The 110290-nt window shown below is 69.1% G+C and carries 110 protein-coding genes, 1 tRNA gene and 1 pseudogene (2 of these 112 running past the window's edge); 59 read left to right on the plus strand and 53 right to left on the minus strand.

What is annotated here, in order from left to right; all coding sequences use genetic code 11:
* The 6 genes from DVR07_RS08830 to DVR07_RS08855 form a co-directional block, all read left to right on the plus strand.
* Positions 1 to 859: the 3' portion of a prephenate dehydrogenase/arogenate dehydrogenase family protein gene (locus DVR07_RS08830; RefSeq protein WP_115796467.1), read on the plus strand. Its footprint begins 11 nt before the window's first position; the window shows 859 of its 870 coding nt (coding positions 12–870); the start codon falls outside the window, past its left edge; the stop codon is at positions 857 to 859.
* Positions 856 to 2262, plus strand: coding sequence for a small ribosomal subunit Rsm22 family protein (locus DVR07_RS08835; RefSeq protein WP_115796469.1), 1407 nt, complete (start codon positions 856 to 858; stop codon positions 2260 to 2262). The genes DVR07_RS08830 and DVR07_RS08835 overlap by 4 nt, the downstream gene beginning before the upstream one ends.
* Positions 2263 to 2278: 16 nt before the next feature.
* Entirely contained in the window at positions 2279 to 2494 is a 216-nt protein-coding gene (locus tag DVR07_RS08840) for a hypothetical protein (RefSeq protein ID WP_115796472.1), read from the plus strand.
* A 156-nt stretch (positions 2495 to 2650) separates the two neighbouring features.
* Complete coding sequence (locus DVR07_RS08845; protein ID WP_115796474.1) at positions 2651 to 3943, plus strand: carboxylate--amine ligase; 1293 nt, start codon at positions 2651 to 2653, stop codon at positions 3941 to 3943.
* An 8-nt stretch (positions 3944 to 3951) separates the two neighbouring features.
* On the plus strand, positions 3952 to 4878 hold the full coding sequence (locus DVR07_RS08850) for a DMT family transporter (RefSeq protein ID WP_115796475.1): 927 nt from the start codon (positions 3952 to 3954) through the stop codon (positions 4876 to 4878).
* A gap of 77 nt (positions 4879 to 4955) precedes the next feature.
* Positions 4956 to 6320, plus strand: coding sequence for an LLM class flavin-dependent oxidoreductase (locus DVR07_RS08855; RefSeq protein ID WP_115796477.1), 1365 nt, complete (start codon positions 4956 to 4958; stop codon positions 6318 to 6320).
* Between the two features lie 42 nt (positions 6321 to 6362).
* Here the strand turns inward: DVR07_RS08855 and DVR07_RS08860 are convergent, their stop codons facing one another.
* A complete protein-coding gene (locus DVR07_RS08860; RefSeq protein WP_115796479.1) occupies positions 6363 to 6767 on the minus strand; it encodes a YccF domain-containing protein in 405 nt (134 codons plus the stop codon).
* Between the two features lie 213 nt (positions 6768 to 6980).
* Here DVR07_RS08860 and DVR07_RS08865 point away from each other — a divergent pair, with 213 nt between their 5' ends.
* The 3 genes from DVR07_RS08865 (at position 6981) to surE (ending at position 10061) form a co-directional block, all read left to right on the plus strand.
* On the plus strand, positions 6981 to 7688 hold the full coding sequence (locus tag DVR07_RS08865; RefSeq protein ID WP_115798302.1) for a hypothetical protein: 708 nt from the start codon (positions 6981 to 6983) through the stop codon (positions 7686 to 7688).
* Positions 7689 to 7796: 108 nt separating this feature from the next.
* Entirely contained in the window at positions 7797 to 9182 is a 1386-nt protein-coding gene (locus DVR07_RS08870) for a serpin family protein (protein ID WP_115796481.1), read from the plus strand.
* Positions 9183 to 9290: 108 nt separating this feature from the next.
* Positions 9291 to 10061, plus strand: a complete 771-nt coding sequence (gene surE, locus DVR07_RS08875; RefSeq protein WP_115796482.1) for a 5'/3'-nucleotidase SurE — start codon at positions 9291 to 9293, stop codon at positions 10059 to 10061.
* A 77-nt stretch (positions 10062 to 10138) separates the two neighbouring features.
* On the opposite strand, the gene DVR07_RS08880 is transcribed toward surE, so the two are convergent.
* The 4 genes from DVR07_RS08880 to DVR07_RS08895 form a co-directional block, all read right to left on the minus strand.
* Positions 10139 to 10606, minus strand: a complete 468-nt coding sequence (locus DVR07_RS08880) for an arsenate reductase/protein-tyrosine-phosphatase family protein (protein WP_115796484.1) — start codon at positions 10604 to 10606, stop codon at positions 10139 to 10141.
* A 24-nt stretch (positions 10607 to 10630) separates the two neighbouring features.
* Positions 10631 to 11683, minus strand: coding sequence for an ACR3 family arsenite efflux transporter (arsB, locus tag DVR07_RS08885; protein WP_115796486.1), 1053 nt, complete (start codon positions 11681 to 11683; stop codon positions 10631 to 10633).
* Positions 11680 to 12072, minus strand: a complete 393-nt coding sequence (locus DVR07_RS08890) for a metalloregulator ArsR/SmtB family transcription factor (RefSeq protein ID WP_115796488.1) — start codon at positions 12070 to 12072, stop codon at positions 11680 to 11682. The genes arsB and DVR07_RS08890 overlap by 4 nt, the downstream gene beginning before the upstream one ends.
* Before the next feature lie 360 nt (positions 12073 to 12432).
* Positions 12433 to 12861 carry a universal stress protein gene (locus tag DVR07_RS08895; RefSeq protein WP_115796490.1) on the minus strand — a complete coding sequence of 143 codons (429 nt, stop codon included), beginning with the start codon at positions 12859 to 12861 and terminating at the stop codon, positions 12433 to 12435.
* A gap of 101 nt (positions 12862 to 12962) precedes the next feature.
* Here DVR07_RS08895 and DVR07_RS08900 point away from each other — a divergent pair, with 101 nt between their 5' ends.
* From DVR07_RS08900 to DVR07_RS08935, 8 genes are all read left to right on the plus strand, one after another.
* Positions 12963 to 13514 carry a VIT1/CCC1 transporter family protein gene (locus tag DVR07_RS08900; RefSeq protein ID WP_115796492.1) on the plus strand — a complete coding sequence of 184 codons (552 nt, stop codon included), beginning with the start codon at positions 12963 to 12965 and terminating at the stop codon, positions 13512 to 13514.
* Between the two features lie 415 nt (positions 13515 to 13929).
* Positions 13930 to 14901: a formate/nitrite transporter family protein gene (locus DVR07_RS08905; protein ID WP_115796493.1), complete on the plus strand. Its 972-nt coding sequence runs from the start codon at positions 13930 to 13932 to the stop codon at positions 14899 to 14901.
* Positions 14902 to 15213: 312 nt separating this feature from the next.
* A complete protein-coding gene (locus DVR07_RS08910; protein ID WP_115796495.1) occupies positions 15214 to 15864 on the plus strand; it encodes a helix-turn-helix domain-containing protein in 651 nt (216 codons plus the stop codon).
* 78 nt (positions 15865 to 15942) lie between these two features.
* A complete protein-coding gene (locus DVR07_RS08915) occupies positions 15943 to 16311 on the plus strand; it encodes a HalOD1 output domain-containing protein (RefSeq protein WP_115796497.1) in 369 nt (122 codons plus the stop codon).
* A complete protein-coding gene (locus DVR07_RS08920; RefSeq protein WP_162829487.1) occupies positions 16298 to 16603 on the plus strand; it encodes a DUF7344 domain-containing protein in 306 nt (101 codons plus the stop codon). Before DVR07_RS08915 ends, DVR07_RS08920 begins: the two co-directional genes overlap by 14 nt.
* Positions 16604 to 16727: 124 nt before the next feature.
* Positions 16728 to 17384, plus strand: coding sequence for a helix-turn-helix domain-containing protein (locus tag DVR07_RS08925; RefSeq protein WP_115796501.1), 657 nt, complete (start codon positions 16728 to 16730; stop codon positions 17382 to 17384).
* A 66-nt stretch (positions 17385 to 17450) separates the two neighbouring features.
* Positions 17451 to 17810, plus strand: coding sequence for a DUF7344 domain-containing protein (locus DVR07_RS08930; protein WP_115796503.1), 360 nt, complete (start codon positions 17451 to 17453; stop codon positions 17808 to 17810).
* 511 nt (positions 17811 to 18321) lie between these two features.
* Complete coding sequence (locus DVR07_RS08935) at positions 18322 to 18573, plus strand: hypothetical protein (protein WP_115796505.1); 252 nt, start codon at positions 18322 to 18324, stop codon at positions 18571 to 18573.
* Between the two features lie 31 nt (positions 18574 to 18604).
* Here DVR07_RS08935 and DVR07_RS08940 read toward each other — a convergent pair whose 3' ends face one another.
* Both DVR07_RS08940 and DVR07_RS08945 read right to left on the minus strand, forming a co-directional pair.
* On the minus strand, positions 18605 to 18910 hold the full coding sequence (locus tag DVR07_RS08940; RefSeq protein ID WP_115796507.1) for a chorismate mutase: 306 nt from the start codon (positions 18908 to 18910) through the stop codon (positions 18605 to 18607).
* A complete protein-coding gene (locus tag DVR07_RS08945; protein WP_115796509.1) occupies positions 18868 to 19758 on the minus strand; it encodes a shikimate kinase in 891 nt (296 codons plus the stop codon). The genes DVR07_RS08940 and DVR07_RS08945 overlap by 43 nt, the downstream gene beginning before the upstream one ends.
* A gap of 138 nt (positions 19759 to 19896) precedes the next feature.
* Between DVR07_RS08945 and DVR07_RS08950 the strand changes: the two genes are divergently transcribed.
* Entirely contained in the window at positions 19897 to 20325 is a 429-nt protein-coding gene (locus DVR07_RS08950; RefSeq protein ID WP_115796512.1) for a DUF5796 family protein, read from the plus strand.
* A gap of 14 nt (positions 20326 to 20339) precedes the next feature.
* Positions 20340 to 20585 carry a DUF7508 domain-containing protein gene (locus DVR07_RS08955; protein ID WP_115796514.1) on the plus strand — a complete coding sequence of 82 codons (246 nt, stop codon included), beginning with the start codon at positions 20340 to 20342 and terminating at the stop codon, positions 20583 to 20585.
* A 175-nt stretch (positions 20586 to 20760) separates the two neighbouring features.
* On the opposite strand, the gene DVR07_RS22495 is transcribed toward DVR07_RS08955, so the two are convergent.
* On the minus strand, positions 20761 to 20895 hold the full coding sequence (locus DVR07_RS22495; RefSeq protein WP_255457510.1) for a DUF7128 family protein: 135 nt from the start codon (positions 20893 to 20895) through the stop codon (positions 20761 to 20763).
* A gap of 176 nt (positions 20896 to 21071) precedes the next feature.
* Between DVR07_RS22495 and DVR07_RS08960 the strand changes: the two genes are divergently transcribed.
* The 3 genes from DVR07_RS08960 (at position 21072) to DVR07_RS08970 (ending at position 25220) form a co-directional block, all read left to right on the plus strand.
* Entirely contained in the window at positions 21072 to 23297 is a 2226-nt protein-coding gene (locus DVR07_RS08960; protein ID WP_115796516.1) for an AAA family ATPase, read from the plus strand.
* Positions 23298 to 23381: 84 nt separating this feature from the next.
* Entirely contained in the window at positions 23382 to 24638 is a 1257-nt protein-coding gene (locus DVR07_RS08965; RefSeq protein WP_115796518.1) for a CBS domain-containing protein, read from the plus strand.
* A gap of 108 nt (positions 24639 to 24746) precedes the next feature.
* Positions 24747 to 25220 carry a hypothetical protein gene (locus DVR07_RS08970; protein ID WP_115796520.1) on the plus strand — a complete coding sequence of 158 codons (474 nt, stop codon included), beginning with the start codon at positions 24747 to 24749 and terminating at the stop codon, positions 25218 to 25220.
* 24 nt (positions 25221 to 25244) lie between these two features.
* Here the strand turns inward: DVR07_RS08970 and DVR07_RS08975 are convergent, their stop codons facing one another.
* Together DVR07_RS08975 and DVR07_RS08980 are read right to left on the minus strand one after the other, a co-directional pair.
* A complete protein-coding gene (locus DVR07_RS08975; RefSeq protein ID WP_115796522.1) occupies positions 25245 to 26039 on the minus strand; it encodes a YihY/virulence factor BrkB family protein in 795 nt (264 codons plus the stop codon).
* A 330-nt stretch (positions 26040 to 26369) separates the two neighbouring features.
* Entirely contained in the window at positions 26370 to 29240 is a 2871-nt protein-coding gene (locus DVR07_RS08980) for a DEAD/DEAH box helicase (RefSeq protein ID WP_115796524.1), read from the minus strand.
* Positions 29241 to 29359: 119 nt separating this feature from the next.
* Here DVR07_RS08980 and DVR07_RS08985 point away from each other — a divergent pair, with 119 nt between their 5' ends.
* Both DVR07_RS08985 and DVR07_RS08990 read left to right on the plus strand, forming a co-directional pair.
* Entirely contained in the window at positions 29360 to 29833 is a 474-nt protein-coding gene (locus DVR07_RS08985; protein ID WP_115796526.1) for a hypothetical protein, read from the plus strand.
* Positions 29834 to 30023: 190 nt separating this feature from the next.
* The gene (locus DVR07_RS08990; protein WP_115796528.1) at positions 30024 to 30731 is read left to right on the plus strand and encodes a methyltransferase; all 708 of its coding nucleotides are present in this window, start codon (positions 30024 to 30026) and stop codon (positions 30729 to 30731) included.
* A 4-nt stretch (positions 30732 to 30735) separates the two neighbouring features.
* Here DVR07_RS08990 and DVR07_RS08995 read toward each other — a convergent pair whose 3' ends face one another.
* From DVR07_RS08995 to DVR07_RS09010, 4 genes are all read right to left on the minus strand, one after another.
* Positions 30736 to 31479, minus strand: coding sequence for a metallophosphoesterase (locus DVR07_RS08995; protein ID WP_115796530.1), 744 nt, complete (start codon positions 31477 to 31479; stop codon positions 30736 to 30738).
* On the minus strand, positions 31479 to 33356 hold the full coding sequence (locus DVR07_RS09000) for a hypothetical protein (protein ID WP_115796532.1): 1878 nt from the start codon (positions 33354 to 33356) through the stop codon (positions 31479 to 31481). The genes DVR07_RS08995 and DVR07_RS09000 overlap by 1 nt, the downstream gene beginning before the upstream one ends.
* Entirely contained in the window at positions 33353 to 34624 is a 1272-nt protein-coding gene (locus DVR07_RS09005; RefSeq protein ID WP_115796535.1) for a Single-stranded DNA binding protein, read from the minus strand. Before DVR07_RS09005 ends, DVR07_RS09000 begins: the two co-directional genes overlap by 4 nt.
* A 226-nt stretch (positions 34625 to 34850) precedes the next feature.
* Positions 34851 to 36227, minus strand: a complete 1377-nt coding sequence (locus tag DVR07_RS09010) for an arylsulfotransferase family protein (RefSeq protein ID WP_115796537.1) — start codon at positions 36225 to 36227, stop codon at positions 34851 to 34853.
* Between the two features lie 71 nt (positions 36228 to 36298).
* Here DVR07_RS09010 and DVR07_RS09015 point away from each other — a divergent pair, with 71 nt between their 5' ends.
* Positions 36299 to 36961 carry a 2,5-diamino-6-(ribosylamino)-4(3H)-pyrimidinone 5'-phosphate reductase gene (locus DVR07_RS09015; protein WP_115796539.1) on the plus strand — a complete coding sequence of 221 codons (663 nt, stop codon included), beginning with the start codon at positions 36299 to 36301 and terminating at the stop codon, positions 36959 to 36961.
* A 127-nt stretch (positions 36962 to 37088) separates the two neighbouring features.
* Here the strand turns inward: DVR07_RS09015 and DVR07_RS21475 are convergent, their stop codons facing one another.
* Together DVR07_RS21475 and DVR07_RS09020 are read right to left on the minus strand one after the other, a co-directional pair.
* On the minus strand, positions 37089 to 37244 hold the full coding sequence (locus DVR07_RS21475) for a hypothetical protein (protein ID WP_162829492.1): 156 nt from the start codon (positions 37242 to 37244) through the stop codon (positions 37089 to 37091).
* Positions 37245 to 37442: 198 nt separating this feature from the next.
* The gene (locus DVR07_RS09020; protein ID WP_115796542.1) at positions 37443 to 37742 is read right to left on the minus strand and encodes a DUF7545 family protein; all 300 of its coding nucleotides are present in this window, start codon (positions 37740 to 37742) and stop codon (positions 37443 to 37445) included.
* Between the two features lie 104 nt (positions 37743 to 37846).
* Between DVR07_RS09020 and DVR07_RS09025 the strand changes: the two genes are divergently transcribed.
* Entirely contained in the window at positions 37847 to 38422 is a 576-nt protein-coding gene (locus DVR07_RS09025; RefSeq protein WP_115796544.1) for a TetR/AcrR family transcriptional regulator, read from the plus strand.
* Positions 38419 to 39909, plus strand: a complete 1491-nt coding sequence (locus DVR07_RS09030; RefSeq protein WP_115796545.1) for an MATE family efflux transporter — start codon at positions 38419 to 38421, stop codon at positions 39907 to 39909. Before DVR07_RS09025 ends, DVR07_RS09030 begins: the two co-directional genes overlap by 4 nt.
* 110 nt (positions 39910 to 40019) lie before the next feature.
* Here DVR07_RS09030 and trxB read toward each other — a convergent pair whose 3' ends face one another.
* Positions 40020 to 41351: a thioredoxin-disulfide reductase gene (gene trxB / locus DVR07_RS09035; RefSeq protein WP_115796547.1), complete on the minus strand. Its 1332-nt coding sequence runs from the start codon at positions 41349 to 41351 to the stop codon at positions 40020 to 40022.
* Between the two features lie 165 nt (positions 41352 to 41516).
* Here trxB and DVR07_RS09040 point away from each other — a divergent pair, with 165 nt between their 5' ends.
* The 4 genes from DVR07_RS09040 to DVR07_RS09055 all read left to right on the plus strand — a co-directional run bounded on the left by DVR07_RS09040 (position 41517) and on the right by DVR07_RS09055 (position 43198).
* Positions 41517 to 41801 (plus strand): DUF357 domain-containing protein, encoded by a 285-nt coding sequence (locus tag DVR07_RS09040; protein WP_115796549.1) that lies wholly within the window; start codon positions 41517 to 41519, stop codon positions 41799 to 41801.
* 108 nt (positions 41802 to 41909) lie between these two features.
* A complete protein-coding gene (locus DVR07_RS09045; RefSeq protein WP_115796551.1) occupies positions 41910 to 42185 on the plus strand; it encodes an ArsR/SmtB family transcription factor in 276 nt (91 codons plus the stop codon).
* Between the two features lie 54 nt (positions 42186 to 42239).
* Complete coding sequence (locus DVR07_RS09050; RefSeq protein ID WP_115796553.1) at positions 42240 to 42542, plus strand: hypothetical protein; 303 nt, start codon at positions 42240 to 42242, stop codon at positions 42540 to 42542.
* Positions 42543 to 42640: 98 nt separating this feature from the next.
* Positions 42641 to 43198, plus strand: coding sequence for a COG4315 family predicted lipoprotein (locus DVR07_RS09055; protein WP_115796554.1), 558 nt, complete (start codon positions 42641 to 42643; stop codon positions 43196 to 43198).
* Positions 43199 to 43303: 105 nt separating this feature from the next.
* On the opposite strand, the gene DVR07_RS09060 is transcribed toward DVR07_RS09055, so the two are convergent.
* Positions 43304 to 44053 carry a hypothetical protein gene (locus DVR07_RS09060; protein WP_115796556.1) on the minus strand — a complete coding sequence of 250 codons (750 nt, stop codon included), beginning with the start codon at positions 44051 to 44053 and terminating at the stop codon, positions 43304 to 43306.
* Positions 44054 to 44128: 75 nt separating this feature from the next.
* Positions 44129 to 45334, minus strand: coding sequence for a putative manganese transporter (locus tag DVR07_RS09065; RefSeq protein WP_115796558.1), 1206 nt, complete (start codon positions 45332 to 45334; stop codon positions 44129 to 44131).
* Positions 45335 to 45496: 162 nt separating this feature from the next.
* Between DVR07_RS09065 and DVR07_RS09070 the strand changes: the two genes are divergently transcribed.
* Positions 45497 to 45676 carry a DUF7836 family putative zinc-binding protein gene (locus DVR07_RS09070; protein ID WP_115796560.1) on the plus strand — a complete coding sequence of 60 codons (180 nt, stop codon included), beginning with the start codon at positions 45497 to 45499 and terminating at the stop codon, positions 45674 to 45676.
* 45 nt (positions 45677 to 45721) lie between these two features.
* Here the strand turns inward: DVR07_RS09070 and DVR07_RS09075 are convergent, their stop codons facing one another.
* Positions 45722 to 46129: a translation initiation factor IF-2 subunit beta gene (locus DVR07_RS09075; RefSeq protein WP_115796562.1), complete on the minus strand. Its 408-nt coding sequence runs from the start codon at positions 46127 to 46129 to the stop codon at positions 45722 to 45724.
* A gap of 239 nt (positions 46130 to 46368) precedes the next feature.
* Between DVR07_RS09075 and DVR07_RS09080 the strand changes: the two genes are divergently transcribed.
* Complete coding sequence (locus DVR07_RS09080; protein WP_115796564.1) at positions 46369 to 46608, plus strand: UPF0058 family protein; 240 nt, start codon at positions 46369 to 46371, stop codon at positions 46606 to 46608.
* Between the two features lie 278 nt (positions 46609 to 46886).
* Here DVR07_RS09080 and DVR07_RS09085 read toward each other — a convergent pair whose 3' ends face one another.
* On the minus strand, positions 46887 to 47342 hold the full coding sequence (locus tag DVR07_RS09085) for a DUF555 domain-containing protein (RefSeq protein ID WP_115796566.1): 456 nt from the start codon (positions 47340 to 47342) through the stop codon (positions 46887 to 46889).
* A gap of 87 nt (positions 47343 to 47429) precedes the next feature.
* Between DVR07_RS09085 and DVR07_RS09090 the strand changes: the two genes are divergently transcribed.
* Positions 47430 to 48335, plus strand: coding sequence for a DNA-3-methyladenine glycosylase family protein (locus tag DVR07_RS09090; protein WP_115796568.1), 906 nt, complete (start codon positions 47430 to 47432; stop codon positions 48333 to 48335).
* Between the two features lie 76 nt (positions 48336 to 48411).
* Here DVR07_RS09090 and DVR07_RS09095 read toward each other — a convergent pair whose 3' ends face one another.
* Both DVR07_RS09095 and DVR07_RS09100 read right to left on the minus strand, forming a co-directional pair.
* The gene (locus DVR07_RS09095; RefSeq protein WP_115796570.1) at positions 48412 to 49581 is read right to left on the minus strand and encodes a zinc-dependent alcohol dehydrogenase; all 1170 of its coding nucleotides are present in this window, start codon (positions 49579 to 49581) and stop codon (positions 48412 to 48414) included.
* Positions 49578 to 50249, minus strand: a complete 672-nt coding sequence (locus DVR07_RS09100) for an SRPBCC family protein (RefSeq protein ID WP_115796572.1) — start codon at positions 50247 to 50249, stop codon at positions 49578 to 49580. The genes DVR07_RS09095 and DVR07_RS09100 overlap by 4 nt, the downstream gene beginning before the upstream one ends.
* 247 nt (positions 50250 to 50496) lie before the next feature.
* Between DVR07_RS09100 and DVR07_RS09105 the strand changes: the two genes are divergently transcribed.
* The gene (locus DVR07_RS09105; protein WP_115796575.1) at positions 50497 to 50793 is read left to right on the plus strand and encodes an acylphosphatase; all 297 of its coding nucleotides are present in this window, start codon (positions 50497 to 50499) and stop codon (positions 50791 to 50793) included.
* 93 nt (positions 50794 to 50886) lie between these two features.
* Positions 50887 to 51315: a hypothetical protein gene (locus DVR07_RS09110; RefSeq protein ID WP_115796577.1), complete on the plus strand. Its 429-nt coding sequence runs from the start codon at positions 50887 to 50889 to the stop codon at positions 51313 to 51315.
* Between the two features lie 20 nt (positions 51316 to 51335).
* Here the strand turns inward: DVR07_RS09110 and DVR07_RS09115 are convergent, their stop codons facing one another.
* Positions 51336 to 52667 (minus strand): hypothetical protein, encoded by a 1332-nt coding sequence (locus DVR07_RS09115; protein WP_115796579.1) that lies wholly within the window; start codon positions 52665 to 52667, stop codon positions 51336 to 51338.
* Between the two features lie 203 nt (positions 52668 to 52870).
* Between DVR07_RS09115 and DVR07_RS09120 the strand changes: the two genes are divergently transcribed.
* On the plus strand, positions 52871 to 54313 hold the full coding sequence (locus DVR07_RS09120) for an NAD(P)H-hydrate epimerase (protein ID WP_115796581.1): 1443 nt from the start codon (positions 52871 to 52873) through the stop codon (positions 54311 to 54313).
* Entirely contained in the window at positions 54306 to 54869 is a 564-nt protein-coding gene (gene moaC, locus DVR07_RS09125) for a cyclic pyranopterin monophosphate synthase MoaC (protein ID WP_115796583.1), read from the plus strand. Before DVR07_RS09120 ends, moaC begins: the two co-directional genes overlap by 8 nt.
* A 57-nt stretch (positions 54870 to 54926) precedes the next feature.
* Here moaC and DVR07_RS09130 read toward each other — a convergent pair whose 3' ends face one another.
* The 3 genes from DVR07_RS09130 to DVR07_RS09140 form a co-directional block, all read right to left on the minus strand.
* Entirely contained in the window at positions 54927 to 55277 is a 351-nt protein-coding gene (locus DVR07_RS09130) for a hypothetical protein (RefSeq protein WP_162829493.1), read from the minus strand.
* 296 nt (positions 55278 to 55573) lie between these two features.
* Positions 55574 to 56869, minus strand: a complete 1296-nt coding sequence (hflX, locus tag DVR07_RS09135) for a GTPase HflX (protein ID WP_115796587.1) — start codon at positions 56867 to 56869, stop codon at positions 55574 to 55576.
* The gene (locus tag DVR07_RS09140; protein WP_115796589.1) at positions 56866 to 57222 is read right to left on the minus strand and encodes a DUF2209 family protein; all 357 of its coding nucleotides are present in this window, start codon (positions 57220 to 57222) and stop codon (positions 56866 to 56868) included. Before DVR07_RS09140 ends, hflX begins: the two co-directional genes overlap by 4 nt.
* A gap of 262 nt (positions 57223 to 57484) precedes the next feature.
* Here DVR07_RS09140 and DVR07_RS09145 point away from each other — a divergent pair, with 262 nt between their 5' ends.
* Positions 57485 to 57805 (plus strand): FUN14 domain-containing protein, encoded by a 321-nt coding sequence (locus DVR07_RS09145; protein WP_115796591.1) that lies wholly within the window; start codon positions 57485 to 57487, stop codon positions 57803 to 57805.
* 77 nt (positions 57806 to 57882) lie between these two features.
* Here DVR07_RS09145 and DVR07_RS09150 read toward each other — a convergent pair whose 3' ends face one another.
* Positions 57883 to 58608 (minus strand): ribosome assembly factor SBDS, encoded by a 726-nt coding sequence (locus DVR07_RS09150; protein WP_115796592.1) that lies wholly within the window; start codon positions 58606 to 58608, stop codon positions 57883 to 57885.
* Positions 58609 to 58870: 262 nt separating this feature from the next.
* On the opposite strand from DVR07_RS09150, the gene DVR07_RS09155 reads away from it, so the two are divergent.
* Positions 58871 to 60652, plus strand: a complete 1782-nt coding sequence (locus DVR07_RS09155) for a M3 family oligoendopeptidase (RefSeq protein WP_115796594.1) — start codon at positions 58871 to 58873, stop codon at positions 60650 to 60652.
* A 260-nt stretch (positions 60653 to 60912) separates the two neighbouring features.
* On the opposite strand, the gene DVR07_RS09160 is transcribed toward DVR07_RS09155, so the two are convergent.
* A complete protein-coding gene (locus tag DVR07_RS09160; protein ID WP_115796595.1) occupies positions 60913 to 61362 on the minus strand; it encodes a UPF0179 family protein in 450 nt (149 codons plus the stop codon).
* A 236-nt stretch (positions 61363 to 61598) separates the two neighbouring features.
* Positions 61599 to 62015, minus strand: a complete 417-nt coding sequence (locus tag DVR07_RS09165; protein WP_115796597.1) for a DUF5820 family protein — start codon at positions 62013 to 62015, stop codon at positions 61599 to 61601.
* 584 nt (positions 62016 to 62599) lie between these two features.
* Between DVR07_RS09165 and DVR07_RS09170 the strand changes: the two genes are divergently transcribed.
* From DVR07_RS09170 to DVR07_RS09185, 4 genes are read left to right on the plus strand one after another with little or no spacing between them, the layout of a single operon-like run.
* Positions 62600 to 64663 carry a PrkA family serine protein kinase gene (locus DVR07_RS09170; protein WP_115796600.1) on the plus strand — a complete coding sequence of 688 codons (2064 nt, stop codon included), beginning with the start codon at positions 62600 to 62602 and terminating at the stop codon, positions 64661 to 64663.
* Between the two features lie 2 nt (positions 64664 to 64665).
* Positions 64666 to 67032, plus strand: coding sequence for a PrkA family serine protein kinase (locus DVR07_RS09175; protein ID WP_115796602.1), 2367 nt, complete (start codon positions 64666 to 64668; stop codon positions 67030 to 67032).
* A 43-nt stretch (positions 67033 to 67075) separates the two neighbouring features.
* Entirely contained in the window at positions 67076 to 68386 is a 1311-nt protein-coding gene (locus DVR07_RS09180; RefSeq protein WP_115796604.1) for a YeaH/YhbH family protein, read from the plus strand.
* Entirely contained in the window at positions 68383 to 70416 is a 2034-nt protein-coding gene (locus tag DVR07_RS09185) for a SpoVR family protein (RefSeq protein ID WP_115796606.1), read from the plus strand. The genes DVR07_RS09180 and DVR07_RS09185 overlap by 4 nt, the downstream gene beginning before the upstream one ends.
* A gap of 75 nt (positions 70417 to 70491) precedes the next feature.
* On the opposite strand, the gene DVR07_RS09190 is transcribed toward DVR07_RS09185, so the two are convergent.
* The 4 genes from DVR07_RS09190 to DVR07_RS09205 form a co-directional block, all read right to left on the minus strand.
* A complete protein-coding gene (locus DVR07_RS09190; RefSeq protein WP_115796608.1) occupies positions 70492 to 71064 on the minus strand; it encodes a hypothetical protein in 573 nt (190 codons plus the stop codon).
* 101 nt (positions 71065 to 71165) lie between these two features.
* Positions 71166 to 71432 (minus strand): hypothetical protein, encoded by a 267-nt coding sequence (locus DVR07_RS09195; protein ID WP_115796610.1) that lies wholly within the window; start codon positions 71430 to 71432, stop codon positions 71166 to 71168.
* A gap of 167 nt (positions 71433 to 71599) precedes the next feature.
* Positions 71600 to 72802 (minus strand): amidohydrolase, encoded by a 1203-nt coding sequence (locus DVR07_RS09200; protein WP_115796613.1) that lies wholly within the window; start codon positions 72800 to 72802, stop codon positions 71600 to 71602.
* 116 nt (positions 72803 to 72918) lie between these two features.
* The gene (locus DVR07_RS09205) at positions 72919 to 74943 is read right to left on the minus strand and encodes a serine hydrolase domain-containing protein (RefSeq protein WP_115796615.1); all 2025 of its coding nucleotides are present in this window, start codon (positions 74941 to 74943) and stop codon (positions 72919 to 72921) included.
* 224 nt (positions 74944 to 75167) lie between these two features.
* Here DVR07_RS09205 and DVR07_RS09210 point away from each other — a divergent pair, with 224 nt between their 5' ends.
* Positions 75168 to 76541, plus strand: a complete 1374-nt coding sequence (locus DVR07_RS09210; RefSeq protein ID WP_115796617.1) for an NAD(P)/FAD-dependent oxidoreductase — start codon at positions 75168 to 75170, stop codon at positions 76539 to 76541.
* Between the two features lie 93 nt (positions 76542 to 76634).
* A complete protein-coding gene (locus DVR07_RS09215; protein WP_115796618.1) occupies positions 76635 to 77063 on the plus strand; it encodes a GtrA family protein in 429 nt (142 codons plus the stop codon).
* A 161-nt stretch (positions 77064 to 77224) separates the two neighbouring features.
* Here DVR07_RS09215 and DVR07_RS09220 read toward each other — a convergent pair whose 3' ends face one another.
* Complete coding sequence (locus DVR07_RS09220; RefSeq protein ID WP_115796621.1) at positions 77225 to 78841, minus strand: S8 family serine peptidase; 1617 nt, start codon at positions 78839 to 78841, stop codon at positions 77225 to 77227.
* Between the two features lie 252 nt (positions 78842 to 79093).
* Positions 79094 to 80245, minus strand: coding sequence for an acyl-CoA dehydrogenase family protein (locus tag DVR07_RS09225; protein WP_115796623.1), 1152 nt, complete (start codon positions 80243 to 80245; stop codon positions 79094 to 79096).
* Positions 80246 to 80360: 115 nt separating this feature from the next.
* Here DVR07_RS09225 and DVR07_RS09230 point away from each other — a divergent pair, with 115 nt between their 5' ends.
* The 3 genes from DVR07_RS09230 to DVR07_RS09240 all read left to right on the plus strand — a co-directional run bounded on the left by DVR07_RS09230 (position 80361) and on the right by DVR07_RS09240 (position 83421).
* Positions 80361 to 82337, plus strand: coding sequence for a 3-hydroxyacyl-CoA dehydrogenase/enoyl-CoA hydratase family protein (locus DVR07_RS09230; RefSeq protein WP_115796625.1), 1977 nt, complete (start codon positions 80361 to 80363; stop codon positions 82335 to 82337).
* Between the two features lie 202 nt (positions 82338 to 82539).
* Complete coding sequence (locus DVR07_RS09235; RefSeq protein ID WP_115796626.1) at positions 82540 to 83280, plus strand: NUMOD3 domain-containing DNA-binding protein; 741 nt, start codon at positions 82540 to 82542, stop codon at positions 83278 to 83280.
* A 66-nt stretch (positions 83281 to 83346) separates the two neighbouring features.
* Positions 83347 to 83421, plus strand: a tRNA-Glu gene (locus tag DVR07_RS09240).
* 86 nt (positions 83422 to 83507) lie between these two features.
* On the opposite strand, the gene DVR07_RS09245 is transcribed toward DVR07_RS09240, so the two are convergent.
* The 7 genes from DVR07_RS09245 to DVR07_RS09275 all read right to left on the minus strand — a co-directional run bounded on the left by DVR07_RS09245 (position 83508) and on the right by DVR07_RS09275 (position 93612).
* A complete protein-coding gene (locus tag DVR07_RS09245) occupies positions 83508 to 85856 on the minus strand; it encodes a PAS domain-containing protein (RefSeq protein WP_115796628.1) in 2349 nt (782 codons plus the stop codon).
* 115 nt (positions 85857 to 85971) lie between these two features.
* Entirely contained in the window at positions 85972 to 86829 is an 858-nt protein-coding gene (locus DVR07_RS09250; RefSeq protein WP_115796630.1) for a DUF58 domain-containing protein, read from the minus strand.
* Positions 86826 to 87779, minus strand: coding sequence for an AAA family ATPase (locus DVR07_RS09255; protein ID WP_115796632.1), 954 nt, complete (start codon positions 87777 to 87779; stop codon positions 86826 to 86828). The genes DVR07_RS09250 and DVR07_RS09255 overlap by 4 nt, the downstream gene beginning before the upstream one ends.
* Positions 87772 to 88728, minus strand: a complete 957-nt coding sequence (locus tag DVR07_RS09260) for a DUF7502 family protein (RefSeq protein ID WP_115796634.1) — start codon at positions 88726 to 88728, stop codon at positions 87772 to 87774. Before DVR07_RS09260 ends, DVR07_RS09255 begins: the two co-directional genes overlap by 8 nt.
* Positions 88725 to 89435, minus strand: a complete 711-nt coding sequence (locus DVR07_RS09265; protein ID WP_115796636.1) for a hypothetical protein — start codon at positions 89433 to 89435, stop codon at positions 88725 to 88727. Before DVR07_RS09265 ends, DVR07_RS09260 begins: the two co-directional genes overlap by 4 nt.
* Positions 89432 to 91801, minus strand: a complete 2370-nt coding sequence (locus tag DVR07_RS09270) for a VWA domain-containing protein (protein WP_115796638.1) — start codon at positions 91799 to 91801, stop codon at positions 89432 to 89434. The genes DVR07_RS09265 and DVR07_RS09270 overlap by 4 nt, the downstream gene beginning before the upstream one ends.
* The gene (locus tag DVR07_RS09275) at positions 91801 to 93612 is read right to left on the minus strand and encodes a vWA domain-containing protein (protein WP_115796640.1); all 1812 of its coding nucleotides are present in this window, start codon (positions 93610 to 93612) and stop codon (positions 91801 to 91803) included. The genes DVR07_RS09270 and DVR07_RS09275 overlap by 1 nt, the downstream gene beginning before the upstream one ends.
* Positions 93613 to 93740: 128 nt before the next feature.
* Here DVR07_RS09275 and DVR07_RS21480 point away from each other — a divergent pair, with 128 nt between their 5' ends.
* Positions 93741 to 93890 (plus strand): hypothetical protein, encoded by a 150-nt coding sequence (locus DVR07_RS21480; protein ID WP_162829494.1) that lies wholly within the window; start codon positions 93741 to 93743, stop codon positions 93888 to 93890.
* Between the two features lie 169 nt (positions 93891 to 94059).
* On the opposite strand, the gene DVR07_RS09280 is transcribed toward DVR07_RS21480, so the two are convergent.
* Both DVR07_RS09280 and DVR07_RS09285 read right to left on the minus strand, forming a co-directional pair.
* A complete protein-coding gene (locus DVR07_RS09280) occupies positions 94060 to 95319 on the minus strand; it encodes a hypothetical protein (protein WP_115796642.1) in 1260 nt (419 codons plus the stop codon).
* Positions 95320 to 95400: 81 nt separating this feature from the next.
* Positions 95401 to 95783 (minus strand): annotated as a pseudogene (locus DVR07_RS09285) (secondary thiamine-phosphate synthase enzyme YjbQ).
* A 438-nt stretch (positions 95784 to 96221) separates the two neighbouring features.
* Between DVR07_RS09285 and DVR07_RS09290 the strand changes: the two are divergent.
* Positions 96222 to 97178, plus strand: coding sequence for a D-2-hydroxyacid dehydrogenase (locus tag DVR07_RS09290; protein WP_115796643.1), 957 nt, complete (start codon positions 96222 to 96224; stop codon positions 97176 to 97178).
* Positions 97179 to 97214: 36 nt separating this feature from the next.
* On the opposite strand, the gene DVR07_RS09295 is transcribed toward DVR07_RS09290, so the two are convergent.
* Positions 97215 to 98114 (minus strand): hypothetical protein, encoded by a 900-nt coding sequence (locus tag DVR07_RS09295; RefSeq protein ID WP_115796645.1) that lies wholly within the window; start codon positions 98112 to 98114, stop codon positions 97215 to 97217.
* A gap of 213 nt (positions 98115 to 98327) precedes the next feature.
* On the opposite strand from DVR07_RS09295, the gene DVR07_RS09300 reads away from it, so the two are divergent.
* Both DVR07_RS09300 and DVR07_RS09305 read left to right on the plus strand, forming a co-directional pair.
* Positions 98328 to 98642: an ArsR/SmtB family transcription factor gene (locus DVR07_RS09300; RefSeq protein WP_115796647.1), complete on the plus strand. Its 315-nt coding sequence runs from the start codon at positions 98328 to 98330 to the stop codon at positions 98640 to 98642.
* Between the two features lie 60 nt (positions 98643 to 98702).
* Positions 98703 to 98933: a glycine zipper 2TM domain-containing protein gene (locus tag DVR07_RS09305; RefSeq protein WP_115796649.1), complete on the plus strand. Its 231-nt coding sequence runs from the start codon at positions 98703 to 98705 to the stop codon at positions 98931 to 98933.
* Positions 98934 to 98974: 41 nt separating this feature from the next.
* Here the strand turns inward: DVR07_RS09305 and asd are convergent, their stop codons facing one another.
* Entirely contained in the window at positions 98975 to 100009 is a 1035-nt protein-coding gene (gene asd, locus DVR07_RS09310) for an aspartate-semialdehyde dehydrogenase (RefSeq protein WP_115796651.1), read from the minus strand.
* Between the two features lie 129 nt (positions 100010 to 100138).
* Positions 100139 to 100312: a 30S ribosomal protein S17e gene (locus tag DVR07_RS09315; protein WP_115796653.1), complete on the minus strand. Its 174-nt coding sequence runs from the start codon at positions 100310 to 100312 to the stop codon at positions 100139 to 100141.
* Positions 100313 to 100564: 252 nt separating this feature from the next.
* Here DVR07_RS09315 and DVR07_RS09320 point away from each other — a divergent pair, with 252 nt between their 5' ends.
* Both DVR07_RS09320 and DVR07_RS09325 read left to right on the plus strand, forming a co-directional pair.
* Positions 100565 to 101431, plus strand: coding sequence for a polysaccharide lyase (locus DVR07_RS09320; RefSeq protein WP_162829495.1), 867 nt, complete (start codon positions 100565 to 100567; stop codon positions 101429 to 101431).
* Between the two features lie 137 nt (positions 101432 to 101568).
* Positions 101569 to 101769 (plus strand): hypothetical protein, encoded by a 201-nt coding sequence (locus tag DVR07_RS09325; protein WP_115796657.1) that lies wholly within the window; start codon positions 101569 to 101571, stop codon positions 101767 to 101769.
* Between the two features lie 16 nt (positions 101770 to 101785).
* Here the strand turns inward: DVR07_RS09325 and DVR07_RS09330 are convergent, their stop codons facing one another.
* Genes DVR07_RS09330 through cofD form a run of 4 tightly spaced genes read right to left on the minus strand, consistent with a single transcriptional unit; the run spans position 101786 to position 105110 of the window.
* Positions 101786 to 102442 carry a DUF447 domain-containing protein gene (locus tag DVR07_RS09330; RefSeq protein ID WP_115796659.1) on the minus strand — a complete coding sequence of 219 codons (657 nt, stop codon included), beginning with the start codon at positions 102440 to 102442 and terminating at the stop codon, positions 101786 to 101788.
* On the minus strand, positions 102439 to 103287 hold the full coding sequence (locus tag DVR07_RS09335; RefSeq protein WP_115796661.1) for a triphosphoribosyl-dephospho-CoA synthase: 849 nt from the start codon (positions 103285 to 103287) through the stop codon (positions 102439 to 102441). Before DVR07_RS09335 ends, DVR07_RS09330 begins: the two co-directional genes overlap by 4 nt.
* Positions 103284 to 104099 (minus strand): tRNA-dihydrouridine synthase, encoded by an 816-nt coding sequence (locus DVR07_RS09340; protein WP_115796663.1) that lies wholly within the window; start codon positions 104097 to 104099, stop codon positions 103284 to 103286. Before DVR07_RS09340 ends, DVR07_RS09335 begins: the two co-directional genes overlap by 4 nt.
* Positions 104100 to 105110, minus strand: a complete 1011-nt coding sequence (gene cofD, locus DVR07_RS09345; protein ID WP_115796664.1) for a 2-phospho-L-lactate transferase — start codon at positions 105108 to 105110, stop codon at positions 104100 to 104102.
* 497 nt (positions 105111 to 105607) lie between these two features.
* Between cofD and DVR07_RS09350 the strand changes: the two genes are divergently transcribed.
* The 3 genes from DVR07_RS09350 to DVR07_RS09360 all read left to right on the plus strand — a co-directional run bounded on the left by DVR07_RS09350 (position 105608) and on the right by DVR07_RS09360 (position 108770).
* Positions 105608 to 106834, plus strand: coding sequence for an HD domain-containing protein (locus DVR07_RS09350; protein ID WP_115796666.1), 1227 nt, complete (start codon positions 105608 to 105610; stop codon positions 106832 to 106834).
* Positions 106835 to 106870: 36 nt separating this feature from the next.
* A complete protein-coding gene (locus DVR07_RS09355) occupies positions 106871 to 107629 on the plus strand; it encodes an HpcH/HpaI aldolase family protein (protein WP_115796668.1) in 759 nt (252 codons plus the stop codon).
* An 82-nt stretch (positions 107630 to 107711) separates the two neighbouring features.
* The gene (locus DVR07_RS09360) at positions 107712 to 108770 is read left to right on the plus strand and encodes an amidohydrolase family protein (protein WP_115796670.1); all 1059 of its coding nucleotides are present in this window, start codon (positions 107712 to 107714) and stop codon (positions 108768 to 108770) included.
* 6 nt (positions 108771 to 108776) lie between these two features.
* Here the strand turns inward: DVR07_RS09360 and DVR07_RS09365 are convergent, their stop codons facing one another.
* The gene (locus DVR07_RS09365) at positions 108777 to 109676 is read right to left on the minus strand and encodes a DUF7351 domain-containing protein (protein WP_115796672.1); all 900 of its coding nucleotides are present in this window, start codon (positions 109674 to 109676) and stop codon (positions 108777 to 108779) included.
* A 108-nt stretch (positions 109677 to 109784) separates the two neighbouring features.
* Here DVR07_RS09365 and DVR07_RS09370 point away from each other — a divergent pair, with 108 nt between their 5' ends.
* Positions 109785 to 110290, plus strand: the 5' portion of a protein-coding gene (locus DVR07_RS09370; RefSeq protein ID WP_115796675.1) for a universal stress protein. Its footprint extends 22 nt past the window's final position; 506 of the gene's 528 nt are visible here — the first part of the coding sequence; the start codon lies at positions 109785 to 109787; the stop codon falls past the right edge of the window.

A 110290-nucleotide genomic window follows, 5' to 3' on the forward strand; every position in this document is an offset into this window, starting at 1 on the left:
CGTCGTCGGCGCGGGCGAGATGGGCCGGTGGTTCGGCGAGGTCGCGGCGACCGAACTCGGCGCCGACTCCGACAGCGAGGCCGACGTCGACTCCGACAGCGACCTCGGCCCCGACAGCGACGGGGTCGACCTCGCGTTCGCCGACCGCGACCCCGCCGTCGCCGAGGCGGCCGCCCGGGAGGTCGGCGGTCGCGCGGTCCCGACCGCGACCGACGAGCGGTTCGACGCCGTCTGCATCGCGGTGCCTATCTCGGCCGCGAACGAGGCCATCGAGCGTCACGCCCCGCGGGCCGAGCGAGCGCTGCTCGACGTGACCGGGCAGATGGCCGACCCCGTCGAGGCGATGGCGGCGGCCGCGCCCGACCGCGAGCGCGCGAGCCTCCACCCGCTGTTCGCGGCCGCCAACGCGCCGGGCAACGTCGCGGTCGTGACCGACGAGTCCGGTCCCGTCACCGACCGCCTGTTCGACGCGCTCGAGGCCGCGGGCAACCGACTGGTCGAGACCACGCCCGCCGAACACGACGAGGCGATGGAGACGGTGCAGGCGGGGACCCACGCCGCGGTGCTGGCGTTCGCGCTGGCGGCCGACGACGTCCCCGAGGGGCTGACGACGCCGGTCTTCGAAGCCCTGCGGGACGTCGCCGAACAGGTCACTGGCAACGCGCCGTCGGTGTACGCCGAGATCCAGGCGACGTTCGGCGGTGCCGAAGCGGTCGCCGAGGCCGCGGCGCGACTCGCCGAGGCCGACGACGAGGCCTTCGAGGACCTGTACCGGGAGGCGAGCGAGAGCGCCCGCGGAGAGCTGCGGGAGAACGCCGGCCGAGAGACGAACGACGACGCGGAGGGGGACGACCGATGAGCGACGACCAGCGACGGAAGATACGCGAGAACGCGAAGTACCTCCGGGAGGTCCGGCCCGTCGACCCCGACGAGATTTCGGAGTACGTGGACGGCCAGCCGCACCCCGGGGTCGTCCGCAAGACGCTCCGGGAGGAGGCGCCGTCGCTCGGCCTGGTCGAGCGCGAGGACGGCACCTTCGAACCGGTCGCCGAGGGACCGCTCGCGCCGGCGTTCCGCGGCGTCGAGGCGTTCCCGACCGAGTACAGCCGACTACTGGAGGACCTGCTGGTCGAGCGGTGGGGGCCGGACTGGCACGAGGGCGAGTCGGGCGACCGACTTCGGGAGACCATCCGGCGACTCAAGGAGGACTACTTCCGGAACAACGACGTCGAGTATGACGAGACGGCCGCGCTCGGCTACGCCGTCTACCACCTGGCCGACAACTACGCGGTGGCCCAGTACGCGCTCCACGAACTCGCCGAATCCGGGCTGGTGGACCACCGCCTCCGCATTCTCGACGTGGGCGCGGGCGTCGGCGGTCCGGCGCTCGGCGTCGCCGACTACCTTCCGGACGAGGCCCTCGTCGAATACGACGCGGTCGAACCCAGCGCGGCCGCCGACGTGTTCGAACAGACGGTCTCTGCGGTCGGTCGGAACGTCCACGTCGACCTGCATCGGGAGACCGCCGAGGCGTTCGAGCCCGAGGGCGAGTACGACCTCGTCCTGTTCGCCAACGTCCTGAACGAACTCGACGACCCCGCCGCGGTGGTCCGGCGCTACCTCGACTCGCTCGCCGACGACGGCGCGGTGCTCGCGGTCGAGCCCGCAGACCGCGAGACCAGCATCGGGCTCCGCGAGGTCGAGCGCGCCATCGCCGACGAGGCGGCCGAGGCCGCGGTCTTCGCGCCGACGCTCCGGCTCTGGCCGGGCGAGCGCCCGACCGACCGCGGGTGGTCGTTCGACGTGAAGCCCGACCTCGAAGTCCCCCCGTTCCAGCGCAAGCTCGACGAGGCCGCGGGCGCGACCGGCGAGTTCGTCAACGTCGACGTCCAGTTCTCCTACTCCATCCTGCGGCCCGACGGCCGGCGGAAGGCCGACCTGACGCTCGACGCCGGGAACGTGGCCAAGATGGCCGAGATGGAGCGCCACGTCACCGAGCGCATCGACCTCGTGGCGGTGAAGCTCAGCCACTCGCTGGCCGAGGGCGACCGCAACCCGCTGTTCAAGGTCGGCGACGGCAGCGAGTCTGTCGACCACTTCGCGGTCCTGACCAACGAGACGTCGCTCAACGCCGACCTCCGGGACGCCGACTACGGCGACCTGCTCTCGTTCGAGCGGGTGCTGGTGCTGTGGAACGACGACGAAGAGGCGTACAATCTGGTCGTCGACGAGGACACCATCGTGGACGCGGTTCGGATATGATGAGGTCTCACACTCCATGACCGCCTCGCCCCGCCGAGTCGCCCTCCTCGTTGCAGTCGTCGGTGTCGTCGGCGGCCTGCTCGCCTACGCGGCGGATGGATCCGTCTGTCTCGCTCACCGGACGGCGTGTGTTCCGGCCGACGAGTCAGCCCTGCGTACGTTCTTCCTCCCCCTCGTCGTAGTCGGCGGGTACGCCCTCTTTCGCGCCTCTGAGACATTTCGGTTCGAATAGTCGCGCAACAGAGAACCGGCGAATCGACCGACGCGTGCCCCGTCCCGGCCAGGGACTTCCGACCGCGTGGTCCTGCGGTGCCGGAGCGTCGTCGCAGTCCCCGGTGTGCTTTGCCGACTCGGTGGGGTTTTAGCGCGCCGGGGAACAACCGCCTGTATGGCAACCTTTCGCTCGTTCGAGGGCCTCCGCGACGCGCTCGCGGACGCCGACTTCGACCGCCCGCCGGCGATCGTCTGCAACGCTCACGTCACCGGCCTGAGCGTGGCTCGCGCGCTCAAGGCCCGAGACGTGCCCGTCATCGCCGTCGACCGCAACGAGAAGGGCGTCGCGCCCTACTCCGAGGCGGTGGACTTCGCCGGCCGGGTCACCTACCCGCTGGACGACGAGGACGGCTTCCGCGAGGACGTCGAGGAGCTGGCGGCCCAGCTCGACCGCGACGCGGTGGCGTTCGGCTGCATGGACGAGTGGGTCCACGCCTTCTCCCGGACCGAACCCGATGGCGTCCGGCTGCCGTTCGCCGACCGCGAGGTCGTCGACCGGGTGCTCGACAAGGAGTCGCTGTACGCGGTCGCCGAGGACCTCGACGTCCCGTACCCCGAGACCTACCGCATCGCCGAGACCGACCCGGCCGAGACCGGCGGCGACCCCGGACCGGTCGAGGCGAGCGGCGGGAGCCGCGACAGCGTTCCCGCCGCCGAAGCCGCCGAGCGCCTGGGCTTCCCGCTCGTCGTCAAGCCCGCCCTGAAGCGCAAGTTCTCCGAGGCGGTCGGCACGAACGTCATCGAGGTCGCCGACGAGGCCGAGTTCGAGGACGTGGTGGCCAACGCCGCCGAGGAGGACATCCGCGTGATGGCCCAGGAGAAGGTCCCCGCCGTGCAGGGCGAGGACTGCTCGCTGGCCTCCTACGTCCCGGAGTCGGGCGAGGCCGTCTCGTTCGTCGGGAACGCCCGGGTCCGGTACCCGCTGGGGTACGGCACCTCCTGCGTCGTCCAACGGGCGGATGCGCCCCAGGTCGAGGAGAACGCCCTCGCCGTGCTCGAGGAGACGGGCTACTACGGCATCAGCGAGGCCGAGTTCCTCTACGACGGCGACCGCGAGGAGTACGTCCTCATCGACGTGAACACCCGGCCGTGGAAGTGGATCTCGCTGCCCGTGCGGGCCGGCGCGAACCTCCCGCTGGCGGCCTACAGCGACGCGGTGGAGGAGGACTACGAGGCCGACGAGATCCGGGACGGTCGGTGGGTCTACCTGGCGGACTACGTCAAGGCGATGGGCACCGACGGGTTCGCGGACGTGCTGGGCAAGCAGGACTGGCTCTCGCTCATGTCCGGCGAGTTCGAGGCCCGCGAGGACTTCACGACCGGCGTGTACCGACCCTCCGACCCCGGGCCGGCGTATCAGTTGCTGACCACGGAGTTCGGCACCCAGGAGTACTACTGCTCCTGTTGACGCCGCACGTGAACGACCGCACCGCCACCGTCGGACTGTTCGCGGCGCTCGCCACGCTGTGGGGGTTCTCGTTCCTGGCGATCTCGGTCGGCCTCGAATCGCTGGAGCCCGTGCTGTTCGCGGCCTTCCGGTACGACGTCGCGGCGGTCCTGCTGCTGGGCTACGCGCTGGTCGGCGACGCCGAATTCTGGCCGACCGACCGGGCCAGCGCGAGCGCCGTCCTCGCGGGCGGACTGTTCCTGGTCGCCGCGAACGCCTTCCTCTTCGTCGGCCAGCGGACCGTTCCCAGCGGGGTAGCGGCCATCATGCAGAGCCTGGTCCCCATCGCGACATCACTGTGGGCGCTCGCGCTGCTGCCCGAGGAGCGGGTCTCGGCCCGCGGCGGGGTAGGGATCGCGCTGGGACTCGTCGGCGTCGGGCTCATCGTCCGGCCGGACCCCGCGAACCTGCTCGGCGACGACGTCGTCGGCCGACTGCTCATCCTGCTCCAGGTCGCGGGGGTTGCGCTCGGCGGCGTCCTGATACAGCGCGCCCGTCCGACCCTCGACAGGACCGCCCTCACGGGGTGGTCGATGTTCGTCGGCGCGGTCGTCCTCCACGCCGTCAGCGCGGGACTGGGCGAACCGTTCGCGCTCCCGCGGACCCCGACGGCGATCGGGGCGGTCGCGTACCTCGGCGTCTTCGCCACCGCTATCGCCTTCGTCATCTACTTCACGCTCCTCGAAGTCCGCGGCGCGCTCGAGACGTCGCTGGTCGCCTACCTCGTGCCGGTCGTCGCGACCGTCGTCGGCGTCGCGTTCCTCGAGGAGTCGATCACACCGCTCACCCTCGTCGGGTTCCTCGTCGTGTTCGCCGGGTTCGTCGTCCTCAAGCGGCGCGCCATCGCCGACCTCGCGGACGACACGAGGCGGGTCGTCACGCAGGCCGACGACTGAGCGGTCGCCTCAGAGGTCGGCCGCACGTCTCGCCGGTATCCCCGCCTTTTCGGTCGCCGACAGCCACTACGGGAACAATGAGCAGCGACTACATCCACCTCAACCTCTTCACGATGAACTCGGTGGAGCACGTCACCACCGGGAACTGGCGGACGCCGGGCGACCAGTCGTACCGGTACAAGGACACCGAGTACTGGCTCGACGTGGCCCGGACCGCCGAGCGCGGCGGCTTCGACGGGGTGTTCTTCGCGGACGTGCGGGGCGTCTACGACGTGTACGGCGGCGACCGGGAGACCGCCATCGAGAACGCGATTCAGACCCCGTCGAACGACCCGGCGTACCTCATGCCCGCGATGGCGTCGGTGACCGACCACCTCGGGTTCGCGGTCACCAAGTCGACCTCCTACAACCATCCATACCAGCTCGCACGGGAGCTCTCGACGCTCGACCACGTCACCGACGGCCGGGTGGCGTTCAACATCGTCACCTCCTACCTCGAGAGCGCGGCGCGCAACCTCGGCGTCGACGAGCGGATGGACCACGACGAGCGCTACGACCGCGCCGACGAGTTCATGGACGTCTGCTACGCGCTCTGGGAGGAGAGCTGGGACGACGACGCGGTGGTCCGAGACCGCGACAGCGGGGTGTTCACCGACCCCGAGGGCGTCGACACCATCGATTTCGAGGGCGAGTTCTTCGACGTGCCGGGGCCCCACGGCTGCGAGCCCTCGCCCCAGCGAACGCCGGTGCTCTACCAGGCGGGGTCGTCGGACCGAGGCCGAGCGTTCGCCGCCGACAACGCCGAGGCCGTCTTCGTCAGCCAGCCGACCGAGCAGGGAGTTCGAGATTACATCGAGGACATGCGCGAGCGCGCCGCCGACCGGGGCCGGGACCCCGACGACCTCCGCTTCTTCCCGGGCATCGTGCCCGTCGTCGGCGAGACCGAGGAGATCGCCCGCGAGAAGTACGAGGCGTACGCCGCGAACGTCGACACCGAGGCGACCCTCGCGCTGCTGTCGGGGTTCATCGACCTCGACTTCTCGGAGCTCGACCCCGACCAGAACGTCGAGCACATCGAGACCGACGCCATCCAGGGCGCCATCAACGCCTTCACCAAGAACGACCCCGACCGCGACTGGACCGTCGCGGAGGTCGCCGAGTTCGCGGGCCTCGGCACCACCTCGCCCGTCGTCGCGGGCTCCCCCGAGCAGGTCGCCGACGAACTCCAGCACTGGTACGAGGACGTTGGCGTCGACGGCTTCAACGTGAAGGAGGTCGTCCGCCCCGGCACACTCCGGGACTTCGTCGACATGGTGGTGCCCGAACTCCGCGAGCGCGGCCTCGTCCGCGAGCGCTACGAGGGCGAGACGCTCCGGGAGAACCTGTTCGAGGAGGCGGGCCGGACGAAGCTGGCCGACGACCATCCGGCGCGGAAGCACTGACTCGACCGCCAGAACTCGCGTTCGGAGTCGGACGCGGTCGCGTCAGTACCGGTAGAGCGAGGTGACGTACGGGAGCTTGTTGTACATCACGATCGCCAGCGGGAGTCCGACGACGGTGAGCGAGACGAGGTACGCCGCGCCCATCCAGACTCCGCTGGCCCACCAGCCGACGAAGACGAAGTAGGCCGCCCGGACGACGAGACTCGGCTGGTCGGAGCCCGCTCGGCGGTCGACGAGGCCCGAGTTCGCCTCGGCCTTGAGCGTCAGCACCTTCGGGACCTTGTTTATCATCTTGATGCCGAGCGGCAGGCCGACGACGCTCAGGTTCAGGAGCCACGCGACCGAGAGCCAGAGGCCGGTCGCCCACCAGCCGACGAAGACGTACCACGCGGCCCGGACGACCAGCGAGCGTTCCCGGGTTCCGTGTTGTTGGTTCTGTGTTGCCATCTACCATTTGGCGTGGTCCGCCGCAGCGACATAACCTTTCGCGTGTGGTTCTTCCGCGATGTACTCGGGGGAGACGGTCAATGAAATCAGTTCGGAATCCGAGTCGTCCAGGAACCGTACCGGTAATATCGATCGGTGATAGCAATCTTTAATTATCGCTAATCACGCATTTGCCACGACATGGCAACCACGTCACGAGGCTTCGTCAGCGGCATGGCGAACAGGGCGAACCCCGCGTTCGCGGCGGGGGTCGTCGCTGTCCCGGTGGTCGCGCTGCTCTACGCGGTCACGGTCGGCCCGCTCCGGCAACTCACGTACGTCCACGTCATGGCCGGCGTGCTCTGGACCGGCATCGACCTCTTCATGGGGCTGGTGCTCGGCCCGGTGCTCGGCGGCCTCGACGACGACCAGAAGGCGGCGGTGTTCCGCCGGCTCACCCCGAAGACGACGTTCCTGATGCCGTCGCTCGCGCTGGTCACCGTCTTCGGCGGCGTCTCGCTCGCACGGCGGCTCGGGAAGTTTCCCCACGCCGACCCGTGGATCGCGCTGATGAGCACCGCCATCGCGCTCCCGGTGATTCTGCTCGTCGCCTGGCAGTTCGGCGCGCTGACCGACCGGCGGACCCTCGCCGTCTTCGGCGTCGTCGGCGTCGGCCACGCGGCGTGGCTCGCCCAGACGCTGCCCGAGTTCGCGATGACGTCACACGAGATAGCGGCCGCGCTCGGCATCGTCACGATGCTCTCGATCCTGGGCTTCGGCGTGCTGCTGCCGGGCGAGCTCCGGATGTACCGCGAGATGACCTCGGCCGACCCCGACGAGGCGCTCATCGGCGCCATCGGGATGCGCAACGCGAAGCTGTCGGCCGTGCAGGGCGCGCTCCAGCTGGCCATCATCTTCGTGATGGTGTACGTCCGGTTCTGAGCGGCGCCCGGCCGATTCTGAGCGACGTACCTCCGGTCGGGCGGGAAGGCTGAAACGCCCCTTTCACTCTCGGGAAGATACTCAACCCCGGCAGTCCACTCCTCGCGCATGGACCGCCGCTCCCTCCAACCGAACGCGAATCGCCGCCGCCTCCTCTCGACGCTCGCCGGCGCCGGCGCCGCGGGGCTCGCCGGGTGCCTCTCGGCCGACTCCGCGCCCTCCGCCGCGACTGGGCCGGACCCCGCGAACAGCCCCGAACTGAGCGGACCCGACGACGGAGCACTGCCCGACGTGGACGCGCCGACCGACGAGTACGTCGCCGGCAACACCGACTTCGGCTTCGCGCTGCTCGACCGCCTCGCCGACGACGCCCCGAACGAGAACCGGTTCGTCTCCCCGTACAGCATCGGCGTCGCGCTCGCCATGACCTACGCCGGCGCCCGGGGCGGGACCCGGAGGGAGATGGCCGAGACGATGCGGTTCCGGCCGACGGGCGAGGTGCTCCACGAGTCCGTCGCCGCGCTCCGCGCGGACCTCCCGCTCGGCGACGAGGAGTCGTCCGAATCGGAGCAGACCACCGCAGGGTCGCAGAGCGACGACGGCGCGCCCTTCCGCCTCCGGGGCGCGAACGCGCTCTGGGGGCAGGCTGACTACCCGTTCCGCGAGGAGTTCCTGACGACCCTGGAGCGGTACTACGGCGCGGGCCTCGGTCGGGTCGACTTCCGGAAGAATCCCGGGGAGGCCCGGAAGGCAATCAACGGCTGGGTCGCCGACCGGACGGAAGAGCGGATACCCGACCTGTTCCCGAAAGGGACCATTGACCGCCGAACGCGCCTCGTGCTCGCCAACGCGGTGTACTTCGAGGCGAACTGGGCCGATACCTTCGACGAGGCCGACACCGAACCGGGGGCGTTCACCGCGCTCGACGGGGCGACCGACGAGGTTCCGATGATGCGCCAGAAGACCGCCTTCCCGTTCGCCGAGGTCGACGGGGTGAAGGTGCTCGGACTGCCCTACGCCGGCGGGAACGCCGAGATGGCGCTGCTCCTGCCGCCCCGAGAGCGCTTCCGGGAGTTCGAGCGGAGTCTGGACGCCGACCGCCTGGCCGACCTCCTCGACGCCACCGAGGAGGCGAAAGTGGAGATGAGCGTTCCCCGGTTCGAGTTCCGGTCGAAGCTGAAGCTCGCGAAGCGGCTGGCGGCGATGGGGATGCCGACCGCGTTCACCCGGAACGCCGACTTCGACGGGATGGCGGAGGGCGACGCCGACGAGAATCTCCAGCTCGGTTCGGTGCTCCACGAGGCGTACGTCCGCGTCGACGAGCAGGGCACCGAGGCCGCCGCGGCCACCGGGGTCGAGGTCGTCAACACGAGCGCGGTCCTGAACCCGCCGACGTTCCGCGCCGACCGGCCGTTCCTGTTCGTCGTCCGCCACCGGCCCACCGGCGCGGTGCTGTTCCTGGGTCGGGTCGCTGACGCCGCGGCCGCCGCCTGACGTCGACCAGACACTCCCGCGGGGGACGCCGCCCGGAGCCGCCGAGACTGGGAGCCGGGCCGCCTGCGAGCAGTAGGACTTTTGACCGGCGGCCGTAACCGTTCTCTCATGAGCGACGCCCGCGAGATCCTGCTGACGAACGACGACGGGATAGAGAGTCCCGGAATCCGCGCCCTCTACGACGCCCTCTCGGAGGTCGGCAACGTCACGACGGTGGCGCCCGCCGACGACCAGAGCGCCGTGGGTCGGGCGATGACCTACGAGGTGCCGGTCGCCGAGCACGAACTCGGCTACGCCCTGGAGGGGACGCCCTCCGACTGCGTGGTCGCCGGCCTCGCCGAACTCGGCCCCTACCCCGACGTCGTGGTCTCGGGGTGCAACGAGGGCGCGAACATCGGCGCGTACGTCCTGGGCCGGTCCGGCACCGTCAGCGCCGCGGTCGAGGCCGCCTTCTTCGGGGTGCCCGCGATCGCGGCGTCGCTCCACGTCCCCCAGAGCGAGTGGCCCCGCGACACCGAGCCGGCCGAGTACGAGGAGGTCGCCGAGGCCGTGAAGTACCTGGTCGAGCGCGCGCCCGACGCCGGCGTCTTCGAGGACGCCGAGTACCTCAACGTCAACGCGCCGCTCCCCTCGGCGGGCCACACCCCGATGGTCGTCACCCGGCCCTCCCACGTCTACGACATGGACGCGACCGAGGAGGACGGCGTGGTCACGCTCCACGACCGCACCTGGCAGCAGATGGACAGCGACAGCCTGCCCGACCCCGAGGGCACCGACCGCCGGGCGGTCTACGAGGGCAAGATCAGCGTCTCGCCGCTGACCGCGCCCCACACGACCGAGCACCACGAGGCGCTCGACGACCTCGCCGACCGGTACTGAGGCGGCCGTCGGACCGCCGAAACCGGGCTTCAGGACCGACCGACGTCGGGACGTCGGATCCGGTCGGGAGGCTATCGCTACGCCATTTTCCGATGCTGCTCTATCTCGTCGAACAGCTCCGTCACGCGTTCTTCGATCTCGTCGCGGATCTCCCTGACGCGCTCGACGTCCCCTCCGTCGGGGTCGTCGAGCGCCCAGTCGCGAACGTCGACGTCGCCGCCGACCCCCCCGACGTCGAGCGTCGAACAGCCCATCGTCGCCACGTAGTCGCACGAGCGGAGTTCCTCGACGGATATCTCGCGGGGCGTGCGGTCCGAGAGGTCGAAGTCCTCCTCGGCCATCACGTCGACGACGACGTCGTGGACGCGGTCCGCGGGACGAGTCCCGCCGGTCAGGAGTTCGATCTCGTCTTCGAGGCCGCGGCGCTCGACCTCCCGCTCTGCGAACGCGAGCGACATCTGGCTCCGGCCGGCGTTCTGGACGCAGACGAACGCGACGCGGACGGGGCTGTTCTCGGGGTCGGAGTCGGTGGTGGATTCGCTCATGGGTGATATGAATCGGTTCGAGAATCAGTCGGAGTACGAGAGGCCGGGGGCGTCCGCGGGCTCGGCGAACAGGCGGTCCTTCGTCGCGAGCGCGACCCGGACCAGCGCGAGCATCACCGGCACCTCGATGAGCGGGCCGACGACCGTCGCGAGCGCGACGTTGCTCCCGATGCCGAAGACGGCGACCGCCACCGCGATGGCGAGCTCGAAGTTGTTCGACGCGGCGGTGAACGCGATGCTCACGCTCTCGGTGTAGTCGAAGCCGACGAGCGCGCTGACGCCGTACGCCAGGGCCCACAGGCCGACGAAGAAGATGAACAGGGGAATCGCGATGAGGACGATCTGGCCGGGGTTCGAGACGATGTAGTCGCCCTTGAGCGCGAACATCACGACGACCGTGAACAGGAGGCCGAGCAGCCCGAACGGGCTGATGCGCGGGACGAACCGCCGGTAGTAGGCCTCGCGACCGACGGTGCGGAACGCGACCTTCTGCGTGAGGTAGCCGAGCGCGAGCGGGAGGCCGAGGAACACCAGCACCATCTGGGCGATGAGTCCCATCGAGACGTCGACCGTCGTGCCGCGCAGGACGGTCAGGAACAGGAACGCGTACGGGACGAACAGCGCGATCTGGAGCAGGCTGTTCACGCCGACGCAGACCGCGCACATCTCCTGGTTGCCGGCGGCCAGCTCGTTCCAGACCAGCACCATGGCGATGCACGGCGCGATGCCGACGATGATGAGCCCGGTCACGAACTCGGGGTGTCCGCCGAGGAACGTCACGGCGAGCCCGTACATCAGGAAGGGCGCGACGAGCCAGTTGAACGCGAGCGTCAACCCGATCTCCTTGCGGGCCGTGCGCGTCACCTTTGGAATCCGACCGTACTCGATCTCGGCCATGATGGGGAAGATCATCACGAACAGCCCGAGCGCGATGGGGAGGCTCGTCCCGTGCCACGTCACCGCGTTGAGGACGTCCGCGACCCCGGGGACGAACCGGCCGAGCGCGACCCCGAGGACCATCGCGAGGCCGATCCAGACGGTGAGATACCGGTCGAGGACGCCGAGGTCGTCGCTCACGCCTCGTTCACCTCGCGGTCGGCGGTCGCGAAGAGTTCGTCGGCGAGCGCGGTCGCCGTGTAGTACCGCCAGTTCCCGTCCTTGCGCCGGGTGATGAGCCCGGCGTCCACGAGGTCCGAGAGGGCGTGGCTGACGGCGCTCTCGCTCACGTCCACGAGCGGTTCGAGCTCGCAGACGCAGAGCTCCTCCTCGGCGACGGCGAGCGCTCGCGCGAGACGGTACCGGGTCTCGTCGCCGAGCACCGCGAAGACGGGACGGATGCGGTCGTCGGCGAACGCCGAGTCCGCGAGCGACTGTAATTCGTCCAGCCGGCGGTCCACGTCGGCGTCGCAGCACTCGCCGAGTTCGTCGGCGAGGAGACGTCGAATCCGCGTCGTTGGCTCTGTCATCGGGCGCTGATTGAATCTTGGTTCAGATAATCGTTGCGGTCTGAACCGTTATTCAGATAGCCGCCGCTCGTTCTCGGCCGTCTGGGCTCACTGTCCGCACCGACGGGATCGAGCAGTAGCGCAGAGACGTCGGTTCGGCGTCCGATAACGGCACATCGGCGCGCATTTGACGGGACTCTCGCTGTTCGGACTCGTTCGAGTGGCCGAAACCCGCAACCCGAATCGGCGGGATGACTCCATTTTGGAGGACTGGTTCTATAGAGAACAAACGAGAGGGGCACCATTGCGCGGCTATCAGAGCTACTCGAATCCACTCGGAGAGAGCCACGCGAACACCACGGGCGATGCAGTCGCCCGTCTTCACCGGACGATAGTCACCGGCATCGGTGCTCGTCGCGTCACACGTTCAGCCACACTCCCGAGGACGAGTCGCGAAACCCCCTCGCGTCCGTGGCTGCCCATGATTACGTGATCAATCCCGTGTTCCTCCGCGTACTCCAGGATGGTGCGAGCAGGACGACCGTTTTCAGTGGCCGTCGTGAGTTCACAGTCGTATTCACCAGCCCGTTCTTCCGCGTCGGCACGGATCTGGTCGGCCCGTTCCGTCATTCGCTCGTACCACGTACTCGCCGCGGGCAGTCCCTCTGCCTCCGCCTCGTACACGGCGAGCATCGGATCTATCACGTAGAGAGCGGTTATCTGGTCGCCCGGGTGTTTCGTGATGGCCCGCTCGAGCGCTCGCTGAGAGAGGGGCGATCCGTCGTACGGAACGAGAATGTGCTCCCCCATAGTGGGAGATCGTCGTTGGGGGTGAAAAACCCACTCCACGTCTCGGAGGCGCCAGAAACCCAGAAGCAATTAGCCGAGAGCCGGTACACGTCCGGTGCAAGATGATCGAACAACTCCTCGGCGACGACGTCGAGTCCTCCGGGAGGTATCTCGCCGAAGTGATCTACGGGGCTAACGACGGAATCGTAACGACGTTTGCCGTCGTCTCGGGAGTCGCCGGGGCAGCGCTGAACCCCTCGATCGTGCTCGTTCTGGGCGCGGCGAATCTGTTCGCCGACGGGTTCTCGATGGGGATGAGTAATTACCTCAGTCGGCGATCGGAGCTGGATTACCAACAGTCGGTTCGAGAAGGCGGTGACAAGCCACCAGAAAGCTCGAGTGACGGGAAATCGCCGAGGCGAACCGCATTCGTCACGTTTCTCGCCTTCGTCCTTGCCGGGTGGGCTCCCCTGGTTCCGTACATCCTCGAACTCAGCCCCGCCTTCCCGCTCTCGATATCGTTCACCGGACTCGCGTTCTTCGTCGTCGGGGCGAGCCGGAGTCTGGTGACGCGACGACAGTGGTACGTGAACGGTGCCGAGATGTTCGTCGTCGGAATGACCGCCGCCGTGGTCGCCTACACCGTCGGGAACCTCCTCGGCGGTGTCGCCTGAGAAAGCTCCCGACGAGACTCTGAGAAAGCTCTCGACTGTGCGAGGCCACCGATGCGGCGGAGGGGAGTACGAAGATTCGCGAGTAGATACTTCCGACTGTGTCGTCAGTTGCCGCGAAGTCATGCTTCGATTCGGGGTACGAGACGGCTGTGGAACCGCGTTATCGTTCATCGAACGAGGAGCAAAAGAGTAACTGCCGAAGGAATATCTGGACCCAACCAGAAATAGAGGGAGTGAGACGGCCGAATTCTGCTACCTGCTCTCTCGTTACTCGACGTTGTTCAGCTCGATTACTCGGGGTACACGGTCGCATTCACTCTTCCGCTTCCGGATTAGCCGATCCGCGTCTGCCCCGACCGTCGTCGCCACAAGTCCCATTGTCGAAAAGCAAGATACTGCTTTGAGAGGGCTCGATGTGAACGACGAAGACGAAGAAACACCCAGAGTGCGTCCGAGCGATCGAGCGGCATCCGGAGCCCCGGCCGAGGGCTGGGCGCTCAGCGATCGCTTCGAGTGGGAGGAAATCCACCAGCGGCTCCTCGCGTCCGCCGAAGAGGCGATAGACAGTACCACCAGGGAGCTGTTCTTCAGCGGACTCACCGCAGGATTCGCGATCGTTCTGACGTTCATCGGGTACGCAGTGGGGAATGCAAATTTCCCGGACAACCCGTTCCTCGCCTCCGTGCTCTATCCGATCGGGTTCCTGTACATCATTCTGGGGCGGCACGAACTGTACACCGAGAACACGTTACCACCGGTCAAGCTGGTGTTGACCAGACTGGCCAGCCTCCCGCTACTGCTGCGCATGTGGGTCGTCGTGTTGGCAGCGAACATCGTCGGAGCGGGCATCGGCGCGTTCGTCCTCGCCAACACGCAGGTCCTCTCGCCCGAGGCGATGCGCGCGGGTGTCGGACTCGTTCACCACGGCCTCGAGACCGGATGGTGGGACGTGTTCTTCAAGGCAGTGTTCGCGGGGTGGCTCGTCGCCGGCGTCGTGTGGCTCGGCACCGCTGCGCACGATACCATCTCGCGCGTGGTGATCATCTACCTCGTCTTCTACACGATCCCCACCGTCGGCCTGTTCCACGTGATCTCCTCGGGAGCCGAGGCCCTCTTCTTCGTGTTCCTGGGCGTTCCCGGTCCAGGGGTGGTCGCGGTGTTCTACGAGTTCTGGCTCCCCGTGTTGCTCGGAAACACGTTCGGCGGTGCGGTCCTGGTCGCCCTCGTGAGCTACGCCCAGGCCGAACACCGGCGCTACCCCGAGATCCGCATCCTCTCCACGCGCGACATGCTGTTCAGTCTGAAGGGCGGTCGGCCCTTCGACACGCCGAGACCGGGAATTCGGCTGACCGAAGAGGACGAGGACACCGGGACGAGAGAGGGCTGAGCGACTCACGGAGGCGGTCAGTCTCGGCGTCTCCCTTCCTTCGACGGTGCGTCCGAACCAGCGATGTCCACTACTGGCTCTCCCGCTGCTCCACCTCGTTCAACTGAATAACCCACCGAACACGAGTTCGTGCATTTTTCCGCTTCCTCGCTGAGTCTGGTGACTCTCATCTCGAGGAGGACGTGTGCGGTTTCGTTCTCGGTTACCGTATCGTGCAGAACTCTCCCCTGTCACCGGCAAGGCCCACCCTCCAATCGGGGGACGAGGTTCAGCAGCGACTGACTCAAAAGGCTGAACGACTAACCAGAATCCGTGTCCATCGAAGCCTCCTTCACTATCGACCAGGCCGATTTCCCGCTGAGCGCCGTCTTCGCACAACTAACTGACGCCACCATCGAACTCGACCGAATCGTCCCCACGAGTAAGGCCGTCATCCCCTACTTCTGGATTTACGCCGATGACACCGCCTCCTTCACCACCGACTTGAGCGACGACATCGGGATTGATCAGGTGTCGATAATCGACGAAGTGGAGGGACAGATGTTCGTTCGTGTCGACTGGAACCTCGACCACGAGAGCGTTCTCACGGCGATCGTCAACACCGATGTCACGCTTCTTTCTGGGATGGGAAATCAGGAACAGTGGACATTCGAAGTGCGCGCGAACGAACAGCAGGAACTCTCCGAGTTCCAAACGTACTGTCAAAAACACGATATCCCGATAGAACTCACCCAGCTTCACGCGCTCGCGTCACTCACGTCGGATCGAGAGTACGACCTCACGGAGGGCCAACGCGAAGCGATAGTCCTGGCGTATTCCAAAGGGTACTTCGACGCGCCGCGCGCCGCCACCCAAGATGATATTGCAGACGAACTGGGAATCACCCGGCAGGCGGTCTCTTCACGGCTACAGCGCGGCCTTCGACGACTCGTGGCAAGCGCACTCGTTACCCCACAAGAGTGACTACTTAAAACGCACCATAAAGGGATGTTGCGCACGCAATAACCACCCTCAACCAGTTGTGAGGCCTGTGCTAGGGTAATGAACTCAACGCAGGATACGTACGGATGTCTCGAACTCGTAGACTCCATGTCGACCATTGAGTTCGATGCGAATCGAGAACTGTTTCAGGCAGTGTACGATAGAAATCAAGATTCGGTGAGTCTGGCAGTGGTTGCACTGGTAGCGACCGCCCTCGACAAAGAACCCGACCATCTGGCTCCGCTGTATTCCTCGATCGGTGTAGATGCATTCGAGGGACGATTCCGAGGGACAACCAACACTCGGCGGGGACACATTTCGTTCAACTATGAGGGGTTCGAGGTGACCGTGTTCGGTGACGGAAAGATAGAGGCGGACCCACTGGAGACCAACGCAGTTGGCGTCGCTGGAGAGAATGAGGAAGATTGAGCGGGAAGCAACGAGTGACGGAGACCTCGAAATGGCTCTCCGAGAACAACAGCAACGGGTGTTGGCTGGGTTGGACGAGGAGAAAACGCTGGACGCTACACCAATCATCCGGCATGATGAGAGCCTGAGTTGCGAGGAGTATCTCACCCTTGTTTACGAACTCCACCACGTCCATCTTCCCAAGCTACAATCGGATGGCCTGGTCGAGTTTGACCGACGAGAGGACGAGGTGACGCGAGGGGCACAATTCGAGAAAAAGCGCCCATCCATCAAATCCGGGGACAAAAGCTGAAAAGGGTATCCGATCTGGATGTCGGGACGCGAGAGGTCTACTCACGTACCCATCTCTGGGATTTCGCTCTCGGCTTGTCTGTACGGACGCCAGCCCTTTACTGGGGGAGCGAGACAGACCGACAATGGCTACCGAAGCGACGTTTACCGTCCCGTCCGACCAGTTCCCTCTGGGAACCGTGTTCAAACGATTACCGGGAGTGACGGTCGAACTCGAGCGAATCATCCCGGCCCAAGACGTCGTGATTCCCTATTTCTGGGTTCGGGGGACCGAAGTCGACGACATCGAAGTTGCGTTTCTCGACCATCCGGGCGTGGAGAACATTCACCTCGTCGATTCCGTCGCAGACGAGTACCTGTTGCGCGTCGAGTGGACGTTGAACTACGACGGCGTACTGAGCACGCTGATGGAAACGCAAGTGCCGCTCATCAAGGCCGTCGGCACGAACGAACAGTGGACGTTCGATGTTCGGGGTGACGACCGACGCGACATCGCGGCGTTTCAGGAGCGGTGTCGCGAGTTAGACATCCCGATTACGCTCACCAAACTGCACGCGCTCACGCCCATCGAGTCGGAGGCCGAGACCGCACTCACAGACACCCAACAGGAGGCGCTGGTACTCGCGTACGAGCGGGGTTACTTCAACACCCCACGCGACGTGACGATGGCCGACCTCGGCGACGAACTCGGCATCTCACAGCAGGCGGTTGCATCCCGACTCCGACGCGGGATCAGTTCGATTCTCGGCAGTTCGCTGGCCGAACTCCGCCCACCGGACTGAACACCACTTAAACGGTTTGTGTACCCAAAAACAGCGGTGAACCGCGTAGGCAGATTACAGAAGCGTATGGTTGGGACACTTGAACTGGACACGGTTCTCGACGTCTGTGAACACAAGCATCGTCGCATCGTCCTGGCGGCACTCGCAGATCAGCACCAGTCGTTCTCGATAGACGACCTTACAAACGCAATCGTCAAACACGATCATCACACACCACCGTCAGAGGCTGCCGACGAGACAATCACGAAGATTCGGACCGGCCTGCACCACGTCCATCTCCCGATGCTAGCCGAGGCCGGACTCATCCAATACGACCCCGAGCGACAGTTGGTGGAGCCAACAGCTCAGCTTGATCGAGCAGAGTCCCACCTGTCGGTGGTTCTCGCTGTGGATTCTGAGCTTCAAACACCACTCGAGGGGTCCTAACCACCACACGGTGACGACCAACGACACCACACGCGTCGATGGCGCTCCACGCACGTAACTGAACAAAAACGAGCGATCGGAGCACTCACCAGGGCACTCGAGACTGAAGATTTGGACGAAAAGGACTACCAGATTCGGGAAGCCTTACAACTGCTCGGCATCGAAAATCGGTAGATCTGCAACACACATTGATCGTACTCTTGGCGGGATTCGTGTTGCTGAAGTGAGAATCCATCCGACTGCAAGTGGGTTCGTTGAGCCGCTAGCGGTACTCTCAGCGACTACTCTCGCGATAGTTCCGTATTCCGCTCAAATAGCATCGACGGAAGCGCAACTGCCGGAAGAATATTTGACTAATCGATCGACAATAGAGGCCCTGAAACAGCCGAATTCGACTACGCTTGTTCTTTTGTTCGACCTCGTTCAGGTCTCGGACTACGCTACACAGGCGGCTATCTACATCGCTTTCGCTTGAGGTGCATTTATGTCAACTGCACTGGTATAAAACGGTATGCGCCTCGTCGACCGGGTCGTCAATCAAAGTAGTTTAGACCTCATGGAATTGGTCGGTGCAGTTCTGCTCGCATTGCTCATCGTCGCACCAATCGTGTACATCGCATTTTACCGGGTCGTGAACTTCCTGATTGCCGCCGCTGGCGTGAGGACGCCAGTTCCGCTGTCCATAGCCGGCGCGATTTTCGTCACTGCCGTGTTCACGGCCGTCTGGAGTGCCTTCCGGGTGGTCGAGTGGCACTACACCTGAACATCCGCAGTCGATAGCGCCGCGTTCGGTGTTACCTGCTCTCACGTTGCTCCACTTTGTTCAGCTCTATCAGCAGCCTGAAGATGGCCTTGACCAGGTTCGCGTCGACGTCGAACTGCTCGGCGTTCTCGCCGGCGCGGTCCATCACGCGCTGCTCCTGGTCCTCGTCGGTCGTCGGCATGTCGCGCTCGTCCTTGACCTGGGCGACCGTCTCGGCCACGTAGGTCCGGCGCGCGATGAGTTCGACGATCTCGCGGTCGATGCTCTCAATCTCCTCGCGGAGCTCCGCGAGGTTCATCTCGTCCGGGCGGGGTCGTTGCGTGTCGTCGTCAGCCATGTGGTACCCTCTCGTTCGTTCCAGCGGTCCGCGATCCGTTCCAGCGCCGGGCGCTCGCCGACCGCGACGAAGCTCGGGCCGGTCCCCGACAGCGAGACGCCGCGGGCGTCGGGCAGCGCGTCGAGCATCGGGTCGGCCGGGAAGCCGAGCGCGGCGGTGAAGGCGAAGCCGTTGACCGTCATCGCGTCGGCGTACCGGCCGTCGAGCGCGAGGTCCGCGACGAGTTCGGCGACCGGCGCGACGCGCTCGCACCGCGAGACGTCGGCGTCGGCGCTGAACGCGCGCTCGGGCGGCGTCCAGACCAGCGCGTCCCAGTCGACGGGCTCGCGGGCGAGCAGGTCGTCGGTCCGGTTGTCGGTGACGGTGACGCCGCCGAGCATGCTCGCGCTGGCGTCGTCGAACGCGCCCGTGACCGTCACACCGGCGTCGCGGGCCGCCCGCACGCCGAGCCGGCAGGCGTCCTCCAGATCCACCTCGTCGGCGACCCCGAGCGCGTCGAGCGTCGCCAGCACCGTCGCGTTCGCGGCCGCGCTCGAGCTCTTGAGCCCGGCCGCCATCGGCACCTCGCTGGTCGTGCGGACCGTGCCGCCGACCGCGGTCGCGTCGGTCGCGCCGAGGCGGTCGAGCGCCCCGCGGTCGCCGTGCTCCGCGACGGCGAGTTCGAGGCACCGCTCTATCAGCCGGGTGTCGGCGTCCGGCGCGTCGGCGACCTCGCCGGTCGCCTCGCCGGAGGCGTCGAGTTCGACCTCGGCGGTCGTCTCGGCGTCGATGGCGAACGCCGACCCCTTGCCGCAGGCGAGGGCGTTCAGCACCGTCCCCGCCGCCGCGGCGGACGCGCGGCCGTCCATGCTCGGCAGTCTCTCGCGGGGCGTATTGACGCTGGTGGTTCGCGCAAGCGAGGGCGGATGGTCGGTGGCCGACTCCGCGGATCGAGTCGCGCCCGGCGAAACGCACCCCTTTTCCCCGGCCCGGACCAATTCCGGGGCATGAGCGCGCGCAACGACGTGGCCCCCGACACCCTCGGCGTCGAGCTCACCGAGGACGGCATCGTCGTGGAGTACGCCGACGACCGGGAGGCGTTCTACCGGGGCGTCCCGACCAAGGAAGCGGGCACCCTCCGGACCCAGCCCGGCAAGCTGGTCCAGATCCTGGTCACCGACCCGACCGAGACCGAGGGCGTGATGACGTACGTTAACGACCGCAACACCCACGACGAGATCCTCGAGGAGACGGGGGTCGGCCGGGTGATGCTCGACCCCGGCGAGGAGGAGGAGCTGTTCCCCGGCGTCACGGTCCGGATGGACGGCTACGCGATCGAGATCGAGGCCGACCCCGAGACCGCCCGCGGCCGGGTGTTCGTCTTCGAGGAGGACGAACTCGGCGAGCAATCGTACGAGATGGTCGACGAGGAGTGAGGGAGCGAGCACCGATGCCGCTTCCGAAGCGCTGGCGAGAGCTAAGTCGTCGGACGGTCGGGTCCGCGCCCGAGCAGTACGGCGTCTACGAACTGGGCGCGGACGGCGAGGTGCAGGAGGTCGGCTGGGGCGTCCTCCGGGACGAACTCAAGGACGCGCTGGCCTACGGGTCGGGCGACCGGGTCCGGTGGGAGACCTGCCAGACGAAGGCCGGGGCGAGGGAACTGGCCGCCGACCACCGCGAGCGCGCCGGGTTGTAGGCTCCGAGGTACCGTCCCGCACGAACGAGTCTTCTCGCGTCCACGACGCGTGACCAGTGGCGTCCCTGCGGTCCTCCGTCGACTGCCGCAAGTCCATCCGTTTCCACCGGGAACGTCCACCGATCCGACTTCCGACGCGACCGGTCCGTCCCCTCCGCAGACGGCGAGCGCGCGGTCACTGGATGTACGAGGGGTCCTCGTGGTCGCAGTTCGCCTCGTGTTGCTTGGCGTCCTCCTCGTCGTCGAACATCATGCCGCACCCCTCGCACTTGTACCACGTCATCTCGTCGCGCTCGGTTGTGACGACCATGTTCGTGGGTACACGAGACGAAAGTAAATCGTTTGCCCCGACCGCCCCGGAGATTCGTCCCGCCGCCGCAGGCGAATCGGTCGCCCGGTCGCCACAGGGGAACGCTCCACCGCCGCGGAGGAACGTCCCACCGCCACAGGGGAACCCTCAATACGCGCGAGCAACGAGAGGCTGACATGAACGCGAAGGGTTCCCCCGCAGTCGAACTCACCGTCCAGGGCGCCGAGAAGCGCGACGCCGGCCGGGGTATCGCTCGCGTCCCCGAGTCGGCCCGCTCGGCGCTGGGCGTCCTCAGCGGCGACACCATGGTCATCGAGGGCGAACGCGACACCGTGGTCAAGGTCTGGCCCGCGGGGAGCGACGTCCGCGGCGGCACGGTGCAGGTCGACGGCGAGACCCGGGCCAACGCCGGGGTGAGCATCGGCGACTCGGTGACGGTCCGGCCCGTCTCGGTCGCCGACGCCGACTCGGTCACGCTCGCGCCGACCGCCGCCTTCGACGAGGACGACCGCGACACCCTCGAGGCCGCGCTCAAGAGCACCCTCCAGGACCGCCCGGTCAAGGAGGGCGAGCGCGTGCGCATCGAGCGACTGGGCGACGCCGGCACCTTCCACGTCGGCGCGACCGACCCCGACGGCGTGGTCCGGGTCACCGACGACACCGAGGTCCGGGTGTCGGTGGCGACCGGGTCTGGCGGCGCGGGGACGAGTGCGGGAGGCTCCACCGGCACGGGGTCGGCCAACGGCGGCATCTCCATCCCCATCGACGACGAGGGCGGCGACGGTGACGCCCCTGCCGAGCTCACGGGCGCGACCTACGAGGACATCGGCGGCCTCGAGGACGAGTTAGAGCGCGTCCGCGAGATGGTCGAGCTCCCGCTGTCGAACCCCGCGCTGTTCCGGCGGCTCGGCATCGACCCGCCGAAGGGGGTGCTGCTGTACGGCCCGCCCGGCACGGGCAAGACGATGATCGCCAAGGCGGTCGCCAACGAAGTCGACGCTCACTTCACCACGGTCTCGGGCCCGGAGATCATGAGCAAGTACAAGGGCGAGAGCGAGGAGCGGCTCCGCGAGGTGTTCGAGAACGCCCGCGAGAACGCCCCGACCATCATCTTCTTCGACGAGATCGACGCCATCGCGGGCGAGCGCGACGAGGAGAGCGACGTCGAGAACCGGGTGGTCGCCCAGCTGCTCTCGCTGATGGACGGCCTCGAATCGCGGGGCCAGGTCGTGGTCATCGGCGCGACCAACCGGGTCGACGCCATCGACCCCGCGCTCCGCCGCGGCGGGCGCTTCGACCGCGAGATCGAGATCGGCGTCCCGGGCGAGGCCGGCCGGCGCGAGATCCTCGACGTCCACACCCGGGGGATGCCGCTGGCCGACGACATCGACATGGACCGACTGGCGGCCTCGACCCACGGCTTCGTCGGCGCGGACCTCCACGCGCTCTCGACGGAAGCCGCGATGGCCGCGCTCCGGCGGGCCCGCGACGCCGGCGCCGACGACGAGGAACTGATGGAGGTCGAGGTCACCCGCGCGGACTTCGAGACCGCGATGGCGTCGGTCGACCCCTCGGCGATGCGGGAGTTCGTCGCCGAATCGCCCGAGATAGACTTCAGCGCGGTCGGAAATCTGGAGGAGGCCAAGCAGACGCTCACCGAGGCAGTCGAGTGGCCGCTGGCCTACCGCAACCTCTTCGAGAAGACCGCCACCGAGCCGCCGTCGGGCATCCTGCTGTTCGGGCCGCCCGGAACGGGCAAGACCCTGCTCGCCCGGGCGCTGGCCGGCGAGAGCGACGTCAACTTCATCCACGTCGACGGGCCCGAACTGCTCGACCGCTACGTCGGCGAGAGCGAGAAGGCGGTCCGGGAGATATTCGACCGGGCCCGCCAGGCCAGCCCCGCCATCGTCTTCTTCGACGAGATCGACTCCATCGCGGGCGAGCGCGGTTCGGGGATGGGCGGCGGCGCCGAGGTCTCCGAGCGTGTGGTCTCCCAGCTCCTCACCGAGATGGACGGCCTCGCCGAGAACCCCAACCTGGTCGTGCTGGCCGCGACCAACCGCCGGGACGCGCTCGACCGCGCGCTGCTCCGGCCGGGGCGACTCGAGGAGCACGTCGAGGTGCCCGCCCCGGACGAGGAGGGTCGCCGCGCCATCCTGGCGGTCCACGCCGACGACAAGCCGCTGGCCGACGACGTCGACCTCGACGACCTCGCCGCGGAGCTCGGGGGGTACACCGGTGCGGACCTCGAAGCGGTGGTCCGGGACGCCTCGATGCGGGCCATCCGGGAGGCCGCGGAGGCGTGGGGCGTCGAGCAGGCAGACGAGAACGCCGACGAGATCACCATCGAGCGCAAGCACTTCGACGCCGCGGTCGAGAAGATCCGGCCGACGCTGGACTGAGGTCGGTTCGCTCGGCGATTCAGTTCGCTGGTAGCAAGAAGGTTCAAACCCGACGACGGACTAACCCAGGTAGGTGGGGTAGACATGGATATCACTGACGCTGTTACGACCGAGTACGTCGACGTGAATCCGGGGACTCGACTCGGGAAGATCCGCGGGATCTTCGACGAGGACCAGACCCTCGAGGCCATCGTCGTCCGGGGGGAGAGCGAGAAGTACGAGGGCATCGTCACCCGAAAGGACCTCGTGAGTTCGCACCACGACCCCGATGCGAAGGTCCGGTCGGTCCTGCGCCACCCGCCGACGGTGGACCGCGACGAGGACGTGCGCGAGACCGCCCGTTTGATGGTCGAGGGGCAGGTCAAACTGCTCCCCGTGCTCGACGACAAGGATGTGCTGCGGGGCGCGATCAGGGCCAAGGACCTGCTCCGGATGGTCCAGGACAACCTCGGGGCGCTCGACGTGTCCGACGTCTACACCGAGGACGTGGTGTCGGTCGAACCCGACACCACGCTCGGGGAGGTCATCCACACCGTCCGGACGCACAAGTTCACCCGCGTCCCGGTTGTCGACGGCACCGACGCGGTCGGGATGATCAGCCTCTACGACCTCGTGGACTTCACGACCCGGAAGATGGAGCAGGAGCAGGGCGGCAACAGCAACGCCTCCGACTCCCACGGCGGCAGCGTCTCGAAGAGCCAGGGCCGGACCCACGGCGGGTGGGGCGAGCGGTCGGGACTGGAGGCCCGGATGACCGATCTGCCCGCGCGGGACGTGATGAACTCGCCGTGCGCGACGATCACGCTCGACGCCGGGCTCGACGAGGCGTTCGCCGAGATGGACGACCGGGGCTACTCGTCGCTGGTGGTCGTGCCAGAGGAGTTCGAGTCGCCCGCGGGCATCGTGACAGTCACCGACCTGCTCCGGGCGCTGACCTGGACCGGCGACGACCAGCAGCGCTCGGACGTGCAGGTGTTCGGCGTCGAGCTGATGGACACGCTCTCCCGCGACTCCATCGTCGAGCGCATCGACGAGATCGACGGCAAGTACCAGAAGATGGACATCCTCGAGGCCAACGTGATGTTCCACGAGCACAAGGAGAAGCACCGCGGCACGCCGCTCATCCAGTGCACGGTCCGGCTGTTCACCGACGAGGGGCTGTTCTCGGGCACCGGCGAGGAGTACGGCGCCCGGTCCGCGTTCAGGCAGGCGGCCGACATCGCCGAGCAGAACGCGCTCGACAACAAGGAGCGCGAGTCGCCGCGCCACCAGATGGAGCAGGAGCGCGAGCGCACCGTCGACCTGGTCGAGTGGTGGACGACGACCGAGCAGGGAAGCTGAGGTCGTCGCTGCCTCGTTCCTCAATCACTCCTTTCAAGCACTGACAAATGTAAAATCGGCGTTTGAGCCTCCGGAAGAGCCTTTGAAGCGCGGGCGAAAGGAGCAGGTATGAACCGGTGTGCACGTGCGACGACCGACCCGGGCGTGGGGTCGAACGACGGTCCGTTCGCGACGGTCGTGGTCGGGAAGGGCCGGACGCCCGGGAACGACGCGGAGGCCGGCGGTTCCGACGACGCCCCGCCACGCACCGTCCGCGTCCGCAACGCCGCCGGCGAGCCCCGGCGGCTGTCGGTGGCGGTCTCCCGGGGCGCCGAGATACCCGTCGACCGGACCGTCGAGTTCCCGGCGGAGGGCGCGCTCGAACTCCGCCTGACGGAGCCGGCTGACTACCGCGTGCTGGCCGGCCCCGCGGACGGCGACCGGACCGCCGTCGCGGTCGCGCGCTCGTCGTTCGAGGCCGACGCGAACCCCCTCGACGTTACCGTACTTCCCGACGGGCGCGTCGAAACTCCCGACGTCGACCCGGTGGCGGGCTGTCGCGACCCCCGGTCGGAGACGCCCCCGACGGCGGGACGGACCTGAAGCGCCGGCCGGTCGGGCCGCGAGTCAGCCCGACAGCCGGATGCGGCCGCCGAGCACCGAGTTCACCACCGCGCCGACCAGCACGACGGCGCCCGCGAAGTAGAACCACGTCAACAGCAGCAGGACCGCACCGATGACGCCGTACGCCCGGTACCGGCCGGCGTACGCGAGGTAGAACTGGAAGAGCGCGTGGAGCGCGACCCAGCCGACGGCCGCGACGACCGCGCCGGGAACCGCCTCCCTGACGGTCATCTCGACCGGCGGCATGACGTAGTACACCGGCAGGAACGCCACCGAGAGGCCGGCGACGAGCAGCAGGTTCCCGACGAGGCTTCGGAGCGGGACGCTGGGGCCGAGCGAGGGGTTCCGCAGGGCGTAGCCGACCGCAATCACGAACCCGGCCGCGACGACGACCAGTCCCACGGTCACCGCGCCGTCGACCAACTGCTCGACCAGTGACGGGTCGCGCTCGGTCCCGTACGCCTCCGAGAACGCGATGTCGAGCCCCCGGAACAGCTTGAGCGCGCTCCACGCGACCGTGACCACCCCGACCACGCCCGCCCCCGTCCGACCGCTCGAACTCGTGAGCGCCCGCTGGAGGACGCGCTCGGCCGAACTCGACAGCGAACTCGCCACCTGCTGAACGACGAACTGCGCGAACGCCTGCCCGCCCAGGGCGCTACCGAGGACGACGACCAGCAGCGCCAGCGGGATCAGCGAGACGAACGCGTAGTAGGCGACGCTCGCCGCCAGGAACATCACGTTGCGGTCCCGGGCGACGTCGACGACCTGCCGCACGCGGCTCTGAGACGTGGTCATGTCCAACCGAAGACACGTCAGTCCGCCCTAAAGGCGATACGGCCGGGTGCGGGCGCCGACGAGTACCCTATGGCGCGTGGGCGACCTTCCTGTCATCGAACGATACTGTCCGCTGCGGCGCCGGTTCGAAGCACGTCGCGTCGTCGTGATGTGTCGCTGTCGGCCGCCATGGGCGAACGCCGGCCGTCCGGCGCCTTATCCCGTCTCGGCAGTTCACGGCGTTCTGCTCGTCATGTCGGTCGGAAACGGACAATACCGCAAGGAAGTCGGCGTTGCGCCCGGGAAACTCGCTGTTTCCGGGCGCGCCCGGTAGTCCCGTCCCGCCCTCGCTCAGTCCCAGAACGACTTCGTCCGGGCGTACTGGCGCTCCTGTTCGAGGATGTCCCGGTAGAACTCGTCCTCGTCCTCCCGGAGCTTGGCGATGATGCGGGCCGCGTTCTGCGGACCGACTCCCCTGGCCGCCAGCGCGATCACCGCCCGCTTGCCGTGGCTCTGGACCAGGTTGGCGGCCTTGTACGCCCGCTGGGTCATCTGCTCCTGCTCGTCGTCCTTCTCCTCGGCCCGAACCGCCTTCACCACCTCGTCGGCCCAGGGGTTGAGCGCGGCGACGCGGGTCGACCCGCACTCGGGGCACTCGGGCCGGTCGCGGACCCGCCGGACCGGCTTCTTCCGCTTCCAGTCGGCGCAGTGGAGGCAGAGCAGGATGACCTCGTCGTCGCGAATCCGGTCCTTGACGGTCTGGATGACGCTGGCGTCGGCGTTCTCGGGCGCGAGGAGTTCCCGCCCCGACGAGCGCCCGCCCGACCCGACCGGGGTCCGACCGCCCGTGGTGACGACCTCGACGTCGCCCGACCGGACGCGGGCGAGTACGCCGCTGGCGGCCTCGACCGCGAGGTCGTCGTGGAACACTTCCCGCACCGCCTCGTCGTACATCGGGGTGTCCTCCAGCGCGCCCATCAGCCGACCGATGGGCGGGCCGCTCGCGCCCCCGCCGCCCTCCCACTTGCGGAGCGCGCCGAACTTGGCGGCGACCTGCGAGAGCTTGAACTTCAGCGTGTCGGAGTGCTTGAGGCTCAGCTCGATGATGGCAGCCACGTGGTCGGGGTCGGTCTCCCGGAGCACTTGGGCGACCTCCTGGCCGTTGACCTTCGGCGGGACGTCGAGCTCGATGCGGTAGGGGTCGACCTCCAGCCCGACCGACGACCCGGTGCGCTGGCCGACCAGCGACGAGAGCACCCGGCCCAGCGTCTCGTTGACCTTGTGGCCGAAGCAGGCGTTGAGCACGACCGTCCGGGCGGCGTGCTCGACCACGATGCGGTCGGCGGTCGGGACCGGCGCCCCGGTCTCGGCGTGGCGGTCCAGTTGCGAGAGCGCCTGGCTCGCGGTGTACTCGTCGGTCGGGTACCGGTTCGTGAACTCGCGGGCGACGCCCTCGCGGGGCGCGCCGCGCTCGAACTGGGGTCCCGCCACGGCGCGCATCTCGCCGACTTCCTGGGCCACGTCGGAGGGCACCGGAATCTCCTCGCCGACCCACGAGGGAATCTCGCCGCCGGGGTCCTCGATGGGCGAGACCTTGACCGCCTCCTCGTCGTCGTCGACCTCGGTGATGCGCCACATCTCGCCGCGCTGGACGAACACCTCGCCCGGCCGGGCGAAGTTGACGACGAACCGCTCGTCGAGCGTGCCGACCTGCGACCCGCTGGCGATGTCCTCGACGGCGTACTTCTGCTCGTCGGGGATCATCGAGAGGTTGGCGTAGAAGTACTGCCAGGTCTGGCTCGATTTCTCCAACCGGTCGTCGTCCTCGTCGAGCCAGACGAGCCGGTTGCCCTTGAGTTCGCGGCAGACCTCCTTGAACTCCCGCTCGGAGAGGTCCCGGAACGGGTAGGCCCGGGTGACGACGTCGTAGGCCCGCATCGCCGAGAGGTCGCCGAAGTCCATCACCAGTCCCACTATCTGGTTCGCCACGGTGTCGAGGCTCCCGTCGTGGATCTCGGCGTCCTCGACGTCGCCGGCCTTGGCGCGCCGGGCGATGGCGAGGGCCTCGAGGGTGTCGTCGGGATGCTTCGTGACGATGGTGCCCCGCGAGACCGCCTCGCTCCGGTGGCCCGCCCGGCCGACTCGCTGGAGCAGGCGAGCGACCTCGCGCGGACTCGAGTACTGGACCACGTGGTCGATGCGGCCCACGTCGATGCCCAGCTCCATCGAGGAGGTGCAGAGCAGCGCGTCGAGGTTCCCGGCCTTGAACCGGTCCTCGACGTCGATGCGGGCCTCCTTCGACAGCGACCCGTGGTGGACGCCGATGTTGGCGTCCAGTTCCTTGAATCGCGAGCCGAGCGCCTCCGCGGTCTGGCGGGTGTTCACGAAGATGAGCGTCGAGTCGTGATTCTCGACGATGTCGAGGATGGCCCGGACGTGGCTGGCGACCGACTCGTCGGTGGCCAGTTTGCCCGCAAGGCGCTCGTCCTCCGCGGTGATCTCGGGCTCGCGGACCTCGAACTCCACCTTGCTTCCGACGTCGACCTCCACGATGGTCGGGTCGTCGCGCTCGCCCGGGTCGCCGACCAGGAACCGGCCGACCTCCCCGGGGTCGCCCACGGTCGCCGACAGGCCGACGCGCTGGAAGTCCCCGGCCAGTTCGCGCAGCCGCTCCAGACCGATGGTCAACTGCGCCCCCCGTTTCGCGCCGGCGAGTTCGTGGACCTCGTCGACGACGACGTGGTGGACGTCTTCGAGCGCGGTCCGGAGCTTCGAGCCGGTCAGCATCGCCTGGAGGGTCTCGGGCGTCGTCACCAGTACGTCGGGCGGGTCGTTGGCCTGCTTCTGGCGCTGGTAGTCGGTGGTGTCGCCGTGGCGCACGTCGACCTGGAGATCGAGCTCCTCGCCCCACCACTCCAGCCGCTCGCGCATGTCGCGGTTGAGGGCGCGGAGCGGCGTGACGTACAGCGCCGAGATACCGAATCGGGGTCCGTTCTCGGCCTGATTCTCCGCAATCGCGTCCAGCACAGGCAGCATCGCGGTCTCGGTCTTGCCGGTCCCGGTCGGCGCGACCACCAGCGCGTCCTCGCCCCGAGTCAGCGGCGGAATCGCCCGGCGCTGGGGCTCGGTCGGCGTCGAGAACCCGCGCTCGGAGAGCGCCGCCCGCACCTGCTCGCCGAGGTGTGCGAAGGCCGCAGAACCGGCGGCCTCGTGCTCGTTCATCGGTCGTTTTTAGCGGGTAGCGGGTCATAAGCCCGTTGCCTCCGAAATCCGATGGGTCGATTCCGGGCGGCGCTTTTTCGGGCTGAAGGCTTTTCTCCGACGGCGCCGAACCCCGTGGCATGGAGACGGAAGTCCACTTTCGGGAGACCCAGACGTTCGACCAGTTCTGGCTCTGGGGCCTGCTCGCCCTGAGCGCGCTCGCCGCGCTCGCCAACCTCCTCCGCGGAAAGCGGTCGGTCCGCGGGACGGTCGGCCGACTCGCGACGCTCGGGGGCGTCGCCCTGCTGTTCCGGGTCGCCGCCCTCCGGACCGAGGTGCGCGACGACGGGGTGTACGTCCAGTTCGCGCCGTTCCACCGGTCGTCGAAGCGGGTCCCGTTCTCGGAGCTCGCGGACGTCCAGGCCGCCGGCTACAGCCCCCTGCGCTACGGCGGGTGGGGTATCCGATGGAGCCCCAGCGGGGTCGCCTACACCGTCAGCGGGAAGACCGGCGTCCGGTTGAAGCGCGCCGGCGGGAAGTCCACGTTCGTGGGGTCGGACCGGCCGGACAAACTCGTCGCGGCGGTCCAGAAAGCGAGCGAACGGGAGGTGTAGCCGACCCCCAAGCACAAATCCGCGGGCGTCGAAACAGTAAGTGAAGAGTAAAGTTAATTCTTATCACAAGAATTTTCCGGGAGCGCCGGCTATCCTCGGTGGCCGTAGGCGTTCGACAGCGACGGCACCGACCCGACCGCAACGGGTGCCGTCGCCGCATCGGCCCACGACCGCATCCACCGACCGAACCATGCCAGACACGACGTACGACGGCACCATCGACTGGAACCGGTACTGGACCAAGAGCGACGACGCGGCCGGCGACGACGCGAACGGCAGCGCCGAGTACGTCGCCGACGCGCTCTTCGAGTTCATCGGGGAGACCGAGGTCCCCGACTCGCACGCCGACGTCGGCTGCGGCGGCGGGGCGCTGGCGTTCGACGTCGCGGCGCGCCACCCCGAGACGACCGTGGTCGGCTACGACGCGGCCGAATCGGTCCTCGACGCGAACCGGGAGCGAGCCCGAGAAGTGGGCCGCGAGAACGTCGCCTTCGAGCGGACGGTGCTGCCCGAGTTCGACCCGGGCCGGCAGTTCGACCTGGTCACCTGCTTCTACACGCTCTGCTACGTCGCCGACACCGAACGCGCGCTCCGGAACCTCTACGAGGCGGTCGCGCCCGGCGGCTCCCTGGTCCTGACCTACCACAACAGATACGCCAGGACCATCTTCGAGGGCATCGCCGAGGCGCCCGGCGAGCACCTCGACGAGTCGTCGGCCTGGAGCCCGGAGCGCTTCGCCGACCGGTTCGAACTGGTCATCGAGGGCGAGAGCCTGCTTTCCTACGACCGCATCCGCGACGCACTGGGCGCCTGGCCCCGGAGCATCTGGGCGGTCGCCGAGGAGAGCGACCGCTACCCGGCGTGGCGACAGAACCCCCTCGTGTACGTCCCGAAGTGAACGCTCAGACCGCGGCGTAGTCGCCGAGCCGGGTCCCGTCGAGCAGGTACGCCTCGCCGTCGGACAGCCCCGCCGGCAGGAACGGCGCCAGGAACTCCTGGCCCTCGACGTTGACCCACGTCGCGCCGACGAGTTCGTTGAACGCCGGGAACACCACGAGTTCGGCGCCCGCCCGGACGCCGCCCTCGCGGTCGGCGAACGCCTCACCGGCCAGCGGCCCGCGGAGCCAGACCCGCTCCACGCGACTTCCCCCCACTTCGTCCTCCAGCCGGACCGCGGGATGCTCGTGGCCGACGCAGACCACCTCGCTCGCGAGTACTTCCCGCGCGGGCCAGGTGTGGCCGTGGGCGAACCCCACGTCGCCGAGTCGGACCCCCGCGCCGTCGGTCACGTCGAGGTCGGCCCACGACTCGATGGCGCCGTCGTGGTTGCCCTTGACCAGCGTGGCGGCCACGCCCAGTTCGTCGAGGCGTTCGAGCAGCACCTCGATCTCGCCGCGCTCGGCCCCGCTGGGGTCGCCGATGGCGTGCATCAGGTCGCCCAGGAACACGACGCGGTCGGGGTCGGTCCGAGTGACCAGCGAGAGCAGGCGCTCGCGTCGTTGTTCCGCGCGGCTGTCGAGCGAGACGCCCTCGGCGCGAAGTGCTTGCTCGACGCCGGCGTGGAAGTCGGCGACGACCAGCGCTCGCTCCGAGCCGAGGTCGGCGACCGCGGCCGGTTCGCCCGGGACCGGCTCGACCGGGCTCATCAGATGGGCTTGAGCGTGTCCTCGCCCGACTCGTAGCACCGACCGGCCATCAGCGCGGCCTCCAGGGCGTCCTCCACGTCGGCGGGGGTCACGTCGTAGGACTGGACCACCGACGCCATCAGCGTCTCGCGCTCGACGCCGTCGCCCTCGTTGAGCTCGCGCATCTCGTCCATCACGGTGTCCTCGAGGTTCTCGGGCGTCTCCTGCTCGTCGGCGTCGCCGGTCTCCTCGTCGGCTGCCGCGACCTCGTCCTCGCCGACGGACGCGCCGGGCGCCTCGGCCGCCGCGGTCGACCCGCCGGCGGGTGCCTCGTCGGCGTCGTTGACGACATCCTCGGTGCCGCCCGACGCCGACTCCACGTCCTGGAGCTCGTCGGTGTCGACCTCCTCGGCGGTCGGCTCTGCGGGTTCGCCGGCGTTCGGGTCGACGTCGGCCAGTTCGGCCTCGCGCTCGGGCGTCCCCTCGGCGGGGCCCTCCTCGGGGTCGGGGCTGGGCGCGTCCATCTCGGACTCGCCGGGGCTCTCGACCTCCGAACCCGAGGAGAACTCCAGGCCGTACTCCTCCTCGACCTGCTCGCGCTCCTCGTCGTCGAACTCGTACATCTCGTCGCCCGCGCCGGCGGTGCCGATGTCGGGCCCCTCGTCCTCGTCGCCCTCGGGCGCGAACTCCTCGTCGGTCGAGGTCTCCTGCTCGGCCTCGACGGTCGGCGGTTCGTCGTCGCCGACCTCGTCCTGGAGGTCGGCGGCGTCTTCTGCGTCTTCGACCTCGAGAGCGTCCTCCGATTCGGCGGCCTCGTCGGCTTCGACGTCTGTCGCCTCGGCCTCGACGTCCGGAGTTTCAGTCTCGGCCTCAGCTTCCGCGGGTTCGGTCTCGTCCTCGGACTTGTCCATAGTGCTAGTCGGTGCCTCGCCGAGGTCGTCACTTGTGGCCGCGCCGTCGTCGGTCCCCGCGTCGACCACCGTCTCGGCGTCGGCCTCGACGTCGGTCGTTGACTCTGCGGTGGTCGCCTCGACCTCGGTGCCGGCCTCTGCTCCGCGGGCCGCTTCGGCCTCGGCGCTCTCGCCGCCAGTGGTCGCCTCGGCCTCCAGGTCGGCGAGTCCGTCCGCCTCGGCGTCGGTCAGCGCGTAGTCGAGCGCGACGTCGACCTCGTCGCCGCCCTCGCCGGGAGCGAGTTCGAGCGGGCCCACGTCGTCGGCGTCGAGTTCGCCCGCCACGACCCGGGCCGCGTCGACCGCGAGGTCCCAGACCCCGGCGAGGTACGCCTTCGTGGTGCCGTAGTGGTCGACCGCGAGCGGGATGCCTGCCGCCAGGCCGGCGTCCGCGCCGCCGGCTTCGAGCGCCGCGCGCAGGTCGTCGCCGCGCTCGCCGGAGTCGACGGCGTCGGCGAACGCCGAGACCCGCGCGAGGGTCTGCTCGGCGGTCTGGACCGTCCAGCGGTCCCGGGTCTCGGCGTCCACGCGGTTGATGGACTCGGGGCGAATCGAGGTGAACACCCGGTCGGAGTCCTCGGGCTGGAAGGTCCTGGCCTTGCCCGTCACCGCGACGAACGCCGGCGGGTCGGCGTTCTCCAGGAACGCCATCTCGTCGGGCTGATACTGGCCGGCGTAGAGGACGAACGCGCCGGTTGGGTCGACGACCCGGCCACGGAGCACGTCGTCGCTGACCTGCTCGATCTCGGTCAGGACGCCGACCACGAACAGCCGGTTGACCCGGGCGCCGGTCGGGGTGACCACGTAGTTCGGGGCGCGCTCCTCGTCGCTCTCGGAGTAGTCGAAGTCGGCGTCGTCGTACTCGGCGGCGAACACGCGCCACGCCACCTCGCGGCGGCCCGCGCCGCCCTGACTGTCGGAATCGGAGTCGTCGTCGCTGGAGCTCATTCTGCCACCTCCGAGAGCAGGGTCGACGCGCGGTCGGCGGGCGAGTCGGCCGACCGGGCGAACTCGGTGACCTCGAGGTTCGCGCCGTAGTCGTCGACCGAGAGGTTGCCCCGGACCCGGTACTCGTGGCCGACGATGCGCTCGCGGATGGCGTCGGCGACGACCTCCTTGTCCATCGCGTCGCGGGCCTGGGCCTTGGCGTCCTCGACGTCGCCGCCGTACACCTCGGCGGTGCGCTCGTCGTCGAGTACCGCGGTCACGGTGCCGGTGCCGTCGTCGATGATCGCCTTCACGCGCAGGTCGTCCTGGCCGTCGACGTCGCCGTGGCTCCGGCACTGTCCGTTCTGGATGACCCGGCCGCACTCGGGGCAGCGCTCGATGAGGCCCGACCCGTCGCGGACCGCCACGACGTTCCCCACGACCTCCACGTCGTAGGCGCCGCCGGTGTCGACCGCGTCCCGGACCGTCATCCGGGTGCCGGTGTCGCTCACGTCGAGGTCGCGGTCGAGCGCCGAGACCGCGGTGAACTCGGAGAGGTTGACCGACGGGACGCCCCGGAACTCCCGGACGTACACGTCCTCGACTCGGAGCGTCGCGCCCTCCGTTATCTCGGGGCGGTCCTCCCAGTCGGTGAACGGGAGCCGGGCCGACTCGTCGGCCAGCACGCCGCTCAGGATTTCGGTCTCGCCGTCGCGGCCGTCGATTGTCTTCTCCTCGACCTCGACCACCTCGACCTCGAGGTTGATGCCGCGGTCGCCCGGTTCGAGGTCCGCGAGGTCGGCGTCGCCGCCGACGGGGTAGGGCACCTCCATCGGGTCTTCGAAGGCGACGTTGGTGCTCTCGCCCAGGTTGAGTTCGGGCTCGCCCTCCCACTCGCGGACGCCGGCGTTGCCCGCGGTGATGGTGTCGCCGGCCGAGAGGTCGAAGTCCTCCCACGCGGTGTAGGATATCTTGTCCGTCTCGTCGGCGATCTCGCCCTCGTGAATCACCTGCTCGTTGCCCTGGTAGCGGATCGAGCGCTTGCCGACGGTCAGCACCGTGCCCGTGACCGTGACGCTGCTGTCCTCGGTCGTCACGTCGGCGACGTCGACCCGCGAGGGTTCGCCGGAACTCCCGCCGCCGCCGTCGCCGTACTTCCGGCGGAGGCTCTGCTTGGCCTCGTCGACCGGAACGCTGTACTCCACCAGGTTCTCGAGGTCCGCCTTGACCTCCTCCTTGTCGACGCCGAGGTCGGAGGCGAGGTCCTCGGCATGGTCGTCCAGACTCATCACCCGCACTTTGCCCGGACGGATTAAAAGTGTTCGTTACGGGAGTCGAACGGGGAGTCGGCCGAGGATACCAAGGCAGGAGACCAACAGTGTGAAAGGCGAAAGACTAGGGGATTCGGTTTTCGAAAGCGCGCGGCCCTTTCAGTCCCACCCTAGCGGCCGGTCGGGCGGCGCTACTGTCGAGAAGTCGGCCGGAGTGAATTACGAGTAGAGTAGAATCTGCGAGTCACCGCAACCGGACCGGCCACCGGAACGACACCGACAGCGAGGAGTTGCGGTACTCGACGACGGCCCACGCCAGCAGCGTCACGACCAGCAGTACCGCGACCACCGCGTCCCACAGCCCCATCCAGACCGGGAGGACGAACGCGATGCTGTTGAGGACCTTCCGGGGCGTGAACCCGGCGACCGAAGTCTCGATTCGCGCGCCGTCCTCGACCGCGCCCCGCGACCGGAGGTCGGCCGCCCGGGCGCTCGGCCCGCCGGCGCTCTCGTCGCCCGTGCCGAGCCGTTCGAGTTCGTACGGGGCGTAGAAGGAGGCGTTCCAGACGACGTCGCCCTCTCGGTCGACCTCCAGCACGCGGTGGGCGTTGGTGTCGGCGATGAGCGTGTGGCCGTTCGGCAGGCGGTCGGCGTCCCGCGGCCACTTCATCCGGTCGTCCGACCAGACCCAGGTCCGGTTCCACTCGCCGTCGGCCGACGCGGCCGACGAGGCTCGCGAACCGTTCGTTCGCTCACCCCCGTCTTCGCGCTGGTACTCGATCACGCGGTCGTTGAGCGAGTCGGCGACCACGACCGCCGGCCCGCCCATCGACTCGTTGATGTAGTCGGGGTTGTGCTGCTCGTAGAGGACGCTGTGGGCGCCGTCGGCCCCGAGCGTCCAGTCCTCCTGCACCCCGGTCCGGCGGTCGATGAACACCACCGAGTCCTGGTTCCGGAGGCTGGTCATGATGCGGCCGTCGTCGAGTCTTTCGACGTCGTTGAGGTGGGCCCAGTCGGCCGGGTAGGCGCCGCCGCCGGAGATGGGGTAGGCCTGCTTCGTCGACCACTCCCAGGTCGTCATCCCGGTCGTGGTGTTGACGACGTACACCTCGTCGGTGTTGATGGCCCCGACCAGCAGACGGTGCTCACCGAGGCGGTCGACGTCGTGCCAGTTCGCCCCGCGGTCGGCCGGGATGATGCGCGAGTAGATGCGCTCGACCTGGCCCGTCGTGAGGTTGACGCGCTCGACCGCCGAGACGGTGCACTTCGCGTTGCAGTCGTCGCCCGCGTAGTTGCGCTCGGCGACGTACTCGACGGTCATCCGGGTCCCCTTTACGGGGTCGACGTCGAAGTAGCCGTGGAACGTGTCGTTGTGGTACAGGACCCTGCCGCTCGGCCCGAACGCGACCAGTGCCGCCGACTCGCCCTTCATGCCGTGGCCCGCGACCACGGTGACGTTCTCGCGGGGCGGGACGACAGGAACGCGCTCGTCGACCGGGAGCTGGGCCTGTCGCTCGTAGCTCGCCACCGCGGCGCCCGCGGGCGAGGAGGCGTAGCTGTAGCCGAGCGTCCCGGCGCAGAGGACCGCGACCAGGGCGAACGCGACGCGATACCGACGCACGTCTGAACGTACGCTCTCGGAGACATAAATCGACCGAAAGCGGTATTCCGCGGCGCCGACAACTCGCGGCTATGCGAGTGGTCGTCAACGCCGCGATGAGCGCCGACGGCAAGCTCTCCTCGCGCCGGCGCGAGCAGATCGCCATCTCCGGCCCGGACGACTTCGACCGGGTCGACGCGCTCCGGGCCGGCAGCGACGCCGTGCTGGTCGGGGTCGGCACGGTGCTGGCCGACGACCCCCACCTCACCCTCGACGACCCCGAGCGGCAGGCCGCCCGCCGCGACCGCGACGAGCCGGCCCAGCCCGCCCGCGTGATCGCCGACTCCCGGGCGCGGACGCCGACCGACGCCCGCGTGCTGGACGACGCCGCGACCACCTACGTCCTCATCGCGGAGGCCGCCCCGGCCGACCGGGTCGAGGCGCTGGAGGCGGCTGGGGCGCGACTCGTCACCGCGGGCGAGGAGCGGGTCGATCTGTCCGGCGCGCTCGCGTCGCTGGAGCGGGAGGGCGTCGACCAGTTGATGGTCGAGGGCGGCGGCGAGCTCATCTTCTCGCTGTTCGAGGAGAGTCTGGCCGACGAACTCCGCGTGTTCGTCGGCTCGACGATAATCGGCGGGCGAGACGCTCCGACGCTGGCCGACGGCGATGGGTTCGTCGCCGAGTTCCCGGACCTGGACCTCCGGGACGTCGAGCGGGTCGACGACGGCGTGCTGCTCCGGTATGCAGTGGAGTGATAGGGCCGGTCGTAATCCCGTAACGGACCGAGTGAGTCGTCGGGTCGTGTCGCGCTGGAGACGCGGGAGAGGACGAACCGGTGCTGTAGGTAGTTTCAACCGACCCTACGGGTCGTAAACGGGCGGGTCACTCCTCGACCCGCTCGACCGCGAGCGTGTGGCCGGTCCGCTGGCCGTGGTCGATGAGCACGTCGGCGGGCTTCCGACCGTCCTCGACGCACGTGACCCGCTCGAACGTGCAGTCCTGGCAGCGAACGCGCATCCGGGTTCCGTTCTCTCCCATCTTTCCGTTTCCTTTATGTAAATCTCGCGTGCGCGATGGGAATCGCTGTTGCCTGGTATAGTAGCCGCTTTATCACGGTCGGCGGAACCGAGTCGACGAGAACCGCCCCGCGACCGGATCGACGATTTCGATTGGCTTAGGCGGGCAAGACGGGCAGTGCACTCCGAAAACGCTGGGTCGGGGTCGGTTCGGACCTCCTCAGTGGGAGTGGCCGGTCATCTCGTCGAACGACTGGCCGAACCGCTCCTCGAACAGTTCCATCGCCTTCTCCTCGTCGGCCAGTACCGACTCGTCGGGCTCCTGGGGCGCGTGGTGGACCAGCGCGTGGGCCTGCTGGGCGAACGACAGCATGGCCAGGTCGCCGAGCACTTCGGGGTCGGTCTCGGAGTCGTCCTCGCGGAGCATGTCCAGAATCCCGGTCGGGAGCGTCAGTTCCTCGGCGTCGCCGTCGGGCGACTCGATGGTGTACGTCGCGGTCTCGGCCTCGTTGTCGGTCATACCATCCCTTCTGCGGGCGGACGTAAAGAAGTGCGGATGTCCGTCGGTGTGATATTTCGGTTCGCAACGTTTTTGACTGACCGGTCAGTAAGTTACGGCAGAGAATGGACGAAGAGACGTTCGAAGAGATGATGGGCGCGACGTACCGGGCCCTCTGCGAGCACGGCTACGCCGACATGACGATGCGCCGCATCGCCGACGAATCGACGCTGTCGAAGGCGACGTACCACTACCACTACGACACGAAGGAGGAGCTGCTGAACGCGTTCCTCGACCACCTGATCGAGAAGTTCGAGCGCCGACTGGCCGCCGACTCGAGCGACCCGGGCGAGCGGCTCGACACCTTCCTCGACGCGATCTTCGCGCCGGCCGAGGACACCTCCCCCGTCGCGCTGATGGAGCTGAAGGCCCAGGCGCCCTACCACGACGCCTACCGCGAGCGGTTCGTCCGAATGGACGAGCGGATGCGAGAGTTCGTCGCCGACGCGGTCCGGGACGGCGTCGAGTCGGGCCGGTTCGACGAGGCCGACCCCGAGGAGGCCGCCCGGTTCGTCGTCACCGCGATAAACGGGGCGCACGCTCGCGAGGTCGCACTCGGCGAGGAGCCGGGAGAGACCCGACAGCTCGCCGAGCGCTACCTGGAACGCCAGCTCGGCCGGACGCCGGAGGTGGTCGCGTGAGCCTCTTCAAGGGCCAGGAGGAACTCGACCTCACCGAGGGCGGCATCGTCCGGCCGCTGCTCTTCCTCTCGCTGCCCATCGTCGTCACGAACCTGATGCAGACGGCGTACAACCTGGCCGACACCTTCTGGCTCGGCCGGTACTCGACCGACGCGCTCGCGGCCATCAGCTTCGCGTTCCCGATGGTGTTCCTGCTCATCTCGCTCGGGACGGGGCTGTCGGTCGCCGGGAGCGTGCTGGTGGCCCAGCACACCGGCGCCGGCGAGGACGAGAAGGCCGAGTACGCCGCCTCCCAGACCGTCTCGTTCGCGTTCCTCGCGTCGGTGCTGCTCGGCGTAATCGGCTTCCCGTTCGTGCGGCCGTTCCTCGACTTCCTCGGGGCGTCGCCCGACGTGCTGCCCGGCGCGACCGCCTACATGCAGGTCGTCGCGCTCGGCCTGCCGTTCATGTTCGGGTTCTTCGTGTTCATCTCGCTCATGCGGGGCGCGGGCGACACGCTCACCCCCATGTTCGTGATGTTTGGGACGGTCGTGCTCAACGTCGCGCTCGATCCGTTCCTCATCAACGGCTGGACGCTGGTCGAGCACGCCCCGCTTGTCGGCACCGTCGCGTTCCCGGAACTCGGCATCCAGGGCGCCGCCATCGCCACCGTCTTCTCCCGGAGCGTCGCGATGCTCGTCGGCGTCGCGATCATGCTCTCGGGGAGCCGGGGCATCCAGATCCACCTGCGGGACATGCGGCCGAACCTCCAGTACCTCCGGAAGCTGCTGTCCATCGGCGTCCCGGCCAGCGTCGAGGGCACCGGTCGAGCGCTCTCGATAAACGCGCTGCTGCTCATCGTCGGCACGTTCCCGACGACGGTCGTCGCGGCCTACGGCATCGGCACGCGGGTCTTCTCGGTCATCTTCCTCCCGGCCATCGCGGTCGCCCGCGGGGTCGAGACGATGACCGGCCAGAACATCGGCGCGGGCAAGTACGACCGGGCGGCGCAGGCCAACTACATCGCGGCCAAGGCCATGTTCGTCGTCCTCTCCGTAGCGGGCGTGCTCATCTTCCTCGTCCCGACGCCCATCGTCGCGGCGTTCACCGACGACCCCGCGGTGCTCGACGAGGGCGCGACCTTCCTGCGGTACGTGGCGCTCTCGTTCGGCTTCATCGGCATCATGCGGGCGTTCACCGGGGGCTTCCGCGGCGCGGGCAAGACGCTGGTGGCGGCCGCCATCTCGGTCGTGACGCTGGCCGGCATCCGGCTCCCGGTGGCGTACGTCGCCTCGCAGTTCCGGCTCTCGATCCCGTTCGTCCCTTCCGACGCCGTCTTCGGCGTCCGGGGCATCTGGGTCGCGTTCTTCGTCTCGAACGTCGCCGGCGCGGTCATCGCGTACCTGTGGTTCTCCAGCGGCGCGTGGCGCGGGGGCGACGTCCGAGGCGCACCCGGACCGGGACCGGTGGAGGGCGACGACGGCGAACCGGCGGTCTCGGACGACTGACGCGGCGCTTCGCGATACTTTTCGATGGGGTCCGGCTCCTCCGGTGAGCGAGCGACCGACGAGCGAGAGCACAGACCGAAGCAGCAGAAAGACGGAAGAAGCGAGTCGGCTCAGTCGTCGCTCGCGGCGGCCTCTGTCGCGCCGGACTCGGCCTCGACCGCCTCGGTCTCGAGGTAGTCGTCGGCGTCGAGCGCGGCCTTGCAGCCCATCCCCGCGGCGGTCACGGCCTGCTGGTAGTGGTAGTCGACCACGTCGCCGGCGCCGAAGATGCCGGGCACGCCGGTCTCCGTCTGGCCGCCTCCCTTGCCGCCCTCGGTCTGGATGTAGCCGGCCTCGTCCATCTCGACGTCGGTGCCCTCGAGGTAGTCGGTGTTGGGGGTGTGGCCGATGGCGAGGAACACGGCGCCGACGTCCATCTCGAACTCCTCCGTTTCGGGGTCGTCGAGCCTGTCGGTGGGGTAGCCCTCGGGGTGGCGGACGAGGTCGACGGTGTCGACGCCCTCCTCCGCCGAGCCGTGTATCTCGGTCACCTCGGCGTTCCTGACGATCTCGATCTCGCCCTCGTCGACCTTCTCCTGGACCCGGTCGATCCAGTAGTCCTCGGCGCGGAACTCCTCGCGGCGGTGGACCAGGTACACCTTCGAGGCGAACTTGGTGAGGAAGTTCGCCTCCTCCATCGCGGCGTCGCCGCCGCCGACGACCAGCATCTCCTCGTCCCGGAAGAACGCGCCGTCGCAGGTCGCGCACGTCGAGACGCCGTAGCCCATCAGATCGTCCTCGCCGGGGATGCCCAGCGTCCGGGCGCTCGCGCCCGAGGCGGCGATGAACGCGTCGGCGGTGTACACGTCCCCGTTCGAGAGCTCGATCCGATAGGGCCGCGAGGAGTCGTCGACGTCCTCGATGACGCCGTTCTCGATCTCGGCGCCGAACCGCTCGGCCTGCTCCTTCATGTTGTTGATGAGGTCGGGGCCGCTGATGCCCTCGGGGAAGCCGGGGTAGTTCTCGACGTCGGTGGTGAGCGTGAGCTGGCCGCCGGGCTCGTCGCCCTCGAACACGAGGGGGTCGTTGTTCGACCGGGCGGCGTAGATGGCCGCGGTCAGCCCCGCGATGCCGCTGCCGGAGATGACGAGCCGGCGGTGCTCGACGTCGCCCGGCGCCTCGCCGCCGTCGGCGGCCGCGATGCCGAGCTTCTCGTCGAGCTCGCCCGCCTCGTCGAGCGCCTGGGTGTCGTCCCAGCCGCCGACGAGCTCGTCGTCGACGAACACCTCGGGGGCGGTCTGGCGGCCGTCGGCCCGCTCGACCATCTCGTCGAACAGCTCCTCGTCGCCGGTCACGTTGTACGTCTCGTAGTCGACGCCCTTCGCGTCGAAGAGGTCCTTGGCCTTCTCGCAGTACGGACAGTTCTCCTTCGTGTAGATCTCCACGCGCGGGTGTTCGCTCATGGTGCAATATTGCGACCGGGGAGGTATTTAGCTTGTGTTGTGGCCCCGACTTTCCGCTATCTCGGCCGACGCCGCCGTCGAAAAGTAGGTCGAACAGTGGCGGTCGCCGCTTCCGCGGTCCCGGCACCCGAAGCCCTTACACGCCGGCCGAGCCTCGGGTCCGACATGACCGCCGACCTCGAAGAGAAGACCGACCGCTACGAGGGGCTGCTCGCCGAGGCGCTCGACGCGACCGAGATCGCCCCGCCCGAGGACACCCCGATGGGAGAGGCCGCGGCCGAGTGCCTGGAGATGGCCGCGTCGTACCTCGACGACGGCCGCCACTTCCGCGAGGACGGCGACCCCGTGAACGCGCTGGCGGCGTTCTCGTACGGCCACGCCTGGCTCGACGCGGGCGCTCGCGTGGGGCTCTTTGACGTCCCTCGCGAGGGCCACCTCTTCACCGTCTGAGCGGGGTCGTCGCGGGCGGGCCGCCCGTGACGTCGGTCCGGGACCGGGCCGCCGGTTGGCGAGCGCCCGGCGGAGCGCTTACGGTCCGGGTCCGTGTCAGTTCCACTGATGGAGGGCGTCCTCTGGTACGTGCTCGCCGGGACCCGGGGCGGGACCAACCGGGCGCGCATCCTCCGGGCGCTCGACGACCGGCCGCGGAACCCGAACCAGCTCGCCGAGGACCTCGACCTCGACTACAAGACGGTCCGGCACCACCTCGACGTGCTGACGGACAACGACGTGGTCCGCAACTCCGGCGACGACTACGGCGCGGTCTACCTGCCGACCGAGCGGGTCCGCGACCACTGGGACACCGTCGAGGAGATCGTCGCGGAGGTCGAGTAGTATGGCCGGATTTGGGAAAGCGTATAACTGCGAGCGGTGGCAACGGAGGGGCAGATGTCGCTCTGGGTAGACGTCGCGGAGGCCGCGGCGGTGCTGAACGTCGCGGTCCTCGCGGGACTGGTCGGCGTGTGGGCCCGGAGCTACCGGCGGCTCGGGTCCAAGCACGCGCTCGGCCTGCTCGTGTTCGGGGGGTTCCTGCTGGCCGAGAACCTCCTCTGGGTGTACGCCTACTCGTTCGACGCCGGGTTCCACGCCTGGCTCTACGAGGGGACTCCGTTCACCCGACAGGCGATGCTCGGACTGTGCGTCCTCGAATCGGTCGCCCTGCTGGTCCTCGCGTGGGTGACGTGGGACTGACGCCCCCGAGGCGCTGCGGTCCGAGGTGGTCGAATCCGGGCGGAATTTGGGCCGGAGTTCGGAAAACGGTCTTTGCGACCGCCGTGGCACGGCTTAGCATGCCACCGTCGAGACGTACGCTGTTACGGGCGTCGGCGCTCGGCTTCGCGGGTTCCGTCGCCGGGTGCGCGGGCGCGAGCGAGAACCGCCAGGAGACCGAAACTACCGGGGGACAGACCCAGACGACGGGGGACGGTTCGTCCCCCTTCACGGTCCAGGTGACGACGCACCCGGACCACGGGGTCATCCTCACGGGCGGCGAGGGGATGACCCTCTATCGGTTCACGCAGGACGAGGGGACCGAGAGCACGTGTTACGACCAGTGCGCCGAGGCGTGGCCGCCCCTGACCGTCGAGGGGTCGCCGACCGTCCCCGACGGACTGCCGGGGGAGTTCGGCACGACCGAACGGCGGGACGGGTCGACGCAGGTAACGTACGAGGGCACGCCGCTGTACTACTGGCAGAACGACGAGGAACCGGGCGACGCCACCGGTCACGGGGTCAACGACGTCTGGTTCGCGGTGAATCCGGCCTGTCCCGGCGGGGTCGGAACCGCCACCGGAGCCACGACGACGGAGGATAGCGGAGATGGCGGTGGCGGCGCCGGTCCGTACTGAGACCGGGGAGCGTCAGCTCACCGGTGCACTTCTCGGCGAGAGTACCCCAAGCGACGGCGAAAAGACGAGTCTGTTCTCGGGACGAGACGGTGATCGACCCGATTCTCAGTGCGACGACGGGCGGTGCTCGGTGTCGCGCTCGCCGCCGTGACCGCGCCGGCTGCCGTACCGACGGTCGCGCTCGCTGGTGCCCGCCTCGCCGCCGTGGCGGTGCTCGCGCTCGCCGCCGGTCCCTTCCCGGAACGTCGAGTCGCTCGGGTTGGCGTGGTGGGAGGCCTCGCCGCGCTGGCCGGTTATCCGGCCCGAGACGCCCTGCTGGCTGTGGCTGCCGCGCTGGCTGCCTTCCTCGGTTCGGCCGTGCTCGTGGCTCTCGCGGCCGCGCTGTTCGCTGCGCTGGCCGTGCTGACTCTCGCCGCTTCTTCGTCGGTCGCGCTCGCTCAGTTCATCGGTCCCGCCGCCGGTCGACCGGTAGTTCTCCGTTCCCGGGCTCCGGGACGACCCGGAGTCGTTCGCGCCGCGGCTCCCGTACCGGTTGGTGTGGCCGCGCTCGTCGTCGCCGGCGTTGTTTTCCCGCTGGCCCGCGGTGCGGCCGTGTTCTCGGCCCTGCCCGCGCTCCCTGTCGTGGCTGCCCCGCGTTCGGGAGTGAGCCTCCTCGGCGAGTCGCTCGTAGTCGCGGTCGGACGGAGAGCCCTCCCCGCCGTGGTGGTGGTGATGATGGTGGTGATGGTGCTGGTCGCCCTCGTCGCGGTCGCCCTCGAGCTCCGTCCAGTCGGCGTGATCGGTCTCGCGGCTCTCGTGGAGCCCGCCCTCGTTCGCTTCCTCGCGCCGGCGTTGCGGATCGTGTCGATTGGCCATGTTCAGAACCCCCGGTGGAGGTTGCCCGAGAACGTCCTTGGACCTGATGGCTGCCTCGCCAAGCAGGTCGGTCCCCTACCCGAGTACGCCGAAGCCGAACATCGGTCCGAACACCAGGTGGAGCGCGACTCCGACGACTAGCGCCGGCAACGTAGTGTAGATGGAGGCCACCACGGCCGCGGTCTTGTCGACGGCCAGCAGCGGGAACAGCGCGTCGCCGTCCTGGCTGATGGCGTTGGCCGTCAGCGCCGAGAAGGGTATCGCCCCCTCGGCGTAGACGCCCGCGAGGACGATCTGGGGGCCGCAGCCCGGAATCAGTCCCACCAGCGCGCCCGCGACCGGGGCGAGCAGTCCCGCGGCCGCGGCGAGCGCGCCCACGTCGACCCCGAGCAGGACGACGCCGTACTCGTAGAGCAGGTACGCCGCCAGCACCCAGACGGTGACGAAGCTCGTCTCCATGGCGGCGTGGACCAGCGCGTCGTAGGCGTCGGCGAACGACTCGCGGGCCCGGCCCACGTGGCCGTCGCCCAGATAGCGCCGCCCGACGAAGTAGAGGTAGAACGACAGCGTCGTCCCGGTGATGCCGACCACGGTGAACAGCCCGGCGAACGAGGCGCCGACCTCGAGCGGAACCTCGGGCGCGCCGGCGAGCAGGTAGGTGACCCCGAGCGCGAGCGCGGCGACCGCCGCGACCCACCAGAGCGCGTGGGCCGCGTGGGAGAGCAGCGTCAGCAGGGGCGATTCGCGAGCGGGCTCGTCGCTGGAGTGGCAGACGGCGTCGCCCTCGAAGTCGTGCGGCCCGGTCGCCGGGTTCCCGCTCGCCATCGCACCGCCGTCGGTCGCGGCCCGGTCGATGCGCCGGACCGCGGCGTCGACCCGTCCGACGCCGACGCCGTAGCGGTCGATGACGTAGCCCGAGACTACCGCAGTCCCGAAGGCGACACCGTAGGCGTACACCGCGGCCTCCGGGGCGAGCGCCAGGATGACGAACGCCGAGTCGCCCGCGGTGGCGATGAGGGTTGCGACCACGGTGCCGAAGCTGACGGTCCCGCGGACGTACAGCGGCATCATCACGATGGCGCCCCCGCAGCCGGGCGTCAGTCCCATCGCCGCCCCGACCAGCGGCTGGATCCGTTCGTTCTCGCTCAGCCGGTCGACCAGCGCGCCGCCGGTGCGGTACTGGACGAGGCTGAACAGCAGGACCGTCACCGCGACGAACGCGCTGACCTGGACGTAACCGTCTCTGACCGACGCGACGAAGATATCGACGAATTCGGCCATCTCACGGTCCCTCCTCGGAGACAGGTCCGTCAGCCGACGGCGATTTAGACATATCTAAATTCTAGTTTAGCCCTATGAGAGTTATAGTTTTCGGCGGATGGTTTCCACGGGTCGGAATCGTGCGACAACTTTTTTCAGGCAGGCACGCGCATGCTTCGGGGTATGAACGAGACGTACGTGCGACTGGTCTGTCCTGAATGCGGCAAGGACTGGGAGGAGTCGCCGGACGACCTGCCGGCCCACGACGCGACGTTCCACTGCCCGAACTGTCACGCCGGTCGCCGGACGGCGGAGTTCATGCGCACCGAGCGCGACCTCGAGACGCTGAAGCAGTTCCAGTGACCGTACCGGCGACGCCCGAGATCTGACGACAGGGAGAACCGATACTCAGGCGCTGGTCGCGGAGCGAGCGCCGCACGCCTCGCACCGAAGCAGCACCGCACCCTGTTCTCGCTCGAGGCGGGTGTCCGGGAGCCCGCACTCCGAACAGAGCACGTAGGCCTCGGTGTACTCCTCGACGGCGTCCTCGATCCGCCGTCGGCCGAACTCCCCGGTCAGCCGGGCGCGACCGCTCTCGTCGATGTGGGCGCTGGTGCCGAGCTCGTCCTGGAGGAACTTCAGGACGTGGTCACCGTCGCGCCCGAGCCGGTCGAGGATCTCCTGGAAGTTCTCGAAGACGGTGACGTTCCCCTCCTGGCGCACGTCGACGTCCGGAACCGCGAACCGGTCCCCGTCGCCGTCGATCTCGGGGGTCGCGTCCATCGCGCGTTCGAGGTGGTCGTCGTAGCTCTCCATGTGTCGGCTAAGGGTCGCAATCGGATAAAAATCTTTCAGAGTCCCGGGGAGACCGGCGAGCCCGGCCGCTCGGTTGCGGCCGATCGTGCAACGAATGGAACGGTTCGAAACGGTCCGGCAATCTCGTCTTACGGACTCTTGTGCCGAATTACGGCGTTAGCGGCGGGAGAAATCCGTACTCCGTGTTAACGGGGCTCAAGATAATACTATAACCCTGCAACTGTTAGCCTCGTTTGCTTATGAAGAAGCAGGAGCTCATCCACCTTCACGGCCTTCTGGCAGAGGTCGGGAACTACTTCGAGGAGGAGAACAGCACCGACATCGACCTTTCGGAGTACGACTCGCTGGGTGTACGACCGACTTCTATCCACAAGTCCAAGACCGACCACAAGGCGGCAGTGTTCGCGATGGCGAACGCGATCACAGCCGAGATGACCGAAGCCGAGGCGGACGAGAAAGTCCCCGCCAAGGCCGACTGAACTGCGGACGACGCTTCCTCGAACTGTCGATACGGACCCGGGAGAGCCGTCTCCCCTTCGAGCTACGCTCGGATCGGTCACCCGGGTAATCTCCGTTACCGACCCCTCTTCTCCTTCGAACGACCAATATCGGACGAGTATCGAACAGTTCCTGCCGGGGAAGGTACTTCGACCCGGCCGCCCGAGGCGGGCCGAGGCGACGCCGACGAGCCGAGAACGCTGCGAGGATAGACGTGCCCGTCACGCCGCCCGAAGGCGAATGCTGGCAGAGTTGCTGGTCACTCGATGAGGTCCTCGAACTCCGGGAGGACTTCGTCGTCTTCGTCGCGGTCGCTCGTGCTCTCCGACTCGACCTCCACGTCGTCGGTGTCGTCGTCGGCCGCTTCCTCCTCTTCGTCCTCGACCACCTCGACTTCGAGGACGGTCAGGGGGATGTTCTCGAGGCGCTGGCCGATCTCCTTGCGGGCGATGCGCGAGGCGTGCTCCTCGCGTTCGACGTTGAACACCGTCATCTCCAGTTCCAGCGCCACGAGGCTCTCGTCGGCCGCGATGAACGCCGGTTCGAGCTCCTCCCCGCAGTGCGGGCAGGACCGCTCCCCCATGTTTATCTCGACGTAGTTGAGGTCGGGGTTGAGCAACTCTCCGGTCTTGGAGATCGCGATGCGGACTGCCTCGTCCGGGGTCTCCACGTCGTAGACCGGAACTGCGGCTTCCACGACAACTCTGCAGTTCATGGGCAGGGTAGAGGTAGGAGCGCCAACAGTATCAAGGTTAGCCCCGAAACGAAAGGCTTCCACCGACGCGGCCCCTTCGCTCCGTCGATGGATTCGGGTTCGATTCCCGTCGACGACCTCTCCGGGGGCCTCGACCTGCAAGCGACGCTCGAGAGCGGCCAGACGTTCCTCTGGCGGCGCGACGACGGCCGCACCTACGAGGCGGCCGACCCCACCGGCGGGTCGGCCTGGTACCGCACCGTGGTCGGGGGCCACGCCGACGGCCCGGCCGACGTGGTCCGGGTGCGCCAGCGCGACGGGCTCCTGGAGTGGGAGGCCACGACCGACGCCGACCCGCTGCTCGCCGAGCGACTCCGACTCGACGACGACCTGCCCGCCGTCTTCGAGCGCATTCCCGACGACGGCCTGCTCGCCGAGGCCCGGGAGGCGTATTCCGGGCTGCGCATCGTCAGCGACCCGTTCTTCCCCTGCCTGGTCTCGTTCATCTGCTCGGCCCAGATGCGGGTCGAGCGCATCCACGGGATGCAGACCGCGCTCGCCCGCGAGTTCGGCGAGACCGTCCGTGTCGACGGCGAGACGTACCACGCCTACCCGACCCCCGAGCGACTCGCGGCCGCGACCGAAGACGAACTCCGAGAACTGGGCCTGGGCTACCGCGCGCCGTACGTCAAGCGCTCGGCGGAACTGGTCGCCTCCGGCGAGGCCACGGCCGACGACGTCCGGGGGCTCGATTACGAGGACGCGCGCGACGCGATGCAGGCGTTCGTCGGCGTCGGCGACAAAGTGGCCGACTGCGTGCTGATGTTCTCGCTGGGCTACCTGGAGGCGGTCCCGCTCGACACCTGGATTCAGCGGGCCATCGCCGAGCACTACCCCCACTGCGAGAAGGGGTCGTACGCCGAGACCGCCGACGCCATCCGCGCGGAGTTCGGCGGCGAGTACGCCGGCTACGCTCAGACCTACGTGTTCCACTACCTCCGGACGCGGGGGTAGCGGTCTCCTCCGGACGCGACGGTGGGCGCCGACCGGGAGGCCGAGCGGTCGGGGGCGTCCGACGGCTCCGCCGACCTCAGGGCGCGAACACGGCCCGGACGCAGCCGTCCTCCTTCTCCCGGAACATCTCGTAGCCGCGGGGCGCCTCTTCGAGCGAGAACTCGTGGGTCGCCAGGTACGAGGGGTCCATCTCGCCCTCGGCGACGTGGTCGAGCAGTTCCGGCACGTACCGCTGGCCGTGCTGCTGGGCGGTCCGGACGGTCAGCCCCTTGTTCATCGCGATGCCCAGCGGGAACTTGTCCATCACGCCGTAGACCCCCAGGATGGACAGCGTGCCGCCCTTCCGGCAGGCCACCATCGCCTGCCGGAGCGCCTCGCCCCGGTCGGTCTGGAGCCGCATCGCCTGCTTGGCTCTGTCGTAGGCGTGCTGGACGCCGGTGCCGTGGGCCTCCATCCCGACCGCGTCGATGCAGGCGTCGGGGCCCCGGCCGCCGGTCAGCGATTTCAGCTCGTCGACGACGCTGTCGACCGCGGTGTAGTCGATGGTCACCGAGCCGGCCTCCTCGCGGGCCAGCCGGAGTCGCTCGGGGAACCGGTCGATGCCGACGACCTGCTCGGCGCCCATCAGGGCGGCGCTCTGCTGTGCCATCAGCCCGACGCCGCCGCAGCCCCAGACAGCGACGGTATCCCCCTCCTCGATGTCGCAGAAGTCCGCGCCCATGTAGCCGGTCGGCCAGGCGTCAGAGGCGAACAGCGCCTGCTCGTCGCTCAGGTCGTCGGGCACCCGGAAGCAGTTGGACTCGGCGTGGGGAACCCGGACGTACTCGGCGTGCGAGCCGGCGTAGCCGCCGAAAGCGTGGGTGTAGCCGTAGATTCCCGCGGTCGGGTAGCCCAGGATCGGCTCCTGGAGCTCCGGGTTCGGGTTCGTGTTGTCGCAGAGCGACCACTCGTCGGCTCGGCAGTGGCCGCAGTTGCCACAGCCCACGAACGACGGGACGACCACGCGGTCGCCGGCCTCGACCGACTCGACCTTCCGGCCGGTCTCGGCGACCGTCCCCATGAACTCGTGGCCGATGACGTCGCCCTCGCGCATCGTCGGCAGGTAGCCGTCGATGAAGTGGAGGTCCGACCCGCAGGTCGTCGTCAGCCCGACCTCCAGCACCGCGTCGCGCGGGCTGACGATCTCGGGGTCCGGTACCGTCTCGACACGGAGGTCCTCGACGCCCTCCCAGCAGAGCGCCCTCACACCCAATCACCCCGGCCCCGGCCGGAAGGGTTGCGTTCGAGCGTCGGGATCTCGCCCGTCTCGGCCAGGCTCTTGAACCGGTAGAGCGCCTTGCTCGCCAGCGCCTCGGGCACGACGCCCATCAGTCCCATCGCGGTCCGGCCGACCCGACCGCCGGGCGGGTCGACGCGCAGCCGCAGGGTCACCTCGGTCCCGCGGTCGCCCGGGGCCGACCGGAAGTGGACCGACCCCTCGTTCGGGACGGTCGCGTCGTCGTTCGACCGCCAGCGAAGGAGCTCGCCGGGTCGGTCCTCGACGAGTTCGGTCTCCCACCCGATCTGCCGGCCGAGCGGAGCGGCCACCGACCAGCGGTAGCGGTCCTCGCCGGCCGCCGTCACCTCGGCGAACGGCCCCATAATCTCGTCGAGTCGGTCGGCGTCCCGCCAGTAGCCGTAGAGCTCGTCGGCCGACAGCCCGACGGTGACCGACCGCTCGACCGCGGTCGGGTCGGACGGCGCTCCGGGCTCCGCGTCGGTGTCGGCGGGCTCGGTCGCCGGCGTCGGCTCACCGGCCGTGGCGGACTCGCCTCCGTCGCTGCCGTCGTCCCGGAGCTCCCGGTACAGCAGCCAGCCGCCGGCGAGCGCCAGGGCCGCGCCGCCGAGCGACCGCCGCCGGAGGCCGGCGCTCACGAGCGTCCCACCGACCGCCGCGGCGGCCAGCCGTCTGCCGCGGCTCGCGTTCGGTCTCGCGGCACGCTCCGTCCTCTCTCCCCCAGTGGTACTCTGTGGCAAACGGTGATTCCCCCACGCAGTGGTTGCGCGACTGGCCATTGTATCTTGTGCCCGGGATCGTCGGACCGGCAACGCCAATCGGGACGATAGCCGACTCTCCGACCAAATCCCCTTAAGGTAGAACGCCGAACCACCGCGCAGAACGATGGCAGACGACACCCAGAGCGGGGACCGAACCCGCGCGCACGTCTTCGTCTCCGGCGAGGTACAGGGCGTCTACTACCGGGCCAACACCCGCGACACCGCCCGGGAGGAGGGCGTCGACGGCTGGGTCCGGAACCTCGACGACGGCCGGGTCGAGGCGGTCTTCGAGGGGCCCGCGGACGCGGTGGAGTCGCTGGTCGAGTGGTGCCACACCGGGAGCCCCGCCGCGGACGTCGACGACGTCGAGGTCGAGTACGGAGAGCCCGAGGACGAGGACGGCTTCCGCGTCCGGCGGTAGGTCGGAGACGCTCGGCCGGTTTCCTCGGGGACCGCACCGCCGGCGCGGACGGCACGGCTTTCCGCGTCAGTCCCGTACCGCTTCCGACCGCTCATGCGCGAGAACGCGCCCGAGCTCGGCGTCGGAGTGCGAGGCGCCGACACCGAATCGCTGCCACAGGGGGCCGCGGGGGCCGGAACCGACCCCGGTGACCAGCTGGTGCTGCGGGTCGCCGTCCCGGTCGTCAACCCGCAGTCGACCTCCGGGGACTCGATGGTGGACGGCGACGCCATCGTCGGCCGGATACCGGTCGCGAACGCCGACACGCCCTGCGCCGACGACCTGCTCGACGCGGCCGCGGTCACCGTCCTCGAGGAGCGCGTGACGGCGTACTACCCCCGGGACGACGAGGTGGTCGCGCTCGTCCGGGAGGCGGCGACCGACGACTGGCGGTGCGAGTCGTGGGACGCCGACGGCGAGTTCGAGCTCATGTCCGGAAGAAGAGACGAGGGCGAGGCAATTCTCTGGGAGCCGGGGGAATAGCAACCGAGTCCGGCCGATTCTCAGTACGGACGACCGCTCGCGTCGCCCCGACCGCGGTCGTCCTCGCCTCGCCGGTCGAAACGGTCGCTCCCGGTCGTCCTGTTCCGGCCGACGTCACCGGACCGGGACTCGTCGACGGTGCCGGACCGGGACTGGTCGAACCCGATGTCCGGGGCCCGGCGCTGCTCCTCCGAGGTCATGCCGAAGTCCGGCTGCTCGGTCCGCTGGCTCCCGCCGGTGGACTCGTTCCCCCGGTGGTCGGGTCCGCGATTCTCGGTCGGCCGGGACTCGCCGCCTCCTGTCTCGCCGCCCCGCTGGCCGCGACTCCGCCGGTAGCCCTGGCCGTACCGCCGTCCGCCGTTGCGGCCCTGCGACTGGCGCCCCTCCGTCCGACCGCTGCCCGACTGTCGGCCCGTAGTCCGGCCGGTCGTCGGCTGTCGGTCCGAACTCCGGGAACCCCGGGTCTGCTGGCTCTGGGCCCGCTGTCCCTGGGTCTGCCGACCCTGGCTCCGGGAGGTGCGCGGCGACTGGCCGCCCGACTGGCGGTTCTCCGTCCCCTGGCTCTGCGATTGGTCGGTCTCGGTCCCGAGCTGGCTCCGCTCCTGCCAGGACTCCTGAGTGTCGCTCCGGGACAGTCGGTCGGGACCGCGCTCGGTCTGCTGCTGGGCCTGCTCCAGTCGCTGGGAGTAGGGCAGCTGGGTGTCAGTGGTCCCTCCCGCGCCCTCGTCGGTCGGCTGCTGGTGGCCCTGCTTCGGCTGCGTGGGCCCGGGCGACGGCTCCTCTGACTGCCGGCCGGACGAGTCCTGCTGGCTCTGCGAAGTTCGCTGGTGCGACGAGCCCTGCGGTTCGCCCGAGAATCGCGTTCCGCTGGACCGCTGGCCGCCGTACTGCTGGGTGCCGGTTTGTTGGGAGCCCGTTTGCTGGATGTCGGACCGCTGAGTACCGTACTGCTGGGTCCCGGGCTGCTGTTGGCCCCGGTCACCGGCCTGCTGGTGACCTCGTCCACCGGTCCGTTCCTGCTGCGAGAACTGCTGGCCGCCCTGTGGCGGCCCGGCGTGGCTCTGCGAGTGGCGCGAGTCCCCGCCGTACTCGAGCGCGTGACGGCTTCCCTGGGACGGCTGCTGGCCCGACCCCGACCGGGACTCCTGTGGCGCCCCCGCCGGAATCAGGGCCTCCTCGCCCTGCATCCGCTGTTTGACCTCCCGCTCGACTTGCTCGGGACTCCGGTCGTCGTCCCGGCGTTGCTGGCTCTGCCGCCGCTCGTCGCGGCCTCGGCTCCCGTATCGTCGTTCTGGGTGTTGTTCCTCGCGTCGTTCCTCGCGGCCTCCCTGTCGGTATCGGTCGTGTGCCATGGAAATCTCCCCGCCGGACTTCGTCTCGCGAGTTCCTTATCCGTGCTGGCCGGGGCGATTCAACCCCGCCGTACCGAACATCCAACCGGTCTCCGAGCGCGTATTTTCCGCTCGTTGATGAGTGGGCCGGTGCGGTCGCCGGGCGGAACGCCCCGACGCGCCCGACGACAGGACTTAACGCGCTCCCGGTCCAACGCACGCCCATGATCACGGCAGACCGGATGGCCCAGGTCGACGCGAACGCGGCCGCCCTCGGCGTGCCGCGCAAGCAGTTGATGGAGTCGAGCGGCAACGCCGTGGCCCGCGAGGTCCGCGAGGCCGCCGCCCCCGGCGCGCGGGTGGCCGTCGTCGCCGGCCGCGGGAACAACGGCGGCGACGCCTTCGTGGCGGTCCGCTTTCTGAGCGAGTACGACACCTCCGTCCACCTGCTCGGCCGCGAGGAGACCATCGCGACCGACATCGCCAGCGAGAACTGGGACGCGCTCCGGCGGGGCGAGTACGACATCGAGACCGTCGACGACTCCAGAGACTTCGAGGTGCCCGACTGCGACGTCGTCGTCGACGCCATGCTCGGCACCGGCGTGACGGGCGCGCTCCGCGAACCCGAGGCCACTGCCGCCGAGCGGATCAACGAATCCGACGCCACCGTCGTCGCGGTCGACGTCCCCTCCGGCGTGAACGCCGACACCGGCGAAGCAGCGGGCGCCGCGGTCGAGGCCGACCGCGTGGTCACCTTCCACGACCAGAAACCCGGCCTCGACGATCTCGACGCCGAAGTCACCGTCGCGGACATCGGCATCCCCGCCGCGGCCGAGCGCCTCGTGGGGCCGGGCGACCTCCGGCCGGTACGGGAGGGGACCAAGGCCGAGGACGCCCGCGCCTACGTCATCGGCGGCGGCCCGTACACCGGCGCGCCGGCGCTGGCTGCCCAGGCCGCGCTCCGGACCGGCGCGGACCTCTCGTTCGTCGCGGCGCCCGACCCGGTCGCGCCCCAGATACAGGGCTACGCCGAGGACCTCATCGTCCAGTCGTACGACGGCGACCACCTCTCGCCCGAGCAGGTGCCCGACCTCGTCGACACCGCCGAGAGCTACGACGACGTGGTCGTCATCGGGCCGGGGCTGGGCAGCGCCGACGAGACAGTCGAGGCGGCCGAGCGGTTTCTCGCGGAGTTCTCCGGCCGGGCGGTCGTCGACGCCGACGCGCTCGAAGTCGTGCCCGAGGTCGACACCGACGCGACGCTGGTCTGCACGCCCAACCGCAAGGAGCTCGCGAAGATGGGCGGTCCGGAGGTCGAGAGCGCCGACGCCCTCCGCGAGCGCGCCGACGAGATCGAGGCGTTCGCCGCCGACCTCGGCCACGTCGTGCTGGCGAAGGCGAAGGACGACGTCGTCACGGACGGCGAGCGCACCCGCGTCTCGACCGCGGGCACGCCCGGCATGAGCGTCGGCGGGACCGGCGACACGCTCGCGGGCACCACCGCCGGCCTGCTGGCGACCCACGACCCGTTCCGGTCGGCGTGCATGGCGGCGTACGCCAACGGCCGGGCGGCCGAGCTGCTGGACGAGGACAGACACGACGGGCTGCTGGCGTCGGACCTGCTCGACGCGCTTCCGCGGGCGCTGTGGGGTGGCGACGATGAGTGAGGACGACGATAGCAGGGCGCGAAGCGCCTCGGACGATTCGAGCGGGCAGGGCCCGCGAGAAGAAGCCGCCGGAGGCGGCGACGCCGAGCTCACCCACACCGACGAGGAGGGCGACGTCCAGATGGTCGACGTGGGCGACAAGCCCGACACCGCCCGCCGGGCGGTCGCCGCCGGAGAGATCAACCTCCGGCCCGAGACGGTCGAGGCCATCCGCGACGACGAGGTCGCCAAGGGCGACGTGCTGGCGACCGCTCGCGTCGGCGCGGTCCAGGCGGTCAAGCACACCTGGGAGACGATCCCCATGTGCCACCAGATTCCCATCACCAACGTCGAGACGGAGTTCGAGCTGTTCGCCGACCGGGTCACGCTCGAGGTCGCGGTCGAGACCACCGGCAAGACAGGCTGCGAGATGGAGGCGCTGGAGGGCGTGAGTACCGGCCTGAACGTGGTGTGGGACATGGTGAAGGCCGCCGAGAAGGACGAGGACGGCCAGTACCCCGACACCGCCGTCGACCGCGTCCGGGTGGTCGAGAAGACGAAGCGGAAGATAGAGTGACCGAGCGGAGGATGGAGTAGCCGAGGCGGAGAACCGGCCGGGCGACGGATCCCTCCCTCACCGCTGGCGCCCGCCGCGTTCGTGCTCCCCGCCGTCTTCGTCGTTCTCCCGCCGGTCCTCCCGGCGGTCGCGCCAGGTCTCGTCCGCCTCCGCTTCGTCGCTGTTCTCCCGGTAGCGGATCTCCTCGTCGAGCGTGCCCGGGAGGTCTGGGGGCCGCTCCCGCTCGCGGCGCCGCGCCCGGCGTGCGTCGTACCAGTGGCCGACGCTCGCCGCGGCGAACAGCGCCACGATGACCGCGCCGGCGGCTGTCGGCGAGAGGTCGCCGAACGGCGGCACGTCGGCCATCATCAGTGCGAGCAGGACGGTCGAGATCGCGGTCAGCGCGAGGTACACTCGGTGCCACGCCACCCGCGTTCTTTGTCGTGTGCCCCCCATCGTCTCTGAGCGGCGCGGTCGGCGCGGGCGCTCCGATGTCGGTCGCGCTGGCCGCCTGCCGTATGTCTCTGACGGCCGGTCGTACTTTGTTATTCGCGTCGTTTCCGCCGCCCGTCTCGACGCAATCAGCGATCCGCCGACCGGGGCGCCGCCGGCGAGTCGCGCGTATCGACTGTTACGGCCGGACAAACCCGCACTGAACGTGTGTTTAGCGACGGTTATCGACGATACGGTCCGGGTAGCGCGCGGTAACGAGGATTGGGTTCGAGTTAGGCCGACGGTACGCTGGCGAGTTCGCCGGCCTTGGCCCGGGACCGCTCGACGATGGAGGGCCGGGCCTCGAAGTCCACGACCACCTCGTCGTCGGCGTAGGTCACGTCGTTGACCCGGGCGTGGTCGTGGACCCACGAGACGACGCTCATGGTGTCGTCGGTCATCGGCAGGACGAGCCGCTCTCGCTGCCAGTCGGGGAGTTCGGCGTCGATGCGCGTGCGCAGGCCCTCCAGATTGAGCTGCTCCATCCCGGAGACGGCGATGGGATCGGGCGCGAGTGCCGAGAGCGCCTCGGTCTTCTCGGCGAGCTCGTCGTCGCTCACCGCGTCGATCTTGTTCAGGACCGTCACAATGGGCGCCTCGTTGCGCTCGTAGAGCGTGTCGTGGCTGGTGATGAGCTTCTCGCGGATCTCCTCGACGGGCTCGCTGACGTCCACGACGAGCAGCACCAGGTCGGCGTGGTACACCGCGTCGAGCGTCGACTTGAACGACTCGACCAGCCAGTGGGGCAGGTCGGAGATGAACCCGACCGTGTCGGTGAGCAGGACGTCCCTGCGATCCATGTCCATCCGGCGGGTGGTCGTCCCCAGGGTGGTGAACAGTCGGTCCTGGGCCTCCGCCGTCGTGTCGAGGTCGGGGTGGAGCTCCTCGTTCTCGCCGAGCTCGAGGTCGGCCGCCAGGCTCTGCATCAGCGTCGACTTGCCGGCGTTGGTGTAGCCCGCCATCGCCACCAGGTCGAACCCCGACTCGCGGCGGCGGTCCCGCCGGTCGGCCTCGGTCCGGGCGATGGAGTCCAGCTCGTCCTTGATCCGGCTGATCTGGTCCTTGATGTCCTGCTCGCGGCTCTCGTCGTACTCGCCCAGCCCCATGAACCCCGGCCGCTCGTCGCGCTTGGCGAGGCTGGTCTTGGCCTCGGCCCGCGGGAGCTCGTACCGGAGCTCGGCCAGCTCGACCTGGAGCTGGGCCTTCCGGGTCTGGGCGCGCTGGCCGAATATCTCGAGGATGAGCCGGAACCGGTCGATCACTCTGGTGTCCTCGGGGAGCCGCTGGCCCAGGTTGAACGTCTGGTACGGGCCCAGTTCGTTGTCGAAGATGACCAGGTCGGCGCCCGTCTCGGCGACCGCGCGACCGATCTCGTCGGCCTTCCCCTCGCCCACCTGGAGCGCGGGGTCCTCCTTGCGCGACTGGGTGAACTCGGCCGCGACCTCGTAGCCCGCCGCGCGGGCGAGGTCGCGTATCTCTTCGGTGTCTGGCGTGCCGGTGTCGACTCGCTTTGCGATTATCGCTTTCATAGGAACAGTTTGCGGGCGGCGTACGCGGCGTGGTGTGCGGCCTGCACGGTCTCGCGTTCGGCTATACTCTCGACGTACTTGAAGCTCGGGCCGAGGAACTGCTCTACCCTGAAATCGGGCTCCTCGTAGAACTCGCCCTGCTCGGCGACCACGGGGCCCTCCGGCGGGGTTGGCAGTTCGACCACCGCGTCGGCGACGACCTGGGCCGCGCGCTCGAAGGTCGGCGGGTTGCGACTCGTGGCGAACCCCATCCCCTCGACCGACTCCAGTCTGGCAGTGCCGACGCTGGCGTGGACGGCCGCCGCCACCATCAGGTACTCGCCCGACTCCTCGTGACGGCCGCTGATGTCCACGCCGACGACGCTAGCCTCGCCGGGCCTTCACCTCGGTTTCCGCACCCACGATGCCCATGTGCGGCCATACGACCCCGTACCTTTTGAATGATGCGCCGGATTCAGGGTCCGGTCCACCGCGGATTCCCCGAGCCGGGTCGTTGCGCAGTCCTCTCAGAACTCCGTCGACTTCCGCCGTAGAATGAACCGATCGCTCGGTTCGGTTCAACGCCGGGTCGTGATTACCACAAGAGTCTTATCCCACCGCTGTGGGGATGGTCGTATGCCCCTGCCGATAGACCCCCAGCAACTCGGACTCGAGTTCGGGTCCGGGGCCGTCGTCGGCGGCGTCATCGGCTTCGCCGCCAAGAAGGTGGCGAAGCTGATCGCCGTCATCGTCGGCCTCGAACTGGCCCTCTTCAAGTTCCTCGAGTCGAGAGAGATCCTGACCGTCGACTGGAACCGGCTCACCGCGGGCGTGCTGCAGGCGGGCGAGACGGCCCAGAGCGGCGCGCCGCCGTCGTGGGTGACGACCATCCTCTCGACCCTCTCGGTCGGCGCCGGCTTCACCGGCGGCTTCCTGCTCGGCTTCCGGAAGGGATAGCTCGACGGACCGCCCCGCTTTTCGCGTTCCCCGTCCGTCCGACTCGAATCGCCTGCTGACCGTTTCCTCACCGAGTCCTACCGCGTGCTGAGCTCGTCCTCGTCCTTGATGATGCGAGTCTCGGCCTCGCCGCTGGTGTGCTCGTTCACGAGGTCGTAGAACTCGTTCTGCATCCCGGCCGGGAACGTGAGCACGCCGACCCAGCCGCCGTCGTTCTGCCACTCCTCGCGCTCGAGGTCGCCGAACTGCCGGATCTTGGCCTGGGCGCTGCCGGCGTAGTCGGCCGGCACCTGGACCGCGACGGTCACCTCGTCGAACCGGATGGGGATGACCGGCCGGAGCGCGTCGAGCGCCTCGTCGACCTGGGTCTCGACCGGCTCCATCGGGTCGACCCGGAAGTCGGTCTCCTCCAGCGCCGACTCGATGCGCTCGGGCGGGTGGGGCGCGTTGTCCATCTGGGGGTTGACCGCGTTCCGGGTGATGCGGTTAACCAGCTGCTTGTGCTTCTGATCCTGCATCTCGCGGCGCTGCTCGGCCGTGATCTGGATCTCCCCGTCCTCGATGACCTGGGGGATGATCTCGAGCGGGTCGGTCGTGCCGAACACCTCTTCGAGCGCCGACTCCGCGGGTCGGTCGCCGCGGCTCGCGTTCTCGAACACGTCCTCGGCCGCGATGACGTCCTCCAGTTCGCCCTCGAACTCGCCGCGCTTGATGGCGAGCGCCGCGTCCGGGTCGACCAGTACCTCGAACCGTTCGCCGTGGGATTCGAGGCGCGCGGTGACCGCCTCTTCGAGTGGTATCATACGGTACGGTAGTGTTCCGCATCTAAAATAGTCTTCCCCACACGCCGCCGGCCGGGGGCGGACGACGGATGCCGAGACGCCGCGACCGGCGGTAGAGTTATTACGGCGGCGTGACAGCTACGACCAACGGCAGGCGACCGATGACCCGCTAACTTCTCCCGGCCGGCGCTCGCCCCCGGCCAGCCGCTCGCATCGGTAGCCGAACGCCACCCCAGCGGCTGCCAGTCACGCCGCACCGGCAGCCGCCCCACGAACCGCAGCCATGAGTCCACCAGCCAGAGACGACGTCGACCCCGAGCACCGATTCGACCTGACGCGCATCTTCGAGACGCCCGACGACTGGGACGACGCCGCGGCCGCGCTCCGCGAGGAGCTGCGCGCGCTCGACTCCCGGGCCGAGAAGTCGGTCGAGACCGCCGCCGACCTCCGGGCGCTGCTCGAACGCACCGAGGACTGCTACCGCCGGCGACAGCGCCTCGACCTGTACGCAACGCTCTACGCGGACGTCGACACCGAGTCCGACGCGGCCGCCGACCGGCAGCGGCGGCTCCGCGACCTCGACGCCGATTTCGAGCCCACGATTGCGGCCGTCCTTCGCCGTCTCCGCGAGACCGACGACGACCGCCTCGACGCGCTCGCGGCGGACCTCGACGACTACCGTCGATACGCCGACCACCTCCGCGACCGGGCGAGTCGAGTCCGCTCGCCCGACGCCGAGGACGCGGTCGCGGCCCACGCCGAGGTCCGGTCCGCGCCGACCCGAGTGATCCGGGCGGTCACGACCGAGGACTTCGACCCGCCGAGCGTCGAGCGGCCCGACGGCGAGACGGTCGCGCTCCGGTACGGCAACTACCGGGACGAACTGTCGCACCCCGACCGCGACTACCGCCGCCGGGTGTACGAGGCCTACCGAAGCGAACTGGACCGCTTCGAGCACACCCTCGCGCGGGCCTACGCAGAGAAGTTCGCGGCCGCCGCCACCGAGGTCGACGTCCGGGGGTACGACTCGATCCGGGACCGCGACTTCCGTGGGACCTATCCGGAGAACGGCCTCGAGCCCTCGCTGCCGGGAGAAGCCCACGACGCGATGCTCGACGCGGTGCGGGCGAATTTGGACCCGTTCCACCGCGCCCAGGAGCTGCGCCGGGAGCGACTCGGCGTCGACACCCTCCGGCCCTGGGACCTCGAGGTGTCGGTCGCGAACGCTCCGACCCCGGAGCTTTCCTACGAGGAGGCGAAGGCGCACATTCTCGACGCCCTCGAACCACTCGGGGAGGAGTACGTCGCCCGCGTCCGGTCGTTCTTCGACGAGCGCCGGATCGACGTCTTCCCCACCGGGAGCAAGCGGACCGACATCCCGGCGTACTGTCCGTCGTCGGCCGCCGACGGCGCGTTCGTGCTGGCGAACTACCGCGGGGACGTCCGCACCGCCTCCTTCGTCTGCCACGAACTCGGCCACGCGCTCAACGTCGCGTACCACCGCGAGGGGCCGACCCGGCGCGCGACCTGTCCGAACGCCGTCTGCGAGGTTCCGTCCATCCTCCACGAGATTCTGCTGGTCGAGCACTGGCTGGAAGAGGGCGGCGCGCTCGCGGACCACGCCGCCAACCGCCTGCTGGAGTGCCTCGGCGGGAACCTCTACGGGTCGACGATGGGCTCGGCGTTCGACCACCACCTCGCCACGGCCCTCGAGGACGGGCGGGACCTCTCGGCCGAGCGAATCCGAGGCGCCTACGCCGACCTGCTCGGCGAGTTCCGGCCGGGAGTGGAGTACGGCGACCGCGGGAGCCGGGACTGGCTCGGCAGGGGGCTCCGCCGGCCGTACAGCAGCTTCCAGTACGTCCTCGGCGCAACGGGGGCGCTGGTCGTCCGCGATCGGTTACGCGAGGGGAGTCTGACCCCCGGCGAGTACCGCGACTTCCTCCGGACCACCGGTCGGCGCGGCCCGCTGGAGCAACTGGAGCGACTGGGCGTCGACGCGACGAGTCCGGACCCCTACGAGCGCGCAGCCGAGGCGTTCGCGGGGTATCTGGACGAGGTCTGACCCCCACGGCGAGAATCACTACCGAATATACCACTCCGGCGCGCGCTGGCGCGGCCCGCCAGTGGCCGCGCCGACGTGCGCGAGGGACGAGCATCGCAGACCGGAACGGAGTGGAGGCCGAGTAGCGCAGGAGGCTGGGGAGGTGTGTGGTCCTCGCGGTGCTGTGCGGTTGCGGTAACACAGGTGACGGCAGTAGCTAGCTTTACTCAACACGCAATCTTGCCGAGTGCTGACGGAGAAAAACAGGAGTTAGGCGTTTCTCACTCCTCCTCCGGAGCGAACTCGACCAGCGTCAGATCTCGGTCGAGCATGCAGTAGTCGTGCGGCGGATCGCCGAGTATCTCGGTGATCTGGCGGTCCTCGTCGAAGTCGGCGCCCGCGGGCTCGCAGTACTCGTGGCTCGGGCATTCAGTGTGGGGGCACGGGCCCGCGAGGCTGGCCTTGCTGCCGGCGTAGGCGTTCTTCGCGGGGACGTTGGCCTTCACGCCGACCGGGTCGACCTCGACCGCCGTGACGCCGGTGTCGTGGACGGCGCAGTCGAGGGTCTGGGCGCCCTCGCGCACGTCTTCGATTCGGTAGCGCACTCCCTCCGAGAGGTTCAGACACTGGTCCCGATACGGGCATCCTTCGCAGGCCGACGACTCACCGCGGTAGACGAACTCCTGTCCGGGCTCGGCGAGGCGGGTTCCGATGAGGGTGATGGACGACATGGCGCGGGCTACGCGGGCCGCCCGGTTAAGGCTCTCGTCATCCGGGTCGGGTGCTTTTCCGCTACTCTCATGACGAAGGCGGGATAAAACGAGTGAACTGAGGCCGTTTCGTCCTCGAAAGCCCGCGACCGGGCGGCCCCTTTCAGTCCCACCCGCCGTTGGTCTGGATCACCGAACGTCCGCGGCGGTGGTTCCGTCGGTCGGATTCCTCTGTTCCCGATCATTTCCGGCTTCCGCTACTCGCCGGTCACCTCGTCGAGCTCGTCGAGGTACTCCTCGCGGGGGACCTGATACGCGTCCCGGTAGTCGAGTTCGCCCCGAGCGAACTCGGCCGCCAGTTCGTCGGCGCCCTCCACCGCGGCCTCGCGAGTGTCGTACGTGCGCGCGGGAACCAGTTCGACCTCGGGTTCGAGGAAGAACTCGACGCGCCAGACCTCGGTCGTCCCGTACTCGGCCTCCGCGGCCGGGCGGTTCGGCGCGCCCGGGGCGACGTACAGCGTGGGCATGCACGCCGCCGGGAACCGGTCGCCGTCGAACACGTCCGGGCGGTAGGCGAGGATGCGCCGGCCGTCGGGGTCGTCGTTCCAGACGGTCCAGCCGGCGGGCGGGTCGGCGTCGGTCGCCTCGCGCTCACTCGGGTCGGCGTCGCTCATGCCGGTCGGTTCGGTCCTGCCTCGTAAGGCCTTGCCGGTCGTGGACTCGTCCGGTGGTCGACCGGGTGGCTCGAATCCGGCCGGACTCACTTAAAAGAGGGATGGACGCGGTACCGTCGCTGGCGGGGTGACGCCCCTCTCCCGCGTCAGTCGTCGTCGTTCAATGGATTTAATTTATCCTAAGTCAATTCTGAGCCAAGCCAACAGTTATATATCGCTTCATCCCATCCATTAAATAGTATCGGTGGTAGCGACCCACGCGGTACACGGTAACACCTACCAGAACCCTTTCACGTCCGCCCGAGTCCGTCGCCCTCCGACGTGAACGCCGCCGTGAACAGGGTGTGGGGATGGCACGCACATGGACGGCCAGAACGCGAGCGTCCCGCGCACGAGCGGGACCGAAGGACTCCAAAGGGATACGTGGCGCCGACAGCGCCGCGTCTCCGACGAGTTCTCGGGTGGCAGCTGGCCGTCAACGATATGTGCACGTACGACTACCACATACTCCGTCCGCGAACCGCAACACCACCGGTCAGCCGCTCGCGCTCTCGCCCGCCTCTCCCAACGATACGCGTGATACGATGACAGAAACACTGGAAGAACTCAGCCAGCGATACCAGGAATCGATGCCCGAAGACCTCCGGGAGACCAAGTCGTTCGACTGGTACCTCGACGCCGTCTACGACGACCCCAAGATCGCCCGGAACGCCCACCAGCGGGTGGCCGACATGTTCGACTACTACGGCACCGAGTACGACGAGGACGCCGGCGTCGTCGAGTACCTGCTCGCCTCGGAGGACCCCCTTCACGACGGCGAGAACACCTTCTACGGCCACGAGATCCACCGGGCGATCCACGAGTTCGTGAACAAGGTCAAGTCCGGCGCCCGCGGGCTGGGGCCCGAGAAGCGCATCAAGCTCCTCCTCGGCCCGGTGGGGTCGGGCAAGTCCGACTTCGACCGGCAGGTCCGGACCTACTTCGAGGACTACACCCTCAGCGAGGAGGGCCGGATGTACACTTACAAGTGGACCAACCTCTGCGACGTCATCCACGACCAGGACCCCGCCGACGACACGGTCCGGTCGCCGATGAACCAGGACCCCCTCGTGTTGCTCCCGGTCGAACAGCGCCAGCGGGTCATCGACGACCTGAACGAGAACCTCGACGCGCCCTACACCATCCAGAACGAGCAGTCGCTCGACCCCGCATCGGCGTTCTACATGGACGAGCTGCTGGCGTACTACGACGACGACATCCAGCAGGTCCTCGAGAACCACGTCGAGGTCGTCCGGCTCACCGCCGACGAGAACAAGCGCCAGGCCGTCGAGACGTTCGAGCCCAAGGACAAGAAGAACCAGGACGAGACAGAGCTCACCGGCGACGTCAACTACAGCAAGATCGCCATCTACGGCGAGTCCGACCCGCGCGCGTTCGACTACTCGGGGGCGTTCTGCAACGCCAACCGCGGCATCTTCTCGGGCGAGGAGCTGCTGAAGCTCCAGCGGGAGTTCCTCTACGACTTCCTCCACGCGACCCAGGAGCAGACCATCAAGCCCAAGAACAACCCCCGGATCGACATCGACCAGGTCATCGTCGGCCGGACGAACATGCCCGAGTACCGGGACAAGAAGGGCGACGAGAAGATGGAGGCGTTCAACGACCGGACCAAGCGGATCGACTTCCCGTACGTCCTCGAGTACGACGAGGAGTCCCAGATCTACCGGAAGATGCTGTTCAACGCCGACGTGCCCGACGTCCACATCGAGCCCCACACGCTCGAGATGGCGGGCCTGTTCGGCGTGTTGACCCGCATCGAGGAGCCCGACTCCGAGACGGTCGACCTGATGCAGAAGGTCAAGGCCTACAACGGCGAGATCAAGGACGGCGAGGACGTCGACGTCAAGAAGCTCCGCGAGGAGGGCGAGGAGAGCGCCGACATCGGCGAGGGGATGGAGGGCGTCTCGGCCCGGTTCATCGGCGACGAGATCGCCGAGGCCATCATGAACTCCACCCACCGCGACCGCGGGTTCCTCTCCCCGCTGTCGGTGTTCAACCACTTCGAGGAGAACCTCGAGAACCACGGCTCCATCCCGGAGGAGAACTTCGAGACGTACTACCGCTACCTCGAGATGGTCCGCGAGGAGTACAAGGACCGCGCCATCGAGGACGTCCGCCACGCGCTGGCCTACGACATCGAGGAGATCCAGCGCCAGGGCGAGAAGTACATGGACCACGTGATGGCGTACATCGACGACGACACCGTCGAGGACGAGCTCACCGGCCGCGAGCAGGAGCCCGACGAGAGCTTCCTCCGGGCGGTCGAGGAGAAGCTCGACATCCCGCGGGACCGAAAGGACGACTTCCGCCAGGAGGTCAGCAACTGGGTCTCGCGGCGCGCCCGCGAGGGTTCGCCGTTCGACCCCCAGGACAACGACCGGCTGCGCCGCGCACTCGAGCGCAAGCTCTGGGAGGACAAGAAGCACAACATCAACTTCAGCGCGCTGGTGTCGTCCAACGAGATGGACGACGACGAGCAGAACGCGTGGGTCGAAGCGCTCATCGACCAGGGGTACTCCCGGGAGGGCGCCAAGGAGGTGCTGGAGTTCGCCGGCGCCGAGGTCGCCCGCGCGGAGATGGAGGACTGACCGTGGCGACCGGCCACGACGACCGTCCGCGACGCGACGACGCGTCCCGCGAGGAGCCGTCGGGCCGCGAGGACGCCCCCGACGGCGAGGCGTTCGTCGAGGCGGCCGACCGCGAGCTCCGGGAGACCTACGAGGAGCCAAAGAGCCTGCCGGAGTTCGTCGAGGAGGCGTTCGAGAACCCGACCGTCGCGGCCCACGCCAGCAAGTACCTGCTCGAGGCCATCGAGTCGATGGGCACCCGGACCGTCATCGAGGAGGGCGAGGAGAAGGAGCGGTACACCTTCTTCGACGACCCCGCCAACGACGGCGAGCACGCGATCCTGGGCAACACGGAGGTGCTCAACGCGTTCGTCGACGACCTCCGATCCATCGCGGCCGAGCGGGGGAAGGCCGAGAAGATAATCTGGTTCGACGGCCCGACCGCGACCGGCAAGTCCGAGCTCAAGCGGTGCCTGGTCAACGGCCTCCGGGAGTTCTCGAAGACCCCGGAGGGCCGCCGGTACACCGTCGAGTGGAACATCGCCAGCGCCAGCCGGGCCCGGAGTTTGAGCTACGGCGAGGAGCGGGCGGCCGCCGACGAGGAGAACTGGTTCCCGAGTCCGGTCCAGGCCAACCCGCTGACGGTGTTCCCCGAGGCGGTCCGCGAGGACATCCTGGCCCGCATCAACGAGGGCGTCGACGACCACATCGACCTCACGGTCGACAGCTCGCTCGACCCCTTCAGCCGGGAGGCGTACGACTACCTCGAGGAGCAGTACCGCCGGACCGGCGAGGACGACCTGTTCAGCGCCATCACCGACCCGAACCACCTCCGGGTCAAGAACTACGTGGTCGACATCGGCCAGGGCATCGGCGTGCTCCACTCGGAGGACTCCGGACCGCCCAAGGAGCGGCTCGTCGGGTCGTGGATGCGCGGGATGCTCCAGGAGCTGGACTCGCGGGGCCGGAAGAACCCCCAGGCGTTCAGCTACGACGGGGTGCTCTCGCAGGGCAACGGCCTGCTGACGGTCGTGGAGGACGCGGCCCAGCACGCCGACCTGCTCCAGAAGCTGCTCAACGTGCCCGACGAGAAGACGGTGAAGCTCGACAAGGGCATCCAGATGGACATCGACACCCAGCTGCTCATCATCTCGAACCCCGACCTCGAGGCGCAGCTGAACCAGCACGCCGACGCCGGGGGCGCCGACCCCCTGAAAGCGCTCAAGCGCCGGCTCGACCGGCGGCGGTTCAAGTACCTCACCAACATGAGCCTGGAGGCCGAGCTCATTCGGCGGGAGCTGACCAACGAGACCGACGTCTGGAAGGCCGACAGCTACGACGAGCTCGAGAACCTCATCCGCGAGCCCCTGTCGGTCCAGGTCCGCAAGGACGACTCCGGGGCCGGCGTGGGCCAGCGCGAGCTCGCGCCCCACGCCGTCGAGGCCGCGGCGCTCTACAGCGTCGTGACCCGGCTCGACGGCGAGGACGTGCCCGCGGGCCTCGACCTCGTCGACAAGGCGAAGCTGTTCGACCGGGGCTACCTGCTCGACGGCGACGACCGCCTCGACAAGGAGGACTTCGACTTCGACGACGACGCCGACGACGGCGACCAGGGGGTTCCGGTGACCTACACCCGGGACGTCATCGCGGACCTGCTCAACGACGAGAGCGACCGCGCCCACGCCGACTACCCGGTCGAGGAGGTCATCATGCCCCGCGACATCCTGAACGCGATGGCCGAGGAGCTGACCGCCGCGCCGGTGTTCTCGACCGCCGAGCGCACCGAGTACGAGAACCGGCTGGTGCCGGTCAAGAACCACATCTTCCAGCGCCAGGAGGCGGACGTACTCGACGCGATGATGCGCGACAAGCGCGTCGACGAGGAGACCGTCGAGGAGTACATCGAGCACGTCTACGCCTGGGCGACCGACGAGGAGGTCGAGAACGACCGGGGCGAGCGGGTCGAGCCCGACGCGCTCAAGATGAAGGTGTTCGAGACCGAGCACCTCGGCCGGTTCTCGCCCGAGAGCTACGGCGCCGACCACGGCCCGTCGCCCGCGGTCGAGGAGTTCCGGCGCAACAAGGTCATCACCGCGCTCAACCGCCACGCGTGGGAGAACCGCGACGAGGACTTCTCGGTGTCGGACATCGACCCGAAGGAGATCCCCATCATCAAGACGGTGCTCGCGAACTACGACTGGGACGACGTCCGGCGGGTGTACGAGGACTTCGACCCCAACCAGTGGGCCGACCCGCCCGGCAACACCGAGACGGCGTCGGTCAAAGACGAGACCATCGCGAACATGGTCGAGATGTTCGGCTACACCGAGGCGTCGGCCGAACTGACCAGCCAGCACGTCATGAGCCAGGTGAGCTACAAATGGGACTGAACAGCACCGACCGGCGGCCGGAGCGAACCGAGGTGAGCCGACGATGGGACTGAGGGAGGACCTCGAGCGGTACCGCGAGGTCGGCGAGGACAAGCGCGAGGACCTCGCGGACTTCATCCAGTACGGCGACCTTGGCCAGAGCCTGCCCGACGAAATCAACATCCCCATCAAGATCGTCGACCTGCCGGAGTTCGCCTACGACCAGCGCGACCAGGGCGGCATCGGCCAGGGCGACCCCGACGTGGGCGACCCCGTCGGCGAACCACAGCCCCAGCCCGGCGACGAGGGCGAGGAGGGCGACCCCGGCGACGAGTCGGGCGAGCACGACTACTACGAGATGGACCCCGAGGAGTTCGCCGAGGAGCTCGACGACGAACTCGGGCTCGACCTCGAGCCGAAGGGCAAGGAGGTCGTCGAGGAGAAGGAGGGCGACTTCACCGACATGACCCGCACGGGCCCCGACTCGACGCTCGACTTCGAGCGGATGTTCAAGGAGGGGCTCAAGCGGAAGCTGGCGATGGACTTCGACCCCGACTTCCTCGAGGAGGTGTTGAAGATCGACGGGTGGGGTCCCGACCGGACGTTCTCGTGGGCCCGCGACAACAGCATCAACGTCTCGAAGCACTGGCTGGAGGAGGCCTACGACCAGATCCCGGCGGGCGAGAAGACCAAGTGGGACTCCATCGAGGAGGTCGAGGAGAACGTCACCCACCGGACCACGGCCCAGAAGATAAAGCAGGAGGGCGTGCGCCACGTCCCCTTCCGGAAGGAGGACGAGCGCTACCGCTACCCCGAGATTATCGAGGAGCGCGAGAAGAACGTCGTCGTGGTCAACATCCGGGACGTCTCCGGGTCGATGCGCGAGAAGAAGCGCGAACTGGTCGAGCGGACGTTCACGCCGCTGGACTGGTACCTGACCGGGAAGTACGACAACGCCGAGTTCGTCTACATCGCCCACGACGCCGAGGCCTGGGAGGTCGAGCGCGACGAGTTCTTCGGCATCCGGTCGGGCGGCGGGACCAAGATCTCGTCGGCGTACGAGCTGGCGGCCGCGGTGCTCGACGAGCGCTACCCGTGGACCGACTGGAACCGCTACGTGTTCGCGGCCGGCGACAGCGAGAACTCCCGGAACGACACCAGCGAGAACGTCATCCCGTTGATGGAGGAGATCCCCGCGAACCTCCACGCCTACGTGGAGACCCAGCCTGACGGGAAGGCCATCAACGCGACCCACGCCGAGGAGGTCGAGGAGTACTTCGGCGAGTCGGACGAGGTGGCGGTCAGCTTCGTCAACAGCCCCGAGGACGTGACCGACGCCATCTACGAGATACTGAGCACGGAGGCCGAATCATGAGAGAGCGACCTCGAACCAAGAAGGCGGCGGAACCGCTGCAGGAGCCGGCCGAGGAGGCCCGGAACCTGGCCCACAAGCTCGGGCTCGACCCCTACGACGTGAACTACTGGGTGGTCGACTACGACGAGATGAACGAGCTCATCGCGTACAACGGGTTCCAGGAGCGGTACCCCCACTGGCGGTGGGGCATGCAGTACGACCGCCAGCAGAAGCAGGGCCAGTACACCGGCGGGAAGGCGTTCGAGATCGTCATCAACGACGACCCCTCCCACGCCTTCCTCCAGGAGTCCAACGACGTGGCCGACCAGAAGGCGGTCATCACCCACGTCGAGGCCCACGCCGACTTCTTCGCGAAGAACCGGTGGTACCGGATGTTCGCCGACGAGCTCGACGCCGCGGCCCTGCTCGAGCGCCACGCCGACCGCATCTCGGAGTACATGTCCGACCCCGATATCGACCGCGAGTCGGTCGAGCAGTGGATCGACAGCGTGCTCTGCCTGGAGGACAACATCGACCAGCACGAGCCGTTCAAGCGCCAGTTCGAGCGCGAGGGCGACGAGGACGACGGCGAGGTCGACGACGAACTCGACCAGAAGCTCGAGGAGATGGACCTCAGCGACGAGGTCAAGCGCCAGGTGTTCGACGAGGAGTGGCTCGACGAGCAGGCCGAGGCCGCCGAGCTCGACGAGCCCGAGATGGACGTGCTGGCGTTCCTCCGGGACCACGGCAAGGCCTACGACGAGGAGTCGGGCAAGGCCGAGGAGATGACCGAGTGGCAGAAGGAGATCCTGGAGATGCTCCGGGCCGAGTCGTACTACTTCGCGGCCCAGAAGCTGACGAAGGTGATGAACGAGGGGTGGGCGGCCTACTGGGAGTCGATGATGATGGGCGAGGAGGTGTTCGCCGGCGACGACGAGTTCCTGCTGTACGCCGACCACCAGGCCCGGGTGCTCAACTCGCCGGGGCTCAACCCCTACCAGCTCGGCAAGGAGCTGTGGGAGTACATCGAGAACACCGAGAACCGCCGCGAGGTCGCCCGCAAGCTCCTGCGGGTCGACGGCGTGACGTGGCGGAACTTCCACGACACGGTCGACTTCGACGAGGTCCAGGAGCTGCTCGCGCCCGACCCGCGCATCGACTCGGTCGACCCCGACGAACTCGACGAACTCGACGACCTCGTCCCCGAGAAGGTCGACGGCGAGGCGCTGGACGCCGCCAAAGCGGGCGTCTCCGCGAGCGACGCGAGCGGAGGCTCGTCGGACGAGTCCGACGGCGACATCGACGTCGAGCGGTACCCCTGGAAGGTGCTGAGCTACGCGGGACTGGCCGAGCGACACTTCTCGCTGTGCAAGCGCCAGAACCGCGGGTTCCTCCGGTCGGTCTCCCAGCAGGACCTCGAGCAGTACGCCCGCTACATCGTCGACGACGCGCGCTACGACACGGTCGAGGAGGCGCTGGCCGACGTCGACTACACCACCGGCTGGGACAAGATGCGGGAGGTCCGGGCGTCGAACAACGACGTGACGTTCCTCGACAGCTACCTGACCCAGGAGTTCGTCACCGACAACCAGTACTTCACCTACGAGTTCAGCCAGACCACGGGCGACTACCGGGTCGCCAGCACCGACTACGAGGACGTCAAGAAGAAGCTGATGCTCCAGTTCACCAACTTCGGCAAGCCCACCATCGCGGTGTACGACGGCAACTACAACAACCGCAACGAGCTACTGTTGGGTCACCACTACAACGGCGTGATGCTGGACATCGAGCAGGCCAAGCGGACCCTCGAGCGCGTGTTCGACCTCTGGGGCCGGCCGGTCAACCTCAAGACCATCGTGAAGGAGGTCGACGACCGCGACGCCGAGATCGCCCGGCGGCGCGACCGCGAGCCCGACCCCGAAGAGGTCGGCAAGCTCCTGCGCTACGACGGCGAGCAGTTCACGATGGAGGACTTGGACTGGAGCGAGGTCGAGGACATCGCGGCCACCGAGGTCGACTACGACACCAAGCCCGACGACTGGTTGGCGTAGCCGAACCGACCCGTCTCGGGGCCGAGCGGTACCGTCCCTCTATTTTCCGGAGTGCGAGTGTAGAAACCGCGACGCTCACTCCGCGTCCCGGGTGAAGTTCCGGAGCAGGCGGTCGCCGAACGCCAGCACCAGCACTGCGCCGAGCATGTTGAAGCAGAGGTCGAGCAGCGTGTCCTTCCTGCTGTACGAGACCAGTAGCGGGTCGATGCCGACGCGCTCGCTGGCCGCGTGGATGCCGTACTCCAGGAGTTCCCAGACAACGCCGACGACGACGACCGCTGCGAGGACCCGCGGTCGGGGGTCGCGGCCGCGGCGCCGGGCGGCAGCGTGGACGACCCCGGCGAACAGGGTCGCCGAGAGGGTGTGGGTGACGTGGTCCCACCACCAGGTGTCGTCGTACGGGCCGAGCATCCCGATCGCGTGGGCCAGCATCGCGACGCTCGCGTAGACGCGCTGCCACGGCCGGAACTCCACGTTCCAGACGCGCTCGACCGCGTTCGGGACGAAGGTGGCCGCGAACGAGAACGCGGCGTTCACCACGGCGCCCGGGTTCCGGCGGCGGAACCCCTCGACGAACACCGCGACGATACCGTACCTGAGACCGCGTTCGAGCGCCCGCGCCGCCGCGGTCCGCCTGCTTCGACTCATGCGTGTCAGTGGAGCGTAAGCGTCGGAACTATGAAATAGGTTCGTTTGGAGGACGAGGTGCGTCGCGAGCGTGCGGACCCGTCGAGCTTCGTCGTAGGCGTCTACTGCTCGCCGGCCAGTTGAATCCCGCGCGAGATGACGTACATCAGAACGATGCCGCATCCGACCGCCAGAACGAACTGGGCGGCGAGCGTGAATATCGCTCCGAGGGCCGAGTTGCCGACGAAGACGAAAACGAACGCGAACGGGACGAGCGCGATGGCGACGAACACTCCGATGAGACGAGCCAGAGGGATCGCCTCCAGAAGCACCTGTCTTCTATCTATCGTACCGGTTTCCCGATCGACGAACGGAGGGGACGGCGACATTCACTTCGCTGTGCTCGTCGCTCGACATATGAGTTTTCTGATTGTCGTACCGGAAACCGGTCCGGACGGAACGAACGCGGACGCCACTGACGCCAGAGAGCAGCGCGATACCACTCGAAGCAGTTTCCGCGTTTTCGGCTGCGCTCCGCGACGGACCTGCCTCTACGCTACCACGCGTACTCCTCCCGCGGGTCGACGTCGTCGCGCTCGCTGTCGTAGACGCGCTCGCCCTCCACGAACACCTGCCGGGCGTCCGAGTCGAGTTCGAACATCGGGCCGTCCCAGACCGCGAGGTCGGCGTCCGTCCCCTCCTCGAGCGTCCCGACGCGGTCCTCGATGCCCAGAATCTCGGCCGGGTTGCGCGTGACGGTCCGGAGCGCGACGTCCTTCGGCAGGCCCTCGCGGACCGCGAGGCCGACGCAGACGTCGAGGTGCTCCTGCGGGAGGACGGGCGCGTCGGTCTGGATGGCGACCTTGACGCCGGCCTCGTGGAGGATGCCCGGCGTCTCGAAGGTGATGTTGCGGAGTTCGTACTTGCTGGCCGACGAGATGGTCGGCCCGACCACGGCGGGTACGTCGCGCTCGACGAACTCCTCGGCGAGAACGTGGCCCTCCGTCGCGTGCTCGATGGACAGGTCGTCGATGCCGAACTCGTCGGCGATGCGGAACACCGTGGCGATGTCGTCGGCGCGGTGGGCGTGGACCCGCAGGGGCAGGTCGCCCTCCACGACGCGGGCGAGGTTCTCCATCCCGAGGTCGCGCTCGAAGGGCTCGTCGTCCTCGCGGGCCTTCGCGCGGCGCTCGACGTAGTCCTCGGCGTCCATCAGCGCCTGGCGGAGCGTGGCCGCGACGCCCGGTCGGGTCGCGGGCTGGCGGTCCTTCCCCTCGCCGTGGAACCGCTTGGGGTTCTCGCCGAAGGCGGCCTTCATGCCGTCCTCCCGGACGAGCATCCGGTCGGCGACGTCGCCGTAGGTCTTCATCGAGCAGATGATTCCACCGACCACGTTCGCGCTGCCCATCCGCGCCGAGACGGTCGTGACCCCGCCCTGGAACGCGTGCTTGAGCTCGTCGTCGCGGGGGTGGAACCCGTCGAGCGCGTTGACGTGCGGGGTCACCGGGTCCGAGACCTCGTTGACGTCGCCGTCCTCTGGTTCGCCCCACTCGGCCATCCCTGCGTGGCTGTGGGCGTCGATCAGGCCGGGCGTGACGCGATCCCCGCCGGCGTCGAACACCTCGGCGTCGTCGGGCACCGCCACCTCGTCGGCCGGCCCGACGGCGGCGATCTCACCGTCCTCGACCAGCACCGCGCCGTCCTCGATGGTCCCGCGCTCCGTCACCGTGTGAACGGTTCCGTTGACGATGGCTCGCATACCACCACGGTGCGACAGAGCGGGCATGAGTATTTCGGTTCGAAATATTCCGGCGCCGGTCGTAGCGACCCGGCAGGCTGCCGGTGGGTCTCCCCGAGAGCGGAACGTCCGGGGGTTCAGAACCAGTAGCTCAGCATGTTCCAGTACGAGAACTGCCAGAGCAGCGCCACCAGCGCGAGCGCCACCAGCGTGTAGTGGAGGCGGCCGAACAGCCCCCAGTACCGGTCGGTCCACGCGAGGACCGCGAAGGCGACGACGCCGAGCGCGGTGACCGCGAACACCAGCGGCACCGTGAGCAGCGATCCCAGGCTCCCCGGCCGGAAGACGATGCTGTTCGGGTCGGTCGCGAGGAGCGCGACGAAGCCGACCAGGAACCCGACCGCGTGCAGTCCCGCGAGGCCGGCGAGCCACCGGGCCGCCCGCGGGCGGTCGCTCCCGGTCCCGCGACCGTTCGCGGAGACTGCTGTCCCCTCACTCGCAACGCGCCTCCTGCGGCGCCACCGGCGCACGCGCCGCCAGAGCGCGGCGGCCGGCCAGCCCGCCAGCCCGGAGAGGACGACGAGCAGCGCGCCCGCGAGCAGGCCGGCCTGAACCATCGTCGTCTCCCACGGCGCGATGCGCTCGAAGCTCTGGGGCGCGGCGCCGTCGAAGAAGACGTACGTCGCTCGGCCGTCCTCGACCCGGAACGCCATCCGGCCCTCGCCGCCGACCTCCTCGAAGACCGTCGGCGCGGTCCGGACCCACCGGCTGGTCCCCTGACCGGGTAGCGAGGCCACCAGCGTCCCGTCGTCGGCCGCCCGGACCCGGAAGTCGCCGTTGACCGCGGCGATCTTGGTGAAGTCGGTGTACGACATCCGGGTGGTGCGGTACGCCCCGGTGAACGCCGAGAGCGGCGGGTCGGCGATGTCGCTGCCACCATCTGCGGCTACCGGCGACGCGGCCGGCTCCGAGTCGGTCGGGAAGAACCGGTCGACGAACGAGCCGATGAACTCCTCGCGGGCCGCCGCGCCGCCGACGCTGTTGTAGGAGACGAACACGCCGAGGTCCCGCTCGGGGAACAGCCAGAGTCCGGAGTGGAACAGCTCGGTGTCGCCGCCGTGGCCGATGATGCGGACGCCGTTCCGGTCCTGCTCGTAGAAGCCGAACGCCATCCCGTCGACCGCGGGATGGTTGGTGAAGTGCTGGCGGTGCATCCGCTCGGTGGCCGCCGCCGAGAGGACGCGCGAGTCGCGGTACCGGCCGTCCTGGAGGTGCGCGACCATGAAGTTCGCCATGTCGGTCGACGTGGCGCTCATCGACCCCGCGGGCGGCACGCCGACGGTCTCGAACTCGCCGCGGACGAACCGACCGCGCTCGTAGCGGTAGCCCGCCGAGAGCCTGCCCGGCATCGAGGCCGGCACCGGCTGGCGGAAGGTGCTCTGGGTCATGTCCAGCGGTTCGTAGAGGTTGCGCTCGACGTAGCTGTCGAACGAGGTGTCGGCCCGCCGCGCGACGATGTGGCCGGCGAGGGCCGCGCCGTAGTTGGAGTAGGAGGTGACGACGCCCGGCGGCCGGACCCGGGCGGGCACGTTCCGCAGGGTCTCACCGAGCGGTCGGACGTCCGCGGGCGACTCGACGAAGACGCCCTCGTACTGGTCCTCGAAGCCCGCGGTGTGGGTCGCGAGGTGTTCGAGCGTGACGGGCTCGCCGTACTTCCGGGGGATCTGAACCTCGCCGAGGTAGCGGTTCACGCTCGCGTTCGGGTCGAGTCGACCGCGCTGGACCTGCTGCATCGCGGCGGTCCAGGCGAACAGCTTCGACACCGACCCGATGCGGAACATGGTGCGGTTCGCGACGACCGGCGTCGCGTTCCGGCGGTCGGCGTAGCCGTACCCCTCGGCGAACAGCAGTTCGCCGTCCTTGACCACCGAGACGGTCGCGCCCGAGACGTGGTGCTCGTCCATGTCCTCGGCCATCGCGGCGTCGACGAACGCCTCGACCTCGGCGGCGGAGTCGACGCCGCGGGCCCCGCCGTCCCGGGTCGATTGGTTCGAGGAGGGAACCGCCGCTCCCGACGACGCGACGGCCACCGCGGGACCGATCTGGCCGACCAGGAGGAACAGCACCGCGAGGACCGGCAGAAGTTGTTGTCCGCGTTTCATGAAGGCCGGTACGAGCACCTCGTACTTCAAAACTCGTGGGGGTACGACACCTCGGAGCACACGATCCGGGACGCGGTTCGGTCCGACGCGGCCGGGGCCGTCCGGATCCGGCGTCCCGCTCCGAGTCCGCGCCCGGAACCGCCCGCGGCGGCCGAAAATCGAACCCCCAGTGTCGCGGAATCGGAAGGTCAATTCTTTAATACCCGGCGCGGAACCGTAGGGGTATGAAGCGAGTCGACGTTGCGATCGTCGGCGGCGGGCCCGCGGGCAGTTCTGCCGCGCGGGCGGCCGCCGAGCAGGGGGCCGACGCGCTCCTCGTCGAGAAGGGCGTCCCGCGGGCCGACCGCGAGGAGCTGGGCCCGGACTCGACCGACGCCGCCGGGATGCTCGACTACTGGGTCGACATCATGGACGTGTCCTTCGAGGAGATTCCCGACCACGTCGTCCTCCGGAAGCTCGACCGGACCGAGTTCTACGGCCCGACCGAGACCGCGACCATGTCGGCCACCGGCATCGAGTCGTCGTACGACGAGGGGTTCGGGTTCACCTTCGACCGCACCCGGATGGACGACTGGCTCCGCGACCGGGCCGAGCGGGCCGGCGCCGAGTACCGCGTCGGCGTCGGCGTCACCGACGTCGAGACCGACCTCACCGGGACGCCGACCCACACGCTCCACCTGTCGGACGGCGAGGACGTCGAGGCCGAGTACCTCGTGCTCGCCGACGGCCCCCAGCGCCAGGTCACGATGCGCGTGCTCGACCGGTTCGCACCCGATGGCAAGGCCATCTCGGAGATCATGGCGCCGAACACCGCCAACCACATCGCCTACCAGGAGTACCGGGAGTTCCCCGAGGAGCTGTTCGACCCGGACGCGCTCAAGTTCTGGTGGGGCGTGATGCCCGGCGAGACCGCCTACCCCTGGATATTCCCGAACGACGGCACGGTCGCCCGGGTCGGCCTCACGATGCCCATCGGGATGAACCTCGAGGACGTCGAGAACCCCGAGTCCTACGACCTCCTCCGGCCCGACGACGACGCGCTGCCCCGGCCCGCCGAGTACATCGAGCGCCTGCTGGAGCGGCAGTACGGCGACGAGTACGACCTCGCGGACTTCCCGCTGGTCACCGACCGCGGCAAGAGCGAGGGCACCGAGACCTACCCGATCTCCTCGACCCGGCCCATCGAGTCGCCGACCGCGGCCAACGTCGCGGTCGCGGGCGGCGCGATGGGCACCACCTCTGCGTTCCACGAGGGCGGCTACCACGTCGCGGCCCGGACCGGCCAGATCGCCGGCGAACTCGCGGGCGAGGGTCGGCTCGACTCGTACAACGACCGGTGGAAGGACGCCATCGGCGAGGAGATCGTCCGGAACGTCACCTTCGCCGACATCGTCGCCGACTACGGGCCCGACGACTGGGACCGGACGTTCGCGATGGCCAGCGACATCCTCGCCGACGAGGGCGAGGGCCGCCTGCTGAAGTACCGGCTCTCGTCGGGGCTCCGGGGCGCGAAGCTGGTCACCAGGTACAAGATGGCCAAGCGCAAGTACCGCAACGGCAAGTACGTCCAGTTCGCCGAGTCGGAGTACGAGGTCTGACGGCCACGCGACATTCCCTCCGGTGTCGGTTATCGTACAGGTAAAACTCGAAACCAGAACGCACTACACGCTCGAAGCCCTCCTGTCCCAGTCGTGGGCGACTCCGGATACCGCAGCGTGACGAAGCACCCGACGTTCGTCCGCCTCTATCGGTTCGTCATCGTCGGGACGAGCGCCGCCGGCGTCCAGACGGTAGTCCTCTGGTTGCTCGTGGAGTTCGCCGGCCTCAACTACCTGGTTGCGGCCACGCTCGCCATCGAACTCACCATCATCCTCCAGTACGTTGTGAACAACGCCTGGACGTTCCAGCACTCCCGGTACACCACCCGGTACGACTTCCTGGTCGGGCTGGCCCGGACCAACGTCGTTCGGGGGTCGGCCATCCCGCTCCAGTTGGCGCTGCTCTGGGCGTTCGTCAACTGGGCGGGGCTGGTCTATCTGCTGGCCAACGGCTTCGCCATCTTCATCAGCGGGCTCTACCGGTACTACCTCGACTCCCGGTGGACGTGGCAGATCGCGTGACCGGCCGAGGACGCGCTGGACCGCCGACCGCCGACGGATATGACCACCGCCGACGGACCTGACGACCGCCGGCGTCGGCCCACCGCGACAGTTCGGCGTCGGTCGTCCCGGTTCTCTCCGCGGCCGACGCTCCGAGCTCCGTCCCCGCGAGGGTCGTCCCTTCAGTCACCTATCCCGTCCTTCCAGCTCTCCTTCTCGTCTTTCCAGTCGCTCTTCGCGTCCTTCCAGTCGTCCTCGTCGAAGTCGTCCCACCAGTCGTCCGCCTCGCGGGGCTCGACCTCCTCCTCGACCGCCTCCTCGAGGTCGAGGTGGCCCTCGCCGCTGTAGGTCGGCTGGTCGAGGTCCTCGGCGGTCGCGACGAGGTGGCGACGGACGTCGCCCGGCGTCGCGCGGGGATTCAGGCTCTTGACCAGCGCGGCGGCCGCCGAGACCTGCGGGGCGGCCATCGAGGTGCCGGCCTTCCACCCGTACGCCGGAATCATCGTGTCGTCGTCCTCGCCCCACTCGAAGGCGGTGCTCAGCACCATGTCGTACTGCCAGTCGGCGTCGGCGGGCGGGTCGGCGGCGTAGTTGCCGCCGGGCGCGCTGATGTCGACCGCCTCGCGTCCGTGGTTCGTGTACGTCGCGGGCGTCGTCGTCGGCTTCCGCAGGTCGTCGAGCGGGTCGTCGAAGTCCTCGAGCTCGCCGTCGTCGTCCCGTCGGCCCCACTCGGGGGTCTCCCCGCTCTCGCCTTCCGCCTCGTCTTCGTCATCCACCCCTCTCTCTTCGCCGTCGTTCTCGCCCCGCTCTTCGTCGTCCTCGTCGTCCCAGCGATAGCCGATGGGTCCGGTCGCGCTGACGCTCATGACGTTGTCCGCCTCGTTCGGCAGGCTGAGGACGTCGCCGTCGGCGTCGAGGTCGACGCCGTCGTTGCCCGCCGCCGCGACCATCAGCGTCCCCCGCTCGTTCGCGAACGCCGCCGCGCGCTCGATGGCGTCCCGGAGCGTCGCGGTGTCGGCGTCCTTCGGGAGCGGGTAGACCCCGAGGCTCATGTTGGCCACGTCCGAGCCGACGTCGGCGCTGTACACCATCGCCGCGATGATGTCGCCGAAGAACGCGAACGGTCCGGTGAACACGCGCAGCGCCACGAGGTCGGTCCCGGGCGCGGTGCCGAGAATCCCTTTCTCGTTCGAACCGTCTGCCGCGATGATGCCCGCGACGTGGGTGCCGTGGTCGTTGACGTAGGGCGTGAAGTCGCCGCCGTCGCCGGTGAAGTTCCGCGAGAGGTCGGCGTTGAGCGGCCCCTCGAGGTCCGGATGGTCGGCTATCGCCCCCGAGTCGATGACCGACACTCGCGTCCCCTCGCCCCGGGTCTCCTCGGCGGCCTCCAGCAGCTCCTGGGACTGCTTGTCCCACTGGAGCGCGAACCGGGACGGGAGCTTCGACTCGTCGTCCCAGTAATCGCGCCCGTCGAAGTCGTCCTCCTCGCCCTCGTCGTCGTCCCTGTCGTCGTCCTCGTCGCCGTACTCCCTGTCCACCTCGAACTTCATCTCGACGTCCTTCGAGTGGCGCAGGCCGCTGACCGAGTTCGGGTTGCCCTCGACGACGGCGACGTCGATCTGGCTCAGGTCGTGGACGACGGTCACGTCGTCGAGGTCTTCGGCGGCGGTGTCCTCGAGGTCGACGATGTACCGCTCCTCGGTCGACCTGGCCGAGACGGTCGCGGTCGGGAGCGCGAGGCCGGCGAGCGCGGCGCCCGACCCCTTCAGGAACGAGCGACGGTTGGTTTCATCCACCATAACGCGGCCATAAAACCCGCCCGGCTTAAATTTATTGTAGGGGAGGAGAGTTTATCATTTTGCTCGAATTTGGGAGACAGAAACGCGGCGGGAGTGCGACCAGGGCGGAGAGCCGGGCGCAGACATCGAGGGGACGTAACGAGCGCAGACGTCGACGGAGGACAAACGCACCCAGAGCGAGTACGTAGAAGCAGTGCGGACGGCAGAACGGCGAGAAGTACGGTCCGGGAGCCACCGCGACCGGTCGCGGCCCTAGAACCCCTTGCCCATCAGTTCGCGCGCGATGATGTTCTTCTGGATCTCGGTCGTGCCCTCGTAGATCTGGGTGATCTTGGCGTCGCGGTAGAACCGCTCGACCGGGAAGTCGTTGACGTAGCCCGCCCCGCCGTGGATCTGGACCGCCTCGTCTGCGACGTCGACGGCCACGCGGGAAGCGAACTCCTTGGCCATGCTGGCGAGCTTCGTGATGTCCTCGCCCTGGTCGACGCTCCAGGCGGCCTTGTACGTCAGGTTGCGCGCGGCCTCGGTCCGGGTGTGCATGTCCGCGAGCTTGTGCTGGATGGCCTGGAAGTCGCCGATGGGCCGGCCGAACTGCTCGCGCTCCTCGGCGTAGGAGAGCGCGGCCTCGCAGGCGCCCTTGGCGATGCCGACGCCCTGGGCGGCGACCGCGGTTCGGGTCTCGTCGAAGAACTGCATCTGCTGGAGGAAGCCCATGCCCTGGGTGCCGATGAGGTTGTCCTCGGGCACGCGCACGTCGTCGAGGATGAGCTCGGCCGTGTCGGAGGCCCGGATGCCGAGCTTGCCGGTGATCTTGTCGGCCTCGAAGCCGTCGCGGTCGGACTCGACGACGATCTGGCTGAAGCCGTTGTACCGGCCGTCGGCGTCGGGGTCGGTCTGGCAGAGCACGACGAAGTAGTCGCCGATCGAGCCGTTGGTGATCCACATCTTGTTTCCGTTTATTACCCATTCATCGCCGTCCTTCTCGGCCCGGGTCGAGACCGACGAGACGTCCGAGCCGGTGTCGGGTTCCGAGATGGCCGCGCCCATGATGGCGTCGCCGGCCGCGACCGGCGAGAGGAACCGCTCCTTCTGGTCGTCGGTGCCGAACTCCATGATGGCGTGGGCGCCGAACGACGCCGAGGTGACACAGAGGCCGATGCCGGGGTCGACCGAGAACAGTTCCTCGGTGATGATGGCCGACTCGAGGTTGTTGTAGCCCGCGCCGCCGTACTCCATCGGGATGATCGAGCCCAGCATCCCCATCTCGGCGGCCTTGTCCATGACCTCGTGGGGGTACTCCTCCTCGACGTCGTACTCCTGGGCGACCGGTTCGATCTCGTTCTCGGCGAATCGCCGCACTTCCTCGCGGATCTGCTTCTGTTCGTCGGAGAGTCCGAAGTCCATGTCTCCGAGTTGACCAGCCATCACTAAATCTCTTCGTAACCGTGAGTAAACTCGTCCGGAGTTTCTAACCTGCGATAGGGAAACGTTCAAACGCCCGGCAACCGACCCCACGAACATGGAGGTCGAAGATATCAACACCGTCGCGGTTCTCGGAGCGGGCAACATGGGCCACGGCATCGCCGAAGTCGCGGCCCTCGCCGGGTACGAGGTCGTCCTGCGCGACATCAAGGAGGAGTTCGTCCAGAACGGCTACGACCAGATCGAGTGGAGCCTCGGGAAGCTGGCCGAGAAGGACCAGCTCACCGACGAGGAGGCCGACGCGGCCCTCGACCGCGTGACGCCCGTCGTCGACTTCGAGGAGGCGGTCTCGGACGCAGACTTCGTCATCGAGGCCGTGCCCGAGAAGATGGACATCAAGAAGGACGTGTACGGCGAGCTCGAGGAGTACGCCCCCGACGAGGCGGTGTTCGCCACCAACACCTCCAGCCTCTCGATCACCGAGCTCTCGGAGGTCACCGAGCGCCCCGAGCGGTTCTGCGGGATGCACTTCTTCAACCCGCCGGTCCGGATGCAGCTCGTCGAGGTCATCTCGGGCGCCCACACCGACGACGAGGTGCTGGACCTGACCGAGGACCTCGCCGAGTCGATGGGCAAGACGCCCGTGCGAGTGCGCAAGGACAGCCCCGGATTCATCGTGAACCGCGTGCTCGTTCCCCTGATGAACGAGGCGGCCTGGATGGTCGAGTCGGGCGACTACACCATCGAGGAGGTCGACAGCGCGACCAAGTTCGACATGGGCCTGCCGATGGGGAGCTTCGAGCTCGCCGACCAGGTCGGCATCGACGTGGGCTACCACGTCCTCGAGTACATGCACGAGGTGCTGGGCGACGCCTACGAGCCGTGCCCGCTCCTCGCGGAGAAGGTCGAGGCCGAGAAGCTCGGCAAGAAGTCCGGCGAGGGCTTCTACGACTACGAGAACGGCGGCGCCGACATCCCGACCGACGCCGGGAGCGAGGACGCGGTCCGCCGGCTCCAGGCCGTGATGGCCAACGAGGTCGCCAAGCTGGTCGAGAACGACGTCTCGGACCCCGACGCCATCGACGAGGCCGTGATGCTGGGCGCGGGGTTCCCCGACGGCCCGGCGAAGCTGGCCGACGAGACCGGCCTCGCCGCGCTGGTCGACGCGCTCGACGACCTCCGCGAGGAGACCGGCGCCGAGCGCTACGAGGTCGCGGACTACCTCCGAGAGGCCGCCGAGGAGGGCGGCTTCTACGGCGGCGACGAGGAGGGCGAGGAGGGCGCGTACGACTACGACGCCATCCGGGTCGAGAAGCCCGGCGAGATGGTCGGCAAGGTCGTGCTCGACCGGCCCCACCGGATGAACACCGTCAGCGAGGAACTGCTGGACGAACTCGGCGACGCGGTCGACGCCCTGACCGAGGACGACGAGGTGCGCGCGCTGCTGGTCGTCGGCGAGGGCGACAAGGCGTTCTCGGCGGGCGCCGACGTCCAGAGCATGGCCGCCGGCGGGGGCGACCCCCTCGCGTCGGTCGAGCTCTCGAAGAAGGGCCAGGACACCTTCGGCAAGCTCGAGGCCTGCCCGATGCCCGTCGTGGCGGGCATCGACGGCTACTGCCTCGGCGGCGGGATGGAGATGGCGACCTGCGCGGACATGCGGATCGCCACCGACCGCTCGGAGTTCGGCCAGCCCGAGCACAACCTCGGCCTGCTCCCCGGCTGGGGCGGCACCCAGCGGCTGAAGCACGTCGTCGGCGAGGGCCGCGCCAAGGAGATCATCTTCACCGCCGACCGCTTCGAGGCCGACACCATGGCGGAGTACGACTTCGTCAACGAGGTCGTCTCGCCCGACGAGTTCGAGGACCGGGCGTTCGAGCTGGCGGCCGACCTCGCGGCCGGCCCGCCCATCGCCCAGAAGTTCACCAAGCGCGCGATGCTCGCGGGCCGCGACGACACCGACGCCGGCCTCGAGGTCGAGTCCCAGGCGTTCGGCCACCTCATGAACACCGACGACCTGATGGAGGGCGTCACGGCGTTCATGGGCGACGGTGAGCCGGACTTCCAAGGAAAGTGAGCGAAGCGAACGCCGCCGGACGTCCGGCGAACGTCGTCAGAGCTTGCTCTGACGGAAGCGAGCCGGAGTTCGAAGGGAAGTAACCGCACTACATCGGGTCGAACACTTGCCTATCTTTTTCGCGGCTTGAGAGTGGGGCGTCGAGTAGTTTCCAGAGACCCCTCCGGAGATTTATAATCGGTGTGGTCGGAAGTGACTGTCCGTGAAGCGATACCGCAACGGCTGGTGGCTCGAAGTCAAGTACTGGGACGAGGGACTCACCCAGCGCGAGATCGCCGAGGAGTGCGGTGTCTCACCGCGGCTGATACGGAAGTACATGAACCGATTCGACATTCCGACGCGAGAGATGCGCGGTGAGAACCATCCGATGCACGGCCGAGAGCGAACGGAGGAGGAGAAGCGGAAGATCTCGGAATCGCTCGATGGTCGGTCGCTTTCAGACGAGACTCGTCGGAAGATATCGGAGGCACAACGAGGCCGTGAACTACCCGAGAACGTCCGGGAGAAGATCGCCGAGTCGCTCGAGGGACTTAATCGGTCGGAGGCCACTCGTCGCAAGATGAGCGAATCGACCGCCGGGGAGACGAATCCGAACTGGCGTGGAGGGTACAGCGATCGGTACGGTCCCGGCTGGTCGGTCGCACGCGAGAACATTCTGAAACGAGATGAAGTGTGCCAACACTGTGGTCGCGATGGAACGAATCATCAACTCGACGTCCATCACATCATCCCGGTCAGAGTGTTTCGACAGGCCGACCATCTCTCTCTCGGGGACGCACACGACGAGCGAAATCTCGTCCTTCTGTGTAGCCGCTGCCACGGACGAGCAGATCACGGGCAAATCGAGTTCGATGCTCCGGTGGAGTTGCTCTTCGAGCCGAAACGAAAGGGAAGTTCCGAGAGCGGGTCCACCAATTCGCACCCCGGCGGAAGAGCGATTTAGTGTAGTTTATAAGTATGCAGGTCAATCGTCAGAATGCGTTCGGGAGCGGCCCGGACGGAAACGGAAGCTCCGTTGGTGTAGCCCGGCCAATCATTTCGGCCTTTCGAGCCGATGACCTGGGTTCAAATCCCAGACGGAGCACTTCTCGACGTTCAATTCGCGAGCGATAGCGCTACTCGTTACTCCTCCAAAGACGGACAATCTGGCCGTTCACAGCCGAACGACCGCTACCGGTCGGCGTCGCCCCGCTCGAAATCGACGCCCCGAATCTCGAATCGGGCACCGCCGTCCGCCCCGTCGGTCACCGAGATGTCCCAGCCGTGGACGTTCACGATGTCCTGGACCACCGCGAGGCCGATTCCCGTCCCGCTGCCCGAGGTGTAGCCGTACTCGAACACCTCGTCGCGGCTCTCCGGCGGAACTCCCGGCCCGTCGTCCTCGACGTAAAATCCGCCGTCGAAGCTCCCGACCCGGACCTCGATGCCGTCGCCTTGCTCTACCGCGTTGCGGAACAGGTTCTCCAGCACCGTCTGGAGCTGGTCGGCGGCGGCGACCACCGTGGCGGCGTCCGCCTCGACCCGGAGGGTCGCGTCGTCGGTCTCGACGTTCTGCCACGCGCGCTCGCTCGCCGCGGAGAGCGCGACCGGTTCGGTATCAGAGTCTCCCTCTCCCTGGCGGGTCGTCGTCAGCAGATTCTCGATGATGGTCTCCATCCGGTCGAGCGCCTGGTCAACCTGGTCGAAGTCGTCCGGGTCGCCCTCCTCGCGCGCCATGTCCAGGTACATCTGGGCGATGGACAGCGGGTTGCGCAGGCCGTGGGAGACCACGCTGGCGAACCGCTCCAGGCGACGTTCGTGTTCCTTGCGCTCGGTGATGTCCAGCGCCAGGGTCATCCCCATCGAGACCTCGTCGCCGCTGCCGATGGGGACCGCGTGGAGGATCCACTCCCGGCCGGCGTACGTGACTTCGACCGACTCGTGGGAGCCCGCCAGTGCGGTCCGGAGCGCGGCGTCCACTGTCTCGGCCACCGTCTCGTCGTTCCACACCTCCAGGGGCCGTCGGCCCTCGACGTCCTCGGGCGAGACGTCGAGGTAATCGAACGCCTGCCCGGCGGCGAGCGTGTACTCGCGGTCTTGGTCGAACAGCGTGACCAGTCCGTTCGGGAAGTTCTCGGCGAGCGTCCGGTATCGACGCTCGGACTCGCGGAGTTCCCGCTCGCGCTCTTTGCGCTCGGTGACGTCGCGGTCCGAGACGATGACCGACACGACCTCGCCGTCGTCGTCGGTCACGGGCCTGAAGACGCCGTTGATGACGTAGCGCTCGCCGTCCGGCCGGGTGAGGTCGGCCTCGAAGTCGACGTACTCGCCGGACGCGGCCCGCTCGACCCACTTCCGGACGTCGTCCTGAATCTCGTCGCCCTTGCCCCACCAGGGCGTCTCCCAGAACGGCTCGCCGGTCACCTCGGCGAGGTCGGCGTCGATGTACTCCATCGCGGTATGGTTGATGTCGAGGACGGTCCCGTCCGGGTTGAGCAGGCCGACCAGGATGTTGGGGTCCTCGAACACCGCTTCGAACCGGCGCTCCTTCTCCCGGAGCTCCTGCTGGCGCTCCTTGCGTTCGGAGACGTTGCGGAAGTAGACGGACAGTCCGCTCTCGGAGGGGTAGACGTTCGTCTCGACCCAGAAGTCCAGCGGCGGGAAGTAGAGCTCGTAGCTCGTCGGCTCCTGGGTCTCCATCGCGGTGTGGAAGCTGTCCCGGACGGCCTCGTTCTCGGCGGCCCCCGGGAACACGTCCCAGAGACTCTCGCCGAGGAGGTCCTCCTCGTCGCGATCGAGGAGCTGCTCGGCCCGCTCGTTGACGTGGGTGAACCGGTACTCCTCGTCGAGAGCGTAGAAGGCGTCGGAGACCCGACCGAAGACCTCGCTGAGTTCGGTCGCGAGACCGCGCTCGCGCTCCTTGAGATCGGTGATGTCCTCGCCGGTCGTGATGACCCGTTCGAGGTCGCCGTCGGGGCCGAACACCGGGGCGGCGTTGACCGAGAGCCAGGTCCGCTCGCCGTCGGCGTTCTCGACCGCTATCTCCTCGTTGTACACCGGGTCGCCCGTCTCGCGGACCCGGGCCGGGGGTAGCTCGTCGCGGGCGAGCGGCTCGCCGCTCTCGTCGTAGATGGTCGCGTCGACCGCGCTCTTGGCCTCGGCGTCGCCCCGGAGCTCGCGCTCGGACGCGCCGAGGACCGCCTGGGCGCGCTCGTTCGCGAGCAGGACGTTCCCCTCCCCGTCCTGGACCCAGATGGCGACCGGCGACGTCTTCAGCAGCTGTTCGGTCTGGTCGCGCTCCCGCCGGAGCCGTCGCTCGCTCTCCGGTCGCCCGGTCGGCCACCACACGCGGCCCTCGTCGCCGACGCGCTTGGTCGCGAGGGCGCCCCGCTCGACCAGTTCGTCGAGCCGCTCGGTCGCCGTCCGCCGGGTCCAATCGAGTTCTTCGGCCAGTTCGCCCGCCGTGACCGGCTCGCGTTCGGCACCCAGTCGTTCGAGCGCGTCCCGGGTTTCGGCGAGCGGAGTCTGGCCCGAATCCATACCTCTGTTTCACCGATTGGTGAACATAGTGGTTGGGAATCGAGACACGTACTGCCACCCGATCCGTCCCGGTAGCCGCCGCGACACCAGGAGAGTTCGCCGGCCCGACGCCTGCTCACTCGAACCAGAGGTCGCCGAACGACTCGAAGAACGGGCTGCCGGTGTCGATGCGCTCGTAGCGCGCCCGGAGGTCGCGGGCCGCGTCCTCGACGGCGTCGGCGTGGGCGTCGAACCGCTCGCGGTACGACCCCTCCAGCCGCTTGCTGACGTACGCCCGGAGCGACGCCTCGCTCTCCAGCGCCTCGAACACCGCGTCGTCGCCGGTCGGCAGGTCCCGTTCGTCGGGCGCGACGACGTGGGCGAGCACGACCCGGTTCGCGGCCAGCGCCTCCAGGCCGGCGTCGATGGCTCCGACGTCGCCGAGGAAGTCGCTGCAGACGACCACAAGCGCCTTCGAGTCGATGGTGGCGGCGTAGTCGGCCAGCGCCGCCTCGAAGTCGGCCTCCCCGTCGGGGTCGACCGCGTTGCACCGCTCGACCAGGCCGAGAACTTCGCCGCGGTTCGACCGCCCGCGGTCGAGGCGCTCGGCGGTCGCGCCGAACGTCGCGAACCGGAAGTCGTTGTGCTCGCGGGCGGTCAGGTAGGCGAACCCGAGTCCCAGTTTCGCGGCGTACTCGAACTTGTGGGCGTCGCCCTCGCCGAAGTCCATCGACGCGCTGGCGTCGACCAGGACGTGGACCGTGAAGTTGCGCTCGGCCTCGAACTGCTTGACGTACAGCTCGTCGGTCCGGGCGTAGAGGTTCCAGTCGATGAACCGGGGCTCGTCGCCCGGCGCGTACCGCCGGTAGTCGGCGAACGTCAGCCCCTCGCCGACCGCGTCGGTCCGGCGCTCGCCCTGACGGCTGGACCGGGCGTCGCGGTCGCCGGCGTCGTCGAACCGGTCGAGTTCGTCGAGGAACTCGGTCGTTATCATCGGTCCTCGACCAGTTCCGTCACGACGTCGTCGGGGGTCAGCCCCTCGCGCTCGGCCCGGAAGTCGACCACGACGCGGTGGCGCAGCACCGGCACCGCCATCGCGGTCACGTCCTCGCCACTGACGTGGGTCCGGCCCTCCACGAGCGCGCGGGCCTTCGCGGCCCGGACCAGCGACATGCTGGCCCGGGGGCTCGCGCCGTACTCCAGGTCGGCTGCGGTCCGGGTGTCGCGCACGACGTCGACCGCCAGGTCCCGGAGGTCGTCGGCGATGGGGACCTGGTGGGTGAGCTGCTGCATCGTGCGGAGGTCGCCGGCCGACACCTGTGGCTCGACCGCGACCGAGGCGTCGACGTCCCGGGTGTACCGGTCGACGATCTCGCGCTCGGCCTGGGCGTCGGGGTAGTCGACGAGTATCTTCATCAGGAAGCGGTCGGTCTGGGCCTCGGGCAGCGGGTAGGTCCCCTCCTGATCGATGGGGTTCTGGGTCGCCAGGACGAAGAACGGCTCGGGCAGGTCGTAGGTCTCGTTGCCGGCGGTCACCTGGCCCTCCTCCATCGCCTCGAGCAGCGCCGACTGGGTCTTCGGGGTCGCGCGGTTGATCTCGTCGGAGAGCACGAGGTTGGCGAACACCGGCCCCTTCTCGAAGGTGAACGTCCGGCCGGTCTCGGTCTCCCGTACCATCTCGGTCCCGACCACGTCGGAGGGCATCAGGTCGGGCGTGTTCTGGATGCGCGAGAACGAGAGGTCGGTCACCGCCGCGAGCGTCCGGACAAGCAGCGTCTTGCCCAGCCCGGGCGTGCTCTCCAGCAGCGCGTTGCCGTCGCAGAGCAGGCAGGCCAGCACCTGGTCGACCACCTGCTCCTGGCCCACGATGCGCTTTCGCACCTCGGACCGGATCGCCTGGATGCGGTTCGTCACGTCGTCTATCGCCGGGTGTCTGTCAGTCATCGGTCGTGTTTCCTCCGAGTTCGTGCGCGTACCGCCGGACGAGCGCCGCGTCCTCGACGCGCTCGGGCGAGGCGAACCCCGCCCGCCGGGCGTCGACGCCGCCGTCGGGACCGGCCGAGTCGCCGGCCTCGGTCTCGTAGTTCCAGTCGCGCTCGCCCTCGCCGCCGGGGCTCGCGGAGACCGCGGCCGAGAGGTTCTCCGAGCCCGCGGTCACGTCGGTCGGCTCGCCCAGCACCTCGTCGCCGCTCCGGAGCTCCGCGCTCCGGTTCGAGAGCGGCGCCCGGTCGTCCGAACCGTGGGCCGGGCCGGTCGAGCCCGTTCCCGATCCCGCGACGCCCGCACCGAGATCGAGGCCCACGACCGCGGTCTGGACCGACGCCAGGCTCAGCGCGAGCGCCAGCCCGACGGTCGCGGCCAGCCGGGTCGCGTCGAGCAGCCCGACGCTGGAGGACTCCCGGAGCCGGTCGAGGACGTCGGCGTACAGCGCCCGCGTCATGGGGTTCTCCCGGTAGGCGCCGGCCGCGTCGCGGGCGGTCCGGAGCGCCTCGCTCACCGCGGGGTTGGCGTCCTCGAACCGCTCGGCGGCGGGCCGGCGCGCCCTGACGGCGAACTCCGCGGCGAAGGCGACCGCGCCGGCGACCAGTCCGACCAGGGTGCCGAGGTCGGGCGCGGGCAACCCCAGCGAGCCGAACGACGCCCGGGCCACCGCGGCGTCCAGCGCCGGGACGCCGGCGACGCCGGCCGCCAGGTCGACCGCCAGCAGGACGCAGACCGCGTCGAGGCTGGCGTAGACGAACGCCGCCTTGCGGACCTCCCGGCGGACCTCGGCGAGCGCGGCCCGGATCTCGTCGGGGGTCGCATCCGCGCCATCAGCCGAAGGCCCCGGGTCGTCTGGGGGAGACCCGGAGTCGCCGTCTGCGTCGACCCCCGGTTCGGACTCCCCGGTCATCGCCGCACCTCCGCCCTGACGGCGTCGACGCGACGACCGTCCGTCGACCCCGCCTCGGACTGACGACTCCGGAGCGGGTCGGGGCCGGTCAGGGCGCTCGACCGGGACTGTTCCAGCTCCTCGATGCGCTCCTGGAGTCGCTCGACCTTCGTCCGGAGCTCCTCGATGGTCTGGTTCTTCCGAACGAGCGTGCGCTCCTGGCGCTCGACCGTCTCGTTGACCCGCTCGAGGGTCCGGTTGCGGGCGTCGGCCACGGTCTGGAGCCGGTCGACGGTGTCGTTGAGTTCGTCGGTGCGCTCCCGGACCGCCTCCAGCCGGCGCTCCAGCCGGTCGCGCTCGTCCCGGAGCGTCGCGAGCCGGTTCCGGACCTGCTCGAGCTTCCGCTCGGTCCCGTTGAGCTCCGCCCGGGTCTCGTTGAGCCGTTGCTCGGTCGCCCGCAACTGCTCGGACACCGCCTCGATGTCCGAGAGCCGGGTCCGGAGCGTCCGGTTGATGTTCTGGAGCGAGGCGTTCAACTGGTCGATTCGCTGCTGCTTGCGTTCGACCGTCGCCGCCAGCGCGTCGTTCCGGTCGGCAAGCTGCCGGTTCTCGGTCCGGAGCCGGTCGACCGACTCCTCGTAGTAGACGGTCGTCCCGACCAGCCCGGCCGCCGACAGCGCGACCAGCAGCGCCAGCGCGACGTTGATGGTGTCGCCGATGTAGCTCACGGTATCACTCCCTGACCGCGGTGGCGGCGGAGCCGCCGGACGCAGATCTCGCCGACCAGCACGACCAGCCCCGCCAGCAGGGCGGCCCAGTCCCACGACCGCTCGACGCGGCGCTCCCGGGTCGCCTGGCGGACGACCGCGTCGGCGATGGCCGCGGGGTCGTCGGGCGAGAACGCCCGGCCGCCGGTCCGCTCGACGGCGCGCTTCAGGGCCGGCGAGACGCCGAGGGCCGCGTACTCGGCCGGATAGTTCACCGCGAACGCGCTGCCGAGCACCTCGCGGTAGCCGGGGTCGGTCGGCGCGACCGTCGCCTCGTAGCGTCCCGGTGCGACCCGGGCGAACGAGAGGTTCGTCGGTTCGGGCGGCTGCCGGCCGGCGTACACCACCGTCGTCGACTCGCCGACCCGGGTGTCCGGCGCGGCCACGACGCCGGTGGCCTTCCGCTGGGGGTCGCCGATGGCCCAGTTGACCGACCGCGAGACCAGCAGCGAGTTCGGCTCCGAGAGCAGGTCGCCGAGGCCGCCGTCGGCGCCGTACGCCGTGACCGCGGCGACCCGACCGAGGCCGAACCGCCACGTCGACAGGGCGGGCGCGCCGGTGCCGGTCGCCACCAGCAGGTCCGCGCCGTCCTTGACGCTGACGTCGTTGGTGCCCGCCAGCGACGCGGTCGGCGACGCGCCTCGGGTCACGAAGTGGCCATCGTCGACCACGACCGCGTGGTCGCCGCTGTAGCGCCGGTTCGGGCCGCCGAACTCGACCCTGAGCCGGTCGGTCTGGTCGGCCAGCAGGAACGACCCGTCGGTGCGCTCGGCGACCCCGCGGAGCAGGCGCTGGTTCACCTCGCCGACGCCCACGCTAACCACGCGGACGCCCCGGTCGGCGAGCCGCCGGGCGGCCGAGAACGCCGGCTTGCGCGCGTCCCGACCGTCGCTCAGCAGGATGACGGTGCCGCCGCCGTCGCCGAGCAGTTGAGAGGCGCCGATCAGCCCGGCGCCGACGTCGGTCGTCCCGCCGCTCCGGAGGCTGCGTATCTTGCGCTTCAGCGTCTCCCGGTTGCCCTCCAGCGACCGGACGTCGGCGACCCGGTAGGCGCTCCCGTCGAACGCGACGACGCCGACCTCGTTGCCGTCGCCGAGCTGGCCGAGCACGTCGAGCGCGAGCGCCTTCTGGACCCGCATGCCGGCCTTCGCGCTGCCCGAGACGTCGACCGCCAGCGCGACCCGGGACGTCTCGCCGGTCGACTCGCCGACCTCGACCGGGAGCAGCGACGAGATGCGGGAGTTGCCGTACTCGCCCTTCCCGAACGCGTGGTCGCCGCCGACCGTCAGGAGCCCGCCGCCGTCGATGACGAACTCCTGGAGCGCGCCGACGTCGCCGAGGTGGGGCGCGGCGACGTCCTGGACGACGACCGCGTAGTAGTCCTCGAGGTCGGCCGGCACCGACTCCGCCCGGGTCACGTTGTACAGCTCCCGGAGGTAGTCCTCGAGGGCGTGGTCGCCCCGGCTCACGTACAGCACCTCGGGCCGGTCGACGACCTGGACCGTCTTCCGGGCGACGTCGTTGACCCCGAAGGCGTCGTCGCCCGACAGCCGGGCCGTGACGCGGTGGGGCCCGGTGGCGCTGAAGTTGCGGGTCACCGCGAACGACCCGTCGTCGGGGACCTCCCGGGACGCGACCTCGGAGCCGTCGACCGACACCGTGACCGCCGCGCCGGCGGGCGGTCCGTCCACGCCGGCGACCGCGACCTCGAACCGGGTCTCGACGCCGACGCTGGCCTTCCGCGGGCCGGAGACGGTGACGCGGGCGTCCGACCGGTTCGTCCGGAGCGCGACCCGGTTGACGGTCGCGTTCACGGAGCGAGCGAGGTCGGCGGCCCGCGAGAGCGAGGCGCCGCCGGTGGCCCGCCCGTCGGAGACCACCAGCAGGCTCCCGTTCGGTCGGAGGTTGGCGACGACGCCCGACCCGACCCGCGACCGGTTGCCCGCGGCGACGGTGACCCGGTCGACCGCGACGCCCTCGGCCTCGATTCCGGCCGCGAGGTCGGCGGCGACCGGTTCGTGGACGCCCATGCTGGCCGACTCGTCGACGACCACGGTGACCCACGGGTCGCCCGCCGTCGTCGCGGTGGTGACGGTCGTCGGGCCCGCGGCCGCGACCACCAGGCAGGTGACGACGACGAAGCGACTCGCCCAGAGACCGGCCCTGGCGCGGCGGCTCGGGCCGTCGGGCTGGCCTTCCTCGCGGTCGTCTTCGACCGGACCGCCGCGCCGGACCACGAGCGCCCAGAGGACGACCGCGGCGACCGGGACGCCCGCGAGGACGACCGGCCGGGCGAACTCGACCTGGGGACCGCTCGGCACCGCCATCAGAGGTCACCCCGGTAGCGCAGCACGGCCAGTTCCAGCACGACGAGCAGGACCGCGACGCCCGCCACCGCCGGCGTCAGCGTCTGGGGGACGGTCGTCGTCTCGTCGTCGTCGCTCCCGTCACGGGCCGTCCCGCCCTCGGTCACTGACGGGGCGGTGACGTTCGACTCCGCGGCGCTGGCCAGCGACGCGCCGTAGCGCCGGTCACCGACCCCGTAGAAGCCGATCCGCCGGAGCGTGACGGGACCGGTCTGCCGGCCGCCGCCGGGCGTCCTGACGGTGGCGTTCCCGTCGACCGAGAGCGCCGTGCCGGTCCGGCGGTTCGTCGCCGACAGCGACTCGCGGCCGGTCAGTTCGTACGCGACGCGCTTCCAGAACACCGGGTACCGGTAGTTGTGCTCGAACGACGACCCCTCGGCCGTATAGCCGTAGTAGAACAGCCGACCGCCGTCGAGTCGGGCGGTCGCGAGCAGCGGCGTCCCGTTGACCGTCCGGAGCAGCGCCCGCCCGGCCCGAAGGTCGGCCCGCACGTAGCGCTTCGGCGCCGGGAACGTCACGTCCGCCGTGAGCGTGCTGGTCGCCGGCTGGCGGACGGCCGGGTCCGAGCCGGTCCCGTTGGGCACGACCGGCAGCAGGTCGCCGTAACCGACCGCCGAGAGGTTCGACTGGGCCTGGACCACAACGCCGCCGCCCGCCGACAGCGTCTCGCGGGCGACCCGGAGCGTCCCGTCGAGCAGGCGGCCGGGGGTGACGTCGCCGAACACCACGAGGTCGTAGGTCCTCGAGATGGACGCCGGCGGGTGTTTGACGGTCACCCGGGTCCCCCGGATGACGCGCAGCGCGGTGACGAGCGGTCGGTTCGCGTCGTTCGTGACCACGAGCACGTCGATGGTCGGGTCCTCCGGTGCGGCGATCGCCAGCCGGTCGTCGACCGCGAACGAGTCGCCGGGTGCGAGTCGGACGCGACCGCCGCCCGCGGGCACCGGGAGCGTTGCGGTCGCGACCTCGCCCGGCCCGAGGGTCACGGACTCGGTCGCGTCGCCGAGCGCGACCTCCCGGGTCGCCTCGCGGTCGCCGAAGTTCTTCGCCCGGACGGTCGCGGTTCCGTTCGAGAACGAGTAGTCGACCAGGCCGACGTTGGCCGCGCCGCCGCGGGCGAACTGCCGGAGGTCGACCGCGTACCCCCGGGCGCGGGCCGCCACGACCGCCGACCGCCAGTCGCCCGAGGCGAAGTCGCTCAGCACGACGATGCGGGCGTCCTCGCCCGCGACCGCCGCGGCCCGGCTCACGCCGTCCCGGAGGTCCCCCGGCGCGCCGCTGACCCGGAGGTCGTCGAGGACCGACGTCGCCTCCGCTGCCGGCGCGCGCCGGGTTCGGACCGCGGTCTCGGCGCCGGCGACGACCACCGAGGTCTCGCTCGTCGCGACGTCCTTCGCGGCCCGGACCGCCCGGTCGAACCGTGCGACGCCGCCGGCCTCGGTCGCCATGCTGGCGGAGGCGTCGACCACGACCACGGTCTCCGAGACCGTCTTGCGCTCGGCGACGGGGACGTATGGGGCGGCCAGCGACGCCGCGACCGCCGCGATGGCCAGCAGCTGGATCAGCAGGAGCGCGTTGCGCCGGAGCCGGCGGAGCGCGGGGTGGCGCCGGCGCTCCTCGCGGTCGCCCAGCAGGAACTCGACCGCGGGGAACCGGACCCGCTCGGGGTCGGGTCTGAGCAGATAGAGCGCTATCACCGGTATCACGGCCGCCAGCGCCGCGAGGCCGAGCGGCCGGAGGAACACCGACGAGAGCGCGTCCGCGAGAGTCACGGGTCGACGGCCACCTCGGGGGCCAGCGTCGTCCGCCGAGCGCGGGTCGCGGGGCTACGTGTCGGTGCCATCGTTCGTGATTCGCCCGCGAGGGGAGTCGTGGAGGGCGAGCGGGCGAGTTACCGGGTGTGCTCGCGGATAGTGTAAATAGCTTTTCATCCTGCGAGGGCGTCGGCGCGTACCACGCGCTGTACCCGGCGGCGGGACACTGCGACGTCCCGCACGTGCTCGGCGCGCTCGACGCCCGGGGCGTCCGGACCGAGAACACGACAGTCTGACCGACGACGAATTCCACGGAGAGTCGGGTCGACGGGCGGTTCGGGGTCGACCTCGTCGCCCGGTTTTACATTCGCGGCGGGGGTCCCGGTCGCGCTCCACGTGGCCCGCTGCTCCGGCCCCGATGCAACGGCCCGTCCCGCAGGTCGACGTCCGAGACGAGTGGCGAGGTCAGTCCGGCGTCACGTTGCCGGCCCGCCGCGTGACGCTGAACGACACCTGGTCGTCGGTCTCGCCCTCGGCCTCGACCACCAGCGTGTAGACGCCGGGTTCGAGGCCGTCAGTGTCCATCGCGACCGACCAGTTGCCGTCCGCGTTCCAGTCGTGGGTCCAGACGGGCGGGAGTCGTCCGGCCGACGGCCCGTCGACCGCCTCGATACGGATGGTGTTCTCCCCGGGGAAGAGGTTGGTGCGCCCGGCGACGACCATCCGTTCGCCGGCGGTGATCGAGTAGATCCGTCCGGGAACGAACTGGCTCTCGGTCGCGACGGTCGTGATCCGGGTGGTGGGGTCGACGTAGTCGAACTGCTCGGCGATGAGGAGGTCGTCGCTTCCCGCCTCGTCGACGGTCTGGTCCAGGAACCGCTCGCTGACCTGCCGGGCGTCGAGCCTCGCGGTGCTGCCGGCGACGTACTCGGCCAGCGAGTCGAGCGTCGCGTTCGCTCCGTCGGGGAGCCGGCCGTCGCCCGGGACGTCGTCCCTGCCGAGCGCGAGCACGTACGCTCGCACGGGGCCCTCGGCGAACGGTCGGCCGTCGACGGTCCGGAGCGGCACGTCGGCGTCGAACGACCCGTTGCCCCGCGGGACCGTTATCCGGTCGGTCCCGACGCGGCCGCGCGAGTCGACGAGCACGACCAGCAGCTCCCGGCCGCCGCGAGCGGTCCCGCGGACCGTGACCTCCGCGTTCGAGGTCGCCACCTGGGACGCGACCGTCCGGAAGCTGCCCCTCAGCCGCGCACGGTTCACCCGAATCGGGGTCTGGCCGCCCTCGGTCTCCACGAACCGGGCCGGGTCGATGCTGGACGGGAGCGTCCCGTTCCCGCCGACGGCGGTCGCGTTCACCACCCCGATTCGGTAGCTGCCGGGGTACGACAGCACCCGGCTGGCGTTCGAGAGCACGAGGTTCCTGACCGACCAGTTGCCCCGCTCGTCGACCGGCACCCGGTCGTCGCCGTCGAGTTCGCCGTCGCGATTGACGTCGAGCAACTGCCAGTCGCCGCCGCCCGATGCGTAGACTGCGACCGAATCGGTGGTCGCGTTGGCCGTCCCGGACACGTTGACCGCCTGCCCGACGAAGTACGTCCCTTCGGGCGAAGAGATGCGTATCGACTCGTGGGAGGCGGTCGCGACGGGCGCAAAGAACGCCCAGAGGGTGCCGACCGATACCGCAAGCGCGACGACGACGGCCAGGAGTGGTTTCGTACGGGCCATCGTGTTTCTTGTGAACTAGTGCCATGGCTTCGGTCCTTATCCTTGTTCGGGCTATCAGCGGGACGTGAAGTACATTCGGCGTCAGGAGACGACCGTCACGTCGACCTGCCGGGTCCGCGGGCCGTCGCACTCCACGAACAGCACAGACTGCCACGGCCCGAGCGCGAGGTCGCCGTCCTCGACCGGGATGCTTACCGACTCGCCGAGCAGGGTCGCCCGGAGGTGGGCGTCGGCGTTGTCGTCGATGCGGTCGTGGCTGTAGTCGCCGTCGCTCGGGACGACGTCCTCCGCAACGCCTCGATGTCGGCGAGCAGCCTCGATTCGGCCTCCTGGACGACCACCCCGGCGGTGGTGTGCCGGACGAAGACGGTGCAGAGCCCGGTCGCGTCGTCGGGCACCTCGGCGGCCACGCGGTCGGTCACGTCGACGACCTGGGTGCGCTCGTCGGTCCGAACCTCGAACATGGCCGGGGGTTCGGGGGCGAGCGCCGTAGGTGCTCCGGGTCTCGAAGCGATACTTCGTTCTCCACGTCGGCGCGCGCTGGGGCGGCCCGCCAGTGGCCGCCCCATCGTTGCGCGAGGTCTTCGGGAACGAAGCGACCGAAGGCTCGTCGGAGCTTGCCTCCGACGGTGGACGAGGAGCGCAGTGAGCGCAGCGAGCGAGCACCGCAGGAGGCTGGGGAGGGGTGAGGCCGTCGCGGTGCGGTGGCGGTGCTGTGTGGGACATATGTGACGGCAGTAGCTAGCTCCGAGTCGTCCCGATCGAGTAACTGTGGCCGGTCATTCTCGGCATCGTTCGAGCAGGTAGTCGTCCAGGAATACGAATCACGACCGAACGACACGGATGTCCTCCTCGCCGCTTCAGGAGCCACTTTAATCCCGGCGCGCCAACGACGAACCGACATGACCGACAGCCCCGACGTAGTGGTCCTGCGCAAGAGCACGCACGGCGTCCCGGTCTCCGAGTACGTCGCGGAACTCCGCGAGCGACTCCCCGAGCACGACGTGCGCCACGCCCGGACCCCGACCGAGGAGCGCGATCTCCTCGCCGACGCCCGGGTCGTCGCCGGGATGGAACTGGACGAGGAGCTGCTGGCCCACGCCGACGAACTGGAGCTGTTCGCGTGCGCCTACGCCGGCACCGGCCACCTGCCGCTGGACGCGCTCGAGGAGCGCGGCGTGGCGGTCACGAACGCCTCGGGCGTCCACGGGCCGAACATCGGCGAGCACGTGCTGGGCAACATCCTGGTCTTCGCCCGCCGGCTCCACGAGGGGTGGCGCCGCCAGCGGGAGCGCGAGTGGCGCCACTTCCAGGCCCACGAGCTCCGGGGCAGCACCGTCACGGTGGTCGGCCTGGGCGCCATCGGCCAGTCGGTGGTCGAGCGACTGCAGGGATTTGGCGTCGATACCATCGGCGTGCGCTACACCCCCGAGAAGGGCGGCCCGACCGACGAGGTGGTCGGGTTCGGGGGCTCCGAGTTCGAGGACGCGCTGGCCCGGACCGACTACCTCGTGCTGGCCTGCCCGCTGACCGACACCACGCGGGGGCTGATCGGCGAGGCCGAACTCAAGACGCTCTCGCCCGAGGCCGTGCTGGTCAACGTCGCCCGCGGGCCGGTGGTCGACACCGACGCGCTGCTCTGGGCGCTCCGGGGCAACCACCTCCGGGGCGCGGCGCTCGACGTGACCGACCCCGAGCCGCTGCCCGAGGACCACGCGCTCTGGAACCTGGAGAACTGCCTGATAACGCCCCACTGCTCGGGCCAGACGCCCGAGTACTACGCGCGGCTGGCCGACATCGTGGCCGAGAACGTCCGGCGACTGGACGCCGGCGAGGAGCTGACGAACCGGGTGGTCTGAGGACCCGCCGATGGGTCTGACCGTCGCTCCCCTACCCTACCCCGAGCGCCGGGCCAGCGACAGGAAGATGGCGCCGAACAGGCCGGCCATCAGGGCGGCGTAGACGAGGACGGCGCCGCCGCGGGGGGTCGGCCCGGTCGGGTCGACGGTCAGCAGCAGGCCCGCGAACGCGAGCAGTCCGACGCCGAACACCGCCAGGGTCGCCCGGATCGCGGGGTTGGTCGGGTCGGACTCCGGCGGGTCGGCGGCGACCCCGGCGTCGAGCGCCGCGCGGAGGGCGTCGTCCACGCCCGCAGGGACGACCAGAAACCGCGGTGTGGTTGGCGTCATCGCGCCGGCGACGTACGAGAGCCGGTAGACGACGAGGCCGCCGAGACCGACCCGCCGGACCCCGTCGAGGGCCGAGAGATCGATATCGGTCCCGCAGTAGGTCAGCGTCTCGGCGTCCGAGCGGAGTTCGCCCTCGGACGTGAGCGCCGAGACGGCGACCATCGGCACCGCGATGGTGCCGAACACGACGAGGAAGAACTCGATATCGCCGAGTCGGACGCCGAGCCAGACGACGCCGGCGCCGAACGCCGTCGCGGCCGCGAGGCCCAGCCACCCCGAGTCGTGGAGCGCCCCGTGTAGCAGCGCGAGGCGGTCGGAGGTCCCGGTACGGAAAGCTGTGATTTGGGGCGCAATGCGTGCTGCCGTGAATAGCAGCGCGAAGAGGAGCGCGACCGCGATGCCGTACCTCCCCGACAGGAACGAGCCGGCCGTGAACGCCACCGCCGCGACGCCGGCCGCGAGCGCCATCGCCGCGAGTACGCCGAACGACGCCCCGGCCAGCGCGCGGAGCAGTCGCGACTCGGCGACCGTGTGCGACCACTCGACGTCCGCCGCGTCGGCGTCCTGCGCGGGAGTGGTCTCGCTGGCCGACAGTTCGTTCGCCATCACGAGCGGCGGTACGCACCGGGTGGTGATAAATGTCGGTTCGGAAACGTGCACCGGACTTGGTCGGCCAGCGACCGCAGCCCGAGTCGGGGAATTTCGCACCGAGCGAAAGGTTAGAGTCGAGTTAGGTTCGGTGCACGAAAAGCTTCCTGCGCTTCCCGCCGGGTGAAAATCGACCGAGTGCACTCTAATTTCGAGGAGCTATCCGCCTTCATGCAGCGTCGCATCGACAGGGTCTGCCGGGCGCTGGCTCACCCGCTCCGGCGGGAGCTGCTGTGCCTGCTGTCCGGCCGAGACGACCACGTCGCCGAGTTCGAGGAACTGCTCGACCGGATGGACGACCCGCCGGCGGACCGGTCGGCCGAGCGGCTCGAGGCGGCGGCCCACCACGAGCACCTGCCGCTGCTGCGGGAGGCGGGCCTGGTCGAGTACGACCCCCGGACTGGGACGGTCCGCTATCGGGACCCGCCGCCGGCGTCGGAACTGGTCGAGGTCGTCCTCGAAGAACACCGCGAGCCGAGCGACTGATCCGGGCTTCGCACCGTTTCTGCGACCACCTTTATACCGGTCGCTCCCGACGTTCGAACCATGCGAGCACGAATCAAGCGGATTCTGAATCGAGCGGAGTACGCCGCCGTCGGGGCCGCGGTCGGGGGTGCGCTCGGCGGACTGATCAGCCGGAACGCCGCCAGCACCGCGGCGGGAATCGGTGCGCTCGTCGGCGCGACAATCGGCGAGAAGCGCGGCTCGGTCGACGCGGCCGTCACCCGGGTGACGGACAACACGAGCCGCCCCGTGAAACGGCTCCGGGGGAAGTGACGCGGTACTGACGGGACCGAAGGAGAGAGCCGCGACGAGTTCTAAATCCAGCCTTCGCTCTGGAGCAGTTCGCCGTTCAGCACCGCCGCGCCCGCCGCGCCGCGGATGGTGTTGTGGGCCAGGCAGTTGTACTGGACGCCCGCCGGCGTCTCCTGGACGCCGCCGGCCGCGACCGCCATCCCGCCGCCCAGCGTGCGGTCGAGCCGGGGCTGGGGTCGGCTGGGGTCCTCGAACACCTCGATGAGCGGGTCGGGCGAGCTCGGCAGGTCGAGACTCTCGACCGCGCCGAAAGCGTCCTCGACGTCGGCCGCAGTCACGTCGTCGCTGGTCTCGGCCCAGACGTTCTCGAGGTGGCCGTCGATGGTCGGCACGCGGTTGCACGACGCGGAGACCTCGGCGTCGTGGTGAGCGAGTTCGGCGCCGTCGAACTGGCCGAGCAGCTTCCGGGACTCGGTCTCCATCTTCTCCTCCTCGCCGCCGATGTGCGGGATGACGTTGTCGATGATCTCCATCGAGGTGACCCCCGAGTACCCCGCGCCCGAGACCGCCTGGAGCGTCGAGACGTGGACCCGCTCGAGGCCGAACTGGTCGAGCGCCGCGAGCGTCGGCACCATCGTGATTGTCGAGCAGTTGGGGTTCTTGACCACCGCGCCGTCCCACCCGCGCTCGTCGCGCTGGACCTCCAGCAGGTCGAGGTGGCCGGGGTTGATCTCGGGGATCACGAGCGGCACGTCGTCGGCCAACCGGTCGTTCGAGGAGTTCGACGAGAGGACGTAGCCGTCCTCCGCGAAGTCGGGTTCGACCTCGGCCGCGACGCCGGAGGGCAGCGACGAGAACAGGAGATCGACGTCGTCGGGCACCGCGTCGGGTTCGGTCGCCCGGACCGTCAGGTCCGCCACCGACGAGGGGATCGGGGAGTCGACCCGCCACTTCGCGGCCTCGCTGTACGGGAGGCCCTCGCTGTCTTCGCTCGCCGTTACCGCCGCCAGTTCGAACTCGGGGTGGCCGTCCAGCAGCTGGATGCAGCGCTGGCCGACCGCTCCGGTCGCACCGAGAACGCCGACTCGTACGGTCATGCTAGGGGTGGTTCGGCGTCACGGCGATAAAACCATTTGGGAAGGACAGCTTTTTGCGCGGAGATGAAAGCGAGTTGCAGAGTGACTACTGGGGTGGAAGCTATCGGAGCAACTGGCGCGAGCGCGGCGTTACTTCTTGTGGGTGACGTAGCCGGCGATGCGGTTGCGGACGCCCTTCGACTCGATGTTGGTCAGCTTCGAGACGCTCTCCTTGTTCTGGTCGAAGTCGGTCGTGAACGCGTCGGGGTATCGCTCCAGGAGCAGGTTCCCCGTCTTCTTGACGTAGTCGGGTTTGATCGCCATACTGGTACCGAAAAGTGCCGAAAGTAAGAACCTTACCGTTTCGTCCGTCGGTCCGACCGCCGTATAACGAGCGTGGCAACCGCGCGGAATTGCGATTCTCGCGGCGGGGTGGCCGCCCTCGACGTCGGCGCGCGATGGCGGCGGGTCGGCGGGGCAAGCTGAACTCCCCGCCTCCGGGGGCGCCAACCTTTAGGACGCCAGCCGCCAATCTCCGCGTGGGTTCGCTCGCGGTTCGGGAGCCCGTGAGTACATATGGTATCCAAAGTCACGCGACGGGGGTTGTTGGGCGGGAGCGCGCTCGCGCTGGCCGGGTACGGCGCGAGCACTCTGATTCGGGACGGCGACGAGGAGTCCGCCGAGCAGCCCCCGCCCGAGCTCGAAGACCGGGCGGAGTCGGAGGCTGTCGACTTCCCTACCAACGACACGTCGAGGGTCGAACAGTCTCCGGCGGTCGGGAGCGGGCCGTCGCTCCGGGTCCAGTACCCCTACGGCGAGCACAAGGGATTGAGCCGGCTCTACGAACTCGACTCGCGGCCGACCGAGCTCTACTCGCAGTACTGGATCCGGTACGACGAGGACTTCGACCCGTCGGGACTGGACGGTGAGTGGGGCGGCCCCAAGCAGCCGGGATTCCGATACCCCGGTAGCTACGGGACCGACGACCCGCCGGACGGGACCAACGGCTGGTCGTCGAAGCCGAACGTCACGCCCGACGGCGGTCTCTCGCAGTACACGTGGGACATGAGCGTCGACCAGGGTGAGTACGGCAAGCAGTACCACGTCACGGACGACTTCCCGTTCGGTGAGTGGGTCAAGCTCACCCAGCGGCTGAAGCTGAACAACGTCACCGAGGACGGGGAGGCGTACTGGGACGGCGTGCTCCAGGTGTGGGTGAACGACGACCTGGAGCTCGACGAGCGGTCGCTGCGGTTCTCGACGGAACCCGAGGAGCAGGGCATCTACGGTTGGCTGGTGTTCTTCTTCGGCGGCGCCGAGCCGTCGCCCCGCGACCAGGGGCTGAACTTCGACGAGTACGTGCTCTCGCCCGACGACGTCACCGACGCGGAGTCGGCCTCGGAGGCCGCCCGGTCGGACGAGAACGGGGTCAGGGTCTTCTGACGTTGCGGTCCGAGTCGGTCCCGGCCCGCGGGCGGACTGAACCGGTCCGTTCGCCCTATCGGCCCGCCGCGGTCGGCAAGTGACGTTTCGCTTCGTAAGGATAATTATGGTGGACCGTACAATCCGAGTCACCAACCGTGCGCGGAACGAACCGAGACACGGACGGCGAGGCGGTCGAGGAGGAGTCGGCCGACCGCACGTTCGAACGCGAACTCGAAGAGCTCGTCCTGCGGGCGTTCGGGCAGGGCAAGGAGATCGAGGGCGTCTGGGATCTGGAGTACGAGCCCGAGGAGCTGCCCGACTGGACGGTCACCATCGACCGCAAGGACCGCATCTGAGCGCCGCTCCGGAGAGTCACGAATCGTCCCCGACGTAGTCCGATAGTCGGTCGAGCGCCTCTCGCACCCGGTCGTCGCCGCAGTTCCGGCCGACCTCCTCGAAGTAGGCCAATCGATCCTTCAGTTCCGACTGATTATATGCATCGACGCTGAGCCGCGACGCCGCGACTGTGGCCTCGACGACCGCGTTGAATCCCCGGTTGACCGTCGGTACTGTCTCTCCATCGACGCCGGCCTCGCGGGGATACAACTCCCACTCCTCCCACTGAGTGCCGCCGGACTCGCCGGAATCTACTCGCTCGGCGTCGACCTCGACCCAGGCGTCCGCGGCGTCCAGTACTGGCGCCTCGACCTCGTAAATCGAGAGCGCGGCGTCGACGAACGTCACCGGGTCGCGGACGAACTGGACGTAGCCGCCCCCCTGCCGATGAAAATTGCGGCGGGTCCGGGTGTTCCCCCACGTTCGAGCAGTCACGACCGGTTCGTCCGCCGATTCAGCTGTGGACGATACGCCTTCCGAATCCGGCGGATGGAGGCCGAGCGCAGCGACGTTCCAGAGGTCGTTGGGTCCGAGCGTACTGACGACCGACTCCGTGACGCCCCGGAACTCGACCGGCCAGTCGAGGTCGACGGCGCAATCTTCGTCTCCATCACTCGTCTCCTCGTCCCTCACACCGTCACCTCCCCGCGGGTCAGCGCCACGAACAGCGCGGCGGCCGTGAGGTCGGCGCTGGTGCCCGGATTGATGCCGTCGGTCACCAGCGACTCGGCGAACGCCTCGATTACCTCGGGGCCGCCCTCGAGCGCCTGTTGGGCCCGGACCCGAACGCTCTCGGCGGTCTTCGGGCCGTGCTGCTTCACGACGAGAGTGTCGGGCTCGCGCGCCAGGAGTTCGAGGTAGACCCGCGCGGCCTTGGCCGAGGCCGGACCCTCGAGCTCCGCCAGACGGTCGGCCGCCCAGAACGTGCGCTCGAAGCCGCCGGTCCACTCGGCGGCCACGTCGTCCTCGTCGTCACCGAGCGCCAGCACGTCGTGGAGGGTGGCCTCGCGGTCCTCGACCGCCGGCACCGCGTCGCTCCCCCGGCGGACGTCGAGGTCCTCGGCGTCCTCCGGCGGGTCGTCGACGGACACGTCGGCGTGGTCGAACGCCCGGAAGAAGTTCGCGGCGTCCTCGACCGTGGTGTCTTCGACAACTCGGGAAACGGACTCCGGCGAGAGGTCCTCGCCCTCCTCCAGTTCCGCCACAGCCCTGACCAGGGGCACCAGCAGGAGGAGCGCGCCGAACTGGGTGTTGCCCCCCTCCTGGCGACTCATCCCGGCGACGGCCTCCTCGAACGCCTCGCCGACCGGGGCGCCGTCCTCGGCGGCGCGCAGCCCGGGGCCCGCGCCGACCGCACCCGCGAGGAAGTGCTCGAACCGGAGGTCGGGGAAGTCGCGCTCGCGGTCGACGTTGCCCGGCTTGGGCGTGCCCGCCACCTCCAGCAGGAGCGCGAGCTGGGCGTTCTCGGCGGGGGTCATGCTCGCACCTCCGCGCCGTCCTCCGGCGACTTCTCACCGTCGTCCCGGTCGTGCTCGGCGAACCACTCGTCGACCGCGCTCCGGACTCGCCGGAGCACCGCGGGGTCGTCGCTCGGGCGGCCGACGCTCACCGCGTCCGCGCCGTAGTCGAGATACTCCCGGACCGAGGTCGCGTCACGCACCTCGTTGTTCGCGATGACGAACAGGTCCGACGACTCCGCGACATCGGCCACGTCGGCGATCACTTCCTCAGAGTCCATCGCGTCGACGTGGACGGCGTCGCCGCCAGCGTCGGCGACGACCTCGGCGATCTCGGAGAGGTCGACCCCCGGGAGTTCCGCACGGACCTTGACGCTCACCGCAGGGCCTCGCTCGCCTGCTTCGCCTCCTCCGGCGGCGGCTTCGACCTGCTCGAGGAGGCGGTCGGGGTCCCGCAGCAGGGCCTCGCCCGCTCCTGCGTCGCACATCTCGTCCTGGCGGCAGTGGGCATTGAGTTCCAGCATCGCGCCGTGGTCGGCACAGACCTCGGCGACCTCGCGGAGCGGCCCGAGCGAGGTCGTCCGGACGTTGACGCCCGGCCGGAGGTCTGCGTCGGCGAGCGCGGCGAGCTGGCGGTCCACGAACGCCACCGGGTCGTCGGGCAGGAACTCCTCGCGTTCGCGGTCGACCATCGCGCGGGCCGCCTCGCGGGTCGGCCCGTCGAGCGCGATGCCGCCGAGGAACGCCGCGCCCGCGAACGCTTCTGCGCTGCGGGCCCACTCGGCGTCGGACCGCCCGCTGAGGCTGGCGAGCGCGAGGCGTGGCTCGAACACTCAGACCACCTCCAGCGCGTCGGCGACCGCCCGGGCCACGCGCTCGGCGTCGGCCCCGTCGCCCATCTCGGTGTCGGTCCGGACGACCGGTCGCTCGAGCTCGGTGCCGTCCTCGTCGTCGAGCACGAAGGCGTCGGCGAACGGGTAGGCCTCCGCGACGCCCGCGGTCGAGGGGTCGAAGCCCACGCCTTCCATAAGGTCGGCCGCAGGGCCGGAGAACACCTCGTCCTCGACGAACGGCGAGACCGCGACGACCGTCGCGGCGTCGAGGGCCTCCCGGAGCTCGTCGATGGCGAGCATCGGCCCGATGCTGGTGACGGGGTTCGACGGGCCGGCGACGACCGGCCCCTCCTCGATGGCGCCCAGCGCGGCCGGCGCGGGGTCGGCGTCCTCGGCGCCGCGGAACTCCACGTGGTCGACCTCGGGGTCGCCGCGGTGGGCCACCCAGAACTCCTGGAAGTGCATCTCGTCGGCGTACTCGTCGCCCTCGCGTGGCGTGTGGACGATGGAGGCCACCGGGTCGTCGCTCATCGGTACCACGTCCACGGGCACGTCGAAGGCGTCGGCGAGCAGCCGGGTGACCTCCGTGAGCGACCGGCCCTCGTCGAGCAGGCCCGTCCGGGTCAGGTGGACCGCCCGGTCGCGGTCGCCGATCTCCATGAACTCCGCGACGCCGGAGAACCGCCGCCACCGGGCGATGTCGCGGCCCGCGGTCTGGACCGCGTCGGGCAGGTAGCGCGGCCCGGATTCGAGGCCGACCGCGTCGGCGAGGGCGTGGAGCTCCTCGTGGGTCTCGGTCGTGTCGTCGGCGATGCCCCACCACGTCTCGCGGTCGAGCACGTCGCCCTGCTCGAACAGCACGGTGTCGACGTCGGGACACACCAGCAGGCCGCCCAGCTCGACGTCGTCGCCGGTGTTGGCCACGACGGTGGCGTCGGCCGGGTCGAACACCGACTCGGCCCCGGCCAGCAGCTTGGGGGTGCCGGTGCCCCCGGAGAGGAACGTCGTCATATGGCGAGGTGCGTGTTCCGGTGGGTAAACGCTTGTGCTGTCCCGGCATCTCGCAGCGGTTCAGCGGTTCGACGGCCGAACCCGGGCGAGGCGCGGAGTTTCTCCGGCGGTACCGCGTTGTAGAATGGGCTGCGTGTCAGGAAAGGCAAACCAGAGCCTATCACCGCGCGTCTCGCACGCCGATGCGGGGAGAAACCATGCCAAAGAAACCGCCGCATCCCGAGAGCCATCGCGACGGCGACCGGAGCGCGCCCAGCATCGGCGAGATCATCGGTCGCATCATCCGCGAGCCGACCGGCGGTTCCGGCGCGTAGCGCCGCACCAGTCCCGCTTTTTTCCGTGAGTGCGGTCAGTCGGTCGTAGGCCGTTGCACGAACCGTCCCGAGAGCGACGACCCCGCGACAGTCCCGTGTGCTCGCCCTACACGGTCTCGCTACGTAGTCTACGAGCGGATTCGCTCCCGGCGGTTTTTATACGAAGACGACGAACCCCGTGATATGAAGACCATCAAGGACAGCGTCCACGACCACATCGAGGTCGAGGGCGTCGCCCGCGTCCTGCTCGACACCCCCGCGGTCCAGCGGCTCCGGCGCATCAAGCAGCTGGGCCCCGCCCACCTCGTCTACCCCTCCGCGAACCACACCCGGTTCGAGCACAGCCTCGGGGTCTACAACCTCGCCTGCGAAGGGCTCGAACACCTCGGCATCCGGGGCAGGCAGGCCGAGCGCGTTCGGGCCGCCGCCATCCTCCACGACGTCGGCCACACCCCGTACAGCCACGCCATCGAGGGGGTCGTCCACCGCCACACCGGGAAGTACCACGACGACGTCCACGAGCTGCTGGCGACCAGCGAGGTTGGGGACGTGCTCCGGGACCACGGCCACGACCCCGACACGGTCGCGGACCTCATCGCCGGCGACGGGAAGCTGGGCCAGCTGGTCTCGGGCGAGCTCGACGTCGACCGGATGGACTACCTGGTCCGGGACGCCCACCACACCGGCGTCCCCTACGGCACCATCGACCACGCCCGGCTGGTCCGGGAGCTCACGCTCATCGACGGCGAACTCGTCCTGGCGGAGGGCAACGTGCCGACCGCCGAGAGCCTGCTGCTGGCCCGGGCGCTGATGAACCCCACAGTCTACAACCACCACGTCACCCGCATCGCCCGCGGGCTGCTCCAGCAGGCCAGCGAGCGACTGCTCGAAGCGTCGGACGTGACCCCCGAGCGGCTCCGCCGGATGGACGACTACGACTTCCTGGTGGCGCTCCGCGACACCCCCGAGACCGCCGAGTACGCCCGCCGACTCAGCGACCGCGACCTCTTCAAGCGGGCGGTCTGGGCCGAGATGCGCGACGTCCCCGAGGGGGTCATCGACGCCGACTACGAGACGCTCCGTGAGTACGAGGCCGACATCGCGGCCGACGCCGGCGTCGACCCGGGCGAGGTCATCATCGAGGTGCTCGACCGGCCGAGCATGACCGAGTCCGAGAGCCGGGTCATCGTCAACGGCGAGATCCGGCGGCTCGACCAGCAGTCGGCGCTGGTCGCGGCGCTCCAGCACGTCCAGCGCGAGCAGTGGCGCCTGGGCGTCTACGCGCCAGCCGCGGAGACCGACGCGGTCGGCCACGCCGCCGAGCGCGTGCTGGGACTGGAGACCGACGGCGCGCTGGTCAACGAGGTCCGGACCGCCGGCGAGCGGACGACGCTCGACGAGTTCAAGTAAGTCGGCTTTTATCGCGACCGGCCGCGAATGACCGGTATGACACCGAACGACACGCTTCGGACGCTCGACGCCGGCGACCCGGCGCTCGGCGCGTGGCTGACGTCGATGAGTCCCCGCGTCGCGGAGGTCATAGCAGCGACCGACGTCGACTGGGTCGGCGTCGACGCCGAACACTCCCCGATTTCGACCCAGCGCGTCGAGTCGGTCCTCCGCGCCGTCGAGGGGTCCGCGACACCCATCGTCCGGCTCCAGTCCGTCGAGGCCGCAGTCGCGGGCGGCGCCAAGCGCGTGCTCGACGCGGGCGCGCAGGGCGTGATGGTTCCGGGCGTCGAGACCCCGGACGAGGCCGAATCGGTCGTCCGCGCGTCGAAGTTCCCGCCCGAGGGGACCCGCGGCGTGGCCGGCACGACCCGCGCGAACGACTACGGCGCGTCGTTCGACGAGTACGTCGCCGAGACCAACGACGAGACGCTGATCGTGGTGCAGCTCGAGACTCCCGACGCCGTCGCGCGGGCCGACGAGATACTCGCGGTCGACGGCGTCGACGTGGGGTTCGTCGGCGAGAACGACCTCTCGGCGGCGCTCGGGACGCCCGGAGAGAAGGACCGCCGCGAGGTCCGCGAGGCGGTCGAGACGGTCCGCGAGGCGGCCGCGGGCAACGACGTCGCGCCCGGCATCGCGGCGCGCTCGCCCGAGAACCTCGGCGAACGCACCGACCGCGGATTCCGGTTCTTCCTGCTCGGCGCGGACCTGAAGTTCGTCCGGTCGGGCGTCGAGGACTTCCTGACGGAGTGAGTCGCACTGTCGACGCCGAGTGGCCCCGCAGGGACCGGCCGAAAGGGAGAGTTTCAAGGCGGCCCGGCCGCATTCACCGGACATGATACTCGAAGGGACCGTCCTCCGGGGTCCCGAGTTCGACCCGGTGGAGGGGCGCGTGGTGGTCGAGGACACCGAGGCGTCGAAGACGCCTCGAGCAGACGGCGAGGCCGTCGACGGCGAAATAGTCGCGGTCGAGGAGGAATCGGTCGACTCCTCGAAGATCATCCTGCCGGCGTTCGTCAACGCCCACACCCACATCGGCGACTCCATCGCCAAGGAGGCCGGCGGGGGCCTGAGTCTCGACGAGCTCGTCGCGCCCCCTGACGGGCTCAAACACCGGCTGCTCCGGGCGGCCTCCCGCGAGGAGAAGGTCGACGCGATGCGCCGGTCGGTCCGGTTCATGCGCTCGACCGGCACCGCGTCGTTCCTGGAGTTCCGCGAGGGCGGCGTCGAGGGCGTCTACGCCCTCCGGGAGGCGGTCGAGGGCCTGGACGTCGACCCCGTCATCCTGGGCCGCGAGACCGTCGAGGCGATGGAGGCCGCCGACGGGTTCGGCGCCAGCGGCGCCCGCGACGGCGACTTCTCCCGTGAGCGCAACGCCACCGCTCGAGAGGGCAAGCTGTTCGGCATCCACGCCGGCGAGCGCGACGCCGACGACATCAACCCCGCGCTCGACCTCGACCCCGACTTCCTGGTCCACATGGTCCACCCCGAGCCCCTCCACCTCGACCGGCTGGCGGACAGCGGGATTCCGGTCGCGGTCTGCCCCCGGTCGAACCTCGTGACGGGCGTGGGCGTCCCGCCCATCGCCGAGCTCGCCGACCGGACGACGGTGGCGCTGGGCACCGACAACGTGATGCTCAACAGCCCGTCGATGTTCCGCGAGATGGAGTTCGCCAACAAGCTCGCCGACGTGAGCGCCCGCCAGGTGCTGGCGATGGCGACGAAGAACGGCGCCGAGATCGCGGGGTTGGACTGCGGCGTCATCGAGGAGGGCCGGCCCGGCAAGCTCCTCGCGCTCGACGGCGATTCGGACAATCTCTCCGGGGCGCAGGACCCGGTTCGGGCGGTCGTGCGCCGGGCGGGCGCGAGCGACGTGGCCGACGTGATTCTGTAGTACGGACTACGCCCGGTTTCGCTCGACCACGTGCAGGTCGCCGTCGACTACCAGTTCGAGGCTGTCACCGTCCAGTTCGACCTCGAGTGCGACCTCCCACGGGTCGGTCGACCGGACCGTGACGTACCGGTCGGTCATCGCGAACTCCAGTTCCCACCGGGGCGTCTCGGTCACGTCGAGGCCCCGCTCCCGGCAGAACGCGACCAGGTCGGGGTCGTACAGCAGCGCCAGCCCGACCGACATGTACGAGCGGGCGCCGCAGTGGTCGCAGGGCCGGTGGACGATCGCGTCGAGCTCCTCGGCGTCCAGCATCGGCGTCTCGCCCGGCCGAAGGAACGTCGCGTCGAGCGCGTGGGCGCAGACCGGACAGACGCCCCGTGACCGGGCGAGCGTCCGGTGACGGTTGAACTGGTCGACGCGGGCCAGCAGCTCGCGCTCGCCAGCACCCTCGACCGCGCTCGGCGGCACCAGCGTGTGGTCGTACACCCGTCCGCAGTCCGGGCAGGCGACCTCGAAGATGCCGTCGTCGTAGCTCGCCTCGACCGCCCCGCCGCAGTTGTAGCAGTCCAGTCCGACCGGGAACGGGTCGAGCGCCGCATCGCGGGTGAACGACCCGGCGCGGACCGCCCGGTAGAGCTTCATCCCCGCGGGGCGCAGCCGGTACCCCTCGTCACTCTTTGCCACGAACCGCCCCACGAGCTCCTGGAGGTGGTAGTTGAACTTCGCGCTGTCGACGTCGGCGTCGACCCGCGAACGGAGCTCGGAGAACGACACCGGCTCCCACGGGCTCTCGCGGCCCGCGTCGTCGCCGAGCGCGCGGACGATGCTCGCCCTGAGGTCGTTGCCCACGAGGCCGAACGCCTCGTCGGCCGGGTCGTCGGTCCCGGGTCGGTCGTCGCTCGCCATCTCGTTGCAGACGTCGAACGGCCACCGGGTAATCGCTTCGGTCGGGTTTCACCGCCGCCCGCCTACAAACGCTTAATATGTGCGGACTGTTACCATCCAACGGATTAGATGTACGACCGGATACTCGTGCCGACCGACGGCTCGTCCGAGACCGAGCGCGCGGTCGAACACGCCGCGGAACTCGCTGCCGCACACGGAGCGGAGCTACACGCGGTCTACGTCGTCAACTCGGCGACGTTCGCGGGGCTCCACGTCGAAACCTCCTGGGAGGGCGTCGACGACGTCCTCCGCGAGGAGGGCCGCAGCGCCCTCGAGCGGGTCGAGGCAATCGGCGCGGACTACGGGCTCGACGTCGAGTCGAGCCTGCTCGACGGCTCGCCGAGCAGGCGCATCGTCGAGTACGCCGAGGGCGAGGACTGCGACCTCGTGGTGATGGGCACCCACGGCCGTGGCGGCATCGACCGCCTGCTGCTCGGCAGCGTCGCCGAGGGGGTCGTCCGGGCCTGCTCGGTCCCGGTGCTGACGGTGCAGGTCGGCGGCGAGAGCCGGAGCGGGTCCGGCGGGTCCGGGGCGACCGGCGAGTCGGAGTCCGAGGCCGCGAGCGACTCCGAGAC

It is taken from the genome of Halorussus rarus (assembly GCF_003369835.1).
In the GTDB taxonomy this organism is placed as follows: domain Archaea; phylum Halobacteriota; class Halobacteria; order Halobacteriales; family Haladaptataceae; genus Halorussus; species Halorussus rarus.

Excerpts from the sequence above, each read along its gene's own strand:
- DVR07_RS08835 (WP_115796469.1), top strand. The coding sequence starts at position 856 with ATGAGCGACGACCAGCGACGGAAGATACGCGAGAACGCGAAGTACCTC.
- DVR07_RS08840 (WP_115796472.1), top strand. The coding sequence starts at position 2,279 with ATGACCGCCTCGCCCCGCCGAGTCGCCCTCCTCGTTGCAGTCGTCGGT.
- DVR07_RS08845 (WP_115796474.1), top strand. The coding sequence starts at position 2,651 with ATGGCAACCTTTCGCTCGTTCGAGGGCCTCCGCGACGCGCTCGCGGAC.
- DVR07_RS08855 (WP_115796477.1), top strand. The coding sequence starts at position 4,956 with ATGAGCAGCGACTACATCCACCTCAACCTCTTCACGATGAACTCGGTG.
- DVR07_RS08860 (WP_115796479.1), bottom strand. The coding sequence starts at position 6,767 with ATGGCAACACAGAACCAACAACACGGAACCCGGGAACGCTCGCTGGTC.
- DVR07_RS08865 (WP_115798302.1), top strand. The coding sequence starts at position 6,981 with ATGGCGAACAGGGCGAACCCCGCGTTCGCGGCGGGGGTCGTCGCTGTC.
- DVR07_RS08870 (WP_115796481.1), top strand. The coding sequence starts at position 7,797 with ATGGACCGCCGCTCCCTCCAACCGAACGCGAATCGCCGCCGCCTCCTC.
- surE (WP_115796482.1), top strand. The coding sequence starts at position 9,291 with ATGAGCGACGCCCGCGAGATCCTGCTGACGAACGACGACGGGATAGAG.
- DVR07_RS08880 (WP_115796484.1), bottom strand. The coding sequence starts at position 10,606 with ATGAGCGAATCCACCACCGACTCCGACCCCGAGAACAGCCCCGTCCGC.
- DVR07_RS08890 (WP_115796488.1), bottom strand. The coding sequence starts at position 12,072 with ATGACAGAGCCAACGACGCGGATTCGACGTCTCCTCGCCGACGAACTC.
- DVR07_RS08895 (WP_115796490.1), bottom strand. The coding sequence starts at position 12,861 with ATGGGGGAGCACATTCTCGTTCCGTACGACGGATCGCCCCTCTCTCAG.
- DVR07_RS08900 (WP_115796492.1), top strand. The coding sequence starts at position 12,963 with ATGATCGAACAACTCCTCGGCGACGACGTCGAGTCCTCCGGGAGGTAT.
- DVR07_RS08915 (WP_115796497.1), top strand. The coding sequence starts at position 15,943 with ATGAACTCAACGCAGGATACGTACGGATGTCTCGAACTCGTAGACTCC.
- DVR07_RS08920 (WP_162829487.1), top strand. The coding sequence starts at position 16,298 with ATGAGGAAGATTGAGCGGGAAGCAACGAGTGACGGAGACCTCGAAATG.
- DVR07_RS08925 (WP_115796501.1), top strand. The coding sequence starts at position 16,728 with ATGGCTACCGAAGCGACGTTTACCGTCCCGTCCGACCAGTTCCCTCTG.
- DVR07_RS08930 (WP_115796503.1), top strand. The coding sequence starts at position 17,451 with ATGGTTGGGACACTTGAACTGGACACGGTTCTCGACGTCTGTGAACAC.
- DVR07_RS08935 (WP_115796505.1), top strand. The coding sequence starts at position 18,322 with ATGCGCCTCGTCGACCGGGTCGTCAATCAAAGTAGTTTAGACCTCATG.
- DVR07_RS08940 (WP_115796507.1), bottom strand. The coding sequence starts at position 18,910 with ATGGCTGACGACGACACGCAACGACCCCGCCCGGACGAGATGAACCTC.
- DVR07_RS08945 (WP_115796509.1), bottom strand. The coding sequence starts at position 19,758 with ATGGACGGCCGCGCGTCCGCCGCGGCGGCGGGGACGGTGCTGAACGCC.
- DVR07_RS08950 (WP_115796512.1), top strand. The coding sequence starts at position 19,897 with ATGAGCGCGCGCAACGACGTGGCCCCCGACACCCTCGGCGTCGAGCTC.
- DVR07_RS08955 (WP_115796514.1), top strand. The coding sequence starts at position 20,340 with ATGCCGCTTCCGAAGCGCTGGCGAGAGCTAAGTCGTCGGACGGTCGGG.
- DVR07_RS22495 (WP_255457510.1), bottom strand. The coding sequence starts at position 20,895 with ATGGTCGTCACAACCGAGCGCGACGAGATGACGTGGTACAAGTGCGAG.
- DVR07_RS08960 (WP_115796516.1), top strand. The coding sequence starts at position 21,072 with ATGAACGCGAAGGGTTCCCCCGCAGTCGAACTCACCGTCCAGGGCGCC.
- DVR07_RS08965 (WP_115796518.1), top strand. The coding sequence starts at position 23,382 with ATGGATATCACTGACGCTGTTACGACCGAGTACGTCGACGTGAATCCG.
- DVR07_RS08970 (WP_115796520.1), top strand. The coding sequence starts at position 24,747 with ATGAACCGGTGTGCACGTGCGACGACCGACCCGGGCGTGGGGTCGAAC.
- DVR07_RS08975 (WP_115796522.1), bottom strand. The coding sequence starts at position 26,039 with ATGACCACGTCTCAGAGCCGCGTGCGGCAGGTCGTCGACGTCGCCCGG.
- DVR07_RS08980 (WP_115796524.1), bottom strand. The coding sequence starts at position 29,240 with ATGAACGAGCACGAGGCCGCCGGTTCTGCGGCCTTCGCACACCTCGGC.
- DVR07_RS08985 (WP_115796526.1), top strand. The coding sequence starts at position 29,360 with ATGGAGACGGAAGTCCACTTTCGGGAGACCCAGACGTTCGACCAGTTC.
- DVR07_RS08990 (WP_115796528.1), top strand. The coding sequence starts at position 30,024 with ATGCCAGACACGACGTACGACGGCACCATCGACTGGAACCGGTACTGG.
- DVR07_RS08995 (WP_115796530.1), bottom strand. The coding sequence starts at position 31,479 with ATGAGCCCGGTCGAGCCGGTCCCGGGCGAACCGGCCGCGGTCGCCGAC.
- DVR07_RS09000 (WP_115796532.1), bottom strand. The coding sequence starts at position 33,356 with ATGAGCTCCAGCGACGACGACTCCGATTCCGACAGTCAGGGCGGCGCG.
- DVR07_RS09005 (WP_115796535.1), bottom strand. The coding sequence starts at position 34,624 with ATGAGTCTGGACGACCATGCCGAGGACCTCGCCTCCGACCTCGGCGTC.
- DVR07_RS09015 (WP_115796539.1), top strand. The coding sequence starts at position 36,299 with ATGCGAGTGGTCGTCAACGCCGCGATGAGCGCCGACGGCAAGCTCTCC.
- DVR07_RS21475 (WP_162829492.1), bottom strand. The coding sequence starts at position 37,244 with ATGGGAGAGAACGGAACCCGGATGCGCGTTCGCTGCCAGGACTGCACG.
- DVR07_RS09020 (WP_115796542.1), bottom strand. The coding sequence starts at position 37,742 with ATGACCGACAACGAGGCCGAGACCGCGACGTACACCATCGAGTCGCCC.
- DVR07_RS09025 (WP_115796544.1), top strand. The coding sequence starts at position 37,847 with ATGGACGAAGAGACGTTCGAAGAGATGATGGGCGCGACGTACCGGGCC.
- trxB (WP_115796547.1), bottom strand. The coding sequence starts at position 41,351 with ATGAGCGAACACCCGCGCGTGGAGATCTACACGAAGGAGAACTGTCCG.
- DVR07_RS09040 (WP_115796549.1), top strand. The coding sequence starts at position 41,517 with ATGACCGCCGACCTCGAAGAGAAGACCGACCGCTACGAGGGGCTGCTC.
- DVR07_RS09045 (WP_115796551.1), top strand. The coding sequence starts at position 41,910 with ATGGAGGGCGTCCTCTGGTACGTGCTCGCCGGGACCCGGGGCGGGACC.
- DVR07_RS09050 (WP_115796553.1), top strand. The coding sequence starts at position 42,240 with ATGTCGCTCTGGGTAGACGTCGCGGAGGCCGCGGCGGTGCTGAACGTC.
- DVR07_RS09055 (WP_115796554.1), top strand. The coding sequence starts at position 42,641 with ATGCCACCGTCGAGACGTACGCTGTTACGGGCGTCGGCGCTCGGCTTC.
- DVR07_RS09060 (WP_115796556.1), bottom strand. The coding sequence starts at position 44,053 with ATGGCCAATCGACACGATCCGCAACGCCGGCGCGAGGAAGCGAACGAG.
- DVR07_RS09065 (WP_115796558.1), bottom strand. The coding sequence starts at position 45,334 with ATGGCCGAATTCGTCGATATCTTCGTCGCGTCGGTCAGAGACGGTTAC.
- DVR07_RS09070 (WP_115796560.1), top strand. The coding sequence starts at position 45,497 with ATGAACGAGACGTACGTGCGACTGGTCTGTCCTGAATGCGGCAAGGAC.
- DVR07_RS09075 (WP_115796562.1), bottom strand. The coding sequence starts at position 46,129 with ATGGAGAGCTACGACGACCACCTCGAACGCGCGATGGACGCGACCCCC.
- DVR07_RS09080 (WP_115796564.1), top strand. The coding sequence starts at position 46,369 with ATGAAGAAGCAGGAGCTCATCCACCTTCACGGCCTTCTGGCAGAGGTC.
- DVR07_RS09085 (WP_115796566.1), bottom strand. The coding sequence starts at position 47,342 with ATGAACTGCAGAGTTGTCGTGGAAGCCGCAGTTCCGGTCTACGACGTG.
- DVR07_RS09090 (WP_115796568.1), top strand. The coding sequence starts at position 47,430 with ATGGATTCGGGTTCGATTCCCGTCGACGACCTCTCCGGGGGCCTCGAC.
- DVR07_RS09105 (WP_115796575.1), top strand. The coding sequence starts at position 50,497 with ATGGCAGACGACACCCAGAGCGGGGACCGAACCCGCGCGCACGTCTTC.
- DVR07_RS09110 (WP_115796577.1), top strand. The coding sequence starts at position 50,887 with ATGCGCGAGAACGCGCCCGAGCTCGGCGTCGGAGTGCGAGGCGCCGAC.
- DVR07_RS09115 (WP_115796579.1), bottom strand. The coding sequence starts at position 52,667 with ATGGCACACGACCGATACCGACAGGGAGGCCGCGAGGAACGACGCGAG.
- DVR07_RS09120 (WP_115796581.1), top strand. The coding sequence starts at position 52,871 with ATGATCACGGCAGACCGGATGGCCCAGGTCGACGCGAACGCGGCCGCC.
- moaC (WP_115796583.1), top strand. The coding sequence starts at position 54,306 with ATGAGTGAGGACGACGATAGCAGGGCGCGAAGCGCCTCGGACGATTCG.
- hflX (WP_115796587.1), bottom strand. The coding sequence starts at position 56,869 with ATGAAAGCGATAATCGCAAAGCGAGTCGACACCGGCACGCCAGACACC.
- DVR07_RS09145 (WP_115796591.1), top strand. The coding sequence starts at position 57,485 with ATGCCCCTGCCGATAGACCCCCAGCAACTCGGACTCGAGTTCGGGTCC.
- DVR07_RS09150 (WP_115796592.1), bottom strand. The coding sequence starts at position 58,608 with ATGATACCACTCGAAGAGGCGGTCACCGCGCGCCTCGAATCCCACGGC.
- DVR07_RS09155 (WP_115796594.1), top strand. The coding sequence starts at position 58,871 with ATGAGTCCACCAGCCAGAGACGACGTCGACCCCGAGCACCGATTCGAC.
- DVR07_RS09160 (WP_115796595.1), bottom strand. The coding sequence starts at position 61,362 with ATGTCGTCCATCACCCTCATCGGAACCCGCCTCGCCGAGCCCGGACAG.
- DVR07_RS09165 (WP_115796597.1), bottom strand. The coding sequence starts at position 62,015 with ATGAGCGACGCCGACCCGAGTGAGCGCGAGGCGACCGACGCCGACCCG.
- DVR07_RS09170 (WP_115796600.1), top strand. The coding sequence starts at position 62,600 with ATGACAGAAACACTGGAAGAACTCAGCCAGCGATACCAGGAATCGATG.
- DVR07_RS09180 (WP_115796604.1), top strand. The coding sequence starts at position 67,076 with ATGGGACTGAGGGAGGACCTCGAGCGGTACCGCGAGGTCGGCGAGGAC.
- DVR07_RS09185 (WP_115796606.1), top strand. The coding sequence starts at position 68,383 with ATGAGAGAGCGACCTCGAACCAAGAAGGCGGCGGAACCGCTGCAGGAG.
- DVR07_RS09190 (WP_115796608.1), bottom strand. The coding sequence starts at position 71,064 with ATGAGTCGAAGCAGGCGGACCGCGGCGGCGCGGGCGCTCGAACGCGGT.
- DVR07_RS09195 (WP_115796610.1), bottom strand. The coding sequence starts at position 71,432 with ATGTCGCCGTCCCCTCCGTTCGTCGATCGGGAAACCGGTACGATAGAT.
- DVR07_RS09200 (WP_115796613.1), bottom strand. The coding sequence starts at position 72,802 with ATGCGAGCCATCGTCAACGGAACCGTTCACACGGTGACGGAGCGCGGG.
- DVR07_RS09205 (WP_115796615.1), bottom strand. The coding sequence starts at position 74,943 with ATGAAACGCGGACAACAACTTCTGCCGGTCCTCGCGGTGCTGTTCCTC.
- DVR07_RS09210 (WP_115796617.1), top strand. The coding sequence starts at position 75,168 with ATGAAGCGAGTCGACGTTGCGATCGTCGGCGGCGGGCCCGCGGGCAGT.
- DVR07_RS09220 (WP_115796621.1), bottom strand. The coding sequence starts at position 78,841 with ATGGTGGATGAAACCAACCGTCGCTCGTTCCTGAAGGGGTCGGGCGCC.
- DVR07_RS09225 (WP_115796623.1), bottom strand. The coding sequence starts at position 80,245 with ATGGACTTCGGACTCTCCGACGAACAGAAGCAGATCCGCGAGGAAGTG.
- DVR07_RS09230 (WP_115796625.1), top strand. The coding sequence starts at position 80,361 with ATGGAGGTCGAAGATATCAACACCGTCGCGGTTCTCGGAGCGGGCAAC.
- DVR07_RS09245 (WP_115796628.1), bottom strand. The coding sequence starts at position 85,856 with ATGGATTCGGGCCAGACTCCGCTCGCCGAAACCCGGGACGCGCTCGAA.
- DVR07_RS09250 (WP_115796630.1), bottom strand. The coding sequence starts at position 86,829 with ATGATAACGACCGAGTTCCTCGACGAACTCGACCGGTTCGACGACGCC.
- DVR07_RS09255 (WP_115796632.1), bottom strand. The coding sequence starts at position 87,779 with ATGACTGACAGACACCCGGCGATAGACGACGTGACGAACCGCATCCAG.
- DVR07_RS09260 (WP_115796634.1), bottom strand. The coding sequence starts at position 88,728 with ATGACCGGGGAGTCCGAACCGGGGGTCGACGCAGACGGCGACTCCGGG.
- DVR07_RS09270 (WP_115796638.1), bottom strand. The coding sequence starts at position 91,801 with ATGGCGGTGCCGAGCGGTCCCCAGGTCGAGTTCGCCCGGCCGGTCGTC.
- DVR07_RS09280 (WP_115796642.1), bottom strand. The coding sequence starts at position 95,319 with ATGGCCCGTACGAAACCACTCCTGGCCGTCGTCGTCGCGCTTGCGGTA.
- DVR07_RS09290 (WP_115796643.1), top strand. The coding sequence starts at position 96,222 with ATGACCGACAGCCCCGACGTAGTGGTCCTGCGCAAGAGCACGCACGGC.
- DVR07_RS09295 (WP_115796645.1), bottom strand. The coding sequence starts at position 98,114 with ATGGCGAACGAACTGTCGGCCAGCGAGACCACTCCCGCGCAGGACGCC.
- DVR07_RS09300 (WP_115796647.1), top strand. The coding sequence starts at position 98,328 with ATGCAGCGTCGCATCGACAGGGTCTGCCGGGCGCTGGCTCACCCGCTC.
- DVR07_RS09305 (WP_115796649.1), top strand. The coding sequence starts at position 98,703 with ATGCGAGCACGAATCAAGCGGATTCTGAATCGAGCGGAGTACGCCGCC.
- asd (WP_115796651.1), bottom strand. The coding sequence starts at position 100,009 with ATGACCGTACGAGTCGGCGTTCTCGGTGCGACCGGAGCGGTCGGCCAG.
- DVR07_RS09315 (WP_115796653.1), bottom strand. The coding sequence starts at position 100,312 with ATGGCGATCAAACCCGACTACGTCAAGAAGACGGGGAACCTGCTCCTG.
- DVR07_RS09320 (WP_162829495.1), top strand. The coding sequence starts at position 100,565 with ATGGTATCCAAAGTCACGCGACGGGGGTTGTTGGGCGGGAGCGCGCTC.
- DVR07_RS09335 (WP_115796661.1), bottom strand. The coding sequence starts at position 103,287 with ATGACCCCCGCCGAGAACGCCCAGCTCGCGCTCCTGCTGGAGGTGGCG.
- cofD (WP_115796664.1), bottom strand. The coding sequence starts at position 105,110 with ATGACGACGTTCCTCTCCGGGGGCACCGGCACCCCCAAGCTGCTGGCC.
- DVR07_RS09350 (WP_115796666.1), top strand. The coding sequence starts at position 105,608 with ATGAAGACCATCAAGGACAGCGTCCACGACCACATCGAGGTCGAGGGC.
- DVR07_RS09355 (WP_115796668.1), top strand. The coding sequence starts at position 106,871 with ATGACACCGAACGACACGCTTCGGACGCTCGACGCCGGCGACCCGGCG.
- DVR07_RS09360 (WP_115796670.1), top strand. The coding sequence starts at position 107,712 with ATGATACTCGAAGGGACCGTCCTCCGGGGTCCCGAGTTCGACCCGGTG.
- DVR07_RS09365 (WP_115796672.1), bottom strand. The coding sequence starts at position 109,676 with ATGGCGAGCGACGACCGACCCGGGACCGACGACCCGGCCGACGAGGCG.